Source organism: Mycobacteroides sp. LB1, from assembly GCF_013449725.1.
In the GTDB taxonomy this organism is placed as follows: Bacteria; Actinomycetota; Actinomycetes; order Mycobacteriales; family Mycobacteriaceae; genus Mycobacterium.
The window spans coordinates 1309209-1421389 of sequence record NZ_JACCFF010000001.1 but is presented as its reverse complement, the minus strand read 5'-3'; the positions used below and the strand labels follow the sequence as shown (position 1 = coordinate 1421389).

Sequence of the window (112181 nt, the reverse complement as noted above, 5' to 3'; positions counted from 1 at the left end):
AGGTGGTTTGGACTGGGGCTGAAGATAATCCACAGGTGATCACCCGGTAGCGGTCATCGCCGGCCTGGCCGAACATGAGCGATGGGATGGTCGCGTCGAAACCGATCAGCGGTTCCAGCATCAAGACGGCTACCAGATGGCTCATGGCATGATTTTTACACCTATTGGCATTTATGCCAATTGTGAGAAGCCGCGTCATCGGGCAGCCTTGGCGAGTGCCGCATTCCTTCGCGCCCGAGGCGCCCAGCCGCCGGCGGCTCCACCCTGCCTGGATGATCGCCGGGGTGGCCTTCGTCGCGGTGCTGGCTGCGGCCGGATTCCGCTCCATCCCAGGTGTTCTGATGGATCCGCTGCACTCCGAGTTCGGCTGGTCGCACGGCACCATCGGGCTGGCCATGTCGATCAATATGACGCTGTTCGGGGTCACCGCACCGTTCGCGGCCGCGTTGATGGACAAGTTCGGCGTGCGTCCGGTGCTGGTGGTGGCGCTGATGCTCGTTGCGACGGGAACCTTTCTGAGCGTGTTCATGACCGCGGCCTGGCAGCTGCTGCTGCTCTGGGGCGTGCTGGTGGGTGTTGGCACCGGGGCGATTTCGATGGGATTCGTGGCCACCGTGGCGACCAGATGGTTCATCGCGCGCCGCGGATTGGTCACGGGTGTACTGACGGCCGCCAGCGCCACCGGTCAGCTCATCTTCCTGCCCGTGGCGGCGGTCGTGACCGGCGCCTATGGCTGGCGGTGGGCCTCGGTGATCGTCGCCGCGTCGGCTATCGCGGTGGTCCCCCTTGTTGTGCTGTTTATGCGAAACCGTCCAGCCGACAAGGGGGTTGGACCGTACGGGGCCGCAACCGACGATTCGGGGGCCGCATCAGGAGGGTTCGGCGCGGCGTTCGAGGGGCTGCTCATCGGGTTGCGGCAACCGGTCTTCTGGTTGTTGGCGGGAAGTTTTGCGATCTGCGGAATGACCACCAACGGACTGATCGGCACTCACTTCATTCCTGCCGCACATGACCACGGGATGCCCGCCACCATGACAGCGAGCCTGTTGGCGCTCATCGGCGTCTTCGATGTCGCCGGGACGGTCTTCTCCGGATGGCTTACCGACCGTATCGACGCGCGCATCCTGCTGGGCATCTACTACTTCGGGCGTGGAGTCTCGCTGATGTTGTTGCCTGCGTTACTTTCTCCGCGCGCGGAGCCCTCCACCTGGGTGTTCATCATCTTTTACGGATTGGATTGGGTGGCCACCGTGCCACCGACTATTGCGCTGTGCCGTAAATACTTTGGCGAACGTACGCCCGTCGTATTCGGTTGGGTTTTCGCCTCGCATCAGCTGGGGGCTGCCGTTGCGGCGGCAGGCGCGGGGTGGCTGCGCGATCAGCAGGGTACCTATGACACCGCGTTCCGGCTGGCCGCCGGGCTGTGCGTCATCGCGGCAGTGATGTGCCTATCGGTGCGCTCACGTCCCGACCATCAGCAGGTCGAGGTAGATCAAGTTGACGGCGATGTGAATAGCTATCGGAGCCCAGATGTTTCGGTACCGGCTCCATAGATAGCCTTGCATCACGCCGAAGGTCCCTTGGACCGCGACGATCGACGCAAGGTCCACGGCCAACGTGCTCATGTGCACGTGTGAGGCGATGTGCATCGCGGCGAAGAGGGTCGCCGAGGTCGCGATGGCAGGCCAGCGGCCAACCAGCGATTCCAGCCGGGTCTGGAGGAATCCGCGGTAGAACACCTCTTCTAGTACGCCCGCCGTCAGCAGGGTGAGCACCGATGCCACGGCTATGGTGACCGAATCGGGCAGGCTCCCCGGCGCGAGGGCCGGCGGTGCCAGGGGGCCGAGTCGTGCCAGCAGGATCCAGGCCACAACGGGAACGATTGGTGCCAGCGTGCGGGTGCGGTCCAGCCGACCGATCCAGTGAACCTTTGGAGCCTGGGGGACACCGCGGCGGAACGCGCGGAACGCCAGCAGGGGAATCACGAGGAACATCAGGATCTTGATCGGGATGTACACGGCATCACGCGGTATCCCGGCGACCGTCGCCGTGATGACAAGAGCGGGAAACGCGAGCGCGGCACCGACCAGCACCCAGACCTCACGGGTGAGCCGCTGTCGATCAATGTCGGCGAAAGGATCGAGGGCCGCGAGGCGCGCAGGCACGACCCGTGTGAGCAGGAGCACGATCAGGGCAGAGGTCAGCGGCATCCATAGTGGATAAGGCTCGGCGGACTCGTCTGAGGAGAACCGGACTGAATGTTGGCCGGTGATCGTGAGGCCGCCGATGGCGATGGCGAATATCAGAATGGCGGCGACCAACAACCCCCGGCCGACCTGCTTGTCGGTCGTTGACGGTGTCGATACCACAGGATCATCGTATGGGCCCGCCGCGAGGACTACTTGGCGTCCCTGTCCGACCTGCTTCAAATGATTTGGGAGACAAGGGAAAACTATGTGACACGCCGATTGGAATGTGTCTGTTTCGCGTATGGGACGATGGATTGCAAAAGAGGCGCGTGGGACGCGCTTTCTGTCGTGCCGGAGTCGGCGTGGCCCCACGAAAGGATCGACCTGTGAGTGTGGAAGTCAGCACCGGCCTCGACAAGGACATGATGCCCGTTCCGCACGCGCACCCGCATGTCCATGAGGGCCGTTGGCCCGTCCGCATGGCCGATATCGACAAGGACGGGCGCTTGCGGCTGGACGGGGCCGCGCGGCATATCCAGGACGTCGGGCAGGATCACCTCCGCGCGGTCGAGGCCGAGGAGAGCCACCCACTGTGGATCGTGCGGCGCACCATGATCGACGTCATCAAGCCCATCGAGTTCACGGAGGCGCTATGGCTACGCCGTTGGTGCTCGGCCACGTCCAATCGGTGGTGTCAGATGCGGGTGCGGCTCGACGGTCGAGATGGGGGGCTGGTGGAGTCCGAGGCATTCTGGATTCACGTCAGCCGCGAGACCCAGGGTCCGTCCCGCATCGAGGACGACTTCCTCGTCACCGTCGCCTCCACCACGGATGTCGACCGGTTGCGGTGGAAGTCGTACAACAAACGCGGGAGTCGCGAGACCGCGACGGATATCCGGGACTTTCCGGTGCGGTTCACCGATATGGATCTGTTCGACCACATGAATAACTCCGTGTACTGGAGCATCGTCGAGGACCACCTCTCGCGGCACCCGGAGCTGCTGTCTGGCCCGTATCGGGTGAGCATCGAGCACGATTCGGCGGTTTCGCTGGGGGACAAGCTTGAGATCATCACCAACGTCTACGAGGACGGAGCCGAGTTCGGAGTGCCCGGTCGCAGTGTTACAACGCTCACATATGTGGTTGGCGACGAGGTGAAGGCCCTCGCCTCGATATTCGCTCGGTAACTAGACACGGCGTCGGTCGTTTAACAGTACGAGCGTTCTGAACAGGGCATTGTTGGTTACCGCCCAGTAGCAACAGTACGAGCGTACGATTAGCCGCTTCGCAAAGTTAGCAAAAGCCCGTCAATGCCTAGCTGAAATTGGCATCCGAAATGGGTGGACCTGCGCAGATGGTCTGTGCCATCGTCGTAACAGTCAACACAGTGAACATGCCTGAGCGTTAACAATCTGTCAGCGACAGCCAAACGTCAGGGCAAGTATCAGAGGGAGCACCAATGTCGAATGTCGGCAAGCCGCGCACCGCGGCTGAAATCCAGCAGGACTGGGACACCAACCCCCGCTGGAAGGGCATCACCCGCGACTACACCGCGGCTCAGGTCGAGGAGCTGCAGGGCAGCGTCGTCGAAGAGAACACCCTCGCGCGCCGCGGCGCCGAGATCCTGTGGGACGGCGTCACCAAGGGCGACGGCTCCTACATCAACGCGCTGGGCGCGCTGACCGGCAACATGGCCGTGCAGCAGGTCCGTGCCGGCCTCAAGGCCATCTACCTGTCCGGCTGGCAGGTCGCCGGCGACGCCAACCTCTCGGGCCACACCTACCCGGACCAGAGCCTCTACCCGGCCAACTCGGTGCCGGCCGTCGTGCGCCGCATCAACAACGCCCTGCTGCGCGCCGACGAGATCGCCCGCGTCGAGGGTGACACCAGCATCGACAACTGGATCGTGCCGATCGTCGCCGACGGTGAGGCCGGCTTCGGTGGCGCGCTGAACGTCTACGAGCTGCAGAAGGCCATGATCGCCGCGGGTGCCGCCGGTACCCACTGGGAGGACCAGCTGGCCTCGGAGAAGAAGTGTGGCCACCTCGGTGGCAAGGTGCTCATCCCGACCCAGCAGCACGTCCGCACCCTGACCTCCGCTCGCCTGGCCGCGGACGTCGCCGGCACCCCGACCGTCGTTATCGCTCGTACCGATGCCGAGGCCGCCACCCTCATCACCTCCGATGTGGATGAGCGCGACCAGCCGTTCGTCACCGGTGAGCGCACCGCCGAGGGCTTCTACAACGTGCAGAAGGGCATCGAGCCCTGTATCGCGCGTGCCAAGGCCTATGCCCCGTACGCCGATCTCATCTGGATGGAGACCGGCGTGCCGGACCTGGCGGTCGCCCGCAAGTTCGCGGAAGCCGTCAAGTCCGAGTTCCCGGACCAGCTGCTGTCCTACAACTGCAGCCCGTCCTTCAACTGGAAGCAAGCCCTGGACGACTCCACCATCGCCAAGTTCCAAAAAGAGCTGGGCGCCATGGGCTTCACGTTCCAGTTCATCACCCTGGCCGGCTTCCACGCGCTCAACTACTCGATGTTCGACCTGGCCTACGGGTACGCCCGTGAGGGCATGACCGCCTACGTCGACCTGCAGGAGCGCGAGTTCGCGGCCGAGGCCCGTGGTTACACCGCCACCAAGCACCAGCGTGAGGTCGGCGCCGGTTACTTCGACCGGGTCGCCACCACCGTGGACCCGAACACCTCGACCGCGGCGCTGAAGGGCTCGACCGAAGAGGGCCAGTTCCACTAGGTCTCTAGGCCACTAAGCCCTCATCTAGCCGGGCTAAGCGCCCACGTCAAGACTCTCGGTGTGACCCACTGAGTTGACAGCACAGGCCCCGCCCACGTATCCCGTTGGGCGGGGCCTGTGTGCTTATGGATCGCGAAAACTAACTGTGTCTACTTCAGGAGTTCAAAAAATGACGGACGGAATTACGCGCGTAGGGGTTATCGGCGCCGGACAGATGGGTGCGGGTATCGCCGAGGTATCGGCACGTGCCGGTGTGGACGTGCTGGTGTTCGAGACCACCTCCGAGCTGGCGCAGGCCGGTGAAGGCCGGGTCCGTAAATCCCTGGATCGCGGCGTCTCCGCTGGGAAGATCACCGAGCGCGAGCGCGATGCCGCCGTCGCCAACCTGAGGTTCACCACCGATCTGGCCGACTTCTCCGACCGCCAGCTTGTCATCGAGGCGGTCATCGAGGACGAGTCCATCAAGGCTTCGATCTTCGCGAAGCTGGACGAGGTGATCGCCGATCCCGATGCGGTTCTCGCATCGAACACCTCCAGCATCCCGATCATGAAAATCGCTGCAGCGACCAAGAATCCGGGCCGTGTACTGGGTCTGCACTTCTTCAACCCGGTACCGGTGCTGCCGCTCGTCGAGCTGATCTCGACACTGGTGACCACGCCCGCTGCCGCGGCACGCACGGAGGCCTTCGCGAGCGAGGTGCTGGGCAAGCAGGTGGTGCGCGCTGCCGATCGCTCCGGCTTTGTGGTCAACTTCCTGCTGGTTCCGTACCTGCTGGCCGCCATCCGGATGGCCGAATCCGGTTTTGCCGCAGTCGAAGACATCGATAAGGCCGTCGTGGCCGGGCTCTCGCACCCGATGGGTCCGCTGCGCCTTTCGGATCTGGTGGGCCTCGATACGTTGAAGCTCATCGCCGACTCGATGTACGACGAGTACAAGGAGCCGCTGTACGCGGCCCCGCCGCTGCTGCTGCGCATGGTCGAGGCCGGACGTCTCGGCAAGAAGAGCGGCGTCGGGTTCTACGAGTACAAGGCCAAGTAGCCACCTAAACCGACCAACACAGCGAGGGCATACCGTACGCACAATCTGAGCCCGATTGTGTGCGTACGGTATGCCCTCGCTGCATTCGGGGGATAGCGTCGGCCCATGCCTTCGGTCTTGGTGAACGGTCAGTCCCTCCACTACACCGACAGCGGCGGCGACGGGTCGCCCATCCTGCTTTCGCACCCGATGTTTCTGGACGCTGTCCATATGGCTCCGTTGGCACACTTGCTGGCGGGGGAGGGCTATCGGGTGGTGACCTTCGACCAGCGGTGTCACGGTGCGACAGAGTTCGACGGGCAGCCGTTCACGCTCATCGAATGTGCCAAGGACGCTTTGGGTTTGGCGTCCGAGCTGGGGATCGAGCGGGCGATCTTCGCCGGTGAGCTTCTCAGTGCCACCATCGCGCTGCACGCTGCGCTGCTGGATCCGGACCGGGTGGCGGGTCTGCTGCTCGTCGGTCCCACTGCGTATGCCACCGATCCCGGCGAAATCGCCTCACTGGGTGTCGGTCTGGCGCAATGGAAGGAGTTCGGGCCGCAGGCCTCCGAGTTCGCACGCATTGCGCAGGCTGCGACCGGGTCATCGCAGGCGGCCGCGGACTTGATGGACCGGTGGCGCAGCGCGGATTGGCAGCAGGTGCAGGCGATGGCGGACGCGTGGCTGGGCCGGCCGGGCATCACGGAGAATCTGGGGCGGGTCACCTGCCCGGCGGTGGTGATCCACGGCAGCAGTGAGTTCTACATTCCGCTGGCGCACGGACAGCATGTCTACGAAAACTTGGGTGGCTCAAAACTTTTCGGGACCGTCAACCGCCAGTTCCAGGCGCTGAGCATCGTGCAGGACCCGCAGACCCTGGATCTGGTGCGCGGGCTCATGCGGGATCGGTTTCCCGCACAGCGCCCAACAGCATGATCCCGGAGGACAAGCCGGCTCGCCAGATACGCATATCGATGTTCAGTACAGCGGAGTTGTCGATATCGCACACCGTCCATTGACGTGCTGACGGGTCTGCGGGAATCACGTTGTTTTCCCACTGTTGAACGAAGGTGGCGACCTTCAAGAGCTTCTCGATCGTCTCGGTGAGATCCGGATCCTCGGGGGTGATCGCCATATTCAGGCGTAGCCAGGCGATCAGCCAGTCCGATGAGGACTGCCAATCGAGAATGATCTCGGGAGTGCGCCGTCCGATGTAGTGCCAGTACAAGAAGTTCGGCGAAATCCACAGCCCCTTGAAGAGTCTCAAGAACTCCGAATTGGCGTTTATCACCGTCCATGCGGGTGTGAGAAATGCCGCGGGGTTCGGGTTCAGCGATTCGAGGTAGTCGGAGATATCCGCGGGAGGGGCGCTCATGATCGTTACCGGCGGCGGTTTGTGCACGAGGAGGTGCAGGTATCCACTCTCCCACTGTGACAGTTGCAGGGCCTCTGCGAGGGATTTCAGTCCTCTGGCACTGGGCGGTACCCCCGACTCGACGCCTTGTATCCACCGCAGGCTGAACCCCGTGGCCTGTGCCAGACCCAGCTGAGTCATCCCGTGTCGCTCGCGTGCGGTCTTCACGAACGGACCAAATTCATTCGCCAAAGTCATTACCTTCGGTTGCGCAAAAAGACTGCGTGTCCAAGTGTATTGACCAAGATCATTCGGGATGGTTAATTCGGACAGCAACGTGGCACGCCCCGGTATTCGCTTGCGAGGGGTTCGGGGCGTTCACTTGCTAGACCCGGGCGAATTCGCCCGCGGTACTCCATGCTTCACGTTCGACGGCGTATGCCGTGCGCTGGTGGTTGCGGAACTCGCCTATTGACGTCGCATTTTGGGCAAGGAACGTCGAGTACTCCGCCATGGAGAACTCACCTTCGGTGATCGTGACACCGCCGTTGCCGCGTCCCGTGGCCAACTCATCACGCAGCTCGAGCAGCTCCTCGGCGCTCACCGGGTACCAGCTGATCTGGTCGAAGAATCGCAGCAGCCAGGGTGTTCCGGGCTCGAATACTCCGGCGTTCTCCGGATGCCGATGGTTCCAGATCTGCACGGTCCGCCCCACCAACTGATATCCGCCGGGACCCTCCATGCCGTATATGCACAGGTAGGCCCCGCCGATGCCGACGGCGTTCTCCGGTGTCCAGGTGCGCGCGGGGTTGTACTTGGTGGTGACGAGCCGATGCCGGGGATCGACCGGGGTCGCCACCGGCGCACCCAGATACACATCGCCCAGCCCGAGTGCCAGGTAGGACGCGTCGTACACCGTGCGATACACGTCATCAACGGTGTCCAAACCGTTGATCCGCCTGATGAATTCGATATTCCACGGCATCCAGGGTGCGTCCGCGCGTACGCCCAGGCGGTAGCGTTCCATCGCCTCTCTGGCCGACGGATCATCCCAGGAGAGCGGCATGGCCACCCGGCGGCTGGGCACGACGAGCTCATCGGAGGCCGGTAGATGCTCGTCGATATCGTCCAGTAGCCCCAGCACCTTGCCCATCGGCAGTCTGTCGGGATCGAAATGCACCTGTAGCGACCGGATACCCGGTGTCAGATCGACGATCCCGGTGGTGTGGGTGTCCTCCAGCCGTTGATGCAACGCGTGGACGCGTGCACGTAGCGCCAAATCCAGTGTGATATCACCATATTCGACCAAGACGTTGTCGTCGCCGCTGCGGCGGTACGTCATATCGGGTGCATTGTCGCGAGCCGGACGATACGCGAGCACGCCGTCATCGCCGTCGCCCTGGGTGGAGAACACCGAGGGCCAATGCCCGCGCCGGTCGATACCGATCGAGCGCAACGATGCGCTACGAGCGGCTTCGATCCGGATGAATCGCAAAGTGTCGCCGGCGCGCAGCTGGCCCAGCTTCCACCGGTCGGCAGACACCACCGTGACCGGGCAGACGAAACCACCCAGGCTGGGGCCGTCCGGACCCAGCAGAATCGGCGTGTCGCCGGTGAAGTCCAGTGCGCCGATCGAGTACGCGTTGTCGTGAATGTTCGACGGGTGCAGGCCGGCCTCTCCACCGTCGGCGCGCGCCCAATGGGGCTTGGGGCCGATGAGGCGCACCCCGGTGCGATCGGAATTGAAGTGCACCTCGTAAGCGGTCGACAACAGCTCGTCGATATCGCCGCGGGTGAAGAAATCGGGTGCGCCGTGCGGCCCCTCGGTGACGGCGAGCTCCCAGTGGTGGCCGATCGCCGGCTGGGCGGTACCGGGAATGCATTGCGGTTCAGTGCCATCGTTTTCGCCGAGGGTGAGGACGTCTCCGGCGGCCAGGGCGCGCCCTGCGGGACCGCCAAATCCGCCGAGGGTGAAGGTGGACGCGCTGCCCAGGAATTCGGGAACCGCGATGCCACCGGCGATCAGTATGTAGATCCGCATCCCGGTATCTGCGGCGGCACCTACTGCGAGTGTTCCCTCAGCGGGAACGGTGACGGCACGCCACTGGGGAACCGGCCGACCGTTGACGGAGATCTGCGTTACCGGTGCACCGGTAACGCAGACGAGGGTCTCGTCCGTGAAACGTAGTGTGGGGCCGGAGAGTGTCGCCTCCAGACCCGCGGCGCCCTCGGGATTGCCGACGGCACGATTGCCCAGCCGGAACGACAGGTCGTCCATCGGGCCGGACGGCGGCACACCCACCTGCCAGTACCCGGTGCGGCCGGGCCAGTCCTGCACCGTGGTCAACATGCCGGGTGTCGTGACGGACACCGATGAGCCGCTTGCGCGAAGAGGATCAGACATGGTTCTCATGCGCTGTCCACCACCATCTGCACCGGGGTGGGATCGAACCCATTGCACGGATTGTTGATCTGCGGGCAGTTCGACACCAGGACCAGGGTGTCGACCTCGGCGCGGAGCTTGATCTTCTTACCCGGTGCGGAGAGGCCGTCGACGATGCCGAGCGTGCCGTCCTCGTCCACTGGGACATTCATATAGAAGTTGATGTTGGACACCAGATCTCGCTTGCCCAGGCCCCATTTGGCGCCTTCCAGCAGAAAGTTCTCGACGCATGCGTGTTGGTGCTTGGTGTGATGCCCGTAGCGCAGAGTGTTCGATTCCTGCGAGCACGCACCGCCGATGGTGTCGTGACTACCCACCTCATCCTCGACGATGGTCATCAACGCGCTGCCGTCCTCGGCGCGCAGCACGGTTCCGGTGCGCAGAAACAGGTTTTCCTGCGCGGCGATGGTTGCCTGCGCCGAGTAGCGCACCGCGGTATCGGCTGCTGAGTACAGCAGGGTGTCGACGGCCTGGTTGCCCTTCAGGTCGATAATCGTCAACACGTCACCCGCAGCGACAACGGCGCTCCAGGGTGCGCGTGCGGGAACTATCTCATCGAGGACCTTGCTTGTCACAGGGAATCTCCGTTCTGTGCCGCGGCCCAGGCATCTTCGGTATTGAGTACGGCGCGTTGATATTCCGGTTCCTTATTGGGAAGGTCGACCAACTCATCCAGTGCCGGCCAGGCCAACACCTGGGCAGGGCCGGTGTCGAAGGTCTCCGAGGGGTCGAGCGGATGTGCGGTGTTGACCAGCAATGCGATCACCGGCAGGTGGATCAGCAGATCCACGGCGGCCTGTGGGCCGGCGGTGCCGCTACTGCGCAGCGCGCCATCGGCCTCGGCACGGACCCCGTGGAAGAACGACACCGACGGGCCGATATCGCGCGGAGCCAGCCCGTGCTTGGCTCCGGCCAGCGTGAACAGTTCGCGTCCGGCCGGGCTTGTCGAATAGAGTTCACCCGCACCGTATTTGGCGGTGTTCGCGGTCAGAGTGCTGGTCCCGCAGAAAGTGTCGTGATGTCCGGAACTATCGGCGACGATGGTGGCCAATACCCGGCCCTGATCTGAGAGCAGCGGATGCCCGGTGCCGAGATAGGCCTGCCACGGCACTTTGACGGTGTCGGCTACGTTGAGCCGCTCCCATGGGGCATCGGCGCGCAGCAGCACCACGCTCACACACGCGGAGCCCGTGACGTCGGTGAGCCGCAGCCGGGTGCCGCGGCCCAGCACCTTGGTGGCGTACCGGCCACCGGGGATGGTCTCGGCCCAGGTAAGTGTCAACGGGTCGACGTCATCAAGGGTCCAGGGCCAGCTCGAGGCGGGCAGCACCGGCATGGCGTCGGTGATCTGACCTGCCTGCGAGCGGGCGTGGTCCCGCGCACCTTTGGTGGTAGCGGTGGTCATAGCGGATATCTCCTAAGTTTCTTCTGGCGAGCAGACGCTCAATGCACACGCATCCTGGGCTTTTGTGTGCACTACGTGTCTGCTCGCGGGGAAAGAGGCTTGCGCCACGGGTAGGCCCGGGGGTAGGCCAAGATCCCGGCGATCAGCACCGCGGCAATACAGAGCGGGGCTATCCACACCAAGTAGGGGTGTGCACCCGTCGGGTCGAAGACAGCGGCGCGTGGCCAGGACAGGTTGAGCACCATGAAGGCCCCGTACGCGACGGCGAGGATATTGATAGGTAGTCCAAACCGGCCGAGTGAGAAGAGCTTTCGTCCATCGGCATCGGTCTGGTCCTTGTTGCCATCCCACTTGCTTCCGCCGATCCCGAAGCGGCGCAACAACAAGGGTGTGGTAACCATCAGGTAGGCCAGGTAGATCAATGCGATGCAGACGCTACACAGACTGGTGAACAACGCAGCGTTGCCGAAGTTCACCACCAGGATCAGCACACAGCAGAGCCCGACCACGACGGCCGGTGCGATGGGGGTGCCGGTGCGGGTGTTCACCCGGGACAGCACCGACGAGAACGGCAGCTTGCCGTCGCGGGCCATCGAGAACATGAGCCGGGAGGCCGCGGTCTGGATGGCGAGAGTGCAGACGAATACCGCGATCGCGACATCGACGAGCAGCAGAGTTCCGAACGGCGATGCCAGCTTGCTATCCAATACATAGGGCAGACCGCCGGTGGCGAGCTGGCCGTCGGTGAGGCTGGGTGCGGCCATCAGTGCGCCCAAGATCATCAGTGCGCCGCCGATCGCCGAGACCACGATCGCGGACAAGATGGTGCGGGGGGCGACCCGACGCGGGTTGCGGGTTTCCTCGGCCAGCTCGCTGGCCGACCCGAATCCGACGAGGACGTAGGCGGCCATGAGCCCGGCCGCCAGGAACGCCCACGGGTACCCGCTGCCGGCATCGCCGGTGTGCAGCACTACCCCCGGGCCGCGCTCGGCGTGGGCGAACAGCATGCCGACGACGGCGATGACACCGACTATCTCGCAGGTGACGCCGATCGAGTTGATCCGGGACATCCAGTTGACGCCGACGGCGTTGATGGCGGTGGTCGCGACCAGCAGCAGCGATCCGAGCAGCACTGCGTTCGACGCGCCGCTGACACTGGTCAACGAGGGGTCGGTGCCGATGATCTGAAATCCACTCCAGATGGTTGGCAGGACGACCTGCAGGGCGATGGCCGCTGCGGACGCGGTGACGATCTGGGCGATGATCATGAACCAGCCGGCGAACCAGCCCACCACGGCACCGCCGAGGCGGCGTGCCCATTGGTAGATGGCACCGGAGATGGGATAGCGCGCGGCCAGCTCGGCGAAGTTCAGCGCGACCATGTACTGCCCGGCGAACACGATCGGCCAGGTCCAGAAGAAGGCCGGGCCGCCGAAGCTGAACCCGAATGCGAACAGCTGGAAGATCGTCGTCAGGATCGAGACGAACGAGAACCCCGCCGCGAAGGATGCGAATTTGCCAAGGCTTCGGTGTAGCTGGGGTTTGTAGCCGAACGCGGCGAGATCATCGGAGTCGGAACCGGCGATGCTCGTCGCGGTCCAGGCCGCGGAGTCGGTGGCCGTCAGGGCGTTCATGGGCACTCCCGGGTAGGTCTTCGGGCAACACATTCTGTGCCCTGTGTGGTCGGTAAAACCCACGTCTATGTGGGGAGAAATATCTGTCAAGCGATAGGTAAGTAAGTCTGACGGGTGGCCGGTACGCACGGGTGACCGTGCCGTTTCAGAACGCGGGCGCGGTGTAACATTGTGGTTGCGCAGATGTCGGGGTGATGACGAAACGCTCACCGGGCAATGGAATCGGGACGTTGCCGAGGACTTGTCGACTAGAAGATGGATAGGGTCGGCAGATGTCAGGGCGGCCGCGGCGTATCAGTCCGATTCGCGAGGGGAACACCACTCGCGATGAGATCCTCGATGCCTCCGCCGAGTTGTTCACCGCCGACGGGTTCGCGGCCACCACCACTCGGCGCATCGCAGAGTCGGTGGGTGTTCAGCAGGCCTCGCTTTACTACCACTTCAAGACCAAGGACGACATCCTCGATGCGCTGCTGGCGATGACGATCGACCAGCCGCTGTACTACGCGGCGCTGATCGCCGATCGACCGGAGCCGCCAATCGTGCGCTTATACGCGCTGGCGCTTGCCGACGCCGCCCAGCTGGCGGCGAGCCGATGGAACCTAGGTGCTCTCTATCTATTACCGGATCTGCGAGCCGAGCGATTCGTGGCATTTCGGCGCAAACGTGATCAGCTGCGCGCTCACTATCAGGATCTGGCCGCGGCGGTCTGCCGCGCGGATATGGTCCGCGAGGGGGTGGAGCGCTTGCCCTTCCGGCTCGTCGAGTCGGTCATCATGCTCCGGGCCGATGGGGATTCGATCGCTCCGGAGGCATTGGCCGACGCGACCTTGCGCGTAGTGGGGTTCACCGAGGATGCTGGAGAGGTCGAGACGGCAGCCAGGGCGTTGTTGGATCAGCTGGACTGGGCGGTCGCCGTTCCTAAGAGGTAGGCACAGTCGGCCATGCTAGTCTGCCGTCCAGTGCAAGAATGCCGATGGTGATGGGAATTAGGTGCTCTAACAGATGTCCGATCTGAAGCCGTACTACGAGGAATCTCAGTCCATCTACGACATTTCGGACGAATTCTACGGTCTTTTCCTTGACGAAGAGACGATGGGCTATACCTGCGCGTATTTCGAGCCCGAGGATTTGACTCTCGCAGAGGCTCAGTTCGCGAAGTTCGACCTCGCCCTCGGCAAGCTCAACCTGGAGCCCGGGATGACCCTGCTGGACATCGGCTGTGGCTGGGGCGCCTGCCTGGATCGGGCGATGCGAAAGTTTGACGTCAACGTCGTCGGTATCACCCTGAGCAAGAATCAGAGCGAATACAGCCGTAAGCGTTTAGCGAAGGTGGCCGAGGAAACCGGTCGCACCGCCGATATTCGCATGCAGGGTTGGGAAGAATTCAGCGATAAAGTCGACCGAATTGTCACGATCGGTGCATTCGAGGCATTTAAGCAGGAGCGGTACCCGATATTTTTTGAACGCGCCTACGACATTCTTCCCAATGACGGTCGGATGTTACTCCACACAATTCTTGCGCACACTCAGCAGTTCTTCCGCGAGAATGGTATTCCACTTACCATTAGCGATCTGAAATTCATGCAATTCATCGGTAAGGAGATCTTCCCCGGCGGACAGTTGCCCGCGGTGGAGGATATCGAGAAACTTGCCGCTGGATCGGGGTTCACCCTGAATCGGGTGCATTTGCTGCAGCCGCATTACGCCAAGACCCTGGACATTTGGGCCGAGAACCTCGAGCAGCGCCGCGAGGAAGCTATCAAGGTTCAGTCCGAAGAGGTTTACGACCGTTTCATGAAGTACCTAACCGGCTGCGCGGACTTCTTCCGGCGCGGTATCACCAACGTTGGTCAGTTCACGCTGGTCAAATAGCGGGACTTACCGCGCCGCTAAAGTCTCACGCTTGCGCGAGACGGCGCTTCTGTTCCTCAATATCGAAATCGGCGGGCGGCCATGCGAGATCTAGGCCGTCCAGTGTCTCGTCGAGAAGTGCGGTGACCGCAAGCCTGCTGAACCACTTGCGATCGCACGGCACGACATGCCAAGGCGCGTACTCGGTGCTCGTTTTCTCCAGCACCGCCTGATACGCCTCCTGGTAAGCCGGCCAGAACGCGCGCTCGTCGATGTCGTTCGGATTGAACTTCCAGTATTTGTCGGGGCGGTCCAGCCGCTCGGCGAGGCGCTGCTTCTGCTCGTCGAGCGACACCACCAGGGCGACTTTGAGGAGAGTCATCCCGGCCTCGGTCAGCTCCTTCTCGAAGGCATTGATCTCGTCGTATCGGGCACCCCAGACCTCCGGCGGAACCAGGTCGTGCACGCGCACCACCAAGACGTCCTCGTAGTGGGAACGATCGAAAACGCCGAGCTGCCCACCCGCCGGCAGTGCATTGCGGATACGCCACAGATAGTGGTGCTTGCGCTCCTCCGCGGTCGGCACGCCGAAGCTCGCATGCTCAATACCTTGTGGATCAACTTGTCCAACAACATGTTTGACGATACCGCCCTTACCGGAGGTATCCATCCCCTGCAATACCAGCAGCACCGCGCGGTGGTCTCCGCTGCGTCCGTTGGCGTACAGCATTTCTTGCAGTAGCCCGAGGCGTTCGGACAGCTCGGCCTGGAGGGCTTCGCCGTCCTCGCGTGACCCGTCGAACCCGGGAGTGGAACGGGAATCGACGTCGGCGAATGTGATGCCGGGTTGATAACGCAGTGCAGACGTGTCGATCCTGAGGGCCATGTCGACTGACCCTAGCCGGATTGGCCTACACCGTTGGGTTCAACGCACTTCAGGCGGTGGGGGAACGGGCGACGGGTGCGGCATGGCGACGAACTTCTCCCGCGAGCCACCCACGCCCACGATGCCCAGTACCGCGTTCCAGGAAATCATCGTCAGGTAGTCGATGAGTTCATCGGATGTCATCCGGGGATGCGACATCCACGAGTGGGTGGCCAGCTGGACGCCGCCGACGATCATGTAGCCCCACGGCTCCACGCCGTGGGTATCCATGGATGCTTCGGCCATCTGGCGGCGTAGCGATAAGGCAAGCATGCGGGCGATGATGCGTTCGGAGTCGGCGATGGCCTTGCTGCGGCTGGTGGAGCTGTTCGCCATGACGAACGGGTAGATCTCCGGCTCGGCAGCCACCGTCTCGACGTACACCTTGATCGCCGTGCGAGTGAGGTCGTAGCCGTCGAGGCGGGCCGACAGGGCCGCAGCCATCTTGGGGATGAGGGTGGTCTGTGCGAACCGGGTCATGACGGCCGTGGTCAGATCGTTTTTGTCAACGAAGTACCGGTAGAGCACCGTCTTGGATACGCCGATATCGGAGGCGATCTCATCCATGCTGATATCGCGCCCGCGATGCCTGATGGCATCCAGGGTGCCGTCTACCAACTCGGTACGCCGCTCCACCTTGTGCTTGTGCCAGCGGCGCTTGCGACCATCTGTCTTGATTGCCGCAGGCTGGGTTTTACTTGCCACAGTTATCGCCATATTTCCCTAGTTATCTGTAACCGATACTACTTGACGGGCCGGTTGGGGGTGCGCAACGCGCTCGATGCCGGATGATGGAGACGTGGCAGGAAAGCACACCGATCAGCCGCGTGCGCGGAAATCATCCGGCGGCGTCTTCGCGATGGGGAATTCGGCCGTCGACGAGGAGCGCGGGAAGCAGCTTCGTTGGATGAAAGCCGTGGCCGCGGGGTTCCTACTCGGGGCCACCGTGCTGTTTCTGGCATGCCGTTGGTGGCAGTCGGTGGGTGCGCCGGGCTGGGTGGGTTATGTCGGGGCGGCCGCAGAAGCGGGTATGGTCGGCGCGCTTGCCGACTGGTTTGCTGTTACCGCGTTGTTCCGGCATCCGCTTGGGCTAAAGATCCCGCATACAGCGATCATCAAGCGCAAGAAGGATCAGCTGGGCGAGGGGCTCGGGAACTTCGTCCGAGAAAACTTCATGTCGCCCACCGTCATCACCACCAAGGTGCGCGATGCGCAGATCGCGGGCCGGCTGGGTAAGTGGATGAGTGATCGGTCGCATGCCGAGCGGGTCGCGGCCGAGGCGTCCACGGTGCTTCGGGTCGGCGCGCAGATGCTGCGCGACGAGGACGTGCAACAGGCCATCGACAGCGTCATCGTCCGCCGAATTGCGGAGCCCAAGTGGGGTCCACCGGTGGGCCGCGTGCTGTCGAGCGTGCTCAAAGAGGATCGGCACGCTCCGGTGATTCAGCTGCTGTGCGACCGGGCCTTCGAGTGGGCACTGGGTGCCAGCGACACCATAGACCGCGTGGTCCTGCGAGACTCGCCGAACTGGACGCCGAAGTTCGTCGATCACTTCGTCGGCGACCGTATCTACCGTGAGTTGGTGGATTTCACCGACAAGGTGCGCCGCAATCCCGATCACGACCTGCGCCAATCCGTGAACAGGCTGTTGTTCGAGTTCGCCGACGACCTGCAGTACGACGAGCTCACCATCGCCAAGGCCGAGGCGATCAAGGCCAGGTTGATGGCCCGCGAGGAAGTGCAGAAGGCGGCTGCCACCGCCTGGTCGGCGGCCAAGAAGATGCTCACCGAATCCGTCGATGATCCATCCAGCGAGCTACGGACCCGCGTCGCCGACACGATCGTGCGGATCGGGGAGACATTGCGTGATGACGAGTCCATGCGCGACAAGGTCGACAGTTGGGTGGAGCGGGCGGCACGCCATTTGGTCGAGCAATTCGGTGCGGAGATCACGGCCGTTATTACCGAGACGATCGAACGCTGGGATGCCGATGAGGCGAGTCGCCGGATCGAATTGCATGTCGGCCGCGACCTGCAGTTCATTCGGATCAATGGCACGGTGGTGGGTTCGCTGGCCGGTTTGGTGATCTACACGGTGGCTCACTTTCTCTTCTGATCGGGGCCTCACGTGCGTATTCCCGGTGTGGCGTGACATGGCCCACATCGCTAACAGAAGTGCTTGCAATAGCTAGCAGTGCAGCTTACGGTGGTTCTTATGCCGCAGGAATCAGATCTCGCTGTTGTGGTGAGCAACGCCGCCTCCGATATCGGAGGCTTTATCCGAGCGCAACGCGAGGCCGCTCAGGTCTCGGTGCGCCAACTGGCCGAAAAGGCCGGTGTAAGCAATCCGTACCTCAGTCAGATCGAGCGCGGTCTGCGCAAGCCTTCTGCGGAGGTTCTCAACCAAATCGCAAAGGCACTAAGGGTTTCGGCGGAGGTGTTGTACGTGCGTGCTGGCATTTTGGATCGCAGTGATGCCAGCCCGGTACGGGACGCCATCATTGCCGATACCGTCATTACCGAGCGGCAGAAGCAAGTGCTGCTCGATGTGTATGCCTCTTTTGTGCAGCAAATCACCGATAGTCAGGTGGATGCAGCCGAATCGGCCCCCGAATCTTCTGGCGACAACTGAATAACTTTCCCCATCCCCGAAAGGAATCTGGAATGAACAAGAAGAACCCCAAGCTCGACGATTTGAAGACCCCGTTCTACGCCGCCATCGGCGCCGGTGACCTGGCCCTGACCACGGTCGCCGATGCCGTCACCCGGTTGCGTGAGGCCGCCGAGGAGGCCGCGTCCGAGGCCGGTGCACGTGTCGAGGAGACCCGCGACCGGTTGCGCGAGCTGGGCGCCGACCTGCCCACCGATGTCAATGAACTGCGCGACCGGTTCACTCCGGACGAGCTGCGCAAGGTCGTCGATGACTACCTGCAGGCCGTGACCGACGTGTACAACGAGCTGGCCGAGCGTGGTGCAGAGGCCATCGAGCGCCTGCGCAGCACTGCCGGTATCGAGGAGAACGTCGCCAAGGCTGAGGAGCTGGTCGACAGCACCCGCGAGCTGACCGAGCAGGCCTTGGGCACCGTGTCCAGCCGGACCCGCGCCGTTGGTGAGCGTGCCGCCAAGCTGGTCGGTATCGACCTGACCGCCAAGGCTCCGGCCAAGACGGCGGCCCCCGCCAAGAAGGCTCCGGCCAAGAAGGCGGCCCCCGCCAAGAAGGCCGCCCCGGTCAAGGCCGCGGTCCAGAAGGCGGCTCCGGCCAAGAAGGCTCCGGCCAAGAAGACCGCGACCCGCACGATCACCCAGAAGTAGGCAGTTCCTGCTCTGACGGCCACCCGATCAGCCACGTAGGCTGATCGGGTGGCTTTCTCTTTTCATGTCTTCGCGCTGATCTCGCTCATCGCCCTCGTCGCGGCGATCGTTGCCCTGGTTCACGCCGCGATCCAGCCCGCAGATGCGTTTGTGGCGGCAGAGAAGCAGACCAAGACCACCTGGATAGTCATCCTCGCCGCGGCGGCCGTGTTCACCCTGATTCCGGGGATAGAGCTGCTGAGTGCTGGGATCGCCGCGGTAGCGGCCGGCGTGTACTTCGTCGACGTTCGTCCACGAGTGCTCGAGGTCCAGGGCAAGTCTCGGTGAGATATCGCGCGGCCGTGTCGGCCATGCTGACGGCCGCGCTGCTGGCGATGAATGTAGTGCCTGCGGCCGCTATAGAGCCCGCGCTTGTCGATCATGTGTCTTGGGCGGCAACGTCTTTGGGTCGGACCTTGCGTGTCTATCCGACGTCGCTGGGGCGTACGTACGAGGCGCCCGATGGCGCGGATATCGCATGGTCCGAGGTCGTCGCGCTGGCCCCTGATGCGCAGTCGCCGGGTATGCGGATGCAGTTCGATTGCCATTGGTACGGCCGGGTGTTCATCCCCAACAAGACGAGCTGGAACCTGGAGCCTTGGCGGCCCGCGGTTGACGCGACATTGATGACGGTGTCGCAGTGCAACCCCGGTGGGCCCGAGGTTTAGGCGCCGATCTGTCCGTCGCCGAGCGACAAGACCCGCAGGCTTGGGTAGGTGCTCATAGCGTGTCGCTTGTAGGCGGCACATTGCGCTGTGATGTTTATCAATTGCGCGCCCGAATTACAAATGTGTAATTCCCCCGAGACCACTGGGTGATCTCGATGTTATTGGTGGAAATAAGAAAACGCTAAAGTCTCAGGCGGCCCACTGGCAACTTTTCTTACCATTCTCCGCTTGCGTAACGCACACCCCGTGAGTAACGATTACAACAGTGATCACAATCTGATCACGACCGGCGTGGCAGGTGGTGCATCGCGCACCACGCGGTTTCGGCGGGAACAGAGGATCGGGGTGCAGTGACATGAAGGTCGTCATGGACAGGGCGCACTGGGTACGTGACAGGCGTGCGGTGTTCCTGATCGTCAATGTGCTGTTCGTGATGTCGCTGTCCATGACCGCGAGCGTCGCGTCGGCAGACTCCGTGAATTGGGACGCGATCGCCGAATGTGAATCCGGCGGAAACTGGGCCGCAAATACCGGAAACGGCTTTTACGGCGGCCTGCAATTCAAGCCCTCCACCTGGTCGTCCCACGGTGGCGTCGGAAATCCTGCCGAAGCATCACGCGAACAGCAGATTGCCGTTGCCGAGAATGTCCTGCAGTCGCAGGGTATTGACGCATGGCCCGAATGCGGTGGCGGGGGCAGCGGACCTAACGCCGGGCGCTCCGGATGTCAGTTCGTCCCCGGCGGCAGTATTTTCGGGATCGTCAACTTCCGCCAGATGTGCAGCGGAGTCGTTGGACTGATCCCCGCGCGCTAGTCATACATCGAGCCCGTTGGGCATTGTTGACAGCTCCTTGCCTGTTGCGGCCGCGCGTGGCATTGATCAAGGCGCCACGGTGTCGCCCATCCTGTCCGTCCGGATGAGTGTTTCTCATGCGCCCGCGGCTGTTCTCACGCGGCTGCGCGTTCGGGATTACTCCCGCTCTGGTCGTGTGGGCGCCAACCGGTAGCCCCCCGACCGACCTGTCGAGATAGTAGGTTTGGCTTACCTAATGCCGGTTGTGGGGTTCGGTGCCGCTGAGCGCTGGTACCCACCTGTATTTGAGCCACAAGGAGAACACTCATGTCGACCGATGTCGCCGAGAAACTAGAGAAGATCCTGCGCGGAGAGCTTGCGGTCAGCGCGGATGAGATCACCCGCGACAGGTTGTTGATCGACGATCTTGGGCTCGATTCGGTGGGATTCGCGCTTGGCCTCGTCCTCATTGAGGAGCAGTTCGGCGTCACGCTCACGGAGGATCAGCTACTCGTTTGTGACTCCTTCGGCGACCTTGTCGACATGGTCTCGGACGGGCAGGTTAAGGCCTCGACCCCAACCAGCAGTGCGCTCGCCGAGTAGAAGTTCACGGACCTAGAAGGCGGGAGAGAGAGTCATGACTATCACAGCGAATGTGCATGCAGTGCAAGGCAATACATTGGCGGAGAAGGTCTCCCATTCGATGCTGTCCTCGTCCGCCGATTTGGTGGTCATGGACGGCGCGACGCGAGAATGGCATCGGTTCCCGTGGGCCGAGGTGCACGCACGCGCGGAGACCGTCGCCGTCGACCTGCTCGACAACGCGAACGGACCAGTGGGTGCGCTGGGACTGATCGGCAATCCGACCGTCGACTTGGTGGCGAGTGTCCAGGGCGCCTGGCTCGCCGGCACGAGCGTGTCGTTCTTCCCCGGCCTGGTGCGCGGTGCGGACCTGGACCGCTGGGCGCATACGACCTTGGAGCGTTGCGCGGCCATCGGTGTGCGCACCATCTACAGCAATGGCCGGGAGCTGGAGCAGCTGCGTGCAGTGGAGTCCAGTATCCGGATCGAGGACGTCGCGCAGGTCGGTGCGAGGCCCCGGCCGCAGTCCTTCACCCCCGTGCAGACCGGGGACGACACCACGCCGGCGGTCCTGCAGAACTCCTCCGGCTCCACCGGCACGCCGAAGACCGCCGTCCTCTCTCGGGGCGCTGTCATGAGCAATGTCAGTGCGATGGTGCGCCGCGCGGAGCTGACTGGGGAAGACCTGACCTGCAGCTGGCTGCCGCTGTATCACGATATGGGCCTGATCACGTTGCTAGCTTCGCTGTGGACGGGCATGCCGCTGTGGCTGGCGCCGAATAGCGCCTTTGCGGCCTCGCCGATCAGGTGGCTCGATTGGCTCACCGAGAGCGGCGCGACATATCTGATGGCGCCGAACTTCGCCTACGACATCATTGGCCGGTACGTCGACAAGATTGACCGCGGAGTCGACCTCGGCAAGCTGCGTGCGGCCGTCAGTGCGGCCGAGCTGATCAACTGCGATGGTTTCGAGCGCTTCCTCGCGGCGGCGACTCCCCATGGTTTCTCTCCAGGCGCGGCGGTAGCGGCTTGGGGCCTGGCGGAGGGGACGTGTGTCGTGACCATGACCCGGCCCGGCGTCGGAGCGAGATCTGATGACGTGCTCGTCGCCACCCCGGATGGTGGTCAGGCCCCTCGCAGGTACGCACTGGTCGGCTCCGCGTTCGACGGGATGGAGGTCCGGGTGGTGCCCGCCGCGCGCGAGGTACCGGCGATCAGCGGCAGGGAAGTCGGGCAGGTCGAAATCAAGGGCGCCTGCATGATGAACGGTTATCTGGGCAGCCCGGCGATCGGCAAGAACGAGTGGTTCAACACCGGTGACCTGGGCTATTTTCATGACGGCGATCTGGTCGTGGTCGGCCGCTTCAAGGAACTCATTGTTCTTGCCGGGCGCAATGTGTACCCCACCGACGTCGAGCGGGCAGCCGCATCGGTCGAAGGGGTGCGGGCAGGCAGAGTTGCCGCGGTGGGACTCGACGAAGGCGGCGTCCGCCCGAGGCTGGCGCTGGCCGTCGAGTACAAAGGCACCGACTTTGACGCGGCGCGCAGGCAGGTGGTCCAGCGGGTCACCGCCGATTGCGGGGTCGTGCCCTCCGAGGTGGTGTTCGTGACTCCGGGTGATCTGCCCATCACGACCTCGGGCAAGCTGCGGCGTCTCGAGGTCAAGCGCCTTATCGAGACGGGTGGAGGTCTGCGATGACTCTGGCCGATCCAGAGAACAAGGTGGCCGCCTCGCTGTCTACGGACGGTTTCCGCGCGCTGCTGAGCTCGGTCATCGATGACGAAGTGAAGTCGTGGGTGGCCGAAGCGGAGAAGGCCGAGCGGTTCCCCCGCGCGCTCATCGAACACTTTGGCCGCGCCGGTGTGTTCGCCGACAAGTGGTCGTCCGGGGCGCTCCCCGACGTGGCGAAGCTTGTCGCTTTGGGCTTTGCGCTCGGTGGGCTCGGTTCGATCGGAATCAGCATCGGCGCGAGCTTGCACGACTCTGCGATTTCCATCTTGCGCCGATTCGGCAGGACCGATTACCTGCGTGAGATTACCGAGCAGGCGATCCGCGGTGAGGCGGTGCTGTGCATCGGCGCTTCCGAGGAGGCCGGCGGGTCTGATCTCCAGATTTCGGAGACCTTGGCCCGTAGCGTCGACGGCGGTTATCACGTGCGGGGCAGTAAGAAGTTCGTCTCACTCGGCCCGATCTCCGATCACATCGTCGTCGTCGCCCGCAGCGCCGATGGCGCCAGCAAGCACGGGAACGTGATGCTGCTGCTGGTGCCGACCGCCCAGGTGGTGGTGCACGAGCGATACCGCAAGCTGAGCGCGGGACCACTCGATACCGCGCCGGTCGATATCGACACGTGGGTTCCTTCGGATGCACTGATCGCCCGCCCGGGCGCAGGGCTCGCTGCGATCAGCTGGGGGCTGTCCCACGAACGGCTCGGCATTGCGGCCCAGGTGGTCGCGCTCTGCGAGAAGGCCCTCGGGGTCACCATTGCCCGGATGATGGACCGCGTGCAGTTCGGCAGCACGCTCCTGGGGCACCAGGCATTGCGCCTGCGTATCGCGGATCTGCAGTCCAGGGTCGACATGATGCGCTATTCGCTTGAGGGCATCGCAGCGACAGGTGAGATGAACCTGCGTACCGCGGCGGCCGCAAAGGTCACGGCTGCGCGGCTCGGCGAAGAAGTGTTGTCCGAGTGCCTGCACATTTTCGGTGGCTCGGGATACTTGATCGACGAGACCCCGGTCGGCCGCTGGTGGCGCGATATGAAGCTGGCCCGGGTGGGCGGCGGTACCGACGAGACGCTCTGGGAGTTCGTTGCCGCCACCATGAAACCCGATGTCGACGGGTACCGCTCCTTGGGCGTTTAGGTCAGAGGCGCGGGTATATCCGCCGGGGTTCTCGGCGTGGTGTACAGCGCCATTCGGCGGTTGGGCATTTGGTGCTCCCCGAGGAAGGCGCAGCCGATGTGTTCGAAGACCCTGCGGGTTTCGAAGTTCTGGTACTCGGGGTCGAACATGACCCGCTTGCATTGCGGTTCTAGCTCGAAGAAGCTCTTGATGATCTTGGGCAGGATCATGACCATGAAGCCCTTGCTGGCCATGGCCTCGTTGGCGATTGCACCGTGTATGCCCAGGTCATATGGGTCGGCGGCGTACTTTTCTCCGATGGAGTCCTGGGCCGCACGATAAAACTCCAAGTAGCCGACGGGCTCATCGCGGAACAGGACCAGGTAGGGGTGCGAGTAGGTGCCCTCGACCTGAGCCTTGAGCTGGTCGTACCAGCGCTCGTCCGGCCAGTCCTGCTCCCAGCCGTTGACCAGTGCCGGCTGGCGCATCCATCGGGCAATCAGCGCCGTGTCATCGCTATCCGGGTCCACAAGTCGCAGGCCGAACGGGCTGGGGAGCACTGCGGCAGGAGGCGCGGGCACCGAAGGGTCGGGGGCGACATGGCGGTAGAGCACTGGCCAGGGACGTTCCATGGATATAAGGATAGGCTATCCAATAATTCTGTGTGGAAAGCCCAGGGGCGGCAACAGGTCTACGGAAACAGAGCGTTGGCTTCGCGGTAGGGGATTGCATCATTCACGAATCCGAAGGTGCCGTGCTGTGCGATCTCCCGCGCGCCGTCGACGAATGCTCCCAGTGCTGCGCGTGCCATCGCTGACCCGAGACTGATCCGGCGCACACCCCACTGCGCGATCTCCTCGACCGAGTGATTCAGCACGAACCCCGTGGCGAGGAGATTGACCGGGCGATCTACCGCCGCGCATACGGCGCGAACGGCGTCGGCATCGGGAAGGCCCGGCGCATACACCACATCGGCGCCCGCCTCTGCGTATGCGATCAGCCGGGCGATGGTGTCCGCCAAATCCGGCCGGCCGTAGAGGAAGTTCTCGGCGCGGGCCGTCAGCGTGAATGGAAACGGCAGATCGCGCGCCGTGTGCACTGCGGCGGTGATGCGGTCCACCGCTTCCGTCAGCGGGTAGATCGGGGCGTCGGGCCGTCCGGTGGCGTCCTCGATGGACCCGCCGACGAGTCCCGCTGCTGCTGCCGTGCGGATGGTCGCGGCGATGTCTCCAATGTCGGGCCCGCCGTTCTCCAGATCGGCCGAGACGGGGAGGTGAGTGGCCGCTGCGATGGCCGCTGCATTGGCCAGCGTCTCGTGTTGGCTGATCAGGTTGGCGCCGTCATGCCTCCCCAGTGCGAAAGCCAGACCGGCGCTGGTGGTGGCCAATGCGGAAAAGCCATAGCCGGTCAGGATGCGTGCGGTACCGGCATCCCATGGGTTGGGGACCACGAACGTCCCGGACTGATGAAGGGCCGCGAACGCGACCGCACGCTCATGCTGGGAGGTCATGTATGCGACGCTAGCTCTATGACTGAGCCCATGACGGATTCGGCAGGCACGCCAGCGGTTTGGCCCACACGGAGGGAGGTGGCCGCGCTCATCGACCACACTCTGCTCAAGCCCGAAGCGACGCCCGATGATGTGCGGGCCCTCATCGCGGAGGCCACCGATCTCGGGGTACTGGCGGTATGCGTGTCACCGTCGATGCTGCCTGTGGATGCCAAGGGGTTGGTTGTCGCGGCGGTGGTGGGATTCCCGTCGGGAAAGCATCTTTCGTCCATCAAGGCACATGAGGCGGCGCTAGCGGTGGCGGCAGGTGCGACCGAGATCGACATGGTGATTGACGTGGGTGCGGCGGTGGCCGGTGACTTCGCGGCGGTGCAGGCCGATATCGAGGCGGTCCGGCGTGCGGTGCCGGCGGTAACCCTCAAGGTCATCATCGAGTCCGCGGCGCTGCAAGAGCACTCCGGTGCCGAGGCGATCCGTGCGGCATGTCGGGCGAGCGAGGCCGCCGGAGCCGATTTCGTGAAGACCTCCACGGGATTTCACCCGTCCGGGGGAGCGACGACGCATGCCGTGCGGATCATGGCCGAGACGGTCGGGGATCGACTCCAGGTCAAGGCGAGCGGCGGCATTCGGACATCACAGGATGCCGCGGCGATGCTCGACGCCGGCGCGACCCGGCTGGGCCTCTCGGGCAGTCGGAGTGTCCTCGACGGGTTCCTGCTCTAGGTCAACGCGAGGCTAGTACGAGAGGTTCTGCAGGCAGGGATTCTCAACCGGCTTCATCGGCTGATTGGTGCTCGACAGTTTCACCGTGATGCCGTCGTTGGTGACCTTCACCTCTTGGGCCTTGAGCCCCATGGGGTACTCGCCGCCCACCAGCCCCTTGGAGAACGTGTCGAGTGCCGGCTGGATGATCTCGCGGGGTAGGCCGATGAACGCGGACACGTTCTCGGACTGCAGTGTCACCATGCCGTCCTTGATGACGGGCTTGGTGGTGATCTGTGCCAAGCCTCCGGCGGCGCTCAGGGTCACCTCGCCGGTCGACTCGTTCGTGGTGGCATCGCCGACCATCGAGCCGAGCATTCCCGGCACGAGGGCCCGGGCGCTCTCGGTGATACCGGAGGTCGGCCAGGAGACCTCGACGTCGAGGCGACCGATAGTGCCGAGCGAGTCGGCCGTCTTCTTGAGCGAGATATCGCGCACCGTGATGGCGACGGTCATCTTCTTGGCCTGCGCGATCTGATTGCCCGCAGTCCTGATCGTGAGCTTGTCGATGTGGTCACCCAGGTACTGGAACACCAGCGGGGTAGCGCCGAACGACGCCGTCGCACCATCCTGCACCAGGCACGATGTGGCGGCGTTCACCTCGGTGCTGGTGCGCTTGCGCGCATACAGCTCGATGCCGAGGACCGCGGCCAAGGTCACCGCGACGACGATGACGGCGATCAGTATCAGCGACCTGTAGTCGCGATCCTTCTTCGGTTTGGGCTCGGGTTGGGGTTGGGGTTGGGCGGGCTGGGGTGTCCCGCTCAACGGCGGCGGCGGCTCGGCCGGGGGCGGGGTCGGCGGCGGCACGACGGGCGCCTGCTGGGTCGACGGCTGCCACGGCGAAGGCTCGGGAGGTGTCGATCCGGAGGGGCCCTGCGGCGGCTGAGGCGGTGTCGTCACCCGCGCGATTGTGCCCTATTCGGCTGAGGACGGGTTAAGGACCGGCAAGATCCGGCGGGTGTCAGCGACCGCGTCCAGATCCAGGTCCGCAAGGATGAGCTGCGGGTCGGGTCCGGCCTGGGCAATCAGTTCTCCTGTCGGCGAGGCGAGCAGGCTGCCGCCGATCCCGGTCGGTGCCCTACTCGCCGGGGTTTCCAGGCTCGGCAGGGCTTGGCCGGCGGCGGCGATAAAGCTTGTCGAGTCGGCCGCCCGGGCGCGCGCGAGCAGAGTCCACTGATCCCATTTCTCGGTCCCCGCACCCCATGAGGCGCTGACGGTGATCAGCTGTGCGCCGCGACGCGCCAGATCCGTATAGAGGTCGGGGAAGCGGATGTCGTAACACGTCGTCAGTCCGACGCTGACCCCGTCGACCTCTATGAGGACCTGTTGGCTGCCGGGCGCGACGGTCGCCGATTCGCTGAATCCGAATGCGTCGTAGAGGTGGATTTTGTTGTAGTGCGTGTCGGCCGCGGGGCCGGTCGCCAGCAGCGTGTTGAACACTCGCCCGTCGGGCGCGGGGGTGAACATTCCGGCGACGACGGTGAGGGCTGCTTCCTGTGCAATCGTGCGGACCCCGTCGGCCCACGGGCCGTCCAAGGGTTCGGCGACGGGCCGGAGTGGTACGCCGAACCGGCACATGGTGGCTTCCGGGAATACCACCAAAGCAGCGCCCTGGTCGGCGGCATCGCGCACCGTGGCCGCGACCGTGGCCAGGTTCTCAGTGGGATCGGCGCTGCTGCTGATCTGCGCCAACACTATCCGCATAACCCCAAGCCTAGGTTACTGGCGCCACTGCTGACCATGGTGTCGTCAAGATGCAATCGCGGACCTGCCGTCGTTGCCGCTCGACGGGAAATCCATTGTCGCGCAATGATTTCAGCATCATGCGCCAGCGGACCCTGGGCCCGAAAACGCCGTGTGGGGCCGCCGCCGCCCACTGCCTGTCGGCGGCGGCGAGTAGGTCGTGGATGGGTTGTCCTGGAACATTTTGGTGGATAAGGGCTTTCGGTAACCGTTCGGCGAGATCGGATGGTTTGTCGATATCGAACGGATCGCACGCCAGCGTGAGGGTTCGTGGTCCGGAGGCGTCCAGTAGTAGCCATGCGCACCGACGGCCCAGTTCGTCGCAGGTGCCCTCCATAATGAGCCCGCCGGGCGCCAGCCGGGCGGTCATCGTGGCCCAGGCGTTCGCCACCTCCGACTCCGGGTACTGGCGCAACACATTGAACGCACGCACCAGAACTGGTGTGTGGCCTGCTAACTCGAAGCCGCCGAGACCGAAGTGGACCCCGTCACGTGCCGGAACCACCCGTTCGGGGTCGATCTCCAATCCCACCACCCGGACATCGGACCGCACCGTCCGCAGTCGCGAGGCCAGCTCGAGTGTGGTGGTGGGCATGGCGCCGTATCCCAGGTCCACCACCAGTGGGTCGGCGGCGCCGGTGAGCACGGAGCGCACCGCGTCATGGTGGACGAGCCAGCGGTCACTGCGGCGCAGCCTGTTGATCCCGGTGGTGCCGCGGGTGATGGCGCCGATGGGTTTCACGAAGCTGCCGCCGAGCGCGCACTGGGGTACGCGGTCTCCCGTGAAATGTGTTCGCAGCTGCGCACTCGGCGAAGGTATCAGTGCCAGCTGCCTGCGGAAACTGCGACTTCTTGGGATCGGTAGCGCTTCGGCCCGCCTTCACTTGAGCCATGACGGAGCCATCGGGGCGACGGACGACGAAGGGACAGATGATGAATCGAGTGATCGTGGGTGCCATGGGACTTCTCGCCGCCGGTGCGGTGGTGGTCGGCTGCTCGACCGACAAGCCGAGCGGCTCGCAGGTGAGCACCGGAACCAACGCCGAGGTGAAGGTGGACGGCAAGGACCTCGCCGGCCTCGACCTGAAGTCGGTGACCTGTGTCAAGCAGGGCGGCAAGATCAACGTCGCCAGCGGCGCCGCCAACGGCCAGCAGGGCCTGGGGGTCGTCATGACCGACGAGGCGCCTCCCAAGGTGCAGTCGCTGGGTCTGGTGTACGACGGGGCCGCGCTGGCGGTCAGTAACGGCATGGGGGCCAGCGTGGGCTCCGCCGATGTCAAGGTCGACGGGAAGACGTACACCATCACCGGCGAGGCCACCGGTGCCGACGTCAAGAACCCGATGGCCGGGATGATCACCAAGCCGTTCACCATCAAGGTGAGCTGCGGCTGACATCCCGACGGCGGCGGGCGTGCATAGCGCGCCCGCCGCTTCTTACTATGCGGAGGTGACGATCATCGGCGACCTGGAGCGCGCTCGTCACCTGGCCTTGGCGGCCAAGGAAGAGGCCGCCAAGGAGCTCCTGCTGTCGCTGCTGGCCCAAGCCGAGCAGTCGGACCGTGACGATGTCGCGCTGGAGGTGTTGGCGCAGCTCGGCGAGATCTACCTGGTGCGCACCGCATACGACGGCGTCGTGGAAGGTATCCGGCGGATCCGCGAGTGCCTGGCCACTTATACGGAAATTCGCGCGGGCCATCGACCCGATCTCGCCGAGCGTGTCGCCATGTCCGGCACCGAGGTCGACCAGATGGTCTGCCGGTACACCCGGCGCGCGGAATTCCTGGCCGCCGGATTGGCCGCGGCCAGCGGTGATCACGATGGTGCCGCCGTGCATCTGCGGGCGTTGGTCGAAACCGTCGGGAACTTCGAGAATTTGGCCGCCGAGCACCGCGGCCTCATCTGTCACGCCAGGATTTTGATCGCCAGGGGTCTGTGCGATGACGACATGTACGCGGACTCGGTTCCGGTGTGGGTCGAGGTTCTCGATCTGCTCGAGGAGTATGCGCGCGAGGGCGGCGCCGAGTCCGATCACCTGTTTGTCCACGGTGCACTCTCCTATGGCCGGTTCTGTGTCGAGACCGGCCGGCTCGACGAGGCGCAGCCGTGGCTGCGGCGGGCCGAGGCGCGTGCCGGGGCGCGGGACTGGCAACTGGCTGGTGCGCGGGCGCAGTTGGAACGTGCCGCGGCCCGGTGGGCGGACGGCGATATCGCCGAAACTCAGACGCTGGTCCACCAGGCATACCCGGCGATCGCCGAGCATGTCCGGGCGCATGACGTGTCCCGAAGCTGGCTGTACTTCGGTCTGATTCGGTTCAGGATGGGCGCTCTGGACGAGGCCGACGAATGCTGGGGCCATGCCGAGCGGCACTGGCGGGAGATCGACAAGCCATTGCATATTCACCGTATTCTGTTACAGCGCAGTTGGATTGCGATTCTTCGCGGCGATTTCGCCGAGGCCGTCGAGAAGGTGGCGCAGGCTCGGGAACTGTTGGACTCCTACCCGCGGCACAGTTGGCTGCAATACGCCCGTCTCGACGACCAGCTGGGCAACATCTGGCGCGCCGACGCGCTCGCCGACCTGGGCCTGGATCCCGGTACTGGGACGGTGTCCGGTGGCGCGGACCGTCCCGGATACCAGCGCGCGATGTCCAAGCTCCAACAGGCCGCGGACCTCAAGGTTCCGGCGGCGTTGGCGGTCGACGCGGTGCGCTATGCGATCTCGGACGCGGGGGCGCGGATGCGCTGGGCCAGGTGTGTCTCGGCGCCGATGCTGGCAGGCGCCTTCGCGGTGGCGAAGGAATGGGACAATGCCGGGCTGGTCAGTGAGTTGATTGAATACCACAGCGCGCGAGGGGCTTTCACTGCGGACCTGGGTGATGGTCAGGCAGGTCCGTCGGCCGGTGCGTGGGCTGCCACGGCCACCGCGGCGGTTCCCGTCGAGGGTGACCTGGCGCTCGTCGCCGCGGCACCGCCGGTACAGGCGGACGGGGGGCTCACCCGCCTCGGGCCGCTGCCGCCGTTGCGGATGGACCCCGCCGGTGAGCAGATCATGAGCGGCTACCGGGAGCTGGCCTGGCAGCGGTACGGCCGTGAGGTCACCGCCGCCGACGACGAATGGTCGACGTGGCCATGACAATCACCCTGGTTCTACGATTCGCCGACGTCGGTATCGCCACCTACGCCAGCCTGCGGGTGGTGGGGGAGCCGTCACGAACGGTCACTTGGGCAATAGGGCAGCCGCTGCTGGAAAAGGCCTGCGATGCACTCTATTCCGCGTTGCCGGATGCGTCTGGATCCGAGACCGCGCTCATAGCCATTGAACGGGCTTTGACCACAGGGGCTTTCACAAGCCCGGATGCGGAACTCGAGCTGGCCCGCGTGCTCGGGACCGAGCTGGTGGCTGCCGACGGCTGGAAGCTGTTGTCCGAGTGCGCGTCATCTCCGCGGGCAGTGCTGTTCGTGACACCGAGCCCGCGATTGGCCCGGGTGCCTTGGGGGCAGCTGGCCGTGCCGGGGGCGGATGGTTTCCGATTGATGGAGCTGGTCGATGTGCTGATGGCCGTGCCGCCGAACATCGTCCACGCGCCGCGGCAGCCGGTGCGGTGGAGCGATCGTCATAACGGTCCAGCAGTGCTACTGCTGGACCCACGGATTCCCGGACAGCGACCGGATTCGACGCTGGGTTCGGTGCTGGGCCGCCCCTCGCCGGAGGCTGCGTTGACTTGCCATTTCGGGGAGCTGATGGTCAGTCATCGGGTGCTGCCTGCGGTCGGTGCACCGGTCGAACTGTTCCGCCGAACCGATATCGACCGCCATTGGCTTGCCGAGGTGTGTGCGCAGGACCCGGCCCGGCTGCTCTACGTGGGGCATGCCAGCGCGGCTGAGGGCGCTGTCGGCCACGCTGAGCGGGCTGCCCTGCACCTGGCGGAGGATCGTCCGTTGACCGCGGCAGACATGATGGCCGCGCGGCTTCCGATCCCGCCGCGAGTCGCACTGTTGGCCTGCTCATCGGGAGGCGATTACCGCTTCGACGAGGCGACCGGACTGGCCGCGGCGATGATCCTGGGTGGGGCGGAGTTGGTGACCGCGACCCTGTGGTCGCTGCCGACCGCTGCGGCTTACAGTCAATTTGGCTCGTACCCAACAGATCCCATGGCCGATACGGTTGCCGGTGTCGACCGTGCGCACCGGGAAGTTGACGCCGGTCGCGCGGTGAACCGCTGGCAGCGGGCTCAGTTGCGGCGCTGGCGGGGCGGTGATCGCGCGGCCAGCCCATTGCATTGGGCGGCTGTAGTCAGTTTCGCCGTCGACGGTGCCCGCTGAATCAGCCGGCGCGCACCCGGACCGCGATGATGCTGTGGTCACTGGGCCGGTAGTACGCGTCGATTACGCTGCCCGGTGCCATCTTCGGCAGCGTGGACGCGGGTATTACCGCGGTTTCACGCGCCGGGAACTGGCCGCCGTCCGGCCTGGTCACCATGAGGTCCAGTTGTACCTCGCGGCCGGGGCCGGTGACGCTCAACCCGGTGACCACCCCGCGGGACCGGGTGCCCTCGCCGATCGCCGCGCGCCGCGCCTCGGTCAGTAGCCGTTTGCGGATCAGCAGGTGATCGAATTCGGCGGTGAATTCCTCGATGGTGACGAGCCGCTCGTCGGCCTCTTCCTTCGGGTGAACGGGTGTGTTCCGGCGGCCGGATAGCACAGCGACGCATCCGTCGAAGACCCTGGCAATGGTGAGAAGTAGTCCTGTGGTCATGTCGATAGCGTCGACCCGGCCGGTGGCTACCGAACCCAACTTTTGGCCGGCCGACAACGATTACCCTTGTGACGGTGAGCATCGGGTCGGCAGCATCCGAGGCCGCCGTCTCGCTACAGTCGGCGGTGCCGCGTCGTGCCGTGATCGATCGGGCCTGGCGCGCGATCGGCTCTGGTGTCGAGGTGCTCAGCGCCGACGACGGCGGACCGCTGCGCCGGACGGTGAAACGGATCCTCGACCCGCTGGTGCTGCGGCTGCGCAGCAATACCGCCTTCTCGGCTCCGGTGCTGGCACCCGAGGTGGCCACGGCTATGCACGCCCTGATCGTGGGGCGTGGTCCGCAGTTGCGGGCCACGGCCGACTGGTTCGTGATGCTCAAGACCGAGCGGCGTAGGCAGCGCATCACCACCGGCAATGCTCAAGAGCTGTACTTCCCGGTGTGTTTTGAATTGGCTGTCACCAAGGGCGTTCCGCAGGTTGCGGATCAGCGCACCGCGACGGAGGTTCTGCACGATCTGCACCGCGGTCGCGACCGTACGGCGATCGAGGTGCTCAACCGCCATATCGAGGATCCCGACGTGGTGGCCAGACTCGCCAGGTTGCGGGACCGGAGCTGGCGCGACGTGCGGTCGGACGACGCCATCACGGGCCCCTTCTTCGCAGGTCTCACGACGGTGCTCGGTGCGGCTGGCAGCCATCGTGAGATGACTGCGCGCCAACGGGTTTGGAAGGCACTGATCGCCGACGCCACTCCCTACAATCTCGGCGCAAGCGTGCATGGCACCGTCGCCACCCTGCCGTGGTCCATTGTCGAGATCGGATTGAGTTCCGTTGAACCACAACGACCCCCGGCTATCGACGGCGACGTCGACGGTCACCGTCCGATGGATCGCAGCGTCGTGGATCGGGTGCGGGCCACGCTGCGACGGGCGCTGGACCGCGACGAACTGCCCGACGTTCCGCTGCTGTGTGCCGAAGAGGTCGACCGGGCCTGCGCGCCATGGGGTCTGATGAGCGAGGACAAGCAGGCCGCCCTGCTGGCCGGGGTCGAGATGGCGACGGACCTGCGGCCACTGGGTGATTCGGTGACGACGCGCTACGAACTGTCCGCGCGCGTCCAGGCTCGGCTGGTGAAAGAGGCCTACGTTATGCATGCTCGGCGCTATCTTGTTGCCGGCGAGGCCGTCCACCCCCGGCAGCGACAGGTTGTCGACGACCTGGCCGCGTTCGCTCGGCCGTACCTGAGCCGGTTGTGGGCCAGGTTGCACGGTCGGGATGTTTGGCAGGAATCCTGCGGTGACGTCGATGATCTCCGGTCGCTGCTGGAAGGGGTGGCGCGCTCGGTGAGCCTGGACCACCGGCAGCGGATCAAGGCCATGCTGGAATTGCAGGTCGCCGGATGAGGCTGGCCAACGAATCCGGTTTGTGGGCAACGGGTCCACCGCCTGCCCCGATTCCGGCGGTAGCGGTTCTCGAGGTCAGTGGCGCGGTGTTGTCCTGGCCCGTCGACGATCCCTCGCATCCGCCGGTGCTGGCGTTCACCGATCCGGCGCGGGCCGATTGGATGTGGCGCATTCTCGGCGAGGCCGGACATGTGGCTGTTGTCGAGGCGCTGCGCGACCGCGATCGGACCGAGGTGATCGAGCTGCCGTCGGTGTCGGTGCTGTCCGGGTCGGCGGATTCCTTGCGGCGCTTGGCGCTGGGCCATTGGCTTCGGCGATGGTGGCCGGCCAGTCGTCGCGACGGCATCACCGCGCTGGACCCGGCGGTGCTCGACGCCGAGCTCGCGGTGCTGACGGCGGCGGCCGAGGACTATTTCACCGACGACACCCTGGACGCCGATGTGGTTGGGCTGTTGGCACCCCACGGTGCGGCACTGGGTTCCTATCGGGACCCGCGGGTGGACGCGCTGGTGGCACGGTGTCGCGATCTGGCGGACGAGCTTGGGGTTCGGTGGGATTCGCAAGGCAGCGGGGCCGCGCGGCGTGAGGATTATGCGCTGGCTGCCGGTCTCGGCGACGAGCCCCGATCGCCGGGCACCATCGCCGCGGGCGGTGTGACCATCGCCTGGTCGGATGTGCCGCCGGCGATCTTCGACGCGGCCGAACACAATCTCGACTGGGCGGTCGTTACCGAGGATGCGACGGTAACTGTCCAGGTGCGGGCGGCGGTATCCGGCCCGGATTCCGCCGCAGGCATTCCGGTCTCGTTGCGCTGCGGTGCATTTCACGGAGCGGGCCTGTTGGATGCCGAGGGCGGTGCGGTGCTGCCGGTGCTCGATGCGGACGGTCGGCCCGCCGAGGAGGCACAGGCGTGGAACGCCGACTGGTCGGCGACACGGGTCGGCGTGGGTGGCGGGGGAGCTGCGGAGTCGAGCGAGTTACGCGATCGGGTCCGGGCATTCGCCTGCGCCCGGCTGGCCACGCCTGCTGCCGACGCGTTCCTCGCCGAGCTGCTGGCCGCCGAATCGGACTACTGATCTCGGCGTCGGGGCTAGTGGTGCTTCGAGATCCAGTCGGCGATGAAGCCTTCTTCCACCCGGAATAGATCGTTGATGTGGTGCAGGATCAGATCCTCGAGCTTGCCTCCGATAAACGGGATGTACACCTTGCACGTGCTGGACAGCCGCAGCTGGGAACCCTGATCGGTATCGGATAGCTTGCACACCCCGGTGAAGGCGCCCGGTCCGGCGAGCACCGATGCGCTGTAGCTGCCCACCGCGGCGCCCTTGGATTGATCGAACGGGCCGAACCGCTGCGCCCGGGTGATGATCATGTCGGTGAGCATTACCTTCTGCGCAATCGGCGGCAGGTACATGCGGGGCAGATTCTGTTTGACCACCACGTCGATACCGCGGTCGGTCACCGTAAAGGTGCGAATCTCGGAGATCGGCGTGAGCCATCCGTACGCCGACATCAGGGTTTCCCAGTAGTCCCGGCTCGCGAAGTCCTGGTAAATCTTCTCGGCCGGAGCCGCGAAGTTCACCGTGAAGACCGACCGCCTGGACATCGGACCCAGGTTAGCCGTGGGCGGTGATCCACTCCGAGGTAAATCGCTGTTCGGCAGATAACAGGTCCATGAGTTTTCCGCCGACGAAGCCCTCGATCTTGCCGCCCACCAGGGGGATCTTGACCTCGACGCCTATCTTCATGTCCAGCCGCGAGCCCTTGCCGCCGGGATGCAGCCGGGCGGTGCCGGACAGGGTGACGGGTGCGCCCGATATCGAGCCCAGCACCGTGCCGTCGGATGCACCGCCGGCGATCGGACTCCACTTCTCGGTTCGGACAATATGCAGGTCACCGCGGTGAAACTGGGAGACGATGCCGGGCAGCCGGTCACTCCGCAGCACCTGTGTGGTGACTATTTCGATGGCGCCGCCCTCGGACTTCAGAGAGTCCAGTGTCGCGGTGTCCGCACCCGAGTCGGCCAGACGTTGGTTCCAGTAGGCCTCGTCGGCGAAAGCCGAGTGGACTTGCTCGACGGTGGCCGAGTACTCCACTGACAGGTCAAATGAGCGCGCCATGGGTGGCAAGGCTACCGTTAGCGCCCGTGAGCTTGGATGAGCCGCTTGCGCGAAGACCAGCGGGTGCGGATGAGCCGCTTGCGCGAAGACCGACAACTCTGCCACGGACAACGCGCGCGGAGATCGAGGATCTCGGTGCCGTTGTGGTCGACGATGCTCCGCTTGCCTCGTTGACGACATTGCAGTTGGGGCCGGTGGCGTCGACGCTTGTTCGTTGCGATAGCAGCGCCCAGGTGGCAGGCACGTTGGCGGCACTCGCCGGGCATTCGACTCTGTTGCTCGCGGGTGGCTCGAATCTAGTTCTGGCCGATGATCTTCCGGACCTCATGGTGGTGCATATCGCTTCGGCCGGTGTGACGGTGGACGGGCCGCTGCTGCGCGCGGACGCGGGGACCAATTGGGACGAGGTCGTGGCGCTGTCCCTGCGCGCCGGTCTCGGTGGACTGGAATGCCTCTCGGGAATCCCAGGAACGGCCGGCGCCACCCCCGTCCAGAACGTGGGCGCCTACGGCGTCGAGGTGGCATCGCTGCTGCGACGGGTACGGGTGCTGGACCGGGCCGCAGGGGAGGTGCGCTGGTATGAGGCCGGCGAGCTGGGGTTCGGCTATCGCACCAGCATTCTCAAGGGCACCGATGCGCGCGTGGTACTGCAGGTCGAGTTCGGTCTGTCCACCGACGGGTTGAGCTCCCCGATTCGTTACCCGGAGCTGGCCAAGGAGCTCGGGATCGAGCAGGGGGAGCGCACCGACGCGCTGGCGGTGCGTGAGGCGGTGCTCGGCCTGCGGCGCCGTAAGGGCATGGTGCTCGATGGGGCCGACCACGACACCTGGAGCGTCGGTTCCTTCTTCACCAATCCTGTTGTTGCCGAAGGTGATCTGGACGAAGTCCTGGTGCGCGTGCGTGATCGGTTGGGGCCCGATATCGCCGTACCGCGGTATCCGGCCCAGGGTGGGGTGAAGCTTTCAGCGGGCTGGCTGGTGGAGCGGGCCGGGTTCGTCAAGGGCTATCCGGGTGAGCAGTCGGCGGTGCGGGTGTCGACCAAACATGCACTGGCGCTGACGCATCGCGGGGGCGGGAGCACCGGTGAGCTGCTGGCGCTCGCGCGTACCGTTCGCGACGGGGTGTTGGATGCTTTCGGTGTGCGGCTGGTCCCCGAGCCGGTGCTGGTGGGCTGTTCGCTGTAATGCCCTGCGCGTGCCGCGCCGTGGCTCGTAGAGTGGGCTGATGGGGCTGGGAATCGGTCTGCACGGGCTCTTCGTGGGGCTCGGTGTGCTGGTCGCCGCCGTTGTCTTCGCCTACGAAGCACGTCGAAGAGGCGCTCCCACCGAACAGTCACTGATCGCCGTGGCGGGTGCATTGGTCGGCGGTGCGATCGGTATGCGGCTGTCGGGCTGGATCGAGCACGTCAACCCGGCGTTGAATCCCAGCCTGGGTGAGGCGTGGATGTTCGGGTCGCGCAGCATCATCGGCGGGTTGTTGGGGGCGTATATCGGTGTGTTGGTCGCGAAGCGACTCATCGGGTATCGCGTGAAGACAGGCGACCTGTTCGCGCCCGCGGTGGCGTTGGGTATGGCGGTGGGTCGGATCGGATGTCATCTCACGGAGGCCCCGGGACGGCCGACCTCTTTGCCGTGGGGTGTGCACGCTCCCGTGTCTCGGCCGGAATGCCCGGGATGTTTGGCGGGGGTGGCCATGCATCCGTCGTTCTTGTACGAGATCGCTTTCCAGCTTGTAGCTTTCGCGGTGCTGTGGTGGTGGCTGCGTCCACGCGTAACACATCCCGGTGAGCTGTTTGTGCTTTACGTGTCCGCATATGCGGTGTTCCGGTTCTTTGTCGAGTTCACCCGGGCAAACGAGACTGTATGGCTGAATCTCACACGTCCACAATGGGTTCTGCTGCTGGGTATGAGTCTGGCTGCCTGGAGGTTGTGGCGCGGACACCGTGCGGGCTACTACGACAACATGTTCCGCGGGCGCCTTCCCGAAGCGGTGGCGGCATGAGCTATCCACCACCAGAACAGCCCAAATCCGGTGTGAGCGGCGCGATGATGTTCGCCGGTGCACTCTCATTCATTTTCGGTAACGCCGTATTCGGTTTCCTTGCGCTGATGATCGGCGGATCGTTGGCCGACAGGCACCACACCGGCTTCGAGGTCGTATCCGGATTGGTTGCGGTGATGGGGATTTTGGTCGCGTTTGGGGTGGGTACGGTGCTCATCAGAAAGGGGGGTCGCGACAAGCGCGGTTGGGGAGTGGGACTGATGGTCGGCTGGGCGTTGGTATCCATGCTCACGGTCGGGATCTGTACCGGGCTAAATCCGATGTTGTACCAATGACCACCCCGCCGCAGCCGCCCTCAGAGGGTGAGCAACCGCAGCAGTACCCGTATAGCCACTACCCCTACGGCCCTGGCGGGTATCCACCGCCGCCGGGTTATCCGCAGTATCCGTCGGGTTATTACCCGTATGGGCAGCCGCCACCGAAGAAGAGCGGTGGCGCGGTTTTGGGGATGACGTTCGCCGGTGTCTTCCTCTTCTGGGTGATGACGTTTGGCACGTGGATGCTTCTGGCGAGCGTGATGAGTACATCGTCGTCCGTCGAATCCGGGGCAACGGTTCTGGCCGTGGTGATGTCCGTCATCGGTCTGGGCGGCGGCCTGGCCATGACAGTGTGGGGACGAGACTGGGTCCGCGGCTTGGGTATCGGATTCTTGATCGGGTGGGCAACGGTGGCGATTACGACGGGGTTTGTTGTGGGGTGCATTTCGATGTTGGAGGGGTTGGAGTAGCCATGGCGGGAATGGGGCTGCGCGGGGACCGGATCCTGCGGTACGTCAACGCTTTTTGTCCGCGCTGCCATGAGGAGAACCCGGAGCGTCCGTTGGCGGAGGTCGACCGGCTCTCCGGCTGGCTCGCGCACCGTGACGATCGGGTGTGGCTCGAACGCGCCTGCCGTGTACACGGGTTGGTGCGCACCCTGTACGACGAGGACGCAGAGATTCTCGAGTACCTGGAGGAGTGGACGGCCCCCACCAAGACTCATATCCCTGATGTGCCGGGAAATTTCGATCCGATCCCCATGGCGTATCTGCGCGGGCTGCCCGAGATGCAGACCCAACACACTTGCATCCTGCTGGCCGATATCACCGAGGCGTGCAATCTGCGGTGTCCCACCTGCTTCGCCGATTCCTCACCTGATCTGCGCGGGGTGGTACCAGTCGAGCGGGTGCTGGCCAATGTGGACCAGCGTCTGGCCCGCGAGAACGGCCGGCTGGATGTGTTGATGCTCAGCGGCGGCGAACCCACCGTCTACCCGAATCTTGCCCGGCTGCTCGACGAGCTGATGACTCGGCCCATCACCCGAATTCTCATCAACACCAACGGAGTGCTCATCGCCCGCGACGATGCGCTGCTGGATCTACTGGCACGTCACCGGGAACGTGTGGAGGTCTACCTCCAATACGACGGCCCGTCCGCCGACGCCTCACGACACCATCGCGGTGGTGACCTGACGAGGATCAAAGCCCAGGCGGTGCAACGGCTCTCCGATAGCGCGATCTTCACGACATTGGTCATGACCGCGGCACTCGGTGTCAACGACGGAGATATCGGCGCCGTCATCCAGCTTGCCCTCGACACCCCGTACCTGGGTGGTGTCTCGATCCAACCGCAATTCGGTTCGGGCCGAGCGGGTGCGATCGACCCCGTCGAGCGGCTCACCCACACCGGGGTGCTGAAACGTCTGGGCCCGCAGACCGGTGACGTTGTCTCGTGGCGTGACTTGACGGCACTCCCGTGTTCGCATCCGCATTGCTGCTCGGTGGGATACATGCTGCGCGACGATGCCGGCGTGTGGCGGTCGTTGACCTCCCTGATCGGACACGACCGCCTCAAGGAGAACCTGGGACTGGTTTCCAATCGCATTGCGGATCAGGAGGTTCCACAGCAGCTGCGACTGGCGGTCAAGGAATCGCTGCTGGGACTGCTTTCGGAGCAGTCTTCCCTGTCGCATCCGACTATTGGCGATGTGTGGAAGACCATATGCGACAGTTGCGATTTGGGAATCTCCACGTTGATGACTGTCACCGCCTCGGCGTTACCCGGACGTCGGGCGAAGCTGCGGCGCATGCTCGGCGAGCGAATCGTGCGAATCACCGTCAAGCCGTTCATGGATATGTCCACGATGATCGAGGAACGGCTCACCCAATGTTGTGTGCACGTCGCGACGCATGCCGAGCAGGATCAGTGCGCGCCGTTCTGTGCGGTGCAGGCGTGGCCGGCATTGTCGCGGCAACGACTGTCGGTGTCGGCGGCGGCCGCTGTGCCGGAGCTGGTGCTGTTACCGATCCAATAGGCTAGTGCGCCAAGGCTGATGACGGCACCGAGAACGCAGACTCCGGTCCATCCGTGGGCTGAGTAAACCCAGGTCGACGCGATGGCGCCGGCGGCGCTGCCAACGGAGTAGAACGTCATGTAGGCGGCGGTCAGGCGCCCGTGCAGTTCGGTGTTCAGGCGGTAGATGAGGCTTTGGTTCGCGACATGCACCGACTGCAGGCCGAAGTCGATGATCACGACCGCGACAGCCAACCCGAACAGGGTCCAGGGCAGAGTTGCCGCGAACACCCACGCCGCCAGCATCAATACCAGGCCGCCGCCGGTAACCCGATTCGCCAGGCCGTTATCGCACCACGATCCGGCCTTGAACGCGCCGAGTGCGCCCGCCGCTCCGGCCAGGCCGAACAAGCCGACTTCGGTATGCGACAAGTGATATGGCGCGGAGGTGAGGGGTAGCACCATGGGCGTCAACAGCACCGTGATGGCGGCGAAGATGAGCATCGCGATGATGGCCCGGGAGCGCAACACCGGCTCGTCGCGCAGGAGCCGTAGCGTCGAGATGAGCAACCGGCGGTAGGGCAGCGCCCGGTGTGTGCGGGTGGATTCCGGCAGGGTGCGTGTCAAAATCCCGGCCGTTATGACCGTCGCGACGGCGGCCGCAACGTATACCGATCGCCACCCGAGGAGATCAGATAGGGCGCCGGACACGGTGCGTGCCAAGAGAATTCCGCTGATGATGCCGCCGGTCACGACGCCGACGGCCCAGCCCTGTCGCTGCGGCGACGCATGTACCGCGGTGTAGGTGACCATCACCTGGGTCACCACGGCGAGTGCGCCCACTGCGGTGATACTCAGCAGGAACGCCCATGTGTTCGGGGCTATTGCCGTGGCGGTCAATGAGACCCCCAACAGGACAGTCTGCCCGATGATGAGCCGGCGCTGATCGATGATATCGCCGAGGGGCACGATGAGCAGCAGGCCGATGGCATACCCGATCTGGGTGAGTGTGAGCACGATACCGACTTGTGCTGTGGGCATGTCGAATTGCGCGCCGATGGTATCCAGCAGCGGCTGGGAGAAGTAGACGGTCGCCACCGCGAGCCCGCAGGCGAGCGAGAACAAGACGATGACGGGTCTGGTCAGCACGCGAGCTCCTCGGTACAGTTGGTTTCACTTCGCAACCGTTCGAGCCTTGCATGGATGGTTGCATATTGCAACCAAAGGAGTTGTCGATGGTGGGCCGTGCAAGTCATGCGGAGTCAAGCTGCACCCTGGCCAGGCCGCTGGGTGAGGTCGGGGACGGCTGGTCGCTGCTGATCGTTCGTGACGCATTCGACGGACTGCGCAGATTCGGAGAGTTTCAAAAGAGCCTCGGGCTTGCCAAGAACATCCTGGCGTCCCGCTTGGCGACGCTGGTGGACGGCGGCATCCTCGAGGTGATCCCGCTGGGGGCTCGCCATGAGTATCAACTGACGGATAAGGGCCGCGGGCTGTTTCCCGTCTTGGTTGCGTTACGGCAGTGGAGTGACGAATTCTGTTTCACCCCGGGGGAGCCGCGCGCCACGCTGGTGGACCGCACGATGTCACGCCCGGTGCGACGGTTCGAGCTTCGTGCGGCTGATGGTCGGGCGCTGGCACCGGAAGATACGGCCGTTATCGAATCCGCACCGAAGGACGCGCCCTCTAGTCTGATGGGTACTAAGCAAATTTGACGCAGGGATGTCATAGTCGCCATGTCTGACCGTTCGAGGGTCGCCGACGAAAGAGGGGCCGTGCGGATCGGATTCCTGGCACTACTGGTGTGGCTCGGCATGCTTGCGGCGCCGTTCGCAGCGGCCGATCCTGGGGCGACGTCGGTGGACCCGGCATCTCCGGAGGCCTCCGCGATCCTGGTGCCCGCGATTGCCGACGTGACCGCCCAGCTGGGCAAGCCGGTACGTCTGGATGTGCGCAGCCTCAAGGCGGCCGAAGGCTGGGCGTTCCTCTGGTCGGCGATGCAGGAGCCCGACGGTAGCCCGATCGACTACACCGGTACTCCCTTTGCCGAAGCCGCTGCCAACGGCGTCCTGTCGAAGAAATACGTAACTCTGTTGCATCAAGACGAGCAGGGCTGGGTCATCGTCGATAAGCGGGTCGGTCCGAGTGATGTCGCCTGGGCCGGGTGGGGCGCGCAGTACGGCGCGCCCGCGGCGATCTTCGATATCCCGGTCTACTAGCCGTGGGGCGAGGTAAAATCGCACGTCACACGTGATCCAGCGAGTGATCTTGGTCGGGCTGGGCGAACTTGTCCGCGGCGGGCCGTATCGTGGGATGTCGTGAGTGGCCCCAGACCAGATCCCCGTGATGCGCTGACGCGGCGACGTGCGCTCACGATTCTGGGCCTGAGTGTCCCAGCTGTTGCTGCGGCCTGCTCGGCCGTCGGCTCGAATGCGCCGGAAGAGGCCCCATCGCCGGGACCCACTCTCGCCTTCACACCCGATGACAAGGCCAAGGACGTCAACCCGACCGTGCCGGTCAGTGTGACCGTGGCCAACGGCTGGTTCCAAGACGTGAAGCTGGTTAACGCCGACGGCAAAGTCGTCGCAGGAGTCCTCAGTCGCGACCAGACGAGGTTCCGCACCACCGAACCGCTCGGATTCGATGTGACCTACACGTGGAAGGGGTCGGCGGTAGGCCTGGATGGCAAGGCAATCCCGGTGTCCGGCGCATTCACCACCTTGGTCCCGACGGCGAAGGTCAACGGCCAGTTCCAGCTCGGCGACGGGCAGACGGTGGGGATCGCGGCTCCCGTGATCATCCAGTTCGACGCGCATATCGCCGATAAGGCCTCGGTGGAGCGGATGCTGAGCATCACCTGCGATCCGCCCACCGAAGGCGGCTGGGCCTGGCTGCCCGATGAGCAGCAGGGTTCCCGAGTGCACTGGCGTTCACGTGAGTACTTCAAGGCGGGTACCAAGGTTGAAGTGAAGGCTAATCTCTACGGAATTCCGTTGGGGGACGGGGCATTCGGCAACGAGGATATGTCGTTGGAATTCTCTGTGGGGCGCCGACAGGTTGTCTATGCTGATGCGCAGAGCCATCGCATTCGCGTGACCACCGACGAGGGGACCATCCTGGACCTGCCGTGCAGCTATGGCGAGGCAGATCTGCCGCGCAACGTCACCCGCAGTGGAATCCACGTCGTCACCGAGAAGTATGAGGACTTCTGGATGTCCAACCCGGCGGCCGGATACACCAACGTGCACGAACGCTTCGCGGTTCGAATCTCGAACAACGGCGAGTTTATTCACGCTAACCCGAATACCACTGGGCAACAGGGTAATACGAACGTCACCAATGGCTGTATCAACCTGTCACTCGGCGACGCCGAATCGTATTTCCGCACCGCGATCTACGGCGACCCCGTCGAGGTGACCGGCACCTCGATTGAGCTCTCCTACTCCGACGGCGACCTGTGGGACTGGGCGGTGGACTGGTCGACCTGGCAGTCGATGTCGTCGCTCCCGCGGAATCCTCAGGAACGAACCGTCACGTCGACGTCGACGACCTCGTCCCTTCCGACCACCGTCCCGCTCACTCCGTCGGGCGCGCCGACGCTTTCTGGGACACCGACGAGCACGTCGATTCCCACTACCGTTCCGCTCACTCCGTCGGGCGCCCCGACGCTTTCGGGGACGCCGACATCCACACCGCGTTAGCGCAGCGACCGAAAAAACAATGCCGCCCAGTGCCTCTGCCGATGCGCCATTGTTTTGCGACACAGGCGCGGACGTGCCGGTGTTCGAGGTCGCCTTCGTGAAAAGACGCCTTCGTGAAAAGAACTGTGCCGCAATATTTTGAGAAAACCGTGCCGGGGCGGCGCGCCCGGAGGGATCGATTCCTGCCGGAGGCTCAGTCGCGGGTCGCTCGGCGGGTGGACGAGGCCTGATCCCGGGGTTTAACGACGATCTGATCCAGATTGACGTGCGGGGGTCGCGATGACACGAACGCGATGATCTCCGCGACGTCCTCGGCGACCAGTGGCGTGATGCCCTGATACACCGAGTCGGCGCGGGCCTGATCGCCGTCGAAGCGCACCACCGAGAACTCCGTTTCCACTGCACCCGGCGCGATCTCGGTGAGCCTCACCGGTTTTCCCAGAAGCTCGCCGCGCAGTGTGCGGTGCAAGGCTGCCTGTGCATGCTTGGCGGCCGTGTATCCGCTGCCGCCGTCGTAGACGTCCAGTGCGGCGATCGAGGTGATGGTGACGATGAGCCCGTCGCCGGAGGCAATCAGTTTGGGCAGCAGGGCGCGGGTCACCTGCAGAGTGCCCAGGACATTGGTTTCCCACATCCAGCGCCAGTGCTCCAGATCGGCTTCGAGTACCGACTCCAGGCCCCAGGCGCCGCCGGCGTTGTTCACCAGCACGTCTACCCGGTCCAGGCTCTGCGCAAGGGCGGCAACCGAATCGGCATCGGTGACATCGAGCACAACCGCAGTGCCCCCGATTTCCTCGGCTACTGAGTTGATGCGGTCCTCGCGCCGCGCCGCGACAACGACATGGAACCCAAGGGCCGCAAGGGATTTGGCGGTAGCTGCGCCGATTCCGGAGCTGGCGCCGGTGACGACCGCGACCCGGCCCTCGAACGTGGGATTGCTCATGGACGCCACTGTAGTCAGGTGCGAGTAGTGGGCCGGTAGTAGGAGATTTCGTCGTGGGGATGCTAAATTGCGGCTGTGTCCATCAAGCGTGCCGCCGAACCCCGGGTCACTTTCGTGATCGCGGGTATTGGTTCACGGCTGCCGCTGGCTCGCGAGCTGTGTTGTCGCTGCGTCTGTCGCTGCGCCTAGTTTCTGCACGTCTTTCTTGACGTTTCGGGCGTGGTATCGCCCCAGTTCACAACACCAATAGCCCTCGTTTCAGCCTCGGAATTCGCGGGCTGACCTCCCGCCAAAGGACCCTTCTCATGACTTCTCCGGCTCGCCGACCAGTTTCCCGCCACCAGATTCATCCGCCCGCCCTGTACATCGGCGACAGCGCCGCATCCTCGGTGTTCCGCGCCGCACGTGTGCGCGGTCCGGTGGCTCGCGATGCGATTGCCCAGATCACAGGCCTTTCTATCGCTACGGTCAACCGGCAGGTGACAGCCCTGCTGGACGCCGGGCTGCTGCGTGAACGTGCTGACCTGGCAGTTTCCGGCGCCATCGGCCGTCCACGGGTGCCGGTCGAGCTCAACCACGAGCCATTCTTGACCCTCGGCATCCATATCGGTGCCCGGGCCACCAGCATTGTGGCGACCGACCTGTTCGGCCGGACCCTTGATGTGGTGGAAACACCGACGCCAAACGGTCCGCAAGGCGCCGCGCTGGCCTCGCTCGCCGGTAGCGCACAGCGGTATTTGGCCCGTTGGCACCGGCGTCGGCCGCTGTGGATCGGGGTGGCCACCGGTGGTGTGGTCGACGGACCGGCCGGGACGGTGGATCACCCGCGTCTGGGCTGGACGGAGGCCCCGGTGGGCCGCGTCTTCGCCGACGCGCTGGGTCTGCCGGTATCGGTGGCCTCGCACGTGGATGCGATGGCCGGTGCCGAGCTGTTGTTGGGGCTGCGTCGATTCGCAGCCCGCTCCTTGACCAGCCTGTACGTATATGGCCGTGAGACAGTCGGTTTCGCGCTGGCCATCGATGGGCGAGTGCACAGCCCGTCGAGCGGTCCGGGAACCATCGCGGCACTGCCTGTTGATTCCGAATTACTCGGCGGCAGCGGCAAGTTGGAGACCACGGTGAGTGATGAGGCGGTGTTGGCCGCGGCCCGAAAGCTGCGCATCGTGCCCGCCGGCGAAGGCGTCTCGGTGAGCGCGGTGTACAAGGCTGCCCGTGGCGGTAATGAGTCTGCGCGCCAACTACTTTCCGAACGTGGCCGGGTGCTTGGTGAGTCGGTCGCACTGCTGCGCGACATCCTCAACCCCGACGAAGTGATTGTCGGAGGGCAGGCATTCACCGAGTACCCCGAGGTGATGAACGACGTCGAGAAGGCTTTCCTGGATCGGTCGACATTGTCGAAGCGCGATATTCGCGTGACGGCCTTCGGTAACCGGGTGCAGGAGGCCGGAGCCGGTGTGGTGTCCCTCGGCGGGTTGTTCTCCGATCCGCTGGGTGCCATGCGACGTGCGTCGGCCCGGCGCGGTGAGGTCTCCGCACTGGCATAGGAGACAGTTCCTACGCGCCGAGAGTGAAGCCATGGCGGGATTCCCGTCGATGTTCCGCCACAGCTTCACGCTCGGTGGACCGGGTAGCCACAATTTTGGGGTTTGCGCGGTTTGCTCGGTTTGCTCGGTTTTGTCGGAGTTGCGGATTCGTGGGCGTCGAAAAGTGATAGGGATGTGCGTATGACGCATATCCACCACCGGTCCACGGCGAAGGTGCCCATGGCGTACGCCTTCGACTACATCAGTGATGCGCACCATCTGGCGGATTGGATGTTCGGGATCGAGCACGTCCGCTTCGTCAACGAGGTAGAGCGTGGGCCCGGGGCCAGGTACGACGTCGCGATCAACCTTGGTGCCACTCTCCGGTCGACGATCGAGGTGGTGGGGTGGGAGCCTGACACGCTGTTCACCACCGAATCACGTTCGGGAATCGACAATCAGATCGAATGTCGTTTTCAGCCTGTCTCCGCTGACGAGACCGAGCTTGAGATCAATATCGACTACCGGTTACCCGGCGGGCTTGCCGGCCGTGCGTTGGGCAAGGTCATCTCACCGTTCATATCGCTCGCCATCACGCACTCGGACGAGAAGCTGCGCAAGATCCTCGAAGAGGGTTATCGCCGCGAAGTCACGTCACGCTGACACCCAAACCCCCAGGTGAGGGTGCTGCGCGCCAGCCGATGATCGGTAGATGACAAGATGGTGATGTGTTGATGGGCGATGAGCCGCGCCGCGCCGTTGCGGCGCTGAAGCCGCGCCGTATCGCTGTCCTCTCTGTACACACCTCGCCGCTGGCCCAGCCCGGCACCGGCGATGCCGGTGGCATGAACGTTTACGTGCTGCAGACAGCCCTTCAACTGGCCCGCCGGGGCGTCGCTGTCGACATCTTCACCCGGGCGACCGCATCCTCCGATGAACCGGTTGTGGCGGTTTCTGACGGCGTGACAGTGCGCAATATCGTCGCCGGGCCGTTCGAGGGCCTGGACAAATACGACCTGCCGACCCAGCTGTGCGCCTTCACCGCCGGGGTGCTGCGCGCCGAGGCCGTCCACGAACCCGGTTACTACAACCTGGTGCACTCGCATTACTGGCTCTCCGGTCAGGCGGGCTGGTTGGCCCGCGACCGCTGGGGCGTCCCGCTGGTCCATACCGCACACACTCTCGCCGCGGTCAAGAACAGGACCCTTGCCGAGGGTGACCGCCCTGAGCCCGCGTTGCGCGCGGTGGGGGAACAGCAGGTGGTGGACGAGGCCGATCGGCTCATCGTTAACACCAAAGACGAATCCGATCAATTGGTTTCGATACACAACGCGGATCCAGGTCGCATCGATATCGTCCATCCCGGGGTGGACCTGGATGTATTCACGCCCGGTGACAAAGCCGCCGCCCGCGCCGAATTCGGCCTGCGGGCCGATGAGCAGATCGTCGCTTTCGTCGGACGCATCCAACCGCTCAAAGCCCCCGACCTACTGGTGCGCGCGGCCGAGAAGCTGCCCGGGATTCGCGTTCTCATCGTCGGTGGGCCGTCCGGTAGTGGTCTCGACGAGCCGACCGCGCTACAGGACCTCGCTGCGGACCTCGGCATCGCCGACCGGGTCACCTTCCTGCCACCGCAGTCGCGAGAACGGCTTGCACAGGTGTATCGGGCCGCCGATATCGTTGCGGTGCCGAGCTACTCGGAGTCGTTCGGGCTGGTGGCCATCGAGGCGCAGGCCTGCGGTACTCCGGTGGTGGCAGCCGAGGTGGGAGGTCTTCCGGTCGCGGTCGCCGATCAGCGCACCGGCCTCTTGGTTCCGACGCATCGCACCGAGGACTGGGCGGATTCGATCGGGAACCTGCTGGCGCGCACCGGATCCACGTTCAGTCGTGCCGCCGTCGAACATGCCGCCGGTTTCTCCTGGTCCAGTACCGCCGATGCCTTGCTGGCCAGCTACAGCCACGCCATTGCTGATTACCGTGCGCCACAAAGGCCTTCAACGCAGCGCCCACCGCGTTCACGGTTCCGGTCGCGTCGGCTGTCGGGGCTGCGGCGATGACGACTGCCGAGCAGGCCTACGCCACCATCGCGCAGACGCTCGTGGAACGGGAGATCACCTTCACGGAGCAACGCGGGCCCGACGGTAAACCCGCGCTGATCGTGGAGCTGCCCGGCGAGCGCAAGCAGAAGATCACCGCGATGCTCAGCCCGGGCGAGCACGCCCTGCGCATCGAGACGTTCGTCTGCCGTCGCCCCGACGAGAACATCGAAGGCGTCTACCGGTATCTACTCAAACGTAACCGCCGCTTGTATGCCGTCGCCTACACGATCGACAACATGGGTGACATCTACCTGGTGGGCCGGGTGCCCTTGCCGGCGATAACCCCGGAGGAGATCGACACCATCCTCGGTCAAGTGCTTGAGACGGTGGACAACGACTTCAATGTCTTGCTGGAGTTGGGTTTCCGCACGTCCATCCAGAAGGAGTGGGCTTGGCGCACCTCGCGGGGCGAGTCGCTGAAGAATCTCGAAGCCTTCGAGCACCTCATCGAGGATTGACCAAGCCGGGCAAGGAATAGACGCGGCGTGCAAGACTGTCCGACGTGACTTTTCGTAGCCCTCTGCCTGACGTATCCATTCCTGAGTGCTCCGTCTACGAGTACGTGTTTGGCGATAGGGGTGCAGACGATAACCGAGTGGCGCTGATCGACGGTCTGTCCGGTGCACAGACCACCCTGGGCGAGCTGCGGTCGCAGATCGACGCCGCGGCAGCGGGCCTGGCGGACCGCGGATTTGGGCTCGGGGACGTCGCAGCGGTTTTCCTACCCAACTGCACGGCCTTTGCCGTTGTGCTGCACGGCATCCTGCGCGCCGGCGGCACCGCCAGCACCGTCAACGTGTTGTACACCGCCGAGGAGCTGGCCAAGCAGCTCACCGACTCGAAGGCGCAGCTCCTCTTCACGGTGTCGCCCCTACTGCCGCGTGCGTTGGAGGCGGCCGAGGCGGCGGGAATCGATTCGGTCAACGTGATCACCATCGACCCCGTCGAAGGACGTCTCTCGTTGGCCGACATTGTGCGGCCGGATCTGGCGCCGCCGGAGGTAATTTTCGACCCCGCAACGCATTTGGCTGTGCTGCCGTATTCCTCGGGGACCACCGGCAAGGCCAAGGGCGTCATGCTCACCCATCGCAACTTGGTGGCCAATATCGCCCAGGCCAAGCACCTCTACGGGGTGGAACGCGGAGATCGGGTGCTGGCCATCCTCCCGTTTTTCCACATCTACGGTCTGGTCGTGCTGCTGAACGTGCAGCTCAAACTGGGTGCAGAGCTGGTAATCCTGCCGCGGTTCGATCTCAACACCTTCCTGGGTGCCATCGCCAACTACCGCGTGGATCATGTCTTCGTGGCCCCGCCGGTGGCGGTGGTGCTCGCCAAGCATCCGGATGTCGACAAGTACGACGTCTCCTGTCTGCGTTCGGTGTTCTCGGGTGCCGCTCCGCTGGACGAGCAGCTGGGTAATGCCGTTGCCGCACGTCTCAATTGCCGTGTGAGCCAGGGGTACGGCATGACCGAGCTCAGCCCCGTCAGCCACCTCATCCCGCCGGGTCGCCCCGATATCCCGCTCAGCTCGGTCGGTATTCCTGTGCCCAACTCGGAGAACAAGCTCATCGACACCGAGACCGGGGTGGAGATCGACATCCCGGCCGAGGGGGAGAGTGCGCCCGGAGAACTGCTGGTACGCGGCCCGAATGTGATGGCCGGGTACCTCGGCAACGAGGAGGCCACCGCCGGGACAATCGAGCCGGACGGATTCCTGCACACCGGCGATATCGCCGTCGTACGCGCCGATGGTGTGGTGACGATCGTCGACCGGCTCAAGGAGCTCATCAAGTACAAGGGCTACCAGGTGCCGCCCGCTGAGCTGGAGGCGCTGCTGCTGACCCACCCGGGTATCGGCGACGCTGCTGTTATCGGGGTGCCCGACCCTTCCAGTGGCGAGATTCCCAAGGCCTTTGTGGTGCGTACCGATGCCAAACTTACCGATGAGGCCGTGATGGCCTTCGTCGAACAGAAGGTCGCTCCGCATAAGCGGATTCGGCAGGTGGAGTTCATCGACGCGATCCCCAAGAGCGCGGCCGGGAAGATTCTCCGCAAGGACCTGCGCGCCCGCGTCTAGATATCCCGGACGCCTAAAACGTCTGGCGAGCTGACGGACCCAGGTGGCAACCTGGAGCCTATGGGTCACGTTTACGAGGAGATCGACGACAAGCTCGCCCGTTGGCTGACCGAGCAGCCGGTGTTCTTCGTGGGCACCGCACCGAGTGGTTCAGAAGGGCATGTCAACGTCTCTCCCAAGGGGATGGCCGGGACATTCGCCGTGCTCGGGCCCAACCAGGTTGGTTACCTGGACTACTTCGGCAGCGGTGCGGAGACCATCGCGCATGTGCGCGATAACGGGCGCATCGTGCTGATGTTCTGTTCGTTCGACAAGCGCTGCCGCATCATCCGGTTGCACGGGCGGGCTCGTGTCGTGCAGTTCAACGAACCCGAGTACCCGCAGCTGCGCAGTCACTTCTCCAAGGAACTCGAAAAGGGCGCGCGCTCAATCATTTTGGTTGATGTCACGCGGGTCGCCGACTCGTGCGGCTACTCGGTTCCGCTGATGGAGTTCGTGGGCCACCGGGACGTGTACGAGAAGCATGTCGAGAAGGTTCCGGAGGAGAAGCTCACCCTGGAGAGTGCGCTGGAGAACAACGGCGCCTCCATCGACGGGCTGCCGGCCCTTCAGTAGCTCGATGGTGGGACGACTCGGCCGGAACTAATCTCACGCATGCCTTGACAACCGGCGTGACGTGACACACCCTTGATTTACGTTTTCGTGCGATGCGTAAGCGACGATCAGAAGGGTGATGCCAATGACGGCACCCGACGTGGGAGCCTACCCGCGCCGACGTCCGAAGATCAGCCATGGCGCGAGCGCGGTGGTGACCGGTGCCGGTAGTGGCATCGGAAGGGGTTTCGCCGAAGTCATCGTCGCCCGCGGAGGCCGGGTGGTGTGCGCCGATATCAATCTAGCCAGCGCCCAGGAAACAGTAGACAAGCTCGGAGCTGCCAACGCCCTCGCTGTTGCCTGCGATGTCAGTTCCTACGACGAGATAGTCAAGCTGGCCGACACCGCAGCCGACTGGTTGGGTCACGCCCCCGATCTGGTGATCAACAATGCCGGTATTGGCACCGGAGGCAAGCCCATCGGTGAGGTATCGATGGAGGACTGGACCACCACCATAGGCATCAACATGTGGGGGATGATCTACGGCTGCCAGGTCTTCACGCCCCTGCTGCGCGAACAAGGATTCGGCGGCATTATCAACGTTTCGTCCGCTGCCAGCTTCGCGGCCGCCCCTTTGATGGGGCCGTACAACGTCAGCAAGGCCGCCGTGCTCGCGCTCTCGGAGACACTGCGTGCCGAGCTGGCGGGCACCGGTGTGCGGGTAACCGTGCTGTGCCCCACGGCCGTCAAGACCAACATCCTGGAGGGCGCGCGCATCCCGAGTCAGCTCAGTGGTGTGGCCAGCACCGTGTTCAAGTGGGTCGGGGTATCGCCGGAATGGATCGCGAAGACCACCCTCAACGCACACGACCGGGGGCGTCTTTACGTGGTGCCGCAACCCGATGCGAAACTCATCTGGGCCATGAAACGTCATGCGCCCGTGCCGTACTCCTGGGGATCGGGGATTATCTCCCGGCTGGGACGGCTCCTGCCCGAGGACACCGATCCACGCGAATTGTGGGATACCGCATATGACCAGGAATCTCCGGTCAAGGTGGTGCGGTGATGCCGGGCGCCGTGCTGTCGGTCGTTGTGGTGGGGGCCGGATACACCGGTCTGGGCACTGCGGTCGGTCTGCTGGAGGCCGAGGTTACCGACTTTATGGTGCTCGATCGTGCACGCCCAGAACCGGGAAGCTGGCGTGACGACACCATCGCGCTGTTCAGGCTCGGTCGTCACGTGGAGTTCGGCAATGATGTCACCCGGATCGCGCTCGACGGTGACGACTGGGTGCTGGACACCGAAGCCGGACAGCGCTTTACCGCACGCACCGTGGTGCTGGCCACCGGCTCGGTAGAGGGCAGCCCCGATATTCGGGGCATCGAGAACTACACCGGAAAGATCATCGACGCCGCACAGGTCGGTGACGGCGCCGATCTTGCCGGGCTACGCGTCGCGGTCGTCGGGAACAGCGCTGCCGCAGCATCGGTGCTCTCGACAGTGGTGCGAAAAGCGACCAGCGTCAAACTTTTCCAGAGCTCGCCCGACTGGATTCTGCCCCGGTCGAACAATCGCTTCGGTGATCTCGTCGACCGCACGCTGCGCCGTGAGACACGCCAGGCGTGGTTCTCCGGGAGACGTCCTAAATCGCTTGGGCTACTTGAAGTAGTGGCCCAGCGCAACCTGCGCCGGCGCGTGCCGGACCCCTGGATTCGGCGTCAGTTGACGCCGCTGAGGCTCACCGGTCGCCCCAACGTCGTGGTGGCCGATGAGTTCCTTACTGCCTTGCAGGCACCCAACTGCAAGCTGGTCACGTGGCCCATCGCCCGGTTCAGCACCGGAGGCATCCGCACCGCCGAGGGCATCGACCACCAGTGCGACGTAGTTGTTTTCGCGTCGAACCCGGATGCCGGCTCAACTACGGCGGCGGTGCCCGTAGTGGGGGTGCGGCGTCGGAAGCTGAAGCCGGCCGACCGTGCGTCGGTCACCGTGGCGGGTTTCCCGAATTTGTTCATCGCCGATCTGCCGGCCGCCGAACCAAGTCGCGATAGCGCACGCAAGACGCAGGCCAGGATCAACACCGTGGTGGGTGGGGTGTCGCTGGCGATTCGCGCGGTGGACACAGCCGGCGCGGCAGTGCCGTCGCCTTCGCGGCGTACCCGGGCAACTGCCACGCTCACCGCGATTGGCCTACGCCCCCTGCTATCCCGGGCTCGCGTGGACAAGACGGGTAGGCCGGGTGTGCTCTTGGCGCGGCAGATCGTATCGACCATCATGGCGGTAGGCGGTTCGATGCCGCGTGGAACCGAGGTTACCCGAGTGCGCGATCCTCTACGGGGAGAATGGGTTCGGGCGGGCGCTGCACTCAGTGCCGATGACGTAGGCCCGGTCATCCTGTACATCCACGGCAGCGGATACGTCATCTGCTCGGCTAAGACCCATCGCTCGATGGTGGCGCGCCTGTCCGAGGCGACCGGGCTGCCGGCCTTCACCGTCGACTACCGGTTGGCGCCCGAACATGTGTTTCCCGCCGCCGCCGATGACGTGCGAGCTGCCTACGATTGGCTGCTGGAACGCGGCCACGCCGCCAAAGACATTGTGATCGCCGGTGACTCGGCGGGCGGCCATCTCGCGATCGACCTGCTCATCGAGAACCACAGGCTAGGTGTGCCACAGCCCGGCGCGGTGGCACTGTTCTCACCCCTGTTGGATCTGACGCTCGGTTTGGCCGCCGAACGAGAGAAAGTACACGCCGATCCGGTGATCACCGCGGAGGCGGCCAAGCACCTGGTGGACAAGTACACCCGCTTCGAGCCTGCAGACTCGCCGCGCCTGCGGCTGAGCCTTCCTGCCGGAATCTCCCTACCGCCCACCCTGATTCAGGCCGGCGGCGTTGAGTTCCTCGCCGATGACGCTGCGGAATTGGCGCAGATGATCGAACGGGCCGGCGGACAATGCGACCTACAGATCTGGCCTGGGCAACTTCATGTGTTCCAGGCGTTGCCCCGATTGATCCCCGAGGCCGATCCGGCACTACATGAGGCCGCCCGATACATCAACGGGGTGCTGACTCAGCAGCCGTTGCGCACAGCCCGGACCGCATAGGAAGTGAGGTAACAACGATGGCCGTTGTTCTCGAAGACATGCTGCAGACCATCAAGGACAAGCAGTGGGCCCTGGCCGATGTGGACTGGGATGCGCCCGGTGCCGAACAGATCACCGACGAGCAGCGCCCGAAGCTGAAGGCCTTCATGGCCGATCTCGTGTGGATCGAAAACATTGGGGCACGCGGCTTCTCGGCGCTGGCAAAAAAGGCTCCCAACGAGACGTTGGCCGAGATCTACCGGTACTTCCATGCCGAGGAACAGAAACACGCCAACGCTGAACTGGCGCTCATGAGGCGCTGGGGCATGCTCGAAAAGGACGAGGTTCCTGTTCCGAATGTGAACGTGCGCTTGGCTATCGAGTGGCTTGACCGGTACTCGGACGGGTTATCGCTGACGATTCTTGGCACTATCATCCCGCTGCTGGAAGTGGCTCTGGATGGCGCACTGCTCAAATTCCTGTTAGAAGAGGTGAACGATCCGATCTGCCACGAGGCGTTCCGGCATATCAACTCAGACGAATCACGACATCTGGCAGTCGATTTCCACGTTCTCGACATGATGGGGCAGGGCACTCTGCGTCGCGTCGTCGTCGAGAACGTCGGCACCGTGCTCAATCCCTCGTTGCTTATGGGGCTGCTGCTGGGGCTCGGCACCGGTATCCCGCTTATCAATCGGATCAAGGGCAACCTCATCGGCATGGGCCTGCGAGAACAGCGCCTGTACGACGCCATGGAGCGGTTCGTCAGCATCGGCAACCGGGGCAAGGGCACCCGGCTGCTGGTGTACCAGGTGCTCAGACTCGGCGCGAAGATGATCACCGACCCGGAGAACCGACTGCACGGCCCGTACCACGCGGTCGCGAACTCGATGGTGAGGCTGTCCGACTACTACCCGCGTCGGTGGCTCGCCCAGCAGCCGAGCTGGTCCAAGGAACTCACCTACGAGGCCACCGCATGACCGAGCAGCCAGATCATCACGTCGCCGTCATCGGAGCGGGGCTCGCCGGCTTCGGTATCGCCGCCGAGCTGCACCGTGGGGGCATCGACGACTTCGTCGTCTACGAGCGCATGGATGGCGTCGGCGGCACCTGGCGGCAGAACGTGTACCCCGGTATCGGTGTGGATATCCCAGCCCAGGCGTACCAGTTCCGTCACGCGCTGAACCCGGAGTGGACCAGGTTCTATGCCAAGGGCGAGGAAGTGCTCAGCTACATCGAGCGGCTCTACCGCGAAAACGACCTGCTGCGTTTCGTCAGATTCGGCAGCGACGTTGGTGCGCGCGTGTGGGACGAGCACGCCAAAATGTGGCGGCTGCAGGTCAACGGGCAGGAGGTGACGGCGCGGTTCGTCGTCGTCGCGGCCGGGCCGTTCCCCGAGCCGAAACCGGCCGAGCTGAAGGGGCTGGAAGATTTTGGCGGCACCATCTTGCGCTCGGCCTCGTGGGACCACAGCGTGGATCTGAAGGGCAAGCGGGTGGCGGTGATCGGGACTGGTGCCAGTGCGGTGCAGATAGTTCCCGAGATCGCGCGCACAGTGGCTCATCTCGATATCTACCAACGCACCCCGATCTGGGTCTTCCCCAAGATCGACCCGAGCATGCCGGCACCATTGCGGGCACTGTTCCGTCGGGTGCCCAGGACGCAGCGGATGCTGCAGGAGAGCCTGGAGTTCATCGTCGGGGGCGCACTTGTCTATGGGGTGCTGAACGCCGGTCGTCTGGGAAACACCCCGGCTGCAGTGCGCTGGCTGCTCGGCAATGTCTCGTACCGACTGCAGGTACCCGACAAGGAGCTGCGAGCCAGACTTACCCCCGATTACGACTTCGGGTGCAAGCGCCCGGCCACCTCCAACACCTATCTGCCGACCTTCAACCGGGCCAACGTGGATCTGATCACCGATCCGATAGACACCATCACCGACAAGGGCATTCGTACCGTCTCGGGTGTGGAGCGAGAGATCGACATCCTGATCCTTGCCACCGGTTTCCGGTTGTTCTTCGATCCGCAGGTGTACCGGGACCGACCGGTCACCGGCCGTCATGGCTTTGACCTGGCCGACTTCTATCAGAATCACCTGCCCCTGAGTTATCACGGCTTCTCCACCCCGGGACTGCCCAACAGCTTCAACGTCTTTGGCCAGTACGGCTGGACCGGTGGCACCTACCACAGCGTGGTGGACACCGCGGCCATCCACATTGGACGGGTGATACGCGAGGCACAGCGGCTTGGCGCCACCGATGTCGAGGTGCGGGCCGAGGCGGCTGATGCCTGGACCGAGGACGCACGGTCCAGGTACACCTACTCTTTGTTCCAGACCGGCAACTGCGGGACCGCCAACAGCTACTACTTCGACCACAACGGCGAATCGGCCTACATTCGGCCCGCGACCACACAACGGGCCCGGCAGGTCGCGCAGACCTTCCCATTGGACGATTACATCTTCACGGTCGCCAAAGCCGCGCGTCACGCCAAGGCCGCTGCGGGCTGAACACGCACAGGGAGAGCTGCGTCGCGTCATGAGAGACTTGCGCTCATGAGCGGCGAGACCACCAGTCAGGCAAACGGAGCCACCCTGATCCTGCTGCGCCACGGCGAGAGCCAGTGGAACGCGAAGAACCTGTTTACCGGCTGGGTCGACGTCGACCTGACCGAAAAGGGCAGGTTAGAGGCGCAGCGCGGTGGCGAGCTGCTCGCACAGCAGGGGCTGCTGCCGGACATCCTGTTCACCTCGCTGCTGCGTCGCGCTATCAACACCGCACACCTGGCCCTCGACACGGCCGATCGGCTATGGATTCCGGTGGTGCGTGACTGGCGCCTCAACGAGCGGCACTACGGCGCCCTGCAAGGCTTGGACAAGGCCGAAACCAAGGCCAAGTACGGCGAGGATCAGTTCATGGCCTGGCGCCGTAGCTACGACACCCCGCCGCCGCCCATCGAGCAGGGCAGCCACTACAGCCAGGACCAGGACCCGCGATATGCCGATATCGGCGGTGGTCCGCTCACCGAGTGTCTCGCCGATGTGGTGGCGCGGTTCGTGCCGTACTACGAGGAAGCCATCGTGCCCGAGCTACGTGCGGGCAAGACGGTTCTCGTTGCCGCCCACGGTAATTCGCTGCGCGCCCTGGTGAAGTACCTGGACGGCATCTCCGACGAGGACATCGTGGGGCTCAACATCCCCACCGGTATTCCGTTGCGGTACGACCTGGACAGTGACCTCAAACCGGTCACTCCGGGCGGGGTTTACCTGGATCCGGACGCCGCGGCCGCGGGCGCCGCTGCGGTGGCCAACCAGGGCGCCAAATAACGCCCTATTTGTCTGGTGGCCGCCAAGAGTTCGCCAAAGGGCGAACAGCTCGTGAACTCACGCCTAACACCTGTGCCGGAATATGTGACTTGCTTGGCTTTTAGCCGCACGCTGCTGGGGTGACGTTCACCGAATGCGTACGATTTTCGCGTGACCGCCGCATTGGCTCTTCTCGTCGCGATCGCTGCACTCGCGGCGCTTGCTGGGGGCGCGGCGCTGGGTGCGTGGTTCTCGCGTCGCTCCTCGACCCGCCGAAAGGCCTCAGAAGTAGCCGACGGCGGCCTGACCGTCTCCCAGATGCTGGAGCGCATTGTCGCCATATCGCCGACGGGGATCGTCGTCGTCGACAAGCATCAGGACGTGGTCCTCGTCAACGCTCGTGCCCGGGAGCTTGGCTTGGTGCGCGACCGCCAGCTCGACGAGCAGGCATGGAACGCCGCGCAACGGACCTTGGCCACCGGTGAGGCCGTCGAGGTGGATCTGACCACCAAGCCGAAGGCGCCGGGCCGCGCGGGGTTCTCCCTGCGTGGACATGTGCGCAGGCTCTCCGACGCCGATCCGCGCTGGGCGGTCATCTATGTCGACGACGACTCCGAGCACGTCCGCATGGAAGCCACCCGCCGCGATTTCGTGGCCAACGTCAGCCACGAGCTCAAAACGCCGGTCGGCGCGATGGGCGTGCTCGCCGAGGCGCTGCTGGAATCCTCGGACGACCCCGAGACCGTGCGGCATTTCGGTGAACAGGTGCTCGCGGAGTCGCGCCGCCTGGGAAACATGGTCACCGAACTCATCGCGCTCTCACGGCTGCAGGGGGCCGAGAAACTGCCCGATCTGGAGGTAGTCGACGTCGACTACGTGGTCTCCGAGGCGCTGAGCCGGTCCAAGGTGGCCGCCGAGAACGCCGATATCGCGGTCACCACGGACGCACCCAGTGGTCTTGAGGTGCGCGGCGACCCCACTCTGCTTATCACCGCCATCAGCAATCTGGTGGCCAATGCCATCGCCTATTCGCCACCGGGATCGCCCGTCTCGATCAGCAGACGCCGCCGTGGCGACAAGATCGAGATGGCGGTCACCGATCGCGGCATCGGGATCGCCAAGGAGCACCAGGAACGCGTCTTCGAACGGTTCTTCCGGGTCGATAAGGCGCGTTCTCGTGATACCGGCGGCACCGGCCTGGGGCTGGCGATCGTCAAGCACGTGGCGGCCAACCACAATGGCGCCATCAAGCTGTGGAGTCAGCCGGGCACGGGGTCCACCTTCACCCTGTCCATCCCGGTCTACGAAGACGACGACGATACTGCCGAGGAGACCTCAGACCCTCATCAGTCCGGCACCCGCAACGAGGCGGTTAACCACACCGCACCACGATCTGCTGGTCTTCCCGCAAGCGGATCATCCCCAGTACCTATCAGCCGCTTACGCGAAGAGCACAAAGCGACTACACGAGAGGAACACGTACGTCGATGACCAGTGTCTTGATTGTTGAGGACGAAGACTCGCTGGCCGATCCACTGGCCTTCCTGCTACGCAAGGAGGGCTTCGAGGCGACCATCGTCAACGACGGTCCCTCAGCGCTCGCCGAATTCGAGCGTTCCGGCGCCGATATCGTGCTGCTGGATCTCATGCTGCCGGGGATGAGCGGTACCGATGTTTGCAAGGCGCTGCGCGCCAAGTCCAGCGTTCCGGTGATCATGGTGACCGCGCGTGACAGCGAAATCGACAAGGTGGTCGGGCTGGAACTCGGCGCCGACGACTACGTGACCAAGCCGTACTCGGCCCGCGAACTCATCGCACGTATCCGCGCGGTGCTGCGTCGCGGATCGGACACCGAGGAATCCGCAGCTGGTGACGGGGTGCTGGAGGCCGGGCCGGTGCGCATGGATGTCGACCGGCACACGGTGTCGGTCGGTGGCCAGGCGATTACCCTGCCGCTCAAGGAGTTCGACCTGCTGGAGTATCTGATCCGCAACAGTGGCCGGGTGCTCACCCGCGGTCAATTGATCGACCGGGTGTGGGGTGCCGATTACGTGGGCGATACGAAAACCCTTGACGTGCACGTCAAGCGACTGCGGTCCAAGATCGAGTCGGATCCGGCCAACCCGGTGCACCTGGTGACGGTGCGTGGCCTCGGCTACAAGCTCGAGGGCTAGTTCTCTCACCCCCGAGTGTTGGGGCTAGCGCCAAATCTGAGTGGATGCGCCTGGGCATTCGCCTACGTGTTTAGACTCGAGCAGCAATGGGGAGTGCATATGCGCTCGTCATTGGGTCGGTTTCGGTCGGATACGTCGATGGAGTAGCCAGTGGCGCAGGAGCCCCCTCGTAGAGGACGGCCCCCGGTGTCCGGACTTGCCGACAGACGGCGTGAGCAGATCGTCCATGCGGCCTTCGCGGCGTTCACCGAAAACGGTTACGAGCAGACCAGCATGTCCGATATCGCTACCCGGGCGGGCATGGGGCAGGGCACCGTCTACCGGTATGTCGACAGTAAGCGTGAGGTCCTCGATCTGGTTTTCGACTATGGCGTGGAACGGCTTTTCGACACCCTGGCGCTCGACAATTTTCTTGACGTGGTCGGCGGGACCGCCGGTATCGAAGAACGAAACGACATCATTATGGAGGGTGGCCGCCGCCTGTACGCGCTGGTGGACCAGGAGCCCGCGCTGCTGAAACTGCTGGCCGTCCAGTCGGCCGCCGCCGATAAAGAACTCAAACAGCGTGTCGTCGGCATTCAAGCAATGCTCGACTCGTACATTCAGCGGGGCCTGGACGGCGGCCGCCGGGCCGGCTGGCTGCCGGAGGACGCCCAGGATCATGTCGTGCTCGCCCGGCTCTTACCGGCTCTGGTGCTTCCGGGCTTTCTACTCTCCCTGAGCCGGCACGATAACCCCAGCACCCGAGAGCGTTTCGTGAGTACTGCTTCGCGGATCGCGGAGAAGGGCATGCTGCGTGACGGTGTGAACTTGGAGGCCGGAGAGAGTCACACGACGGCGGAGTCTGTTGAGTCCGTGCGTGTTCCGTCACCTGTCGCGGCCGACCGGCGTAATGAACTTCTCGATGCTGCGCTCGAGTGCTTCCTACACGACGGCTATCACGCCGTCGGGGTGAACGAGATCGTGGAAAGGCTCGGGGTAAGCCACGGCACGTTCTACAACTACTACCAGAACAAACGCGATTTACTCGATGCGTTGATCGTCCGGGAATTTTCGGCAATGGAGCCCGCGCTGTCCCGGTCGGTTGCCCGCCTCGATGTGCGCCTGGACATCGAATATGCTCTCGCGCAAGGATTTAGGACCGCACTTGAGGCGGTGGCCGGTCGGCTGCCTGCGCTGACCTTCTTGTGCACGGAGGCCGCCGGAGTGGACGCGGAAGCGCTTCAGTCCATTATCCAGTTCTTCCGTTTTGCGTCCGTACGGTCCGAGCAGTCCGTGTACTCGATGATCGGCGCCGATCGGATCGACCCGTCAATCGACACCGAGTTCCTGGGCCAGGCATTTATGTCATTGCTGGTGGGCGCCGTCACGCTGATTGTTGACGACGACGGGCGTACGGACCATATTGACGAGTACGCGCGGGCCATTGCGCAGTTTTTGCTCTATGGTCTGAACCCAGCGCCGTAGAGCGGCGCGGGAAATGAAGGAGCACTCCCATCGGTGAACCAGTTGACAAGGAGGTCAACGCAACTCGGGGTGGAGTGCCGCTGCGTGCGAAAAGGGCGGCGGCGCTGGGAAAGGTTGTCGCCGGACACGCTGTGCGCTCCGCGATCACGGCGGCGATCAAGCCCGTCGCCGCTGATGTGGCTGCGCGGCGCGATGCCGATATTCTGCGGTTCGCCGACGAGCTGGTGGCCGTCGCGGGTGCGATGAAGGGCGCCGCGCAAAAGCTGGGGCAGCTGCTGTCGGTCGTGGATGTGGGCATCACGTCAACATCGACCCGTGATGAGTTCACCCGGCGGCTTGCGCCGTTATTCGACAGCGCCCCAAAGCTTCCCGATGAGACGATGTACCAGGCGTTGGAACGGGAATTGGGCGAGTTGCGGTCGCGGATCGTGAGCATCGACGATGGCGCGATCGCCTCGGCCTCCATCGGCCAGGTTTACCGTGCGCTGCTCGACGACGGCCGGGTGGTCGCCGTCAAAATCCAGTACCCAGATATCGCGTCCAAGGTTCGGGCGGATCTGAAGAACCTGCAATTGGTGGTCAAGCTGGCGTCGAAGAAGATGCCGGCAAGCAACACCCAGGCCATTGTCGCGGAGGTGCAGCGGCAGATGCTCCGGGAGGTGGACTACCGGACCGAACTGGCCCATCACCAGCGGTTCTTTGAGACGTTTCGGGAACATCCTGCGTGGCGTATCCCCGAACCGATCGCCGAACTGTGCACCGAACACGTGCTGGTCACCGAGTACCTCGATGGTGTGCCGTTTGCGGATCTCGCCGGCCAGGACGCGGTGGTGCGAGACCGTGTGGGCGAATCGATTTACCGCTTCTACTGCGGTGAGATGTACCGGACGGGGTTCTTCTGCGCCGACCCGCATCCCGGCAACATCATGCTGCTTCCCGATGGGCGAGTGGGGTTCTTGGACTTCGGACTATGTGTGGATATGCATCAGGAGGATGCGGAGGTTCAGCGCGACGTGTTCCGGGCGCTGCTCAACGGGGACGACGACGACGCGTTTGAGCTCGCCAGAGCCGCGGGATTCCTGGCCGACGCGGCGAGTATGGACAGGCGGGATGCCACCGAATACATCCGCGCTGTGAGCAGCTGGCATCTGGGGGAGGGGAACCTCCGGATGACACCCGATATCGCCCGGCATTCCGTCGCGACCGCCGTCTTGCCCACATCCAAGTTCTACGACGGGATCCGCAACCAGCGTTTGGTGGAGACGCACGCAATGGCGCGGCGCACCGAGATATGTGTGGCGGCACTGCTCGGCAGGATCGGCGCCGAGGCGCCCTGGGCGGACATCGCGCGCGAGTATCTGGGGTTGGCAGACAGCGCCACCCCCATGGGTGATTCCATTAAAAGTTGGTCTCAACTGGGGTGACCGCCTAGCTAGGCGGTGTTTCAACAGCCTATTGCCTTTTTGTGAATGGCATGTCAGTCTGTTAAATACCTACCCGTGCTGGAGATCACCGAGGAGTGTTGATGACGGCTGATGTGGTGCCGTTGCACCCGACCCGTGCGGAGTTCACGCGAGTTGAGCGGGGCTCGTTGACGGTTCTGCTCCGATTGGGGCGGTTGGGTATCCGGGTTTTCGTGTATCCGGTGATTGCCCTGTGGGCACGGTTCCCGGATCTACCGTGGCCATACCGGATCGTGGACCTCGCCGCCGTCGTGCTGCGGCCCGTACGGGGAGTGCGCCGTATGCGCATTCGACTCGAGCACTGCCAGGCCGAGCTGATGACCCCCATCCGTGGCCAATCCAGCGGTGCCGTCCTGTATCTGCACGGCGGTGCGTTCGTTGTCGGCGGCCTGAACACGCACCGGCGGCTGGTGTCGCGCATTGTCACGAGCGCGGGTGTTGCATCTCTAGCCGTCAACTACCGCAAGCTGCCAGACCACCCGGTTTCAGCTGCGGTGGAAGATGCGCTCGACGGATACCAGTACCTCATCGATAGGGGCTACCAGCCTTCGGAGATCGCCATCGCGGGGGATTCGGCGGGAGGCTTTCTCGGCTTGGTCACGGCTCTGGTCGCACAGGGCCGCGGGCTCGGCTCGCCGGGCGCCCTGGTGTGCCTTTCGCCTCTCGTTCAGCGCGACCCGGCCGCCAAGCTGGTGCTCGCCACACAATCCGATGACCCATTGTTCCCTCGTGCGGCGTTGACCGCCATGGAGCGGACCATGCTGTCCGCGGAAAAGAGCGCAGCAGGACTCGCGGTTCTCGACAGCTTCGTCGAGGCCAGCCCCGCTGTGCTGGCTTGCCTGCCACCGATGCTTGTTCAGGTGGGCAGTGATGAAATCTTGCGCCCCGATGCCGAATTCGCGGCTGCTCGGCTCGTCGCGGCCGGAGTGCCGGTCGAGTTGCAGATATGGAGGAACCAGGTGCACGACTTCCAGATCGCCGCGGACGTGCTTCTCGACGCAAGAGCCGCTGTTGGGGAGATCGCCGCATTTGTCAGGGCCCATGTTGGCCGGCAGGCCGCATGACGGGCACACGCACACACGTGTTGGGAGTACATGCATGAAGTTCACAGAGATTCCGATAGAGGGCGCGGTCGCATTGGTCACGGGGGGCGCTCGGGGTATCGGTCTTTCCGTCGCGCGCCAGCTTGCGCGTAAGGGCGCGCGGGTGGTGATCGCTGACCTCGACGGTGCTGCCGCCGAACAGGCTGCCCGTGAAATCGGCTCGGGTGCAAAAGGTGTCGCGCTAGATGTGACCGAGTTTGACGAGTATCTGCGCGTTGTGATCGAGGTTGAGGAGACCGTCGGCCCCGTTGACATTGTGGTGAACAACGCGGGGATCATGCCCGTAGGTCCCCTGTTGGAGGAATCCCGCGGCGTGGCGGAGGCCACGATGCGTGTCAACTTCTGGAGCCATTACATCTCCTATCAGGTCCTCGCGCCGCGGATGATCGCCCGGGGGAGAGGGCATTTCATCAACGTGACATCGGCCGCGGGCGCAATCCATTCGCCTGGCCTGGCGAGCTATGTCGCCTCGAAGCATGCTGCCACCGGCTTCGCGCGCAGTGCCCGCGAGGAGCTGGTCGGTACCGGGGTGACGATCTCGACGGTCATGCCGGCGGCCGTCCGGACACAGCTGGTGGACGGGATTCCCTTCAAGTGGTGGGAAAAGATCGGGATCATCCCGCCGGGATGGGTGGCACACGATGCGGTGAGGACCTTGTGGCACCGGCCCGCCGTGGTCGGTTCTCCGAGGGGTACGGTCCTCGCCCTCCGGCTGCAGCATCTCGTTCCCGAGTGGCTGTGGCTCCTCGGTAGGCGAGTCGTGGACGCCGACAGGACAGTTGGGCCTGTCGACCGGAGTGCTCGCAGCGAGTACGACGGCCGGATCGAGCGGCAGGTGCAGGCAGCCCTATGACCACCCCCGAGCATGAAACCGTCATCATCGGCGCAGGAATCGGCGGTCTGGGTGCCGCCATCGGGTTGAAGCGGGCCGGCCTCACCGACTTCGTCATCCTGGAGAGATCAGACGGAATCGGCGGTACCTGGTACAACAACCACTATCCCGATGTCGCCGTCGATGTCCCCGGGATCGTGTACCAGTTCTCGTTCGCGAAGAACCCCAACTGGTCCCGCACCTTCCCCAAGGGGCGCGAGGTGCAGCAGTACATCGCGGGCTTGGTGGACCAATACAGTCTGAACGACCATCTGCGGTTGGGCCATGAGGTCATGAAGCGAGTATGGGACGAGGACAATCACCTGTGGTGGCTTACCCTCGCCGATGGCCAGACCATCACGTCACGGTTTGTCATCACCGCCGTCGGTGCCTTCGTCGAGCCGAAGGTGCCGGACATCAGCGGTCTGGACTCCTTCGAGGGCAAGGTAATTCAATCCCAGAACTGGGACCATGATTACGTTCTGAAGGGTAAGCGGATTGCCGTGATCGGCACGGGGGCCACCTCGGTACAACTGATTCCGCAAATGGCGCGCGTGGCCTCGCATCTGGATGTGTACCAGCGCCGAGCCATCTGGGTCTTTGCCAAGCCCGACTTCCCGATACCGCGCATCGCCCGTTGGGCGTTGAAGCATGTGCCCGGTCTGCAGTCTCTGATCCGGGGGATCGCTGCGGCCGCGGTGGAGGTTGGTCTGGTGGCGATCACGGTGTACGGCAAGCAGATCGCGCCAATAACGCTAGTGCCGAACTGGGCGTGCCGGGCCTTCCTTTTCACGCAGGTCCGCGATCGTGAGCTCCGCAAGAAATTGACACCGCCGTATGGCTTCGGGTGTAAGCGCCCGAGTGTCTCCAACGTCTATTACCGAACCTTCACCCAGCCGCATGTGGATCTGGTTACCGACCCCATCGCGGAAATCACCCCGACTGGGATCATCACCAAGGCTGGTGTGCATCGGGAGATCGACGTCCTCGTGCTCGCCACCGGGTTTGAGATGTCTCAAAGTCCAGAGGTCTATCGCGCCCGTCCTGTCAAGGGGCGTAACGGGTTCGATCTCGCCGACTATTACGAGAACAACCGTGCCAGGGCGTACGAGGGCGTGACGATGCCTCAGCTGCCCAACACCTTCATGGTTTTCGGTCCGTTCGCGTGGAGCGGAAGCTCGTGGCATGTCATGGTAGAGAACGCGACCCGTATCGCAGTGCGGGTTATCACCGAGGCGCATAAGCGTGGTGCGACGGCCTTCGCGGTGACCGAAGAGGCCAACAACAGATTTTTTGAGTTCATCGCGCCCAAGGCGGAGTCGACGCTTATGCACGGGCGCGCCTGTGTCAACGCCAACTCCTATTACATCGACCGCCATGGTGATTTCTCATTCCTGCGTCCCACGACGGCCTACCAATCCACACGGGCCAGTAAGCGGTTCCCGCTCGAGGACTTCCGCTTCGAGCGGCCATCGGCCTCGGGAGAGGGCGGTACGGTCCTGAAAACAACTGCTGTCCAGGCGAACTAGTCGATTCACTTCGAAGAAGGAGACACGTGTCCATGCCATTGTTGCTCGGGATCGCAGCGGTGCTGGTGATCATCGGCGGTGTGATCGCGGCGGCAGTGCTCGGTGCGCTGGCATCCGGGACCAAGGGGCCACAGCGCTTCGAGGTATCAGGAGTCGGTCCCGATGTCGATGCCTACTTCGACAAGGGCGCCACCTGGGCTGCGACAGTGGAGACAACGGTTCCCGCTCCCGCCGAGCATGTGTGGCAACAGCTCAGCGCAGGTGACTATCTCGGTGTAGTGCCGTTTGTCACCGGGCCCCATATCGCAGGGCTCGACCTGAGTTACCGGGCTGTCCTTATCGCGCTCAGCGAGCGCATTGTCCGCAATGACCCGGCCAAAGAGCTTGTCGCCGTGGGGACAGGTTTGTCGATTCCCTTGTTATTGACATCTTTTGGGGAGCGCTGGGTCATCCTTTCGGAGGGGGCCAACACCAAGGTGCAGTGGACGGTGGCCTTGACACCGCAGTGGATTGGTTGGTTCCCGCTGCGCTGGACCGCTTTCGTGGTCCGCCCGTTCATGCGGGCAGTTCTCAAGATGGCGATTCGGTAGGCGGTTGAATCACATGTCCAGCTTCAGTGAGGAGTCCCATATGACGGCATCAACTCCCGATCATCACGTTGTCGTGATCGGTGCGGGTATCGGAGGTCTGTGCGCCGGTGTGCGTCTCCAACAGGCGGGTATCGAGGATTTCGTGATCCTCGACCGGGCCGCGGATTTGGGTGGGACGTGGCGCGACAACGTATACCCGGGTATCGCGGTCGACATCCCGTCGGTGATTTATCAGTTCCCGTTCTTCCGTAACCCACAGTGGTCCCGCGTATTCGCCCCGGGCGCCGAGGTGCAGGCGTATCACCAGCGGACTGCCGAAAGGTTCAATCTGAGGCCGCACTTCCGCTTTGGTGTCGAGGTGCGCACCGAAGAGTGGGACGAGGAGAACCATTACTGGCGCCTGATTCTCGCCGATGGCGCGGTGATCACCGCGCGGTTCGTGATCTCCGCGATCGGCCCCTTTTTCGACCCGAAGCAACCCGGTATCAAGGGTCTTGATGACTTCACGGGCACCCGGGTAACGCCGGTGCAGTGGCTGCCCGAGCACGATGTGCGGGACAAGCGGGTGGCGGTGATAGGCACCGGAGCCACCGGTGTTCAGCTATGCGGCGCGATAGCGGACGACACCGAATCGCTCGTGGTGTTCCAACGGACACCCGTCTATTGCATCCCCAAACCCGATTTCCGGATCCCGGTGATTGCCCAACGGGCACTGCGTATCCCGGGGCTTTTCTCGGTGATCGAGTGGGGAGCCCTGTTGGGCGGCAGCCTCGGGCTGTGGTTCATGATCCACACCCCGGGGGCCGTTATGCGGCCGCTGATGCGGGCCTTCGACCGTGCCGGCCGTGCACTGTACGGCGCGTATTTGCGTGCTGTGGTCCGCGATCAGAACGTGGCCCGCGAGCTGCTCCCGTCTTTCGGGCCGTTCGGGAACCGCCCGACACTCAACTCCGACTTCCCGAGGGTTTTCAACAAACCGCACTGCTCGCTGGTCACCACCCCGATCGCCGAGGTGGTGCCCGAAGGAGTCCGGACCACCGACGGGACCGTCTATGAGGCGGACTTTCTCATCACGGCAACGGGTTTCGACCTGTTCTCCGAGCCGGCCTCGTACAAACGGGGGCGTGTCGTCGGAGCCGGGGGGAAGGACCTCGGCGACTTCTTCAATGCCCGCGGGATGCAGGCGTATGAAAGCGTTTCGATCACCGGCTTCCCGAACCGCTGGATTATCGTCGGGCCGTATTCCTGGACCGGCAACGGCGGATGGCACGGGCTCGCCGACACTGCCGTGACCCACATTATCCGCGCCATCTCGCTCGCGGGTGAACGCCGAGCCACGCGCATGGAGGTACGGCAGGAGGCGCTGGATCGGTTCCACCAGAGCATGCTGCGCAATGGTCGCAACCTGAAGTACTACTTCACCGAACTCAATAACAATGTGCGGTCGTACTGGAAAAACGCCGACGACGACGTCCCGCTCCTGCGGCCCACCACGACGCTGCAGGCGCGTCGGGCGGCGCGGAAATTCCCCGCCGATGACTACGCATATGGACAGCGCCTTGCGAATGCCGATTCTGCTGCAGCCGTGGATCGTTCGCAGGCAACTGTTTGAGGGTGAGCCGGCCGATGCTTGCACCCAAGTTTTCCGTCTCCATGGCGGACGATTCCGCGTTCGAATCGGCGGCCATCGTGCTGCACACGTCGCACACCTTCAATGCGCCTATTGACCGGGTGTGGGCAGCGCTGGATGGTGACCGTGCCTGGTCCTGGCTCCCGTTCGGTTGCGGTGTGCGCTACGACGAACCGGAACGGCGTGTTGGCATGGAGCGGGAGATGGGCACGGTCTCGGCGCCATGGCGGTTTCTGTGGATCCAACGGGAGAGGTTCTGGCGGTATGAGCCGCCGCATCGCATCACCTACTCCGCCGTGGCGGGCAGCTGGCCATTGCTGGGGCTGTGGGCCGAGGACTACGTGCTCACCAGCATTCCCGATGGCTGCACGCTTGACTGGACCGTTGCGATAACCCCGCGCTTTGTGTCCTGGCTGCCGCTGCATTGGCTGCAGCCCCTCCTCCGAGTGGTTTTCACCTGGGGGCTACGTCCGGGCTTGCGGTCACTCATCAAGCTGCTGGACACCCGCTAGCTAGCGGCCCTGGACGCGGCGGTTGGTCTCCACCCGCTCGGCACCGGGCCAAATCGATTTGGCTGCAGGCGAATCACAGAACACGGTGGAGTCCTGCCAGTCCATGTCGATGGCGCCGAGGCCAGCTTGCTTGTGCACCATGCAGCTTGCGGTGAGCACCTTGCGGGTGTCCGGGTCCACTTCTTCGGCAGTCATCGTCAGGGTGATGATGTGGGTGTACCCGGCCGCGGTGGGTAGGTAGAAGTCGAGGTCGCGGCTGGAGAATGCGCCGCTGTTGACCACGACGTAGCCGTCGCCGCTGGGGTAGATGGCCTGTCCGAACATCTGAACCCGCTCGAAGTGGGTTGTCTGCTTCTCGGCGCGCCACACCGAAAACCGGCTGTTCACAGCGCCGTTCATGACACGGGTGGCGATCGGAATGATCATCTCGTCCCGGCCGTCCCCGTCGATGTCCTGTAAGCCGACCGGCGCGGGGCTGGACGGCTCCAGCAGTTCGTTGGCCTCTTGCAACTTTTTGCCGGAGGCGTCCTTGATGGTGACCTTGACCGACAGCGGCGGATAGTCGGGGGCGTCGTTGTTATCGGGGAGCGGTTTCCAGTACTCGACATCAAAGGTGATTCCCGTGCCGTCGGCGGCCGACAGGCGGCAATCCGTATGTGCCATAGAGCGCTCCGGGACGATCATCGTGGCTCTGCTGGGGCAGGGCGGCAATGCCGCCCGTGCCACGGCAACCGGGTGGATCGCCTGCGCCGAAGCGAGCAGGGCAGCCGCGGCGATGCCAGCGCCCAGACCATGCATACGTCGGAGCATTGCCTACTTCTGACCGGGAAGCGTCGGCAGCGGCGGAAGGCTAGGAGCGGGCACCTTGCCGGGCGCCGGGGCCAGCTCCTCGGGAAGCAGCTTCTGGTCGCCGGGATGCATGATGGTGCCGGTGGAGCTGGCATTCTTGGGGCCGATATCGGTCACCTGCCATCCGTCACCGTCTTTTTTGACGGTGATCTGCAAGACCAGCGTGGTGGCCCGTGGCTCCGGATTCTGCACGTTTCGGGTGGTCTGCCGGGTGGTGACCACAACCTGGTAGATGCCGTTCTGTTGCGCCACCGCATCCGAGGCGATGATCTCGCCCTTGGACGTCACCTGCGCCTGCAGCATGATGGCCTTGAGGAGCTTCTCGGCATCGCTGTACTTGCTCTGAAGCGGCTCGGCGGCACCTTCTTTGACGTTCTTGAAGAACTTCTCGGGATCTTCGTAGCTGTAGGTGAGCGACTTCATCGCGTATGCGGATGCCGCATCGGTGGCCGCGGTGCGTTCGGTATCGCCTGCGCGGGTAGCGGCGAGGGTGTCGGACAACTTCTGGTATTGCCAGATCCCGAGAACAGCTCCGAGGATGCCCACGGCGAGCAGGCCGATGGCAAACCACTTCCAGATATTGGCGCCGCTGTCCGGTGTATCCGTATCGGATTCGTTTTCAACGACTTTCGAACGCTTTGCGGGCTTCTCTTTGGCCTTCGCAGGGCCCTCGGTTGCCTCGTCGGTGGTCTCCGAGAGTTCCTCGGGATCTGCGTCATCCAGAGTGAGCTTGCGCTCGTCGATGTCGGTCATGATCCGGGCCTTCCTGCTGTCGCTGTGTGTGGCGCCGCGGTTGTTGTGGGTGCGGCTGGTTGTGATCCTGGTGGGGCGGGTTTGGCTGCTGCCGGGGGTGAGTCGGGCTGTGGCGACTCGGGCACGCCGAGGTGGACTCGTACTCCGCCCTGGTTGTTGAATGTCGAATCCCAAAAGTCCAGCCAGTGCCCGGCGTCCAACTTGATATCGCGTAGCGGAGCGACGATCGGCTCGAGGACCGTCACGAATTCCGAGAGCGGTTCAGATAGGGCATTGACATAGTCGAAGAGCTTGTCCACGAGGTCGGTCAGCGGCTTCCCGTCGCCCATGCCGGCTTCGACGAGCGGTTCGAGCTTCTCGATCACCTTCACCAGGGCCACCAGGCCGTCCATGCTGGCCGGGACGGTTTTGGCGGATTGCTTCATGATCTCGCCGGCACGGATATCCCCGAGACCGTTAGTCAGGGTCGACGTATTGCCGATCAGCTGTGCCAGGTAGTGCTTGTCATCCTTCACCATCTGCGCGAATAGACCTGCGGTGGTGGCTAACTGGTCGATGGTCTTGGTGTTGTCCATGATTCCCGCCGCCACGTTGTTGAGCGTGATCTCCAGGTCGTCGGCGTTCATGGCCTGTATGAGCGCGTTGCCCTTCTGCAGCAGATCGCTCACGGTGTATACGGGCGCTGCCTTCGAGGCGGGGATCACGGCGCCGTCGCTGTAGTACGGGGGTTCGATACGAACGGGTTTGAACTCCACATACTGTTCGCCCGCGGCCGAGAGGTTCTGGACGCTCACCTGGCTGTCGACGGGGATGGGATAGCCGCTGTCGAGGGCCATCGATACTGCCAAACCTGTGGGGGTGGCTTGAATGTCGGTGACCCGACCCACCTTGATTCCCCGCAGTGTGACCTGAGAGGTGGACATCAATCCACCCGAACTTTCCAGCATGAGCGTCATGCGATGGGTCTTGTTGGTGGAGGCGATGTCGAGTACACCAAACGCCATATAGACGGCGCCGACAAGCGAGATGATCGAGAGCACCGCGAGGGTGACCAGCACGTTGAGCCTCATCGCACCAGTCCCATCGTCTGCATGTTGCGAATGACCGAATCGGCACGTTCCCCGGGGCTGACACCCAATGTGCCATCGGGGGTTTGAATATCGGTGACGGTGTACTTGGGGCCGCCATCCTTGAAGAAGGGGATGATTCTGTCGCGGATGGTGCGGACCATCTTGTCGCCGAGCACCGGGACGGTGGTGTCGGTGGTCGAGGTGGTGTGGATGAACGGGGTGAGGTACGAGAGGATCTGCATGAGGTTGGGGTAGTCCAGGATCTCTCCGACCTCCCGCCCGAGTTGTGCACCGTTGATGATCAGATCGCTCAGGCTCAGTACCACTTTGGCCAGTGCGGGCAGCTTGGTCGGGCCCTCGGCAAGCAGCCGCCGAAATGTTCCCTTGTTGGCCCGGAACGACTCGCTGATGGTTTGCATGTTGGTCAGGATCTTGTTGAGGGTGTCCTGGTTGTTGGACAGATCATTGACCATTCCGGCAAGCGAACGATGGATGCGGTCGAGCTCCTCCGGTGGGGGAAAGGAACTGTTCATATTGGCCACCGTGGTCTGCATCGTGTTGAGGCTGCCTCCGCCGATCAGGTTCGACATGGACCTCATGAGGTCCTCCACATTCGCGGCCGGGACCGTATCGGCCAGCGCGATGGTGTCGCCGTCCTTGAGGTGGGCGGGGGCGGGATCGGTGGGCGAGATCATGGCGATGTAGATATCGCCGAGCACGGTGGCCTGTCGGAGCTCGGCCTTGACGTTCTGCGGGAATGTGGCGCTGCCATCGACATCGATATACGCGACCGGAGTGGTGCCCCTGAGCTCCACCCGATCCAGCAGGCCCACCTGTACGCCGCCGGAGTCGACCTTTGCCCTTCCGGGCAGGTTCAGCACGCTGGAGAACTCGATCTTGAGGCGGTAGGTGTCCTTGGGGATGTAGGCGCCGGGCATGGGCATCTTGGTGGGGTCCAGGGCCTCGGTCGAACACGCCGGGACCACGGTGAATGCCGTGGCGAAAAGGATGATCAGTAGGCGTCGAATCATGACAGTGCCGCTCCCATGATCAGGTTGGTCAAACCGAGGGTCACTGGGTCCGACGCGGTGCCGGGTGCACACGCCGCCTGGGATCCGGGGGTGTTCCGGTCCCGCAGATTTTGGCAGATGGCGCTGGCCTGCTCCGGCGAGATGGCAACGCGCGGAGGAACATAGGTGACGTTGTGGGTCTTCGTGTTGGGCAGGTAGATGTCATCGGCCAGCCAATTGATCACTGGTGGCAAGGTGCTGAAGAACGTGAGGATATGCGGGGTGTAGGCGTTGAGGATGTCGCGTACCCAGGGCACGATCTTGTCGAAGAGGTTCTTGTATATCCGGCCGGCGGCGCGCTGCACCATGCCGTTCACCGTGGGAAGAACGGTGGTGAGGTAGTCAAGGCCGATAGCGAAGTTGTCCGATATGCCCGCGATCAACCGGGCGACATCGGGGAGCACCTTGACCACGCCCGCGAACTCGTTCCAGTACTGCAGCCAGTTCGAGGTGACGATGGCGCTGTTCTCGAAAAGCTGACGGTAGTCGGCGTCGGCCTTGTACGGATCTCCCACCATGGCGGTGAGGTTGTTGAGCATCTCTCTGAATCCGGGGCCCACGCCGTCAAGTGATCGGGCGGCTCCCTTGAGGGTCTTGTTGAGCGCCTGCACGCCCGGCGAATTCGCCGGATCTTGGCCGGGGGCTGCCTGCATCAGGGTGTCTGCAAGTTCGCCGATGGCGGAGAACGATTCGGTGACGGTCACCGGTGTTCTGGTGTTTTCCAGTGAGATGCATTGGTTTCCGGCAAATTTGGGGCCCTCGCTCCACGACCGGGTGAGTTCGATACTGCGATTGGTGATCACCGATTGTGAATAGCTCGCCGCCCCCACATCGGCAGGCAGGTCCATGTCATTCGGAATCTCGAAGTCGACCTCGACGTGGTCGGGCTTGTTGGTGACCGCTGACACCGTCCCGATCTCGACACCGAGAAGCAGGACCTTGTTTCCCTTGTACAGCCCGGACCCGTCGCGGAAGTCCGCGCAGAGCGATCTGGTGTTGTCCAACAACGGGATATGGGCATTTCCCAGGTAGGGCATCACCATATTCTTGACCGCAGGAAAGACGGTGCGAGCGCCGAAGATTCCGGCAACTGCCACCACCACAACAAGCACCACACCGATAGCGGTCACCAGGCCCGCCCGCGCACCAGGGCGCATGCCGGCGAGGCGAGTCAGGATGTTCTGGACAAATGCTGGCTGTGTCATCAAGGGCCTCAACAGAACCTGAAGAAGTGGGGTAGACAGACGTCTTGTCCGGGGATTACCCGGTCGTTCTCGTTGACAGTGATGCCGTTGCCGCTGAGCATGGGTAGCACGACCCCGACGAGTTGGCCCCACTGTTCGGCGGCCTTACCGAGCTTCTCGGGATATTTGGTGAGAGTGTCGACGATGTCGTCCAGTCCGTTGAGCATGGGCTCGTAATCACGTGCGTACGCGGTGGTGAATCGGTTGACAAGCCGGAGGAGCTCCCGCAACAGGGCGAAGACCTCGATCAGATCGGTCGTGCTGCTGCTGTATTTGGCGCCGAGTTTGGACAGCATGGTGACGATCTTGGCGAGTTGCTCCTTGCCCGTCTTGAAGGCTCGGAGGTACTCGTTCGCGTAGTTCAGGGTGGCGTGGAAGTCCTCGGTGGTCGGTGCAAGTGCGCTGACGAGTGATTGAGACGAGTTGAAGAAGTCACGTAAACCGTTGGGATACTTGTCAACTGCGTTTGCGACTTCCATCAGGCTGTCGTGGATGACCTTGGCGTCCACCTTCTTGACCACGGGCGTGAACTTCTGGAACAGCTCATTGATCTCGAAGGGGATGCTGGTGCGCTCGGGCGGAATCGGGGTACTTCCCAGCGGGGTGGAGCCTTCGGGGTAGAGGGCCACATAGTGCCCACCCAGCGGGGTGAGCATCCGGATATCGACACGTGAATCGGATCCGACCGGCACCGAGTGATCCACCGTAAAGGTGGCCTCTACCAGCGATTTATCGATGCGTACGCTCGACACCTTGCCCACCGAGATACCGGCGATCCGGACGTCGTCGCCGGCGCGCAGCCCACCCGAGGCCCGAAGGTGCAGCGCGTAGGTCTTCATGCCACTCGTATTGACGAATGCCACTCCGGTGGCGGCCAGTATCGCGACGATGACAAGGACTCCGATGAGTCCGTTGCGTCGATTACGCTTGGCCGCCCCCTGCTCATCGAGGATCGGACGGTTGCTCGCGAAAATTCGCGTGAGGGCGTTCACTTACACACCACCAGATCCTGATTGGCGAAGGACACCTCACCGATTCCGGGCATCTTCACCACACCGTTCTTGCACTCGAAGGCGGTGGGCGGTGCGGTCTTCTCCTCGATCAGTGCGTCGCGCATGCCCTGCACGAGGTCGGGAATCAGAGACAGCCCCGCCATGATGGTGGGCGTTCCCGGGGTGGTGCGGCTCGCCACGTCATACAGGGGCAGCTGGGCGCCGTCGACGGTGTTCTCGATGTACCGCAGCATGCTGATGGCTCTGCGCAATATCGGCAGTGCATCCTTGCCGGCCCTGTTGAATTCATCGGCCTGTTTCTCGAACGGGGACAGCACATCGTTGAGATCGTTGACCAGATAGAACAGCTGGTCGGAGGTGCCGCCGAGATCCTTCGAGATATCACCGAGATTGGTGATGATGGCCTGCAGGGCCGCCTGGCGGTCTACCGAGAGTTTGAGGACGGCATCGATATCGCGCAGGATCGGCCCTATTCCGCGCTCGTCACCCTGGATGAGCTGCAGGATGTTCTCGGTCAACCTATTGAACTGGGCGGGGTCCAACGTTTGGAATATGGGCCGGAAACCGTTGAACAGCTTGGCGATATCGAATGACGGGATGGTCTGCCCGAGCGGTATCGTCGAGCCGGCCGCCAGGGGTGCGCTGGGTGCTGGTGCCTGGGCGATCTCGACGTACCGCTGACCGACCAGCGACTGATACCGGATCGCGATGGTGGTGTTCTGGTACAGCGGATGGTCCGTCAGCACATTGAATGTCACCCGGGCGTTCTTGCCGTCGAGATGAATTCTCTCGACCTTGCCGACCTGCACTCCCGAGATGCGCACGTCGTTGCCAATGATCAACCCCGAGGCGTCGGTGAACAACGCGTCGAAACGTCGAACCGGACCGTTGACGGGTGTGCGCAGGGCGTTCACGATGATCAGGGTCAGTACTACTGCCACCGCGACCGTCGCGGTGAGGCCGGCAATCAGAAGTGCGATCCGCTTCATCGCTGTCCTCCAGAGGTTGGCCCGGGCAGGGGTCCGGCAGCTGCCGAAGCGGCCCGGCCATCGGGCGCCGTCGGCATTGCCGCGGCGAGTCCCGGCGCGGTGTCCATGATCAGTTGGACGTTGAGGCGCACCTTGCCGTCGTCGACGGGGAATGCAGCGGTTGTCCGGTCGAGCAGGCCGTTGAGCCTGTCGTACGCCGGAGCGAGGCTGCCCAGGAAGTAGGCGGATGGAATAGTCAGATCCAAGAGCGACCGAACCAAGGGAACGATCCAATCGTTGTTGTTGTGAAGTCCGTCGCCAACCCCTTTGAGTAGGTTCGTCAACGAATCGATTGCGGCGGTAGCCCGTTCGGTGTCACTCGGAGCAACCATGAAGGTGAGGCTGTCGAGCAGCTTGTTGGTGGACCCGATGACGGGGACAAATTCGTTGGTGCCCTCGATCAATGAAGCCATGACCCCGAGCGTTTGGGAGAAGGGCACTGTCTGAGAATCGGCGATCATCGCGAACAAGTCCCAGAAGGATTTCACGACCGGGCCGGTCAGGTCGGCGTGCCGCTCGAATGTTGCGATGATCGCGTTGAATTCGCGGCTGTCCAGGATTGAGCCCAGCCGCTGACCCATTCGGAGGAATCCGGTGATGGATGCGGCCTCGACGTCACTGCTGATCTCCAGCACCCCACCGGGTTTCAGCGGTTCGCCGACACCGTTACTGACGAGCTCAACGGCGGCGGTGCCGAAGATGTTCGACGAGGTGAATCGCGCCTTGGTGTCCGCCGCGAGCGCCTTGGCTTGTCGGCCATCGAGGGTCACCGTCATCCGCTGCTTGTTGTACCCGGTGGTCTGCAGGGACTTGACCTTGCCAATGTTGTACCCGCGGTACTTCACCTCACCACCCGGACCCATGCCCTCTCCGATGGTGTTGGTGATGAGGGTGAGCTCGAAGGGCTCGCCATAACTGCCGATACCGGACTGGTAGAGCGAGTAGCCGCAGGCTGCGACCACAAGTGTCACGGCAAGCCCGCGCACCTTGAGAGCGCCCGGACCTGCGGACCGTCCGCTCGGATCTTTATAGATGGCCACGCGTTACCCCGATATCTGAATTCCAGGATTGTTGCCCCAGAAGAGCAACGTGAGGAGCATGTCGACGAGGACGATCGCGACCAGGGAAGCCCTGATGGCGCGACCGGAGGCCATACCCACGCCCTCTGGTCCGCCGCCCGCGTAATAACCCTGATAGCACTGGATGGCGATGATGATCACGACGAACACCACGGCCTTGATCACCGAATAGAGCACATCTATCGGATGGACGAACGAGTCGAAATAGTGCTTGTACACGCCCTGCGACTGGTTATGGACGAAGAACACCATGAAGGCGCAGGAGCCGTAGGCCAGTAGCAAGGTCAGTATGTACAGCGGAACGATGATGATGATTCCGGCGATCACGCGGGTGGTGACTACGAACGGGATGGATCGGATGCCCTGCGCTTCTAGTGCGTCGATCTCCTCGGAGATACGCATGGCCCCGATCTCGGCGGTCATGCGGCATCCCGCCTGAGCGGCGAACCCGATGGCGGCGATCATTGGGGCCATTTCCCGGGTGTTGACATAGGCGGAGATGAATCCGGTGAGCGAGCCCATCCCCACCATGTCCAGGGTCGAGAAGCCCACGATGCCGACCGACGCGCCGACCGCGATCCCCATGAAGACCAGGACGCCGATGACCCCGCCCCCGACGATGATCGAGCCGTTGCCCCAGGTCATATCGACGAGCAGGACGCCGGTTTGGCGTCGGTAACGCTTGATGGTCTGCGGTATGGCGGCCAGCACCAAGCCGACGAAGGTGATCTGGTGGCCGAGATACTCGGCGGAGCCACCCGCGCCCTTGGTGAAGTTCCAGATGGACCGCGCGACGGGGGGCAGTTCGTCGGGGAAGTACCGGGAGGGACGGGAGGTGGCCACTCTCAGCCCACCTTCGACGGCATGAACATCGCGACGATTTGAGTGATCACGGTATTGAGCACCATGACCGTGACCACACCGATCACTACGGTGGCGTTCACCGCATCGGCGACTCCCCGCGCGCCCCCCTTGGCTTCCAGGCCGCGCTGACAGGCGACGAGGATGACCACCACGCCGAACAGCCAGGTCTTGAGAACCGCGACGGTGACGTCATTGACGTTCGCGAACGCGGCGAACGAGGACAGGTAGCTGCCGGGGGTACCGCCTTGAAAACCGACGTTGACCAGGTAACCGGCGAAGATCCCGACGAAGATGATGAAGATGCACAGCAGCGGTGAGACGAACAGGATCGCCGCCAATCTCGGGGTCACCAGGCGCTGAATGGGGTTGACTCCCATGACACGCATGGCGTCGACCTCTTCCCGGATGCTTCTGGCGCCGAGGTCGGTGGCGACCGCCGAACCTGCTGCGCCACCGAGGAGTAGGGCGGCGACGATGGGCGCGCCTTGCTGGATGACGCCCAGACCACCGGCAGCACCGGAGATGGAAGATGCTCCGACCTGCGAGATGATGCTGCCCGCCTGCACAGCGACGATCACACCGAAGGGGATCGACACCAGGATCGCCGGAACAACCGTGACCGTCAGGATGAACCAGGACTGAATGACGGTGTCTTGCCACGGGTGCCGTAGGCGGACGATGTCGCTCACTAGAAACGCGAAGGACTGCGCCACCAGATCGACATAGCGGCCCAACGTTTTCAGCATCGAATCGGTTTGGGAGACCACATATTCGACGGGGCGCCGGACAAGTCGAGGGGCCCGATCGAGTAGCTGGAAGCCGCCGCCCGATCCCGAGGAGTCCGGGCTGTCGACGGTGGATTTGCTGCCGTATTCAACATCGGGGGATTGGCCCCAGTCGTCCGCGACGGACTCTGGGTGTGCCTCGGCCGCTATTTGACTCATGGCTGAGTTCAACAACGGCTCCTTTGGCTTTGCATTTCAGGGCTGACCTCGATGGACAGACCGTCTAATGGACAGCTGTGTAACAGTGGGTATCTAGTACCCCACATCACAGTCGGTGGCTTAGTGTGGTGTAGGTCATGGTCCCTGTCAAGCGCGGGGTCACCACGTTGATCAGGTTGCAGCATGTGTCTATACCTATAGATATGCGACGCGTCCCTGTCGGAACGCTGTCATGACGAGGCTGTCGGAGGTCCCCCGACCCGGCCTCTCAGCAATTCACTGGCTCAGCGGTCAGTTTATTGGCTAGAGCAGAGGCTAGCGGAGGATCGGCGTCTGGGGACGCGTTTTGTCAAGAATTTGCGAGACTTGGCGGACTGGTGGTCGCGGACCGGACTAGCTCGATGAATGACCTGATGTAGTCCTCGCGCGCCTCGCTGCGCAGCTCCCCCCGGATTGCCTTAAGGATGGCCGCCATCGAGAGGCCGGTGATGGCGTGTGCGAGGAAGGGGACGTCGACGGGGGTGGTGATGGCGCCATCGTCGATGGCCTGCTCAATGATGGTGATGTTGATGGCCTCGATGAGGTCGAGCATGCCGAACATGCGTTTGGTCATTGCCGTATCGAGCAAGCCTTCACGCAGGATGACCTGCGCGATCTCTGGGTTGTGATCCAGACTGTCGAACAGCCGGGTGAACACGGTGTAGAGATGCTGCTCCAGGTGACCGGTGGTGCCCTGCAGGTCACTGGTGTCGTTGACGGTCGTGACCATTCTCTGGAAATAGCTGTCGATCACGGCATCGAGCGCATCGCGTTTGGTGTCGAAGTACAGATAGAACGTGCCTCGGCCAACGCCCGCGCGACGAGTGATATCGGTGATGCTGGCCTTGTGATAGCCCTTCTCTGCGAACTCCTGGGCGGCTGCTTCGGTGAGGGCGCGCAAACGCTCGCGAGCGCGCTCCGGGTCGGGCGGGCGGCCCGGCCCTCTACGCTCGCCATTGGTGCTAGCCACGGGCATCACAGTAACCATTCCTGGCTAAGAAGTTGGGAAAGATCCGAAGTCGCCGCGAATCATTCGGGCGCTATCACAAGCCTTCACTTTAACTGAACGTAAGACCAATTTAATACTCCCTGGTCAATTACTTCTAGTGTTGATCATAATCTTTAGGGGTCAACTGACCGTGTCGGCGTCACAGGTTTGCTAAGAGTTCGGCGGGTACCGGTGTGCCGATGTGTTCTATGGGAGCCCGGCGCGCGGATGTACCTGCGGACGGTGCGGTGCGCGTGAATTCGGGGTCTACGATGTGGGCGTGTCAACGCAGGTGTATCCAGGTCGAGGCCTTCCCGAGCCGACCGGTGATGCGCGCGTCGACCGGTGGCGTGAGCACCGTGCCAAGGTGCGTGCTGAATTGGTCGAGGCGACACTGCAGGCGATCGATGAGAACGGTCCTGACCTATCGGTGGACGATGTCCTGAAGGCGGCGGGCATCTCCCGGCCGAAGTTGTATCGATTCTTCACCGACAAGGAAGCACTGTTCGCGGCGGTGGCGATGCGCGTTCAAGAACTAGTCGCCGAGCGCGTGGTGTCGAGTATCGATCTCTCTGTGTCTCTGCTCGAGGTATTCCGCTCGGCAATGGCGCAATACGTGGACCTGGTGGACGAACGCCCCAACCTGGTCAGGTTCTTGTTGAGTGTTCAGTTCGCCAATGCGACATCCCTCATCGAGAACGGCCGGCCGCTGTCCGATGCCATTGCCCAGCTGGTGAGGTCTGTTTTCAGTGCGAAGGGCGGCAATGCCGACCACATCGAGTACGTGATTGACGCGATACTGGCTTCGACTGGAGTCGCGGTGCTGCGCTGGTTTGACGAGCCAACCATCAGCAAGGAAGTGCTTGTGGATGAGTTGGTCGTGTATGTGTGGGGCGGACTGTCGGCTTCGGCCAAGGCGCGTGGTGTGGAGCTGCGCCCGGACGATCCCATCGCTGTTGTTGCCGACTAGCCTCTGAGCCTTCGCTACGAAGGCGCTTTCCCGTTCGAATCCCCGTTTCGGTTATCGCCGCGTTGTCTTGCGCGTGGTGCCATGCCCGTCCTATGGTTGACGTCACATAGTACTGAAAGTACTAGTAACTTGGCGTTTCGGACGGGAGTGGCGACATGAGCCAACCGGCTGCGTATCCCAAGACCCGGCGGATTCGTTTCCGCTTCGGGGATGACGGCAACACCCATAAGTACTTCGTCGAGAACGACATCGTCTACAGCCACTTCGTGGCCGGACTCTCCGGTGGCTTCCCGCCTGGTGAGGAGGGCTTCATCCGGTCGGTGCGAAAGTACCTGCGACCCGGGTTCCATCCCGATGACCTCGATACCGATGCACTGCTAAAGCGTTGGCAGCAGGAGCTTTTCGGTGCCGACGGCGTCCTCGTCGATCACCTCAAATAGTCCGATTGCAGCTAGGGGCCGTAGCTCTCGTCGGTCATCTGAAATAGGGGAACACGTGAAGAACAACTCGCTGGAGCCGCGCCTGGTCGTCGTTACCGGGGCGGGTAGCGGTATTGGGCGTGCGACCGCGCTGAGGTTCGCCAAACACAATGCCCACGTGGTGGTTTCGGATGTCAACCTGGAAGCCGCCAACGAGACGGTGGAGCTGATCCGCGACCACGGACACAGCGCCTCTGTGGTGCATCTGGACGTCACCGACCCAGAACAGTGGGCAGATGTCGCGCGGTTTGTTGAGATTGAATACGGCGTGCCGGATGTGCTGGTGAACAACGCCGGCATCGTGGTCGGCGGGCCCTTCTTGAAGCTGGGCCCTGCCGACTGGGACAAGCAGCTTTCGGTCAATCTGCTGGGTGTGGTGCACGGCTGCCGGGTGTTCGGCGCCCAGATGGTGGAACGCGGCAGTGGGCACATTGTCAACATTGCCTCGGCGGCCTCATACACTCCAACGGCGGTCATGGCCCCGTACTCGGTGTCCAAGGCCGGGGTGAAGATGTTGACAGAGTGTCTGCGGCTTGAGCTGGGGCCCAAGGGAGTTGGCGTCAGCTCGGTATGTCCTGGTTTCATCAATACCAACATAGGGATCAACGGCACCATGGTCGGTGTTGATCAGGGGATGCTCGATGCCGGCCAGCAGGTAATGCAGAAGCTGCGGGATATCACCGACAAGCTGCCCTTCACGCCACGCAGCCCCAATTCGGTGGCCCGGGCCGTGACGCGGGCCGTCAGATTCGACTTGGTGGTTGTTCCGGTGAAGTTCGAGTCGTGGCTCGGCTACGTCTTGTCGCGTGCTCTCCCCGGCCTCAATCGGCGGTCCATGGCACCGTTCGGGGTGGATCGGATAGAGCGGCTGGGTGCGCGTTTCCTGCCAAAACACCCCCCGGTGTCATCGGCCTCGGAGTCCGTCCTCGTGGAGAGTGTGGGGTAGTCCTGGATGCCGTACACATATCGCCTGCCCGTCTTCGAAGTGATCAAGGAGACCGAAGGCGCGATCACGTTGGTGTTCGACGTGCCAGCAGAGCATCTGAACCAATTTAGTTACGCACCAGGGCAATTCCTCACCCTGGAAGTGCCGAGTGACTCGACTGGCTCGGTGGCTCGCTGCTACTCGCTGTCCAGTAGTCCCCACCTGGATGAGCGTCCCGCCGTCACGGTGAAGCGAACCGCCGGGGGATACGCGTCAAACTGGATCTGCGACAACATTGCCGTCGATTCCGTCATCACAGTGCTGGCTCCCTCCGGACGATTTGTGCCGCGCAGTCTCGACGACGATGTGCTGTTGTGCGCGGCCGGTAGCGGGATCACGCCGATTGTTTCCATTGCGACCTCGGTACTGTGCGCCGGGAATGGCAAGGTGGCGCTGTTCTATGCCAACCGCGATCGCGAGTCGGTGATATTCGACGCGCGGATCGGTGAGTTGGCAGAGCGGTATCCCGCCCGGTTGTCCGTGGTGCACTGGTTAGAGGAGGAGCGCGGCGTACCGACGGCGGACGGTATCGCCGCGGAACTCTCCTCCTTCGTGGGCCGAGAGGTATATCTTTGTGGACCAGAGGGATTCATGGCGGCGATGCGTTCAGCTCTCTTGACGCTTGACGTTTCGGATAGCCCTTTGCACATCGAGGAGTATCGCTCGCTGACCGACAACCCGTTTGTGGCCTCGGGTATTGAGCCATCGCTGCACGAGACTGCCGCTGAGCGCGGAAAGCCGCTTCAGGTCGAATTCGACGGTGCTACCTATCATTTCGACTGGCCTCAGGGCACCCCGCTGTTGGATGTACTACTCGACGCGGGCTTGGATGCGCCGTACGTCTGCCGTGAGTCGGCCTGCGGTACCTGCGTGTGCTCGGTCAAGAGCGGTCGGACCCGGATGTTGATGAACGAGGCGCTGATCGACGACGAGCTGGAGGCGGGCCTGACCCTCGCCTGTCAGACGGTGCGCGAATCCGATCAGGTCCACATTGCGTTTGATCAGGACTCATAGGGCGCTCGGAGGAGATAGGTGCCGAAGAGCGTGGAAGACATGGCGGATATCGGTGACGTTGCGCTGCATGCGCGTAACGTTGCGGTACGTCGCAGCGCCCTGGAAACCATCCTTGCGAACAAGCCCGGCACCGCACACTCATGCAGGCAAGGCTTTTGTGGCACCCGCAAGGTCAAGGTGCTCGCAGGACGACCCGATCACCGTGACACCACCCTGACCGAATCCCAGCGCGCCAAAGGCCAGACGCTCGTATGTGCGTCTCGTGCCGACGGCGGGCGGCTGGTACTGGATATCTGAGAAACGGAGACGCTATGACCATCACCGCCGACACCCCCGTGACCGCCGAGGTCACCGAACATGTAGTGCGCAACGGGGATATCGATGTCGCCTACTTCATCCAAGGTAATCCCGAGGGCGAGACCATTCTGCTGGTGCACGGCTGGCCCGACTCACACCATCTTTGGGATGGGGTCGTTCCACTGTTGCGCGACCGCTTCCGGCTGGTCGCGATCGACAACCGCGGTGCGGGAAAGACCACCAATCCCAAGAGCTTCCGCGAATTCCGGCTCACCGAAATGGCCGGCGATTATGTGGCGGTCGCCAACGAGGTAAGCCCCGACAAGCCGGTACACGTGCTGGGCCACGATTGGGGCAGTGTGGCGATGTGGGAGGCGATCTGCGATCCGGATCTGGAGCATCGGTTCTCCTCCTTTACGTCGGTCTCCGGGCCGTCGGTGCACCATATGAGTCGGTGGATGCGGGCCCGGCTTGCCCATCCCACTCCGAGAAACATCGCGCTGGCGTTGGGGCAGTTTGGTTCGCTGCTGTATATGTTCGGCTCGATGACTCCTGGAATCCCGAACGTCTTGCTCAAACTCACTATGAGCGAGAACCGTTGGCGTGCAGGGCTGTCTGTCGCAGAAGGAGCGCCCGTCGAGCAGATTCACCTGGGCTCGACATTCATGAGCGACATCACCAAGACGCTGCGGGTGTATCGCGCCAATGCGCTGCCGGCGATGTTGCATCCGCAGGACCGGCACACCAACGTGCCCGTCCAGGTCATCATCGGCACCCGAGACCCAGCGGTGCGCCAATCCAACTATGACGACGAGCTCAAGTGGAACAGCCGGACCTGGCGGCGTGTGCTCGACGGCGGTCACTGGCTGCCGTTCTCGCACCCGCAGATTCTCGCCGCGGCCGCCACGGAGCTAATCGAAGCAGTGTCCGGGCAGGAGCCATCACGTGCGCTGCGGCGGGCGGAGATGGGGCAGAACCGCAAGCCCTTTGAGGATCAGCTCGTGGTGATCACGGGCGGGGGCAGTGGTATCGGCAGGGAAACCGCGTTGGAGTTCGCGAGGCAAGGTGCCGAGGTAGTGCTTTCGGACGTCAATCTGGATGGTGCCAACGAAACGGTGGCACTTATCGAGCAGGGCGGCGGCACCGCCCATGCCTACCGACTCAACGTCGCCGACGAGGCCGCTATTAATGCACACGCCGAGGAGGTTGTTGCTCGTCATGGAGTGCCCGATGTCCTGGTGAACAATGCCGGGGTGGGGGCCGCAGGAGGCTTCCTAGAGACACCCCCGGAGGAGTTCCGGCGCGTCATCGATATCAATCTGTATGGGGTAGTCAACGGCAGCAGGGTATTTGGCGCCAAGATGGCCGAACGTGGGCTGGGCGGACATATTGTCAATCTCTCCAGCATGGCCGCATACAGCCCGCAGAAGGCCTTCACGGCGTACTCGACGAGCAAGTCGGCGGTCTTCATGTTCTCGGACTGCCTGCGCGCCGACCTCGCGGCGCACAACATCGGGGTAACCACCATCTGCCCGGGTGTGGTGCACACCAATATCGTTGCCACCACAAAGATCTCGGGTGTCAGTGCCGAGGAAGAATCACGTATGCAGCAGGCCGGTGACAAGGCTTACGCGATGCGCCGCTACGGACCCGAGAAGGTGGCCCGGCAGATCGTCAACGCCGTGCGCAAGAACAAGCAGGTAGTCCCGGTGACTCCCGAGGCACGGCTGCAGTACCTCAACAACCGGCTCGCGCCGGGGCTTACCCGCTACTTCGCCTCCAAGGCGGGCATGACCGATCTCATCAAGCTGGTGCCCAACAAGAAGGGGTAAGCCGTCTAGCGTCGGGCCCTGATGAATTGTCCTTGGCCGGTGAGCGTCTGGTCGATATCGACCCATCCATGGGCGCGAAGCCAGCCCGTGATCTCGTCACGTCCGAAGGCTCGGAAGCCGCCGATACGCATCGCCGCTTCGGCGCCGGGCAAGGTTGCGAGTGGAGTTTGCAAGGACGTGAAGATCGCGATCTGACCAGCTGGATTGGCGACCCGGCACAGCTCCCGCACGGCCTGTTCGGGATCGGGGATCAGATACAGTGCGGCGAGGCACACCACGGTGTCAAATGTGCCGTCCGCGAACGGTAATGCGTGTGCGCTGCCGCGGACGTAGTCGACGTAATCGGTGGTGTTGTCGCGTACCGCCCGGCGCAACATGGGTTCGGAAAGATCGAGCCCGATACAGGCGCCGCCGTCGGCCAGGCTGGTCGCCAACTGCCGCGTGTAGAGCCCGGGACCGCATGCGACATCCAGAATCTTCTGGCCACCACCGGTCGTGATATCGCGCATGAGCTCGGTGTGCACGGTGGCGGTGCCTCTGCCGCCGTAGCTGAACATCCGGGTGAACATCGGGCGCCATGCGCGCTCGTATACCGCGGCGAGCAGAGGGCTCTGCATGAACCGGTTGGCCAGAGACACCGGCTCATCGGTACTAGGGGCGAGGACATCGAGGTATCCATGGGTGCGTATTGGCGGGTGCGCGACTCGCGTGGGGTCCACGAATGTCTCGGCCAGCTTTGGATCCGGCAGATTGCCCACGGTCTCTCCAGTTCACATCGGTTGACTCGAAATTATGTGAAACGGATGGTACTGGATACCAGGCATAACGCATAGATCTGGGATTTCGAGTTTCCGCAGCGCCGAGGCTTGGGCGCCCTTGCCCTTTGCCGAATGGCATGTCAGTCTATTAAATATTCCCGACGTGGTCGGGTGGGGAGTCCCGCGCGGGGCGGGCCGCTGCAGTGAATTGAGAGCAGCGAGATACGTCGCAGAAGAACGGAAGGACGGTGCCGTGGGACGAGCCATGGAATTGCGTGACGAGCCCGATTATGAAGTCGCGATCATCGGCGCGGGGCTGGGCGGCATCTGTGCGGCCATCAAGCTGCTCGAGATCGGTATCGAGAACTTCGTCATCATCGACCGGGACGAGGACTTCGGCGGCACCTGGTTGCGCAACACCTATCCGGGGGTCGGCTCTGACATCCCAGTCGTCGCCTATCAATTCACCTTTGCCCCCAAGGGTGACTGGCAGCGATTCTTCGCGGCCGGATCCGAAATACAGCAGTACGCACTGGATCTGGTTGCGGAGCATGGGCTGCGTGCGCATGCGAGATTTGGGACACGCGTTGAACGAGAGGTGTTCGACGAAGACAACCATCTCTGGCAGGTGCACACCGCCGATGGTGACGTCATCTCGTCGAGGTTCTTGATCAGCGCAATCGGCGCGTACATCAATCCGCGTACGGCACCGGATATTCCAGGTCTGGATACCTTCGCGGGGCCGATCCAGGTGCCGTCCCGGTGGCAACACGATGTGGACATGCGCGGTAAGCGCGTCGGAATTGTCGGTGTCGGTAGTTCCACCGTGCAGATCGCTCCGGCCATCGCCGGTGAGGTGGAACATCTGGACGTGTATCAGCGGACGCCGCAGTGGTACTTTCCGAAACCTGATTTCCGGCTGCCGCGGCTGCTGCAGCGGTTGTTATCCGGGCGCAGGTTCGCCAACGGTGTGAACGGGATCGGCTTGGCCGGAGTCGAACTCGGCCTGCGTGTGTTGATCTACACGCCGAAGCCGTTGTTCCGGGTGGGCGGGGCGATATTCGACCGGGTGGCATTGTGGGCATACCGTGGCTGGCTGCGGTACAAGGTGGATAGTCCAGAGGTCCGGGAGCAGCTGCGCCCGCGGTTCGGTGCGGGATGCACACGGGGCACGCTGGGCGCCGACTACCTGCCGACCTTCAACCGTCCGAATGTGACCCTGGTGTCGAACGGTATTGAGCGGATCACCCCGACAGGCATCGTGGACAAGGCGGGCGTCGAGCGCCCCATCGACGTCCTCGTACTGGCTACCGGGTACGAAATGTTTTCCGACCCCGAGACCTACCGGGTCGGAACCGTGCTGGGTACCAAGGGATTCGACCTGGCCGAGTTCTATCGCGACAACGGGTTGCAGGCCTACCAGAGCACCTCGGTTCCGGGGCTGCCCAACAGGTTCATGCTCGTCGGCCCGTACTCGTGGACCGGCACCAGCTTCCACTACATCCTGGAGAACTCGATGCGCCACATCGAGGCCGTCATCAAACTCGCCCGAGCCAGGAGGGCCACCTGGGTTGAGGTGACCCAGGGGGCGCTGGACGACTTCCAGGCGAGCATCGCCCGCAGCGGGGCGAACCTGAATCGGTACTTCACGGTGAACTGTGCCGGATCGAACAGCTATTTCATCAACTCGCAGGGCCATACGCCCTATGTGCGGCCGTGGACGGTCTTGCAGTCCTACCGGCGCAGCATCCAATTCCCATCGACCGCATACGAATTCAAGCGGATGAACAGCCCGGTGAAGGAGATTGAACATGCGGTTTGACGCAGTCCCCATTGCGGTCGACGGGGTGGAGGAGTTTTTCGCCACCGCCCCGTTCATCACCCGAGTCCGGCGTACCTTCGACGCGCCGCCCGAGGAGGTATGGCGGGTGGTATCGGGGGACCGGATGTGGTCGTGGCTGCCTTCGGTATGGGGCTGCCGGTATCCACTGGACACCGCGCCGACCGCCGGCACTGTGCGGGATTTCCAGATGTATATCCACTCCTGGATGGTGTTCGCCCAGCACGAGCAGATCATTCACTTCGACGCTCCCCGCGTCATGCGATACACGGCGCTCGACGCCACCTTGCCTGTGTTCGGGTCCTGGTGTGAGGAGTACCGGGTGGTGCCCGAGCGCGATCCTGGCCGGGCGACCGTCGATTGGACACTGGCCTGCGCGCCGCGTTATCTGACGAATATCCCGGGGTCGCGGTTCGCGATCCGGCCCGTGGCCGCCATTCTCAAGCCGGTCTTCTGGTTCGGCCTGGGTGGGCTTGCACGCGAGCTCCCGGCGCGCGGCCCACAACGCACGGGCTGAGCTCGGCGGGGTCGGCCGGGCCGGTGTCATCCCGGCGCTCTGTGGTCCACTGGCGATATGCGGTTGATGGCGGTGCACGCGCACCCGGACGATGAGTCCAGCCGGGGTGCGGCCACGCTGGCCAAGTACGCCGCACAGGGGCATGAGGTTCTCGTCGTCACGGCCACCGGCGGGGAGCGGGGCGATATCCTCAACCCGGCCATGGACCGGCCGGGTATCCACGAGAACCTGCCGCTCGTGCGCCGCGACGAGATGGCGCGTGCCGCGGCGATCCTTGGTGTGCAACATCATTGGCTGGGCTACAAAGACACCGGATTGCAGCTCGACCCCGCGCTACTACCCCACGATGGATTCGCGCGGGTGCCGTTGGATCAATCGGTGGGCCGCCTCGTCGAGGTAATCCACGCATTCAAACCACACGTGCTGATCACGTATAACGAATGCGGCGGCTACCCCCACCCCGATCACATCCGCACCCACGAGATGGCGGTCGCCGCTTACCGCGCGTGCGCTGAGGTATCGAAGCTCTACTACATCCACGAACCGGTACGGGTGACACCCACGATGGTCAGGAACTTCGAGCGACTGGAGCGGCTGCGGCGCAAGGCCGACCGGCGTCGCGCGGACCGCCCCCAGAATGCTCGACCGGTTGATGAGCGGCCGTTGACGGTACCGCGCTGGGTGCGGGCGGTGGGTGTGCTCACCAGGGGGTTGCGAACGTTGTCGGCACGCCGCGCCACCACCGAGATCGCGTGCGTTGACTATTTCGAACTGCGCGACAAGGCATTACGCGCGCACGCAACCCAGATCGACCCACGGGGGCATTTCCTGGTGCTGCCCTGGACATGGCGGCAACAGCTGTGGCCGACGGAGAGGTTCGAACTCGCGCACGCCCGCGTCGACACGACCACGCCCGAGGCCGATCTGTTCGCCGGTCTTCTATGACGAGAAGGATCCGGCGGCCAGAGTCGCCGGATGTACTGCTATCAGCCCCAAACCCTTGCGGCGCTTGCACATCGCGGCCAGCTCCGCGTACGCCTTCTCGCCCAGCAGCTCGGTCAGCTCCGGCCCGTACGACTGCCACACCTGCTTCTTGCCGACATGCGCTGCCGGGTCACCGGTGCAATACCAATGCAGATCGGCGCCGCCCTCGCCCCAGCCGCGGCGGTCATACTCGGTAATCGTGGTCTTGAGGATCTGCGAACCATCCGGCCGATCCACCCAGGCCTGCGTGCGCCGGATCGGCAGCTGCCAGCACACCTCGGGTTTCATGGTCAGCGGCTCCACGCCGAGCTTGAGTGCCTTGGAATGCAGCGCGCAACCTATACCGCCGTCGAACCCGGGACGGTTCAAGAAGATGCACGCACCCTTGTACTTGCGTGTGCGCCACTGCTTTTCCCCGTCGAGCTCGTCCTTCTCCAGATAGCCCTTGCGGCCCAGACCCTTGTCGTGGAATTGCCAGTCCGCCGCGGTGAGCTGTTTCACCGATTCGTCCAAATTCGCCCTGTCATCGGCGTCGGAAAGGAAGGCGCCATGTGAGCAGCAACCGTCATCTGGACGTCCAGCAACGGTGCCCTGGCACGCCGGGGTGCCGAAGACGCATGTCCAATGTGACAGCAGCCAGGTCATGTCGGCCTTGATCAGATGCTCTGGATTCTCCGGGTCGTAGAACTCCACCCATTCGCGGGCGAAGTCCAGCTCCACCTCTTGCCCCTCGAGGGAAGTGTCACGCCGATATGGCTGTTTTGGCAGCGTCGTCACAGATGTAAACGGTAGACCCACTAACGTGTGGTGCGTGCGATTAGGCGTGCTGGATGTCGGCAGCAACACGGTGCACCTGTTGGTGGTCGATGCCCGACGGGGTGGTCACCCCACACCCATGAGTTCCACCAAGGCTGCGCTGCGTCTGGCAGAGGCGATCGACGAGTCTGGCAAGCTCACCCGCAAGGGCTCCGACAGCCTTGTGCACACCATCCAAGAGTTCTCCAAGATTGCCCGTAGCTCCGGCTGCGCGGAGATCATGGCGTTCGCCACCTCGGCGGTGCGGGATGCCACGAACTCCGATGAGGTGCTGACTCGTGTCAAGAAGGAAACCGGCGTGGATCTCGCCGTTCTCTCCGGCGTCAACGAGTCGCGCCTGACCTTCCTGGCGGTTCGGCGTTGGTACGGCTGGAGTGCGGGACGCATCATCAACCTCGATATCGGCGGCGGCTCGCTGGAGCTGTCCTGTGGTGGCGACGAGGAACCCGATATCGCGTTGTCCCTGCCCCTGGGGGCGGGCAGGTTGACTCGGGAGTGGTTGGCCGAAGATCCGCCGGGACGTCGCCGCGTCGCTATGCTGCGTGACTGGCTGGAATCGGAACTGGTGGACGCCGCCAAACAGGTGGAGGTGGCAGGGGTGCCCGACCTGGCCGTAGCGTCCTCGAAAACGTTCCGGTCGCTTGCGCGACTCACCGGTGCTGCACCTTCCGGCGCAGGACCACGAGTTAAGAGGACACTTACAGCAAGCGGACTGCGTCAGTTGATCGCGTTCATCTCGCGAATGACGACCGCAGACCGTGCGGAGTTGGAGGGAGTCAGTGTCGACAGGGCGCCTCAGATCGTCGCTGGAGCACTCGTTGCAGAGGCAAGCATGCGTGCTCTGTCGTTAGACGCGGTGGACATCTGCCCGTGGGCTCTGCGCGAAGGGCTGATTCTGCGCAAGCTGGATAGCGAAGTCGATGGCACCGCACTCGTTGACTGAACCCGTCCCACTTGGCGTCGGAGCCGCAACGCCGGCGACATTCAGCCTCGGACGGTAGGAGAGGACATGACCGACTCAGACGACACGCAGCGGCCGGTATCGGTTGCCGAGCTGCTGGCGCGCAATGGCGCTGCTGAAGGCAAGATCAGCGGACACCGCCGCCGGATGCGTGGCAATGCCGACGCCATCCCTGTCGCCGAGCTCACCGGCGAGATCCCTGTTATTCGGGACCGGAAGGGCGGCCGCGCGCGCCCCAATCCTGCGCCGACACCTACCCCGGAAACGTCTGCGACGCCCGAGACACCCAAGGCGCCCGAAGCGGGCGTGTCGCCTGGAGCGCGGTCATACCTGCGTTCCAATGAGGATGCGCTGTTCGGCGGCGGCACCATGGTGGACGAGGCCGCGCGCCGCGGGACCAGCGCGCCGTCGACGCCAGCTCAGCCTTCCTCGATGGCGTCACCGCTTCGCAGCATTTTCCCGCCGACCCCCACGCCCGTGGCACGGCCGGGGGAGCCGCGGAAGTCGATCGACTTCAACGACGCCACCGGTGTCATCGAGCCGATTACCGCCGAACCCAGCCCTGCGCCGAAGCCCGAACCGAAGCCCGTGTCGGTGGTACCCACCCCGCCGGTGGCGCCTACGCCTCCCGTGACCCCGCCCCCGCCGGTGTCTCGCCCCGAGCCCGTCGAACCGGAACCCGAGCCCGAACCGGAGCCTGTGGCTGTCGCACAGCCGGAACCGGCGCCCGAGCCGGACGTTCACGAAGACGAGTACGACGACTACGTGGAGTACGAGGAGGGCAACCGGGCCTCCGCCGTCCAATGGACCTCCCACGATGCCGAACAGGATGTCGAGGACGACGAGTTCGAGGATCAAGAAGGCCATTACGAGCTCGAGCAGGAGCTCCGGGAACTCGTCAGTCAGCACGGGAGCCCGGCCGACTCCGAGGTCAGTCAGCTTGCCTCCGTCGACACCGACCCGAAGTCCGAATCCGGCACAGCCGCGACCAAGGCCGACCGGCGGGAGAAGCTCAAGACGTACCTGCGCGGCACCTGGATCGCATCGCAGTATCTGCTGGCCGCCGCTGTGGGTGCGGGGCTGTTCCTCGGATTCCGCGAACTGTGGGGCTGGAATCAGGGCTTCGCGTTGATCCTGGGTGTGTTGTTCATCGCAATTCTGGTCGCCTCGCTGTGGGTGATTCGCAAGACTGTCGACCTGGCCAGCATTCTCATCGCGATCGTGGTGGGAGCGCTGATCGCATTCGGCCCCCTCGTGCTCATGCTGCAAGCGGTTGATTAGGTAGCGTTACCGAACCGTGCGCCCTGCGATCAAGGTTGGTCTGTCAACGGCCTCGGTATATCCACTCAAGACCGAAGCTGCATTCGAGTACGCGGCCCGGCTCGGCTATGACGGTGTCGAGCTCATGGTGTGGGCCGAGGCGGTGAGCCAGGACGAGCACGCCGTCGCGAAACTCTCCCGCAAGTACGACATGCCGGTGTTGTCCGTGCACGCCCCATGCCTACTGGTGTCACAACGCGTCTGGGGCCCCAACCCGATTCCCAAGCTGGAACGCAGCGTTCGCGCCGCCGAAAGGCTGGGCGCCCAGACCGTCGTCGTGCATCCACCGTTTCGCTGGCAGCGCCGGTACGCGGAGGGGTTCGCTGAACAGGTTGCGGCGCTGGAGGATTCGAGTGGTGTCTACGTCGCGGTGGAGAACATGTTCCCGCTGCGTGCCGACCGCTTCTTCGGCGCCGGGCAGACATCGGTGGAGCGCATGAAGCGCCGCGGCGGCAGGCCGGGTATCGGGGTCTCGGCGTTCTCGCCGTCCTTCGACCCCACAGACGCCAACCATGCCCATTACACCCTCGACCTGTCGCATACCGCCACCGCCGGGACGGATGCGCTCGACATGATGCGCCGCATGGGATCGGGGCTGACACATCTGCACCTGACCGATGGAAAAGGCGCCTCGGTCGATGAACATCTGGTGCCCGGCAAGGGAACTCAGCCCGTCGCAGAGGTCTGCCGCGAACTGGCCACCGGTGACTTCACCGGGCAGGTGGTGCTTGAGGTGCACACCTCGACAGCGCGCACCGAGGATCAGCGCGAGGCCATTCTGAGGGAGTCCCTGGAGTTCGCCAGAACGCATCTGGTGCGATAGGACACGTGGTTAATGCCCCCTTCGCGCAAGCAATGTCTCTTACGCCCGCGGGCGACGGGCTGTTTGACGCGCACCTGAACGACATCTGGACCATCGGATCCAAGCTGCACGGCGGCGTCATGCTTGCGCTGCTCGCGGGCGCGGCACGGGAGACTCTGGCTGAAAGTCTTCGCGCAAGCGGCTCATCCGAAGCGGAGCGCGAACCCATCGCCGTCAGCGCGAGCTATCTGTCGGCGCCCTCGCCCGGTGACATGCAGGTGCGTACCTCTATCCGCAAGCGCGGCAAGCAGATCTCGCTCATCGATGCAGAGCTGGTGCAGAACGGCCGGACGGCTGTGCACGCCGTTGTCACCCTCGGCACTCCCGAGCAGCATGTCGGCCCGCTCCTGACGGCCCTGCCACCGGCCCTCATCCAGTTGCCCGCCGAGCCGCCGCCCGGGGTAAGCCCGATCGCCGAAGGACACCCGATGGGCGATATTTTCCACCTGTTCGGGGGGTTCGATGTGCGTCCGTCGCTGCGCTCGATGAGCGACCTGAGTGAGCGTGGCAAGCCAGAGATCGTGCTGTGGGCACGTCCGCGCGATATGGCCCCTGACGGGCTGTTCGCGTTGGTGTGCGGCGATATCTCGGTACCGGTGACATTCCCATTGGGGCGATTCGGGTGGGCGCCCACCGTGCAGCTGACGACATATCTGCGCACGTTGCCTTCCGACGGCTGGTTGCGTGTGCTGTGCAGCACCAACCAGATCGGCCAGCACTGGTTTGATTCTGAACACACCGTCATCGATTCCGAGGGCGCTCTCGTGGTGCAGTCTCGCCAGCTGGCGATGGTGCCGGTAAACTGATCGGGCTACCTGACCGGAGGAGTAGGTGACCATGGCCGATAAGCAGAAGACGCCTGACTGGGCAGCAGAAAAGGGCGCATGGGTGCTGGAGAACGGGCACCGCGCCTTGTTGAAGCTGACCGGCGGCCGGTGGCCGCACAAGCTTGGTCCGATGCCGACGCTGGAGCTGCACACCATCGGGCGCAAGTCCGGTGAACGTCGCTCCTCGTTGTTGAGCTCGCCCATCTTCACGCCCGAGCGGATCGTCGTGATCGCCTCGCTGGGCGGCGCCTCGCACAACCCCGCCTGGTATCTGAACCTGGTTGCCAATCCGAATGTCGAGATCACCGTGCGCGGTGAGACGAAGCCGTACACCGCGCGCACCGCTTCGGCGCAGGAGAAGTCTGAACTCTGGCCCGAGATCACCCGGGGATTCGGCAACCCGTACGCGGGATATCAGCGCAGCACCGCCCGGGATATCCCCGTGGTGATCTGCGAACCGGCCTGACGGCCACATCGACCTTGCACACTGACTGAGGGAGTACGAATATGGGCAAGCAACCCGATTGGGCCATCCGAATTGGCGCCTGGTTTCTGGAGAACGGTCACCGTGTCGTGCTGGCGCTGACCGGTGGCCGGTATCCCAAGAAGGTGCTGGGCATGCAGCCCGTGGAGCTGTACACCGTCGGCAGCAAGTCGGGGCAGCGCCGCGGGACTCTGCTGACCGCGCCGATCTACGAGGCCGACAGGGTGGTGCTGGTGGCCTCCTACGGTGGCGGCACGGACAATCCGGCTTGGTACAAGAACCTCGTCAAGAACCCGGCTGTCGAGATCGCCGTCGACGAGGTGACCCGCGCGTACACGGCTCACACCGCCTCGCCGGACGAGAAGGCCGCGCTGTGGCCGACGATCACCAAGGTCAACCCCGGCTATGCGGGCTACCAGAAGAACACCGACCGGGAGATCCCGGTCATCATCTGCACGCCTGCCTAGTACCAGGCTTGGCAGGATCCGCTGCCGCAGGAACACGAAGTACACGCCCGGTCTGATATCAGCCCTTGATTGTGAGCTGACTCACATCGAGGATGGTCACTAGGTCAATGTCGACGCTAGGAGGCCCTCATGACGCGCACGGATTATGGATCTCTTCGGGCGGGAGGGCTCAACTGGGATTCCCTGCCGCTCAAGCTGTTCGTCGGCGGTAATGCGAAATTCTGGGATCCGGCCGATATCGACTTCTCCCGCGACCGCGCCGACTGGGATTCGCTCACGGATCGTGAACGCGACTACGCCACCCGGCTGTGCGCGCAGTTCATCGCGGGCGAGGAATCGGTGACTCAGGACATCCAGCCGTTCATGACGGCCATGCGCGCCGAGGGGCGACTCGGCGACGAAATGTATTTGACGCAGTTCGCCTTTGAGGAAGCCAAGCACACGCAGGTGTTCCGGCTCTGGCTCGACGAGGTCGGAGTCCGTGACGATCTGCACGGGTACCTCGACGACCTTCCGGCATATCGCGAGATCTTCTTCGACGAGCTTCCCGATGCCCTCGGGACGCTGGCCACCGACCCGTCACCAGCGGCGCAAGTACGCGCATCGGTGACCTACAACCACGTCGTGGAAGGCATGCTGGCGCTCACGGGATACTTTGCGTGGCACAAGATCTGCGTTGACCGCGGGATTCTTCCCGGTATGCAGGAACTGATCCGCCGGATCGGCGACGACGAGCGACGCCACATGGCGTGGGGCACCTTCACCTGTAGGCGTCACGTCGCTGCCGACGACACCAATTGGTCGGTCTTCGAAGCGCGGATGAACGAACTCATCCCGATTGCCTTGCGTCTCACTCAGGAGGGCTTCGCGCTCTACGGCGCAGATACCCCGTTTGGGCTGTCGGTGGACGAATTCATGCAGTACTCCGCCGACAAGGGGATGCGGCGATTCGGGACGATCGGCAGCGCCCGTGGCCGTCCGCTGGGGGAGATTGACCTCGACTACTCACCACTGCAACTGGAGGACACCTTCGCGGCCGAGGATCGCCTCGCGTTGGCGGCCACCGCCTAGCGGATGCTCCGCACGATCGTCGCCCATAACCGGGGAAACGCCACATTGTGCATTGGGTTGGGAAGTAGCAGGTGATTCTGTGATAGCCCAATGGCAATGCGGCGCTTCGGATCTGCCCACCCGGTGGATCCGCCCGCACCCATATGCCCAAATCCGCCCACGAGGCCCGGTGCCGGGATGCAGTGGTAGCCGAGTTCCCAGATATCGCGGGCGATGGGGAGGTTGGGCCTGATCCCGCGTCCGTTGGCGAGTTCAGCGGTTTTTTCTTCGGAGAGCAGCTGGCGGCCGTCTACACTTCCTCGATTACTCAGTGCGGCATAGAGTTTGGCCAATGCGGGTGCGGTGCAGATGGCGTTACCTGCGCCCATCTGGGTGTCGTAGATCGGAGCGCAGGCGTGCCCGTCGTCGGCCACGATCCGTTCGGCCCCCGGTACGTGGATCGCTCCGGTGGCGCCCCGTGTACCCGGAATGGCGTCGACGACCCGTGCGCCGATGGACAGGCCGCGGGACAGAAATGGCATCGTGACCGCATTGGCTAGCTGCGCGTAGATACCGGCAGGGACGGTGGGCGAGCCCGCCGGCGGGCGGCCGAGGTGAATACCGTCCACTCCAAGGGGTTCCGCGATTTCGGTGCGATACAGCTCGCGCATGTCCTTGCCGGTGATCGCCCGTGCGAGCCCGGCCAGCAGCCAGCCGTAGCTGATCGCGTGATAGGCGGCCTTGCCGTAGTAGCGCCCGACTGGCGCAGCGGCGAGCCGCTGCTCCATCAGCTCATGATCGAGGATTTCTTCTGGGCTGGACGCGATCGGGGCCAGCGCCGACAGCCCGGACTTATGCGCCAAGACGTCCCGTACCGTGATCGCTTCCTTGCCGTTGGTGCCGAACTCGGGCCAGTAGCGGGCCACCGGGGCGTCATAGGTGAGCAGTCCCCGGTCGGCCAGACGATGGATCACTGTGGCGGTCACACCCTTGGAGGCCGAATAGATGATCGGTGCGGTGTGACGGGTCCAGGGCACGCCGGGTTGTGCTTCCCCGGCCCAGATCTCGAGCACCGGTTCGCCGTCGATATAGACGCAGAGCCCGCCGCCCCCTACGCGGCCGACGTACAACGCGGCGAACTTCTGGACCACTCGGTCGAATTCTGGTTGCGCCCAACCGTGCACTCCATCGGGTATGTCGATATCGATGGGGTGGGGTGCAGAATCAGGCCTCGCCTCGTTGCGACGCTGCGGTTGTGACATACATAACTTGTAGTCCGAGTATCCGGCTGTGCGCCATGAAATGGGCAGAGCTCTGCGAATAGTCACAAACCGAGGCGGATGTGCATATCTCCGCGCACATACTCACGGCACGTTCGTGCACGCACGGAAAGCCGTTTCCGGCACCCCAACTGGTCTGCCATGCTGGTCGCCATGTCAAGAATCGCGGTTATCGGTGGCGGCAATATCGGTGAGGCACTTATCTCCGGGCTGCTGCGCGCCGGACGGCAAGCCAAGGACATCGTCGTCTCGGAGAAGGTCCCGGCCCGGGCGAAGGCGCTCGCTGAGGCGTACTCCATCCGGGTCAGCACGGTGGCTGATGCCGTCGAGGGCGCCGATTTCATCGTTGTCGCGGTGAAACCGTCCGATGTCGAGTCCGCGACTACCGAGATCGCGGCCGCGCTGGCGAAACTCGATGCCGAGGGCGACGCCCGGGAGACCGAACAGGTGTTGGTATCCGTGGCCGCGGGAGTGTCAGCGAGCTTTTTCGAATCCAAACTGGCCGCCGGCTCGCCGGTCATCCGTGTGATGCCCAATGCGCCGATGCTTGTCGGGGCCGGGGTCAGTGCCCTTGCGAAGGGTCGGTTCGCGAATGACGAGCAGCTGAGTGCGGTCTCCGAACTGCTGGAATCGGTGGGCACCGTCATCACGGTCGCCGAATCGCAGATGGATACCGTCACCGCACTGTCCGGGTCGGGCCCCGCGTACTTCTTCCTGCTTGTCGAGGCACTGGTCGATGCCGGGGTCGCTTCGGGCCTCACACGGCCCGTCGCCACCGATCTGGTTGTCCAAACCATGGCCGGATCGGCTGCGATGCTCCTCGAACGGGCCGAAACCGACGAAAATCGTGCCCCCGGACTACAGACCCGTACCGAGGTCGATACGACCGCTGCCGAGCTACGCGCGACGATTACCTCGCCGGGTGGCACTACCGCCGCTGCGCTGCGTGAATTGGAACGCGGAGGTTTGCGGGCAAGTGTCTATGCGGCTGTCGATGCCGCAAAAACACGCTCCGAGCAGCTGGGAATCACATCAGAGTAATTTAACCAAATCTTGATCAATTAGCCCACACGGGTATCAGTAACCCCACTGGTCCCGCTATTCTCCTTCTAGCACGTGCGTGTCCGTACCGCCGATGGGGAAGATTGGCGGCACGACATGTGCCAAGGGAAATGGGTATGCGATGACGTCAATCAACGGGCCATCCGGACGCGACGGGGCCGGCGCCAAGCCGGGCCGGGACGCGGCCGCTGCTGGCCAACCTGGGAAGGCGCAGTTCCTCACCGTCGCCGAGGTCGCCGCGCTGATGCGCGTCAGCAAGATGACTGTTTACCGACTGGTGCACAACGGAGAGCTGCCCGCGGTGCGGGTCGGCCGGTCGTTCCGTGTGCACGCCAAGGCGGTCAACGATCTCTTGCAGGCCTCCTACTTCGACGCCGGGTAGTCGGCCGACTAGTAGGACCGGCCGGGGGCGCCCTTCGCCACTCGGCCGGTTTCCTGACGAGGGGCCGTAGCGGGTAGAGTCGCACGGCACCCTGGTTTTAGCCTTGAGGGGTTAGGGCGCTTGTGTACGGCTGGCGTCAGCCGCTGTGCACCGCCCACCGTAAAGACGATTTCAAAGTAGTTAGCAGGAGTTCATGGGTTCAGTTATCAAGAAGCGGCGTAAGCGTATGTCCAAGAAGAAGCACCGCAAGCTGCTTCGTCGTACCCGCGTTCAGCGCAGAAAACTCGGCAAGTAAACGCTGTGTTAGTGGGCATCCGCTCCGGATGCCCACTGCTGCATTGATGGATAAGCTTCGTCCGTGAGCGCTGGCGAGACCAATCTGCACTACCCACGGGTGGTGCTGGTCACCGGTGCCAGCAGATTCCTCGGGGGCTACCTGGCCGCGCGCCTGGTCCAGAATCCGATGATCAATCGCGTTATCGCGGTGGATGCGGTCGCGCCGAGCAAGGACCTGCTGCGCAGGATGGGTCGGGCCGAATTTGTGCGGGCCGATATTCGCAACCCGTTCATTGCCAAGGTCATCCGTAACGGCGAGGTCGACACGGTGGTACATACCGCCTCGGCCTCGTACTCGCCACGTTCGGGTGGACGCGCTGCGCTCAAGGAATTGAACGTGATGGGCGCGATGCAGCTTTTCGCGGCCTGCCAGAAGACACCCACCGTGCAGCGGCTGATCGTGAAGTCCACTTCACAGGTGTACGGCTCCAGTGGCCGTGATCCGGTGATGTTCACCGAGGAGATGAGCGCACGGCGCCCACCCGCAGACGGGTTCGCGCGTGACAGCATCGACATCGAGAGTTACGCGCGCGGCTTGGGCCGCCGACGGCCCGACCTCGCAGTGACAATCCTGCGGCTTGCGAATCTGATCGGCCCCGGTATGGATACCGCGTTGGCCCGGTACCTGGCGGGGCCCGTGGTTCCGACCATGATCGGACGTGACGCCCGCTTGCAGCTGCTACACGAGCAGGACGCCCTGGGCGCGCTCGAGCGGGCCACCATGGCGGGTAAGTCCGGAACGTTCAATGTCGCGGCCGACGGCGTCATGATGATGTCGCAGGCAGTACGGCGCTCCGGCCAGCTCGGCATCCCTGTGCCGTCGTTTGCGGTATCGGCCATCGCCTCCTTCACCAAGGGCACCCGCTACACCGAGCTGAGCGCCGAACAGCGGGACTGGCTGGCGTACGGGCGCGCGGTGGACAACACACGCATGAAGACCGAGCTCGGGTATCAGCCCAAGTGGACGACCATCGGAGCCTTCGGAGATTACGTTCGGGGTCGCGGGATCACTCCAGTTATCGAGCCGGAGTGGGTACGCTCATTGGGAGATCGCGCGGTCGCTCTCGCGCAGAAGATCAGTTCGTAGAAATAGGGTGGAGGTGAAAAGCATGGCCGGTGAGACAAAGGCGAAAGTCATTCAACTGCAGGCTAATTCGGAACGCCATGCTGCACGCGCTCGCCGAGCCGAGGCGCGTGCCGACGCTGGACGACGGCACCCGTCATCGTTGGCCAACGATACGTCGGCAACAGATACCGCAGCGGTGATCCATGACCTTAATGAGATCCGTGCGGCGCAGGGCAACGCGCAGGTGGGCGGCGATGAGTCGCTGACCGAGCTTGCGGCCAACATCGCCGCCGTCGCTGAGTTCATCCGCAGGCGGGTGGGCGGCGACTACACCGTCGACGATTTCGGGTTCGACGAACATCTCAACGAATCACTGTTATTGCCTTTGCTGAGGCCATTGTTCAACCGATGGTTCAGGGTGGACGTGACCGGGGTGGAGAACATCCCGGCGACCGGTGGAGCCTTGGTCGTGGCTAACCATGCGGGTGTGCTGCCCCTCGATGGGCTGATGCTGTCGGTGGCCGTGCACGACCGCTGCCCCGGTAACCGGAACCTGCGCAACCTGGCCGCCGATATGGTGTTCGATTCACCGTTCCTAGGGCAGTTGGCGCGAAAGGCGGGCCATACGCTGGCCTGCGCCGCCGACGCGCACCGGCTACTGTCCGCGGGCGAGCTGACAGCCGTGTTCCCGGAGGGGTACAAGGGCCTGGGCAAGCCGTTCAAGGATCGCTACAAGCTGCAGCGCTTCGGCCGGGGTGGGTTCGTGTCGGCGGCCATCCGTACCGGGGCGCCGATCATCCCGTGCTCGATCGTCGGGTCGGAGGAGATCTACCCGATGATCGCCGACCTCAAGGTGATCGCCCGGCTGTTCGGGCTGCCGTACTTCCCGGTGACCCCCCTTTTCCCGGCGGCCGGACCCGTCGGACTGGTGCCGCTGCCGTCCAAGTGGCATATCGAATTCGGCACGCCCATCCCGACGCAGGGATATGAGGACGCGGCCGCCGACGACCCGATGGTGACGTTCGATGTCACCGACCAGGTGCGCGAGACCATCCAGCAGACGCTGTACCGGCTGCTGGCCGGGCGGCGCAACATGTTCTTCGGCTGAGCTGCTTCGCCTCCCCGCGCCGACAGGGAGGTACAGGTTCTAGCGCGCTGCCGCGGCGGAACGGTTTCGGAGGAAGTCCTGCGCCGTGGTGTGGCCGTTGTCGTGGGCGCTGTAGTCAAGGCTTAGCTTGTTCTTCTTCGCAAGAGCGCGTCCGGCCGTCTCTATCAGCTTGCCCAAGAGGGCTGTCTCAGCATGCATGCGCCGGCGAATCGGGCCGCTTCCGGGAACGTGGTCGATAACGCTGCTTGTGAAGGCTGCCATTTTCGTAATCTGCCGTGTCCACCGCCCGGCGCGCGCGAAATCGATATTCTCGAACGCTGTGTCGGCGAATGCCAGCCGTGTGGTCTCAGGCCCCATGATGAGCACGCCCAGACCTGCTATCAGGTACGCGCTGAACGTTCGGCCCGCTCTAAATGGCCATCCGCGCGCAGCCTCCAATCCGTAGAGATTCGTAAAATTGGTGATTAGCGAATTCATGAGTTCCGCGCGCTCCGGCGCTGGACGGCCCGACCGCGCCATCAGATAGTCAAAATTGCGCAACGCCGCCATGCCGTTCTCTGGGAGCAACGGCTCGCTTACCCCGAACAAGTATGACCAGTACGAAAAGTAATGCCAGACATCGTCGTACTCGTTTGCGGTGCAGGTGCGGCCCATCGCGTGATCGATCAGCACCCCAGCTGAGGCCGCTTCCCAGAAACCGCACAACGACGCGTTGGATATCGGGTTGCCGTGTTCGCGATAGTGCTCATCACCCCAGGCTTTCCGGAGTCCGTGCCGGGCGAAGGCGTGCATCAACCGGACCCGCAGCGCCAGCCGGTACCCTTCGCCGCCCGGCAGTACCGCTCCGCGGTACGCCTCGGAGACGATGAACATGGTCTCTGCAGTGCGGTTTGCTCCGTCGTAACGGAACCTTCCACTCGCCCCGGTCGCCAGGGATACGTCCGTGTTCAGCACTGTGTCGAATAGTCCGAACACCAATGTCCCGACTTGCGCGGGTAGCGAGACCGCCAGCATCCGCTGGCGCCCCCGTTCAGCTTTCACCGGGTCAAACCACTCTGGGAGCTGCTCCATCTCCTTGAACAGGCGCAACAGCTCCTCGGGAGGATCATTTAGTGAGTCAACGCCCGATCGCAATGCCTGCTCAAAAAGTGCCCGCCCTTCACTCGTCCCGATCCGCTGGAATGAGGCCACCACCGCATCCATCGGCTCATCGCCCTGCCACATGTGGTCATCAAACAGCCGGGTCTGCGGCGTGGAGGCCACCTTGTCTTGGACCTCGAACCAATCGCTGAACAGGAAGTCTCGGCAATACCGCCAGATCGGGTCCCATTCCGCCTTCGCCGGAGGTATGGGGCGCAGCGCCATCCCAGGTAGATATGTGTAATCGCAGCTGACGGAATCGGATCCTTGTGTCATGAGACCGCGGCTCCTTGTCTAGGTACGTTGCCTCGGTAGGGCACCGAACATCTGCTTGGCTGGAATGCTGAGACCGCATTCTTGCCTTCTGCAGATGACGTATGACCTAGGGTAGAAGTGAGTTGTACTCATTTACTACTCACTTTTAGCGGCCTGTCCGGAGACTAAACGAGTCGGGGAAATGTCCATGTCACGGCGGCGCCAACCAGTGCAGAAGCGCTCCCAGGAAACCATCGAGGCGATCCTGAACTCAGCAGCTCAACTTCTGGGAGAACTTGGATACCGCGAAACGTCCACTAACAAGATTGCCAAGCACGCGCATGTGAGCATCGGAACGGTCTACCGGTACTTCACGGACAAGGACGCGGTCATCCTCGCACTGCGCACCAGGGCCGAAGATGCTGCGATGCGCGACTTGGTGATCGCTATCGGGGAGGCGCTGTCAATGGAAACCAGCGTCGGCGCCGAGCACATCCTCACCGCCCTCGTCAACGCTATAGAAAGCCACGGCGCAGTGTTGACCGCAATGATCAACGACGTGCCGCTGGGCATTTACGCCAACATAGTGCCCGGAATCGAAAAGCAGCTCCATCACCTTGCGCGATACGCACTGATGCAACGCGAGCCTGATCTCACCGACCAAGATGTCGACGAAATCCTCTACCTTGGTATGGGAACGATGCTGCACCTGGCGCTCCGTATCGCGATAGAACGTCCAGCGGGCGTCAGCAAGGAATCACTCATCCAACGAGCCGTCACCATGATTCCCATTCCTAGTCTTTTTTTCGCCAACTCACCGGGGCCCGTCTTGTGAAGGGTGTTTCCGCGACCCTGCAGTTGGAATCCGTGATCGGCTTATCTGGCGGCGTAGGTTTCCTTGGGTGATCACAAACCGGCTGACGGAACTGTTGGGTGTCGAGCGGCCGATCGTGCAGGCTCCGATGGGATGGATCGCGCGATCACAGCTCGCAAGCGCGGTGTGCAACGCGGGCGGGCTTGGCATCATCGAGACCAGCTCCGGCGAGCTCGATGCCATCAAGGGCGAGATCCGCGCCATGCGCGAGCTCACCGACAAGCCGTTCGGGGTTAACATCGCCCAGGCATTCGTGCGTGATCCGACCATCGCGCAGTTCGTCATCGATCAGGGTGTGACGTTCGTGACTACCAGCGCGGGGGATCCGAACAAGTACACCAGCATCCTGAAAGGCAATGGGCTCACCGTCTTTCATGTGGTCCCGACGTTGGCCGCGGCGCTCAAGGCCGTCGACGCCGGAGTCGACGGCCTGGTGGTGGAAGGTGTCGAGGGCGGTGGTTTCAAAGACCCGAAGGGTGCCTCCACCATGGTGCTGCTGCCACTCGTGCGGTCTCAGGTCGACGTCCCGATCATCGCCGCCGGAGGCATCTGCGACGGCGCATCGATGGCTGCGGTGTTCGCGCTCGGTGCCGAGGGCGTGCAGATGGGCACCCGAATGATGTCGGCCGCCGAGTCGCCCATCCACGGCAACTGGAAGGCAGCGGTGGTCGCCGCCCGAGAGACCGACACCGTGCTGCTCAACCGGTTGACCAAGCCGGGCCTGCGCGCGCTGCGCAGCGCGCGCACCGAGGAGATGGAACGACAAGATCTGGTGTCGCTCATGGAAACGGGGAATCCGCTGGACCTCTACTTCGGGGGCGATATGGACACTTTCATACCGCTCGGCGGTCAGGTCGCCGGGCGCATCGGTGCGGTCGAGTCCGTCAAGGACATCCTTGACGCCACCATGGAGGAGTTCACCGGAGTGATCGGTAAGCTCGCCGCCCAGTACGGCTGAACACGACTTCGGTGTGGACGGACCAGGTAACCGGCCGCACCAACCCCGTCTTCGCTGCCTACATCTCCGTGTGCCGGTGGACTTTCAGCGGCAAACTGGTTGCCCAACCTAGGCGTCCTCATCGGTCGCCCGTCGCCATCGTCTCTGCTTTCGGCTCCTGTACCAGCGGAAATCCCTGAATCAGCAAAGCTTGACGGTGTTTGGCGTTGAGAGCTATCAGTATTTCCTCGCAGCGGCCGGCTGTCGTCCGGTAACGAACGTTCTGCGATGCCGATAGACCCTGCGTACTATTAGCCTGTCATCAACACAGCGGGTGTTTCAGCTGTTGCGCCGCTACCCCGAGTAAAGGACTTATGCTGTGACTCAACCTTCGCTGGAGGGCCAGAATGGTGTCGCCGCCCGCCATCATTTGAGCAGCAATTTCCCTGCTGCACCGATGATTTTTGGCGGCGTTATCGCCATCTTTCTTGTTATTGCCACGTTGGCCGGTATTGAAGACGGCAGGAACCCTCGATACCCTCGGTCGGCACTCGTTCCTGATGTTGCCCCGGTTGAACCCGAGGGCCGGGCAGACCTGGGCCGCGAGGCGCGGTCAGGCCAGTTAGCCATCGCTGTGACTGAGGTGACGGTGTCTGACGCTTTGGGCGATCCTCGACTGCCCCAGACTGTGCAGGTCGGCCATGTTCTGGTCGGTGTGCGTGTAGTCAATGACGGTGCCGACGGCGAGAGGTTTGAGCCGGCAATGCAGCAACTTGTTGTGGGCGATCAAACCTTTGGCGCAGACCGGGAAGCTTCACTGCCCCTGCTCGGCGCGGATCTCGGTCCGGGCGACAGCGTTGTTGCGTCCATAGCGTTCGACGTTCCCGCTGGAGCCGAGCCGTCGGCGATTATCCTGCGCGACTCGCTGACTGACACTGGCACACAGGTGAGTCTGGCTGGAGCGGGCATTAGTGCGCAGGCGCAGTGATCATGCCCGCGGCTTCCAGCAGCCAGCGCAACGGAGATTTCTGCTCGGGGATAACGACTTCCGGGTGCTGGTCAGCGCCCGGGGCAAGAGTGAGAGGTACTGAGTGAGCGCGGATCTGAATCCGGAAGCAATTTGGAAGGCTTTGCCCAAGGAACTCAAATCAGCATTGAGTCACCAGGCTGTCGAACCATTGAATGACGAGCTGCTGATCAAGTGCCACCACGCGGCTGAAAAGAACGAACTGCCGATTTTCTGGCGGCCTGATCCGGCGGCCGGTTTCGGCCAGCACCGGCTGCACTCGGCCCTCGTCGAGTACATCGCCGGCATCAAAACGGACAGCTAGGGGCTGCCCAGGACGGTTAGGGGTTGCAGCCTCCAGCGCTCACCCAGCGGCCGTTGTAGTGCACGCAGGCGTTGACCCCGGGTGGCGGCGGAGGATCTTCCGGCATGGGTGCGTAGTACGCCGGGGGAGGTACGTACGGCTGCACCGCATCGGCGACGTTGGCGCAGCCGCTGACCTGTACCCGTCGTCCGGCTCCCACGCAGACGTCGGCGCTGGCGGTGCCGCTCGGCGCGATGACGATAAGGGAGGCCGGTGCGAGGATGAGCGCGAGCGCCGCTACCGTCAGGCGCTTCACGGCTGTACCTGCGGTGCGGCGGGCAGCTGGCAGCGGTCTCGTAGATCGACGAGCGGCTGCCGGATTCCTCGCAGGTCTGCTGCCGTCTCCGGGTTGGCGTCCATGTAGCTCTTCACCGTGCTCTGCACCTCGGGGTGTGGACGCCCCTGCAGACCGGTGAAGAACTCGTTGACGTCCGGATGGGTGAACAGGTAGCTCGAGGTGGACGCGGCGACGCCCGCCGAGACTCCGGCAAGGTCGGCCGCCGTGCAGTTGGCTGGCCGCTCCGGTTCGGCGTTCGCGGCTACCGCGGTGAAGAGCGCCGCGGCACCGAGAGCGGTAAACAGGCTTGTGGCGATGAGTTTCATAGTCGACTCCTTGCTATTACGGGACGCGCTGAACGGCTGGCGGTTTCCAGGTGCCGTCGATGATGGACGGCGGTGTTTCCCTGGGCCAGTACAGGCGAAGCACCAGATTGAACTTGCCGGCGGGTGCGGGCAGCCAGTTGGATTCCTTTCCGGGCCCTGGATTCTCGTGTTGCAGGTAGAGATCCACCGAGCCGTCGGGATTGGGGGTCAGATTGTTGCGCTCACTCAGCGTGTAGCGGTTCAGGGGATTGGCCACGAAGTACATGCCCTCGTCGTACATCGTCAACGACCAGAATCCCTCGGCGGGCGGCAACTGATCCTTGGCGAAACGCAGCACATACTTGTTGGCACCGTCATAGGGCTGACCAGTGCCGTCGGCCCCGGACATGGGGTAGACGGCATCCTGAGGGAGGTTGGCGCCCAACCCGAGCGCCGCAATGGTGGCGCGCTGCAGGTAATCCGTGCCGTAGAGACCCATCTTCGTGGTGAATTGCCAGCCGTTGATGTCCTGGCTGGCCTCCTTGAGGTGGCCCAGGATCTTCTCGACGGCTTCCTTGGGCACCGACTGCAGCGCGCTCACGGTGTCGGCACTGAGCTTGTCGATATCGAAGGGCTTCCCGGCCTCTATGCCGATCTTGGCCATCTTGTCCACCATGGGCTTATCGGCCTCGGCGGGCGGATTGTCCTTCATCAGGGTTGCCAGCAGATCGAAGTACACCTTGATGCTCAGATTGTTTACCTGATCGCGGACAGGGGTTTTCATGTCAATGCTCGAGTCCACCGTGCTCGCGGGCGGGGTGTACGGCTTGCCGTACGAGCTGAGCGGCACCAGCGTGGTCTCGTCCTGCAGCTTGTGAACGGCAGCGTAGTCCTCCGGGGTGCCCGTGCAGTAGGTGCGGCCGATCAGCCACACGATGGATGTCGGGGACTTGTACTCCTTTACCCCCTGGGGCAGTGCGCCTTTCCAGCCTGGACCGGTAATGGCGTAGGTCTGCGGCCCGGTACCAGTCGTGCGCTCGCCGGGAACCTCGAAAACATCGGTCCACCCGTCCAGCATCGGGAACAGGTAATAGCGACCGTCGGCCTCGGGGAGGCTCAGGACGTACGGTTCCTTGCCGACATCGATAAAAGCGTTGGTGTACAAGGTATCCGCGTTGGGTGTCGTGACATCGCGGAAGGCCGCGTCGGGATACTCGCCCAGCCGCACGAGCTGTCCCATCGGCGCGCGCATGGCCTCGGGCTTGGCCACGTTGGTCATCACTCGCCGCGTCATCTCCACCGTGACGAGCGGATAGCCGTAGACGTACGCATCCATGGCGATGGCCTTGGCTTCATCGGCGGAAAGCTTCTGGGAACCAGATTCTTTCGAGCAGCCCGCAAGTCCCGCCGTCAACGCGACGGTACTCATCACGACCAACAGTTTGGTCCACTGCGTACACCAAATCTTCACGCGCCCACCCTTTCTGGATACGACGATCTTGATCGCCGAACGTTGATCGTGCAGCATGCTCCACCTGCTTGTCTTGACAATGGAAGACAAATATTTGACAGTTTGGGACATGTCGGTGATCCGGGGCTCGGCGCTGACCAATTACCACCAATTAGTGGCCGAACTCGGCGGCGACGGCAGTAAACTGCTTGCCGCGGCTCGGGTTTCGGTCGCCGACGCCGGCTCATACGAGCGGTTCATCTCCTTACCCAACAGTGCCCGTGCGCTGGAGGACACCGCGGTGGCTCTGAATGCGCCTGACTTCGGGCGCCAACTGGCCCGGCGGCAGGGCATCGAAATTCTGGGACCGGTTGGTTTGGCCGCGCGCACGGCCGCGACCGTCGCCGACGCATTCGCCATCCTGGAGAAGTTCATGGGCGCTTACTGTCCGGTCATCAGCGCCCGGGTCACCGACCATCTCGACCCGACGCTGGCTCGTTTCGAGTTCGAGTTTCTGCTCACCCCCGCGCCTCCGCAGGCACAGGCGGTGGAGCTGTCCTTGGGTGTCACGCTGCGGGTGTTGTATCACTTCCTGGGCAGCAGCTACCGGCCTGTTTCCGTTCATCTGCCGCACCAAGCCCTCACCACAGCGTCGGCGTATCAGCGTTACTTCGGCTGCCCGCCGTTCTTCTGCGAACCCGTTGGCGGATTCACCCTGCGCGCCACCGATTTGCAGAAGTCACTGCCCAAAGACCTTCTTACGCACCAGACCGCCGTCGACTACTTGACGGGCACCCTGGCCAAGCGCACGCCAGATTCCAGTCAGTTGGCCCGTATCCTCATCCGCCAGCTGCTTCCTACGGGGGCGATCGGGTTGGGGGACATCGCATTACACCTCGGTCTGCACCCAAAGGCACTGCAACGACGGCTTGGTGCCGAGAACGCCACCTTCGCCGAGCTAGTCGACCAAACCCGTCAGGAAGCTGCCGAGCGATTGCTTTCCGACACCGATCTGAGCCTCGATCATGTCAGCAGGCAGCTCGGCTACGCCGAACAAAGTGTGTTCACCCGAAGTTGCAAGCGTTGGTTCGGAACCACCCCAAGCGCTTACCGGTTAAGTCGGAGACGCTTCTAGTCCTTGCGATGCGAGGCGATGTTGGCGGTGACCGAGTCGGAGTTCTCGTGCCCCTGCGCTTCGCCGATCATGGTGACGATGCTCGTCGCGACCGGCTCCCCGTGGGCGTCGGTGACCTCGGCGCGCACCTCGGCGGTCACCATGCCGTGCGACTCCAGCACGTTGTCCAGGTAGCTGTCGAAGTACAGCCGATCGCCCGCCTTGATGGGGCGGTGGAACTTGAGCTTCTGGTCGCGGTGCAGCACCCGGGCCAGGTTGATGGGCAGATCCATCTCGGTGAAGATCTTCAGCTGCACGCGCCGGCCCGCGACGGCCAGAAAGGTGACGGGGGCGACGACTCCGGAGTTCTCCTCGCAGTCGTCCTTGATGGCCGCTGCGAACTCACGCATCTTCTCGCGGCCCACCTCGAAGTAATCGGGGTAGCGGTAGTGAGTTCCGATGATGTCTTGGCGGATCGCCATGCATTAACCCATTTCGCTGCAAAGTCTGTGACGTATCTAGTCAGTTCGAGCGGCGCTGAGCCTATCAGCAGCGCTTTTGGGTGATTGTTACTTCTCGCGGCGCGCCAGTGCGGCAGCCAACGCACCACCCGCGGCGCCGAGCAGTACCGCTGACGGCACGCCGACACGGGCGGCCTTGCGTGCGGTGCGGAAGTCGCGGACCTCCCACCCCCGGCGTCGTGCCACATCCCGCAGCTCCGCATCGGGATTGATGGCCACGGCGGTGCCCACCAGGGACAGCATTGGCACATCGTTGACGCTGTCGCTATAGGCGCTGCAGCGCTTGAGGTTCAGTCCATTGCGGATGGCCAGGTTGCGTACGGCCCGCGCCTTGCCCGGTCCATGCAGGATGTCGCCGACCAGTCGGCCGGTGAACACCCCATCCACGGATTCGGCGACGGTGCCCAGTGCTCCGGTGAGGCCGAGTCGTCGGGCAATGGTGTCGGCCAGCTCCTTGGGTGTCGCGGTGACCAGCCACACCTGCTGTCCGGCATCGAGGTGCATCTGGGTCAGCGCACGGGTGCCGGGCCAGATCTTCTCGGCGATCGTCTCGTCGTAGATGTCCTCGCTGAGTGCCACCAGCTCATCAACACTGCGGCCCTCGATGAACGACAGTGCCTTCTGCCGTCCTGCTGCGACGTCGCCGGAGTTCTCCCGGCCGGTCAGCCGGAACTTCGCCTGCGCCCAGACGAACTGAAGCATGTCCGAGTACTTGAAGTAATCGCGTTCTGCCAGGCCGCGGCCGAAATGAACCAGCGAGGAGCCGTGCACCAGAGTGTTGTCGACGTCGAAGAACGCGGCCGCCGTCAGGTCGGCGGGCGGAGGACCGGGAATCGGTTCGGCAGCGGCCGCCGCGTCGGCCTCGGCGAAGGATGCGGCCCGCGCGACATCCTCGGCCAGGTCCTGCGCAGCAGCGTCCGTGAGTAGTTGCTCCTCCGAGGAGTCTTCGGTAAGGGGGTCACCGTTGAGCTGGGGGCTGGTCATGACTGGCTTACCCGCCCTTCCTGTCCGCCGTTTCCGAATGCCGTTCAACCCTACTGAGGGTCGTGGGAAGTCGGGGGACCCGGTGGCAGAATTGGTGTATGACGGCACTAACACTGCTAACGCGCGCAGGGTGCTCCGCCTGTGACCGGGCGCAGCGTGAGTTGGAGGCCCTGGCAGACGAGCTCGGTGTCCCCCTCACCATCACCGATGTCGATGTGGCTGCGGGCACCGATTCGTCACTGCGCGCGGAATTCGGCGACAGGCTTCCGGTGGTGCTGCTCGACGGCCAGGAACACAGCTACTGGGAAGTGGACGAGCCTCGGCTGCGGGCGGACCTGAAACGTGACCGATAACAGGCTGTTTGGATTTTGCCCAGTGGCCATTTACGGGCTACCGTTCTTAAAGTTCGACCCTCACCAAAGCAAGGGAGCTGGCCGGTGATAGCAGCCTGTCCGTGGAGTGACCTGCGGTGAGCGTCCTGCTGTTCGGAGCCTCGCACCGTAGCGCGCCTGTGCCGGTGCTGGAAAAACTGGCGATTGGCGAGGCCGATCAGCCCAAAATGATCGAACAGATTCTGCAATCCCCGCTGGTCAGCGAGGTCATGGTGCTGTCGACCTGCAACCGGGTCGAGGTGTACGCCGTGGTCGAGGCATTCCACGGCGGCCTGACCGTCATCGGCGAGGCCATCGCCCGCCATGCCGGGATCGACATGAACGAGCTCACCAAATATGCCTACGTGCGATACAGCGAGGCCGCCGTCGAGCACCTGTTCGCGGTGGCCAGCGGCCTGGATTCGATGGTGATCGGCGAGCAGCAGGTGTTGGGCCAGGTGCGCAACGCCTACGCCACCGCCGAATCGCATCAGGCGGTCGGCCGGGTGCTGCATGAGCTGTCACAGAGCGCGCTGCGCGTGGGCAAGCGCGTGCACTCGGAGACCGCTATCGACGCGGCCGGGGCCTCGGTGGTGTCGGTGGCCCTGGACCTGGCCGACGGCAAGCTTGACGGCCTGCCCGGGCGCACGGCTGCCGTTATCGGTGCCGGAGCGATGGGCTCACTGGCGACTGCACAGCTGATCCGTGCCGGTATCGACAACTTGTGGATCGTCAACCGCAGCGCGGAGCGTGCTCAACGGCTCGCCGCGACCGCGCGAGAGGCCGGAGTGAAGGCGCAGGCCATCACCCTGGACAGCCTGGACGAGGCGTTGGCTCAGGC

General features: G+C 63.7%; 116 protein-coding genes and 2 pseudogenes (2 of these 118 cut by a window edge). 79 read left to right on the top strand and 39 right to left on the bottom strand.

Features of this window, described 5'->3' with window-relative positions; all coding sequences use genetic code 11:
* Window positions 1-145 carry the 5' portion of a helix-turn-helix domain-containing protein gene (locus tag MLB1_RS07115; protein WP_180748936.1) on the bottom strand. It extends 803 nt beyond the left edge of the window, so only the first 145 of its 948 coding nucleotides appear in the window; its start codon is at window positions 143-145; the stop codon falls past the left edge of the window.
* Window positions 146-272: 127 nt separating this feature from the next.
* Here MLB1_RS07115 and MLB1_RS07110 point away from each other — a divergent pair, with 127 nt between their 5' ends.
* Window positions 273-1553 carry an MFS transporter gene (locus MLB1_RS07110; protein ID WP_255485743.1) on the top strand — a complete coding sequence of 427 codons (1281 nt, stop codon included), beginning with the start codon at window positions 273-275 and terminating at the stop codon, window positions 1551-1553.
* On the opposite strand, the gene MLB1_RS24250 is transcribed toward MLB1_RS07110, so the two are convergent.
* Complete coding sequence (locus tag MLB1_RS24250) at window positions 1461-2369, bottom strand: type II CAAX endopeptidase family protein (protein WP_180748934.1); 909 nt, start codon at window positions 2367-2369, stop codon at window positions 1461-1463. The two genes, MLB1_RS07110 and MLB1_RS24250, sit on opposite strands and share 93 nt — an antisense overlap.
* 242 nt (window positions 2370-2611) lie before the next feature.
* On the opposite strand from MLB1_RS24250, the gene MLB1_RS07100 reads away from it, so the two are divergent.
* The 4 genes from MLB1_RS07100 to MLB1_RS07085 all read left to right on the top strand — a co-directional run bounded on the left by MLB1_RS07100 (window position 2612) and on the right by MLB1_RS07085 (window position 6895).
* Window positions 2612-3376 (top strand): acyl-[acyl-carrier-protein] thioesterase, encoded by a 765-nt coding sequence (locus MLB1_RS07100; protein WP_180749736.1) that lies wholly within the window; start codon window positions 2612-2614, stop codon window positions 3374-3376.
* Window positions 3377-3648: 272 nt separating this feature from the next.
* The gene (gene aceA, locus MLB1_RS07095) at window positions 3649-4941 is read left to right on the top strand and encodes an isocitrate lyase (RefSeq protein ID WP_180748933.1); all 1293 of its coding nucleotides are present in this window, start codon (window positions 3649-3651) and stop codon (window positions 4939-4941) included.
* A gap of 169 nt (window positions 4942-5110) precedes the next feature.
* Window positions 5111-5980: a 3-hydroxybutyryl-CoA dehydrogenase gene (locus MLB1_RS07090; protein ID WP_180748932.1), complete on the top strand. Its 870-nt coding sequence runs from the start codon at window positions 5111-5113 to the stop codon at window positions 5978-5980.
* A gap of 105 nt (window positions 5981-6085) precedes the next feature.
* Window positions 6086-6895, top strand: a complete 810-nt coding sequence (locus MLB1_RS07085; protein WP_180748931.1) for an alpha/beta fold hydrolase — start codon at window positions 6086-6088, stop codon at window positions 6893-6895.
* Here the strand turns inward: MLB1_RS07085 and MLB1_RS07080 are convergent.
* From MLB1_RS07080 to MLB1_RS07060, 5 genes are all read right to left on the bottom strand, one after another.
* On the bottom strand, window positions 6855-7565 hold the full coding sequence (locus tag MLB1_RS07080; protein WP_180748930.1) for a helix-turn-helix domain-containing protein: 711 nt from the start codon (window positions 7563-7565) through the stop codon (window positions 6855-6857). The genes MLB1_RS07085 and MLB1_RS07080 overlap by 41 nt on opposite strands.
* A 133-nt stretch (window positions 7566-7698) precedes the next feature.
* Window positions 7699-9663 (bottom strand): 5-oxoprolinase/urea amidolyase family protein, encoded by a 1965-nt coding sequence (locus tag MLB1_RS07075; protein WP_371750594.1) that lies wholly within the window; start codon window positions 9661-9663, stop codon window positions 7699-7701.
* 59 nt (window positions 9664-9722) lie between these two features.
* Window positions 9723-10331, bottom strand: coding sequence for an urea amidolyase associated protein UAAP2 (locus MLB1_RS07070; RefSeq protein WP_180748928.1), 609 nt, complete (start codon window positions 10329-10331; stop codon window positions 9723-9725).
* Window positions 10328-11161: an urea amidolyase associated protein UAAP1 gene (locus tag MLB1_RS07065; RefSeq protein ID WP_180748927.1), complete on the bottom strand. Its 834-nt coding sequence runs from the start codon at window positions 11159-11161 to the stop codon at window positions 10328-10330. Before MLB1_RS07065 ends, MLB1_RS07070 begins: the two co-directional genes overlap by 4 nt.
* A gap of 71 nt (window positions 11162-11232) precedes the next feature.
* The gene (locus MLB1_RS07060; protein ID WP_180748926.1) at window positions 11233-12795 is read right to left on the bottom strand and encodes an amino acid permease; all 1563 of its coding nucleotides are present in this window, start codon (window positions 12793-12795) and stop codon (window positions 11233-11235) included.
* A 272-nt stretch (window positions 12796-13067) separates the two neighbouring features.
* Here MLB1_RS07060 and MLB1_RS07055 point away from each other — a divergent pair, with 272 nt between their 5' ends.
* Window positions 13068-13727 (top strand): TetR/AcrR family transcriptional regulator, encoded by a 660-nt coding sequence (locus MLB1_RS07055; RefSeq protein ID WP_180748925.1) that lies wholly within the window; start codon window positions 13068-13070, stop codon window positions 13725-13727.
* A gap of 73 nt (window positions 13728-13800) precedes the next feature.
* The gene (locus tag MLB1_RS07050; protein WP_180748924.1) at window positions 13801-14670 is read left to right on the top strand and encodes a cyclopropane mycolic acid synthase family methyltransferase; all 870 of its coding nucleotides are present in this window, start codon (window positions 13801-13803) and stop codon (window positions 14668-14670) included.
* Between the two features lie 25 nt (window positions 14671-14695).
* Here MLB1_RS07050 and MLB1_RS07045 read toward each other — a convergent pair whose 3' ends face one another.
* Both MLB1_RS07045 and MLB1_RS07040 read right to left on the bottom strand, forming a co-directional pair.
* A complete protein-coding gene (locus tag MLB1_RS07045) occupies window positions 14696-15535 on the bottom strand; it encodes a polyphosphate kinase 2 family protein (RefSeq protein WP_180748923.1) in 840 nt (279 codons plus the stop codon).
* Between the two features lie 39 nt (window positions 15536-15574).
* Window positions 15575-16291 carry a TetR/AcrR family transcriptional regulator gene (locus MLB1_RS07040; protein ID WP_180748922.1) on the bottom strand — a complete coding sequence of 239 codons (717 nt, stop codon included), beginning with the start codon at window positions 16289-16291 and terminating at the stop codon, window positions 15575-15577.
* Between the two features lie 64 nt (window positions 16292-16355).
* Here MLB1_RS07040 and MLB1_RS07035 point away from each other — a divergent pair, with 64 nt between their 5' ends.
* The 9 genes from MLB1_RS07035 to MLB1_RS06995 all read left to right on the top strand — a co-directional run bounded on the left by MLB1_RS07035 (window position 16356) and on the right by MLB1_RS06995 (window position 23833).
* Window positions 16356-17690, top strand: a complete 1335-nt coding sequence (locus MLB1_RS07035) for a DUF445 family protein (protein WP_180748921.1) — start codon at window positions 16356-16358, stop codon at window positions 17688-17690.
* A gap of 99 nt (window positions 17691-17789) precedes the next feature.
* The gene (locus MLB1_RS07030) at window positions 17790-18206 is read left to right on the top strand and encodes a helix-turn-helix transcriptional regulator (RefSeq protein WP_180748920.1); all 417 of its coding nucleotides are present in this window, start codon (window positions 17790-17792) and stop codon (window positions 18204-18206) included.
* A 32-nt stretch (window positions 18207-18238) separates the two neighbouring features.
* Window positions 18239-18886 (top strand): heparin-binding hemagglutinin, encoded by a 648-nt coding sequence (locus MLB1_RS07025; protein ID WP_180748919.1) that lies wholly within the window; start codon window positions 18239-18241, stop codon window positions 18884-18886.
* A gap of 48 nt (window positions 18887-18934) precedes the next feature.
* Window positions 18935-19213, top strand: coding sequence for a DUF2516 family protein (locus MLB1_RS07020; protein ID WP_180748918.1), 279 nt, complete (start codon window positions 18935-18937; stop codon window positions 19211-19213).
* A 23-nt stretch (window positions 19214-19236) separates the two neighbouring features.
* A complete protein-coding gene (locus MLB1_RS07015) occupies window positions 19237-19593 on the top strand; it encodes a DUF2599 domain-containing protein (RefSeq protein ID WP_180749735.1) in 357 nt (118 codons plus the stop codon).
* A 355-nt stretch (window positions 19594-19948) separates the two neighbouring features.
* Window positions 19949-20407 carry a transglycosylase family protein gene (locus MLB1_RS07010; RefSeq protein WP_180748917.1) on the top strand — a complete coding sequence of 153 codons (459 nt, stop codon included), beginning with the start codon at window positions 19949-19951 and terminating at the stop codon, window positions 20405-20407.
* A gap of 306 nt (window positions 20408-20713) precedes the next feature.
* Complete coding sequence (locus tag MLB1_RS07005) at window positions 20714-20989, top strand: acyl carrier protein (RefSeq protein ID WP_180748916.1); 276 nt, start codon at window positions 20714-20716, stop codon at window positions 20987-20989.
* Window positions 20990-21023: 34 nt separating this feature from the next.
* Entirely contained in the window at window positions 21024-22667 is a 1644-nt protein-coding gene (gene mbtM, locus MLB1_RS07000; protein ID WP_180748915.1) for a long-chain-fatty acid--ACP ligase MbtM, read from the top strand.
* Entirely contained in the window at window positions 22664-23833 is a 1170-nt protein-coding gene (locus tag MLB1_RS06995; RefSeq protein WP_180748914.1) for an acyl-CoA dehydrogenase family protein, read from the top strand. The genes mbtM and MLB1_RS06995 overlap by 4 nt, the downstream gene beginning before the upstream one ends.
* On the opposite strand, the gene MLB1_RS06990 is transcribed toward MLB1_RS06995, so the two are convergent.
* Window positions 23830-24444: a GNAT family N-acetyltransferase gene (locus tag MLB1_RS06990; protein ID WP_180748913.1), complete on the bottom strand. Its 615-nt coding sequence runs from the start codon at window positions 24442-24444 to the stop codon at window positions 23830-23832. The two genes, MLB1_RS06995 and MLB1_RS06990, sit on opposite strands and share 4 nt — an antisense overlap.
* 59 nt (window positions 24445-24503) lie before the next feature.
* On the bottom strand, window positions 24504-25322 hold the full coding sequence (locus tag MLB1_RS06985; RefSeq protein ID WP_180748912.1) for an isocitrate lyase/phosphoenolpyruvate mutase family protein: 819 nt from the start codon (window positions 25320-25322) through the stop codon (window positions 24504-24506).
* An 18-nt stretch (window positions 25323-25340) separates the two neighbouring features.
* On the opposite strand from MLB1_RS06985, the gene deoC reads away from it, so the two are divergent.
* Complete coding sequence (deoC, locus tag MLB1_RS06980; RefSeq protein WP_180748911.1) at window positions 25341-26045, top strand: deoxyribose-phosphate aldolase; 705 nt, start codon at window positions 25341-25343, stop codon at window positions 26043-26045.
* Window positions 26046-26057: 12 nt separating this feature from the next.
* On the opposite strand, the gene MLB1_RS06975 is transcribed toward deoC, so the two are convergent.
* Genes MLB1_RS06975 through MLB1_RS06965 form a run of 3 tightly spaced genes read right to left on the bottom strand, consistent with a single transcriptional unit; the run spans window position 26058 to window position 28572 of the window.
* Entirely contained in the window at window positions 26058-26987 is a 930-nt protein-coding gene (locus tag MLB1_RS06975) for a DUF2993 domain-containing protein (RefSeq protein WP_180748910.1), read from the bottom strand.
* 15 nt (window positions 26988-27002) lie between these two features.
* Window positions 27003-27791 carry a carbon-nitrogen hydrolase family protein gene (locus tag MLB1_RS06970; protein WP_180748909.1) on the bottom strand — a complete coding sequence of 263 codons (789 nt, stop codon included), beginning with the start codon at window positions 27789-27791 and terminating at the stop codon, window positions 27003-27005.
* 10 nt (window positions 27792-27801) lie between these two features.
* Window positions 27802-28572 carry a class I SAM-dependent methyltransferase gene (locus MLB1_RS06965; RefSeq protein WP_180748908.1) on the bottom strand — a complete coding sequence of 257 codons (771 nt, stop codon included), beginning with the start codon at window positions 28570-28572 and terminating at the stop codon, window positions 27802-27804.
* A gap of 191 nt (window positions 28573-28763) precedes the next feature.
* On the opposite strand from MLB1_RS06965, the gene MLB1_RS06960 reads away from it, so the two are divergent.
* From MLB1_RS06960 to MLB1_RS06950, 3 genes are read left to right on the top strand one after another with little or no spacing between them, the layout of a single operon-like run.
* A complete protein-coding gene (locus MLB1_RS06960; RefSeq protein WP_180749734.1) occupies window positions 28764-29222 on the top strand; it encodes a lipoprotein LpqH in 459 nt (152 codons plus the stop codon).
* A 55-nt stretch (window positions 29223-29277) separates the two neighbouring features.
* A complete protein-coding gene (locus tag MLB1_RS06955) occupies window positions 29278-30963 on the top strand; it encodes a hypothetical protein (RefSeq protein WP_180748907.1) in 1686 nt (561 codons plus the stop codon).
* On the top strand, window positions 30960-32153 hold the full coding sequence (locus MLB1_RS06950; RefSeq protein ID WP_180748906.1) for a CHAT domain-containing protein: 1194 nt from the start codon (window positions 30960-30962) through the stop codon (window positions 32151-32153). Before MLB1_RS06955 ends, MLB1_RS06950 begins: the two co-directional genes overlap by 4 nt.
* A gap of 1 nt (window position 32154) precedes the next feature.
* Here MLB1_RS06950 and MLB1_RS06945 read toward each other — a convergent pair whose 3' ends face one another.
* Window positions 32155-32592 (bottom strand): hypothetical protein, encoded by a 438-nt coding sequence (locus MLB1_RS06945; protein WP_180749733.1) that lies wholly within the window; start codon window positions 32590-32592, stop codon window positions 32155-32157.
* Window positions 32593-32660: 68 nt separating this feature from the next.
* On the opposite strand from MLB1_RS06945, the gene MLB1_RS06940 reads away from it, so the two are divergent.
* Both MLB1_RS06940 and MLB1_RS06935 read left to right on the top strand, forming a co-directional pair.
* Window positions 32661-33989, top strand: a complete 1329-nt coding sequence (locus MLB1_RS06940) for a hypothetical protein (RefSeq protein ID WP_180748905.1) — start codon at window positions 32661-32663, stop codon at window positions 33987-33989.
* Complete coding sequence (locus tag MLB1_RS06935) at window positions 33986-35065, top strand: hypothetical protein (protein WP_180748904.1); 1080 nt, start codon at window positions 33986-33988, stop codon at window positions 35063-35065. Before MLB1_RS06940 ends, MLB1_RS06935 begins: the two co-directional genes overlap by 4 nt.
* Window positions 35066-35079: 14 nt before the next feature.
* On the opposite strand, the gene MLB1_RS06930 is transcribed toward MLB1_RS06935, so the two are convergent.
* Together MLB1_RS06930 and MLB1_RS06925 are read right to left on the bottom strand one after the other, a co-directional pair.
* Window positions 35080-35595 (bottom strand): DUF2505 domain-containing protein, encoded by a 516-nt coding sequence (locus tag MLB1_RS06930; protein ID WP_180748903.1) that lies wholly within the window; start codon window positions 35593-35595, stop codon window positions 35080-35082.
* Between the two features lie 10 nt (window positions 35596-35605).
* Window positions 35606-36109, bottom strand: coding sequence for a DUF2505 domain-containing protein (locus MLB1_RS06925; protein WP_180748902.1), 504 nt, complete (start codon window positions 36107-36109; stop codon window positions 35606-35608).
* A gap of 98 nt (window positions 36110-36207) precedes the next feature.
* On the opposite strand from MLB1_RS06925, the gene MLB1_RS06920 reads away from it, so the two are divergent.
* Genes MLB1_RS06920 through MLB1_RS06900 form a run of 5 tightly spaced genes read left to right on the top strand, consistent with a single transcriptional unit; the run spans window position 36208 to window position 40462 of the window.
* On the top strand, window positions 36208-37293 hold the full coding sequence (locus MLB1_RS06920) for a UDP-N-acetylmuramate dehydrogenase (RefSeq protein WP_255485739.1): 1086 nt from the start codon (window positions 36208-36210) through the stop codon (window positions 37291-37293).
* A 40-nt stretch (window positions 37294-37333) separates the two neighbouring features.
* On the top strand, window positions 37334-38110 hold the full coding sequence (locus MLB1_RS06915) for a prolipoprotein diacylglyceryl transferase family protein (protein ID WP_180748900.1): 777 nt from the start codon (window positions 37334-37336) through the stop codon (window positions 38108-38110).
* Entirely contained in the window at window positions 38107-38445 is a 339-nt protein-coding gene (locus MLB1_RS06910) for a hypothetical protein (protein WP_180748899.1), read from the top strand. Before MLB1_RS06915 ends, MLB1_RS06910 begins: the two co-directional genes overlap by 4 nt.
* On the top strand, window positions 38442-38897 hold the full coding sequence (locus MLB1_RS06905; protein WP_180748898.1) for a hypothetical protein: 456 nt from the start codon (window positions 38442-38444) through the stop codon (window positions 38895-38897). Before MLB1_RS06910 ends, MLB1_RS06905 begins: the two co-directional genes overlap by 4 nt.
* Before the next feature lie 11 nt (window positions 38898-38908).
* A complete protein-coding gene (locus MLB1_RS06900) occupies window positions 38909-40462 on the top strand; it encodes a radical SAM protein (protein WP_180749732.1) in 1554 nt (517 codons plus the stop codon).
* Here MLB1_RS06900 and MLB1_RS06895 read toward each other — a convergent pair.
* Entirely contained in the window at window positions 40351-41589 is a 1239-nt protein-coding gene (locus MLB1_RS06895; protein WP_180748897.1) for an MFS transporter, read from the bottom strand. The two genes, MLB1_RS06900 and MLB1_RS06895, sit on opposite strands and share 112 nt — an antisense overlap.
* 86 nt (window positions 41590-41675) lie before the next feature.
* Between MLB1_RS06895 and MLB1_RS06890 the strand changes: the two genes are divergently transcribed.
* The 3 genes from MLB1_RS06890 (at window position 41676) to MLB1_RS06880 (ending at window position 44141) form a co-directional block, all read left to right on the top strand.
* Window positions 41676-42155, top strand: a complete 480-nt coding sequence (locus MLB1_RS06890; protein ID WP_180748896.1) for a helix-turn-helix domain-containing protein — start codon at window positions 41676-41678, stop codon at window positions 42153-42155.
* Window positions 42156-42176: 21 nt separating this feature from the next.
* Window positions 42177-42659: a hypothetical protein gene (locus tag MLB1_RS06885; protein ID WP_219602577.1), complete on the top strand. Its 483-nt coding sequence runs from the start codon at window positions 42177-42179 to the stop codon at window positions 42657-42659.
* A gap of 99 nt (window positions 42660-42758) precedes the next feature.
* Window positions 42759-44141, top strand: coding sequence for an Ig-like domain-containing protein (locus MLB1_RS06880; protein ID WP_180748895.1), 1383 nt, complete (start codon window positions 42759-42761; stop codon window positions 44139-44141).
* 193 nt (window positions 44142-44334) lie between these two features.
* On the opposite strand, the gene MLB1_RS06875 is transcribed toward MLB1_RS06880, so the two are convergent.
* Entirely contained in the window at window positions 44335-45084 is a 750-nt protein-coding gene (locus tag MLB1_RS06875) for an SDR family oxidoreductase (protein WP_180748894.1), read from the bottom strand.
* Between the two features lie 305 nt (window positions 45085-45389).
* Here MLB1_RS06875 and MLB1_RS06870 point away from each other — a divergent pair, with 305 nt between their 5' ends.
* The 21 genes from MLB1_RS06870 to MLB1_RS06770 all read left to right on the top strand — a co-directional run bounded on the left by MLB1_RS06870 (window position 45390) and on the right by MLB1_RS06770 (window position 69104).
* Window positions 45390-46628 (top strand): ROK family transcriptional regulator, encoded by a 1239-nt coding sequence (locus MLB1_RS06870; protein WP_180748893.1) that lies wholly within the window; start codon window positions 45390-45392, stop codon window positions 46626-46628.
* A gap of 180 nt (window positions 46629-46808) precedes the next feature.
* Complete coding sequence (locus MLB1_RS06865; RefSeq protein WP_180748892.1) at window positions 46809-47270, top strand: SRPBCC family protein; 462 nt, start codon at window positions 46809-46811, stop codon at window positions 47268-47270.
* A 71-nt stretch (window positions 47271-47341) separates the two neighbouring features.
* Window positions 47342-48664 (top strand): D-inositol-3-phosphate glycosyltransferase, encoded by a 1323-nt coding sequence (mshA, locus tag MLB1_RS06860; protein ID WP_180748891.1) that lies wholly within the window; start codon window positions 47342-47344, stop codon window positions 48662-48664.
* The gene (locus MLB1_RS06855; RefSeq protein WP_180748890.1) at window positions 48661-49164 is read left to right on the top strand and encodes a YbjN domain-containing protein; all 504 of its coding nucleotides are present in this window, start codon (window positions 48661-48663) and stop codon (window positions 49162-49164) included. The genes mshA and MLB1_RS06855 overlap by 4 nt, the downstream gene beginning before the upstream one ends.
* A gap of 44 nt (window positions 49165-49208) precedes the next feature.
* The gene (locus MLB1_RS06850; RefSeq protein ID WP_180748889.1) at window positions 49209-50783 is read left to right on the top strand and encodes an AMP-binding protein; all 1575 of its coding nucleotides are present in this window, start codon (window positions 49209-49211) and stop codon (window positions 50781-50783) included.
* Between the two features lie 60 nt (window positions 50784-50843).
* A complete protein-coding gene (locus MLB1_RS06845) occupies window positions 50844-51398 on the top strand; it encodes a pyridoxamine 5'-phosphate oxidase family protein (RefSeq protein ID WP_180748888.1) in 555 nt (184 codons plus the stop codon).
* A 124-nt stretch (window positions 51399-51522) separates the two neighbouring features.
* Window positions 51523-52443, top strand: a complete 921-nt coding sequence (locus tag MLB1_RS06840; RefSeq protein WP_180748887.1) for an SDR family NAD(P)-dependent oxidoreductase — start codon at window positions 51523-51525, stop codon at window positions 52441-52443.
* Window positions 52443-54482, top strand: coding sequence for an alpha/beta hydrolase fold domain-containing protein (locus MLB1_RS06835; RefSeq protein WP_180748886.1), 2040 nt, complete (start codon window positions 52443-52445; stop codon window positions 54480-54482). Before MLB1_RS06840 ends, MLB1_RS06835 begins: the two co-directional genes overlap by 1 nt.
* A gap of 17 nt (window positions 54483-54499) precedes the next feature.
* The gene (locus MLB1_RS06830; protein WP_180748885.1) at window positions 54500-55441 is read left to right on the top strand and encodes a ferritin-like domain-containing protein; all 942 of its coding nucleotides are present in this window, start codon (window positions 54500-54502) and stop codon (window positions 55439-55441) included.
* A complete protein-coding gene (locus MLB1_RS06825) occupies window positions 55438-56970 on the top strand; it encodes an NAD(P)/FAD-dependent oxidoreductase (protein ID WP_180748884.1) in 1533 nt (510 codons plus the stop codon). Before MLB1_RS06830 ends, MLB1_RS06825 begins: the two co-directional genes overlap by 4 nt.
* 45 nt (window positions 56971-57015) lie before the next feature.
* Window positions 57016-57786, top strand: coding sequence for a phosphoglyceromutase (locus MLB1_RS06820; RefSeq protein WP_180748883.1), 771 nt, complete (start codon window positions 57016-57018; stop codon window positions 57784-57786).
* A 150-nt stretch (window positions 57787-57936) separates the two neighbouring features.
* Complete coding sequence (locus MLB1_RS06815) at window positions 57937-59256, top strand: ATP-binding protein (protein ID WP_180748882.1); 1320 nt, start codon at window positions 57937-57939, stop codon at window positions 59254-59256.
* Window positions 59253-59939: a response regulator transcription factor gene (locus tag MLB1_RS06810; RefSeq protein WP_180748881.1), complete on the top strand. Its 687-nt coding sequence runs from the start codon at window positions 59253-59255 to the stop codon at window positions 59937-59939. Before MLB1_RS06815 ends, MLB1_RS06810 begins: the two co-directional genes overlap by 4 nt.
* A 186-nt stretch (window positions 59940-60125) precedes the next feature.
* Entirely contained in the window at window positions 60126-61406 is a 1281-nt protein-coding gene (locus tag MLB1_RS06805; protein ID WP_180748880.1) for a TetR/AcrR family transcriptional regulator, read from the top strand.
* Window positions 61407-61480: 74 nt separating this feature from the next.
* The gene (locus MLB1_RS06800; protein ID WP_180748879.1) at window positions 61481-62830 is read left to right on the top strand and encodes an AarF/ABC1/UbiB kinase family protein; all 1350 of its coding nucleotides are present in this window, start codon (window positions 61481-61483) and stop codon (window positions 62828-62830) included.
* Window positions 62831-62931: 101 nt separating this feature from the next.
* Window positions 62932-63933: an alpha/beta hydrolase gene (locus MLB1_RS06795; protein ID WP_180748878.1), complete on the top strand. Its 1002-nt coding sequence runs from the start codon at window positions 62932-62934 to the stop codon at window positions 63931-63933.
* 34 nt (window positions 63934-63967) lie between these two features.
* Complete coding sequence (locus MLB1_RS06790) at window positions 63968-64825, top strand: SDR family NAD(P)-dependent oxidoreductase (protein ID WP_180748877.1); 858 nt, start codon at window positions 63968-63970, stop codon at window positions 64823-64825.
* Complete coding sequence (locus MLB1_RS06785; protein ID WP_180748876.1) at window positions 64822-66372, top strand: NAD(P)/FAD-dependent oxidoreductase; 1551 nt, start codon at window positions 64822-64824, stop codon at window positions 66370-66372. The genes MLB1_RS06790 and MLB1_RS06785 overlap by 4 nt, the downstream gene beginning before the upstream one ends.
* A 26-nt stretch (window positions 66373-66398) precedes the next feature.
* Window positions 66399-66962 (top strand): SRPBCC family protein, encoded by a 564-nt coding sequence (locus MLB1_RS06780; RefSeq protein WP_371750564.1) that lies wholly within the window; start codon window positions 66399-66401, stop codon window positions 66960-66962.
* A gap of 40 nt (window positions 66963-67002) precedes the next feature.
* Window positions 67003-68574 carry an NAD(P)/FAD-dependent oxidoreductase gene (locus MLB1_RS06775; RefSeq protein ID WP_180748874.1) on the top strand — a complete coding sequence of 524 codons (1572 nt, stop codon included), beginning with the start codon at window positions 67003-67005 and terminating at the stop codon, window positions 68572-68574.
* 14 nt (window positions 68575-68588) lie between these two features.
* A complete protein-coding gene (locus MLB1_RS06770) occupies window positions 68589-69104 on the top strand; it encodes an SRPBCC family protein (RefSeq protein WP_180748873.1) in 516 nt (171 codons plus the stop codon).
* On the opposite strand, the gene MLB1_RS06765 is transcribed toward MLB1_RS06770, so the two are convergent.
* From MLB1_RS06765 to MLB1_RS06715, 11 genes are all read right to left on the bottom strand, one after another.
* Window positions 69105-69914 (bottom strand): hypothetical protein, encoded by an 810-nt coding sequence (locus MLB1_RS06765; RefSeq protein WP_180748872.1) that lies wholly within the window; start codon window positions 69912-69914, stop codon window positions 69105-69107.
* A gap of 3 nt (window positions 69915-69917) precedes the next feature.
* Window positions 69918-70706 carry a hypothetical protein gene (locus MLB1_RS06760; protein ID WP_180748871.1) on the bottom strand — a complete coding sequence of 263 codons (789 nt, stop codon included), beginning with the start codon at window positions 70704-70706 and terminating at the stop codon, window positions 69918-69920.
* On the bottom strand, window positions 70703-71776 hold the full coding sequence (locus MLB1_RS06755; RefSeq protein WP_180748870.1) for an MlaD family protein: 1074 nt from the start codon (window positions 71774-71776) through the stop codon (window positions 70703-70705). Before MLB1_RS06755 ends, MLB1_RS06760 begins: the two co-directional genes overlap by 4 nt.
* Window positions 71773-72807 carry an MlaD family protein gene (locus MLB1_RS06750; RefSeq protein WP_180748869.1) on the bottom strand — a complete coding sequence of 345 codons (1035 nt, stop codon included), beginning with the start codon at window positions 72805-72807 and terminating at the stop codon, window positions 71773-71775. The genes MLB1_RS06755 and MLB1_RS06750 overlap by 4 nt, the downstream gene beginning before the upstream one ends.
* Window positions 72804-74051, bottom strand: coding sequence for an MlaD family protein (locus MLB1_RS06745; RefSeq protein ID WP_180748868.1), 1248 nt, complete (start codon window positions 74049-74051; stop codon window positions 72804-72806). Before MLB1_RS06745 ends, MLB1_RS06750 begins: the two co-directional genes overlap by 4 nt.
* Window positions 74052-74059: 8 nt before the next feature.
* The gene (locus MLB1_RS06740; RefSeq protein ID WP_371750593.1) at window positions 74060-75064 is read right to left on the bottom strand and encodes an MlaD family protein; all 1005 of its coding nucleotides are present in this window, start codon (window positions 75062-75064) and stop codon (window positions 74060-74062) included.
* Window positions 75065-75078: 14 nt separating this feature from the next.
* Window positions 75079-76092, bottom strand: coding sequence for an MCE family protein (locus MLB1_RS06735; protein ID WP_180748866.1), 1014 nt, complete (start codon window positions 76090-76092; stop codon window positions 75079-75081).
* A complete protein-coding gene (locus MLB1_RS06730) occupies window positions 76089-77171 on the bottom strand; it encodes an MlaD family protein (RefSeq protein WP_180748865.1) in 1083 nt (360 codons plus the stop codon). The genes MLB1_RS06735 and MLB1_RS06730 overlap by 4 nt, the downstream gene beginning before the upstream one ends.
* Window positions 77172-77174: 3 nt before the next feature.
* Window positions 77175-78053: an ABC transporter permease gene (locus MLB1_RS06725; protein WP_180748864.1), complete on the bottom strand. Its 879-nt coding sequence runs from the start codon at window positions 78051-78053 to the stop codon at window positions 77175-77177.
* Between the two features lie 2 nt (window positions 78054-78055).
* Entirely contained in the window at window positions 78056-79018 is a 963-nt protein-coding gene (locus MLB1_RS06720) for an ABC transporter permease (RefSeq protein WP_180748863.1), read from the bottom strand.
* A 349-nt stretch (window positions 79019-79367) separates the two neighbouring features.
* The gene (locus tag MLB1_RS06715) at window positions 79368-80027 is read right to left on the bottom strand and encodes a TetR/AcrR family transcriptional regulator (RefSeq protein ID WP_180748862.1); all 660 of its coding nucleotides are present in this window, start codon (window positions 80025-80027) and stop codon (window positions 79368-79370) included.
* Window positions 80028-80319: 292 nt separating this feature from the next.
* On the opposite strand from MLB1_RS06715, the gene MLB1_RS06710 reads away from it, so the two are divergent.
* The 6 genes and pseudogenes from MLB1_RS06710 (at window position 80320) to MLB1_RS06685 (ending at window position 85622) form a co-directional block, all read left to right on the top strand.
* Window positions 80320-81015 (top strand): TetR/AcrR family transcriptional regulator, encoded by a 696-nt coding sequence (locus tag MLB1_RS06710; protein ID WP_180748861.1) that lies wholly within the window; start codon window positions 80320-80322, stop codon window positions 81013-81015.
* 155 nt (window positions 81016-81170) lie between these two features.
* A pseudogene (locus MLB1_RS06705) lies at window positions 81171-81434 on the top strand (metal-dependent hydrolase); the annotation flags it as partial.
* Between the two features lie 76 nt (window positions 81435-81510).
* On the top strand, window positions 81511-82440 hold the full coding sequence (locus MLB1_RS06700; protein WP_180748860.1) for an SDR family NAD(P)-dependent oxidoreductase: 930 nt from the start codon (window positions 81511-81513) through the stop codon (window positions 82438-82440).
* A 6-nt stretch (window positions 82441-82446) separates the two neighbouring features.
* Entirely contained in the window at window positions 82447-83493 is a 1047-nt protein-coding gene (locus MLB1_RS06695) for a ferredoxin--NADP reductase (protein ID WP_180748859.1), read from the top strand.
* Window positions 83494-83571: 78 nt separating this feature from the next.
* Window positions 83572-83790, top strand: a pseudogene (locus tag MLB1_RS06690) (2Fe-2S iron-sulfur cluster-binding protein); the annotation flags it as partial.
* Window positions 83791-83804: 14 nt separating this feature from the next.
* Window positions 83805-85622 (top strand): SDR family oxidoreductase, encoded by a 1818-nt coding sequence (locus tag MLB1_RS06685; protein ID WP_180748858.1) that lies wholly within the window; start codon window positions 83805-83807, stop codon window positions 85620-85622.
* 5 nt (window positions 85623-85627) lie between these two features.
* Here MLB1_RS06685 and MLB1_RS06680 read toward each other — a convergent pair whose 3' ends face one another.
* Window positions 85628-86380: a class I SAM-dependent methyltransferase gene (locus tag MLB1_RS06680; RefSeq protein WP_180748857.1), complete on the bottom strand. Its 753-nt coding sequence runs from the start codon at window positions 86378-86380 to the stop codon at window positions 85628-85630.
* Window positions 86381-86645: 265 nt separating this feature from the next.
* Between MLB1_RS06680 and MLB1_RS06675 the strand changes: the two genes are divergently transcribed.
* From MLB1_RS06675 to mca, 3 genes are read left to right on the top strand one after another with little or no spacing between them, the layout of a single operon-like run.
* Window positions 86646-88202, top strand: a complete 1557-nt coding sequence (locus tag MLB1_RS06675; protein ID WP_180749729.1) for an NAD(P)/FAD-dependent oxidoreductase — start codon at window positions 86646-86648, stop codon at window positions 88200-88202.
* Window positions 88192-88737 (top strand): SRPBCC family protein, encoded by a 546-nt coding sequence (locus tag MLB1_RS06670; protein WP_180748856.1) that lies wholly within the window; start codon window positions 88192-88194, stop codon window positions 88735-88737. The genes MLB1_RS06675 and MLB1_RS06670 overlap by 11 nt, the downstream gene beginning before the upstream one ends.
* Before the next feature lie 57 nt (window positions 88738-88794).
* Entirely contained in the window at window positions 88795-89682 is an 888-nt protein-coding gene (gene mca, locus MLB1_RS06665) for a mycothiol conjugate amidase Mca (RefSeq protein WP_180748855.1), read from the top strand.
* Here mca and MLB1_RS06660 read toward each other — a convergent pair.
* Window positions 89677-90498, bottom strand: a complete 822-nt coding sequence (locus tag MLB1_RS06660; RefSeq protein ID WP_180748854.1) for a hypothetical protein — start codon at window positions 90496-90498, stop codon at window positions 89677-89679. The genes mca and MLB1_RS06660 overlap by 6 nt on opposite strands.
* Window positions 90499-90532: 34 nt before the next feature.
* Between MLB1_RS06660 and MLB1_RS06655 the strand changes: the two genes are divergently transcribed.
* The 7 genes from MLB1_RS06655 (at window position 90533) to MLB1_RS06625 (ending at window position 96529) form a co-directional block, all read left to right on the top strand.
* Complete coding sequence (locus MLB1_RS06655; protein ID WP_180748853.1) at window positions 90533-91480, top strand: Ppx/GppA phosphatase family protein; 948 nt, start codon at window positions 90533-90535, stop codon at window positions 91478-91480.
* 66 nt (window positions 91481-91546) lie between these two features.
* A complete protein-coding gene (locus MLB1_RS06650; RefSeq protein ID WP_180748852.1) occupies window positions 91547-92779 on the top strand; it encodes a hypothetical protein in 1233 nt (410 codons plus the stop codon).
* Between the two features lie 16 nt (window positions 92780-92795).
* Window positions 92796-93641, top strand: a complete 846-nt coding sequence (locus MLB1_RS06645; RefSeq protein ID WP_180748851.1) for a sugar phosphate isomerase/epimerase — start codon at window positions 92796-92798, stop codon at window positions 93639-93641.
* A 5-nt stretch (window positions 93642-93646) separates the two neighbouring features.
* Window positions 93647-94486 (top strand): thioesterase family protein, encoded by an 840-nt coding sequence (locus MLB1_RS06640; RefSeq protein WP_180748850.1) that lies wholly within the window; start codon window positions 93647-93649, stop codon window positions 94484-94486.
* Between the two features lie 31 nt (window positions 94487-94517).
* The gene (locus MLB1_RS06635; protein WP_180748849.1) at window positions 94518-94973 is read left to right on the top strand and encodes a nitroreductase/quinone reductase family protein; all 456 of its coding nucleotides are present in this window, start codon (window positions 94518-94520) and stop codon (window positions 94971-94973) included.
* 41 nt (window positions 94974-95014) lie between these two features.
* Entirely contained in the window at window positions 95015-95458 is a 444-nt protein-coding gene (locus MLB1_RS06630; RefSeq protein ID WP_180748848.1) for a nitroreductase/quinone reductase family protein, read from the top strand.
* A 129-nt stretch (window positions 95459-95587) separates the two neighbouring features.
* Entirely contained in the window at window positions 95588-96529 is a 942-nt protein-coding gene (locus MLB1_RS06625) for a R2-like ligand-binding oxidase (protein ID WP_180748847.1), read from the top strand.
* Here the strand turns inward: MLB1_RS06625 and MLB1_RS06620 are convergent.
* Window positions 96526-97770, bottom strand: a complete 1245-nt coding sequence (locus MLB1_RS06620; RefSeq protein WP_180748846.1) for a serine hydrolase domain-containing protein — start codon at window positions 97768-97770, stop codon at window positions 96526-96528. The genes MLB1_RS06625 and MLB1_RS06620 overlap by 4 nt on opposite strands.
* 171 nt (window positions 97771-97941) lie before the next feature.
* Here MLB1_RS06620 and proC point away from each other — a divergent pair, with 171 nt between their 5' ends.
* The 5 genes from proC to MLB1_RS06595 all read left to right on the top strand — a co-directional run bounded on the left by proC (window position 97942) and on the right by MLB1_RS06595 (window position 101742).
* Window positions 97942-98829, top strand: a complete 888-nt coding sequence (gene proC / locus MLB1_RS06615; protein WP_180748845.1) for a pyrroline-5-carboxylate reductase — start codon at window positions 97942-97944, stop codon at window positions 98827-98829.
* A 142-nt stretch (window positions 98830-98971) separates the two neighbouring features.
* Window positions 98972-99232, top strand: a complete 261-nt coding sequence (locus MLB1_RS06610) for a helix-turn-helix domain-containing protein (protein ID WP_180748844.1) — start codon at window positions 98972-98974, stop codon at window positions 99230-99232.
* A 193-nt stretch (window positions 99233-99425) separates the two neighbouring features.
* Window positions 99426-99527 (top strand): 30S ribosomal protein bS22, encoded by a 102-nt coding sequence (locus MLB1_RS06605; protein ID WP_003402602.1) that lies wholly within the window; start codon window positions 99426-99428, stop codon window positions 99525-99527.
* A gap of 63 nt (window positions 99528-99590) precedes the next feature.
* Window positions 99591-100655, top strand: a complete 1065-nt coding sequence (locus MLB1_RS06600) for an SDR family oxidoreductase (RefSeq protein WP_180748843.1) — start codon at window positions 99591-99593, stop codon at window positions 100653-100655.
* 22 nt (window positions 100656-100677) lie between these two features.
* Window positions 100678-101742: a lysophospholipid acyltransferase family protein gene (locus tag MLB1_RS06595; protein ID WP_180748842.1), complete on the top strand. Its 1065-nt coding sequence runs from the start codon at window positions 100678-100680 to the stop codon at window positions 101740-101742.
* Window positions 101743-101781: 39 nt separating this feature from the next.
* On the opposite strand, the gene MLB1_RS06590 is transcribed toward MLB1_RS06595, so the two are convergent.
* Window positions 101782-103158: an oxygenase MpaB family protein gene (locus MLB1_RS06590; protein WP_180748841.1), complete on the bottom strand. Its 1377-nt coding sequence runs from the start codon at window positions 103156-103158 to the stop codon at window positions 101782-101784.
* A 187-nt stretch (window positions 103159-103345) separates the two neighbouring features.
* Here MLB1_RS06590 and MLB1_RS06585 point away from each other — a divergent pair, with 187 nt between their 5' ends.
* The 4 genes from MLB1_RS06585 (at window position 103346) to MLB1_RS06570 (ending at window position 106279) form a co-directional block, all read left to right on the top strand.
* Complete coding sequence (locus MLB1_RS06585) at window positions 103346-103972, top strand: TetR/AcrR family transcriptional regulator (protein ID WP_180748840.1); 627 nt, start codon at window positions 103346-103348, stop codon at window positions 103970-103972.
* A 67-nt stretch (window positions 103973-104039) separates the two neighbouring features.
* Window positions 104040-104969, top strand: a complete 930-nt coding sequence (locus MLB1_RS06580) for a nitronate monooxygenase (protein WP_180748839.1) — start codon at window positions 104040-104042, stop codon at window positions 104967-104969.
* Between the two features lie 358 nt (window positions 104970-105327).
* Window positions 105328-105936 (top strand): DUF4352 domain-containing protein, encoded by a 609-nt coding sequence (locus MLB1_RS06575; protein WP_180748838.1) that lies wholly within the window; start codon window positions 105328-105330, stop codon window positions 105934-105936.
* A 103-nt stretch (window positions 105937-106039) separates the two neighbouring features.
* Entirely contained in the window at window positions 106040-106279 is a 240-nt protein-coding gene (locus MLB1_RS06570) for a hypothetical protein (RefSeq protein WP_180748837.1), read from the top strand.
* Window positions 106280-106295: 16 nt separating this feature from the next.
* On the opposite strand, the gene MLB1_RS06565 is transcribed toward MLB1_RS06570, so the two are convergent.
* The 3 genes from MLB1_RS06565 to MLB1_RS06555 are packed head-to-tail and all read right to left on the bottom strand — an operon-like array spanning window position 106296 to window position 108428.
* On the bottom strand, window positions 106296-106574 hold the full coding sequence (locus MLB1_RS06565; RefSeq protein WP_180748836.1) for a hypothetical protein: 279 nt from the start codon (window positions 106572-106574) through the stop codon (window positions 106296-106298).
* Window positions 106571-106921 carry a heme-binding protein gene (locus MLB1_RS06560; protein WP_180748835.1) on the bottom strand — a complete coding sequence of 117 codons (351 nt, stop codon included), beginning with the start codon at window positions 106919-106921 and terminating at the stop codon, window positions 106571-106573. Before MLB1_RS06560 ends, MLB1_RS06565 begins: the two co-directional genes overlap by 4 nt.
* Window positions 106922-106937: 16 nt before the next feature.
* Entirely contained in the window at window positions 106938-108428 is a 1491-nt protein-coding gene (locus MLB1_RS06555; RefSeq protein ID WP_180748834.1) for a DUF1254 domain-containing protein, read from the bottom strand.
* A gap of 52 nt (window positions 108429-108480) precedes the next feature.
* On the opposite strand from MLB1_RS06555, the gene MLB1_RS06550 reads away from it, so the two are divergent.
* Window positions 108481-109485, top strand: coding sequence for an AraC family transcriptional regulator (locus MLB1_RS06550; protein WP_180748833.1), 1005 nt, complete (start codon window positions 108481-108483; stop codon window positions 109483-109485).
* On the opposite strand, the gene MLB1_RS06545 is transcribed toward MLB1_RS06550, so the two are convergent.
* Together MLB1_RS06545 and MLB1_RS06540 are read right to left on the bottom strand one after the other, a co-directional pair.
* A complete protein-coding gene (locus tag MLB1_RS06545) occupies window positions 109482-109946 on the bottom strand; it encodes a MaoC family dehydratase N-terminal domain-containing protein (protein WP_180748832.1) in 465 nt (154 codons plus the stop codon). The genes MLB1_RS06550 and MLB1_RS06545 overlap by 4 nt on opposite strands.
* Window positions 109947-110033: 87 nt before the next feature.
* A complete protein-coding gene (locus tag MLB1_RS06540) occupies window positions 110034-110969 on the bottom strand; it encodes an HAD-IB family hydrolase (RefSeq protein ID WP_180748831.1) in 936 nt (311 codons plus the stop codon).
* A gap of 98 nt (window positions 110970-111067) precedes the next feature.
* Here MLB1_RS06540 and MLB1_RS06535 point away from each other — a divergent pair, with 98 nt between their 5' ends.
* Together MLB1_RS06535 and MLB1_RS06530 are read left to right on the top strand one after the other, a co-directional pair.
* Window positions 111068-111322 carry a glutaredoxin family protein gene (locus MLB1_RS06535; protein ID WP_180748830.1) on the top strand — a complete coding sequence of 85 codons (255 nt, stop codon included), beginning with the start codon at window positions 111068-111070 and terminating at the stop codon, window positions 111320-111322.
* A 116-nt stretch (window positions 111323-111438) separates the two neighbouring features.
* Window positions 111439-112181: the 5' portion of a glutamyl-tRNA reductase gene (locus MLB1_RS06530; protein WP_180748829.1), read on the top strand. 601 nt of this gene lie beyond the right edge of the window; 743 of the gene's 1344 nt are visible here — the first part of the coding sequence; it begins with the start codon at window positions 111439-111441; the stop codon falls past the right edge of the window.

What these genes read in the sequence shown, in the direction of transcription:
- MLB1_RS06825 (WP_180748884.1), top strand. Translation starts at nt 55,438, where the DNA reads ATGACCGAGCAGCCAGATCATCACGTCGCCGTCATCGGAGCGGGGCTC.
- proC (WP_180748845.1), top strand. Translation starts at nt 97,942, where the DNA reads ATGTCAAGAATCGCGGTTATCGGTGGCGGCAATATCGGTGAGGCACTT.
- MLB1_RS06760 (WP_180748871.1), bottom strand. Translation starts at nt 70,706, where the DNA reads ATGACCGACATCGACGAGCGCAAGCTCACTCTGGATGACGCAGATCCC.
- MLB1_RS06675 (WP_180749729.1), top strand. Translation starts at nt 86,646, where the DNA reads ATGGAATTGCGTGACGAGCCCGATTATGAAGTCGCGATCATCGGCGCG.
- MLB1_RS06755 (WP_180748870.1), bottom strand. Translation starts at nt 71,776, where the DNA reads ATGAGGCTCAACGTGCTGGTCACCCTCGCGGTGCTCTCGATCATCTCG.
- MLB1_RS06930 (WP_180748903.1), bottom strand. Translation starts at nt 35,595, where the DNA reads ATGTCCAGGCGGTCGGTCTTCACGGTGAACTTCGCGGCTCCGGCCGAG.
- MLB1_RS06775 (WP_180748874.1), top strand. Translation starts at nt 67,003, where the DNA reads ATGACGGCATCAACTCCCGATCATCACGTTGTCGTGATCGGTGCGGGT.
- MLB1_RS06995 (WP_180748914.1), top strand. Translation starts at nt 22,664, where the DNA reads ATGACTCTGGCCGATCCAGAGAACAAGGTGGCCGCCTCGCTGTCTACG.
- MLB1_RS06765 (WP_180748872.1), bottom strand. Translation starts at nt 69,914, where the DNA reads ATGCTCCGACGTATGCATGGTCTGGGCGCTGGCATCGCCGCGGCTGCC.
- MLB1_RS06595 (WP_180748842.1), top strand. Translation starts at nt 100,678, where the DNA reads ATGGCCGGTGAGACAAAGGCGAAAGTCATTCAACTGCAGGCTAATTCG.
- MLB1_RS06845 (WP_180748888.1), top strand. Translation starts at nt 50,844, where the DNA reads ATGGGTCACGTTTACGAGGAGATCGACGACAAGCTCGCCCGTTGGCTG.
- mbtM (WP_180748915.1), top strand. Translation starts at nt 21,024, where the DNA reads ATGACTATCACAGCGAATGTGCATGCAGTGCAAGGCAATACATTGGCG.
- MLB1_RS06970 (WP_180748909.1), bottom strand. Translation starts at nt 27,791, where the DNA reads ATGCGGATAGTGTTGGCGCAGATCAGCAGCAGCGCCGATCCCACTGAG.
- MLB1_RS07015 (WP_180749735.1), top strand. Translation starts at nt 19,237, where the DNA reads ATGCTGACGGCCGCGCTGCTGGCGATGAATGTAGTGCCTGCGGCCGCT.
- MLB1_RS06720 (WP_180748863.1), bottom strand. Translation starts at nt 79,018, where the DNA reads ATGAGTCAAATAGCGGCCGAGGCACACCCAGAGTCCGTCGCGGACGAC.
- MLB1_RS06540 (WP_180748831.1), bottom strand. Translation starts at nt 110,969, where the DNA reads ATGACCAGCCCCCAGCTCAACGGTGACCCCCTTACCGAAGACTCCTCG.
- MLB1_RS07045 (WP_180748923.1), bottom strand. Translation starts at nt 15,535, where the DNA reads ATGGCCCTCAGGATCGACACGTCTGCACTGCGTTATCAACCCGGCATC.
- MLB1_RS06590 (WP_180748841.1), bottom strand. Translation starts at nt 103,158, where the DNA reads ATGACACAAGGATCCGATTCCGTCAGCTGCGATTACACATATCTACCT.
- MLB1_RS06610 (WP_180748844.1), top strand. Translation starts at nt 98,972, where the DNA reads ATGACGTCAATCAACGGGCCATCCGGACGCGACGGGGCCGGCGCCAAG.
- MLB1_RS07040 (WP_180748922.1), bottom strand. Translation starts at nt 16,291, where the DNA reads ATGGCGATAACTGTGGCAAGTAAAACCCAGCCTGCGGCAATCAAGACA.
- MLB1_RS07010 (WP_180748917.1), top strand. Translation starts at nt 19,949, where the DNA reads ATGAAGGTCGTCATGGACAGGGCGCACTGGGTACGTGACAGGCGTGCG.
- MLB1_RS06810 (WP_180748881.1), top strand. Translation starts at nt 59,253, where the DNA reads ATGACCAGTGTCTTGATTGTTGAGGACGAAGACTCGCTGGCCGATCCA.
- MLB1_RS06960 (WP_180749734.1), top strand. Translation starts at nt 28,764, where the DNA reads ATGAATCGAGTGATCGTGGGTGCCATGGGACTTCTCGCCGCCGGTGCG.
- mca (WP_180748855.1), top strand. Translation starts at nt 88,795, where the DNA reads ATGCGGTTGATGGCGGTGCACGCGCACCCGGACGATGAGTCCAGCCGG.
- MLB1_RS06790 (WP_180748877.1), top strand. Translation starts at nt 63,968, where the DNA reads ATGAAGTTCACAGAGATTCCGATAGAGGGCGCGGTCGCATTGGTCACG.
- MLB1_RS06630 (WP_180748848.1), top strand. Translation starts at nt 95,015, where the DNA reads ATGGGCAAGCAACCCGATTGGGCCATCCGAATTGGCGCCTGGTTTCTG.
- MLB1_RS07055 (WP_180748925.1), top strand. Translation starts at nt 13,068, where the DNA reads ATGTCAGGGCGGCCGCGGCGTATCAGTCCGATTCGCGAGGGGAACACC.
- MLB1_RS07025 (WP_180748919.1), top strand. Translation starts at nt 18,239, where the DNA reads ATGAACAAGAAGAACCCCAAGCTCGACGATTTGAAGACCCCGTTCTAC.
- MLB1_RS07060 (WP_180748926.1), bottom strand. Translation starts at nt 12,795, where the DNA reads ATGAACGCCCTGACGGCCACCGACTCCGCGGCCTGGACCGCGACGAGC.
- MLB1_RS06900 (WP_180749732.1), top strand. Translation starts at nt 38,909, where the DNA reads ATGGGGCTGCGCGGGGACCGGATCCTGCGGTACGTCAACGCTTTTTGT.
- MLB1_RS07090 (WP_180748932.1), top strand. Translation starts at nt 5,111, where the DNA reads ATGACGGACGGAATTACGCGCGTAGGGGTTATCGGCGCCGGACAGATG.
- MLB1_RS07085 (WP_180748931.1), top strand. Translation starts at nt 6,086, where the DNA reads ATGCCTTCGGTCTTGGTGAACGGTCAGTCCCTCCACTACACCGACAGC.
- MLB1_RS06605 (WP_003402602.1), top strand. Translation starts at nt 99,426, where the DNA reads ATGGGTTCAGTTATCAAGAAGCGGCGTAAGCGTATGTCCAAGAAGAAG.
- MLB1_RS06550 (WP_180748833.1), top strand. Translation starts at nt 108,481, where the DNA reads ATGTCGGTGATCCGGGGCTCGGCGCTGACCAATTACCACCAATTAGTG.
- mshA (WP_180748891.1), top strand. Translation starts at nt 47,342, where the DNA reads ATGGGCGATGAGCCGCGCCGCGCCGTTGCGGCGCTGAAGCCGCGCCGT.
- MLB1_RS06635 (WP_180748849.1), top strand. Translation starts at nt 94,518, where the DNA reads ATGGCCGATAAGCAGAAGACGCCTGACTGGGCAGCAGAAAAGGGCGCA.
- MLB1_RS06820 (WP_180748883.1), top strand. Translation starts at nt 57,016, where the DNA reads ATGAGCGGCGAGACCACCAGTCAGGCAAACGGAGCCACCCTGATCCTG.
- MLB1_RS07065 (WP_180748927.1), bottom strand. Translation starts at nt 11,161, where the DNA reads ATGACCACCGCTACCACCAAAGGTGCGCGGGACCACGCCCGCTCGCAG.
- MLB1_RS06670 (WP_180748856.1), top strand. Translation starts at nt 88,192, where the DNA reads ATGCGGTTTGACGCAGTCCCCATTGCGGTCGACGGGGTGGAGGAGTTT.
- MLB1_RS06905 (WP_180748898.1), top strand. Translation starts at nt 38,442, where the DNA reads ATGACCACCCCGCCGCAGCCGCCCTCAGAGGGTGAGCAACCGCAGCAG.
- MLB1_RS06990 (WP_180748913.1), bottom strand. Translation starts at nt 24,444, where the DNA reads ATGGAACGTCCCTGGCCAGTGCTCTACCGCCATGTCGCCCCCGACCCT.
- MLB1_RS06985 (WP_180748912.1), bottom strand. Translation starts at nt 25,322, where the DNA reads ATGACCTCCCAGCATGAGCGTGCGGTCGCGTTCGCGGCCCTTCATCAG.
- MLB1_RS07075 (WP_371750594.1), bottom strand. Translation starts at nt 9,663, where the DNA reads ATGTTGACCACGGTGCAGGACTGGCCCGGCCGCACCGGGTACTGGCAG.
- MLB1_RS06915 (WP_180748900.1), top strand. Translation starts at nt 37,334, where the DNA reads ATGGGGCTGGGAATCGGTCTGCACGGGCTCTTCGTGGGGCTCGGTGTG.
- MLB1_RS06885 (WP_219602577.1), top strand. Translation starts at nt 42,177, where the DNA reads ATGTCTGACCGTTCGAGGGTCGCCGACGAAAGAGGGGCCGTGCGGATC.
- MLB1_RS06745 (WP_180748868.1), bottom strand. Translation starts at nt 74,051, where the DNA reads ATGACACAGCCAGCATTTGTCCAGAACATCCTGACTCGCCTCGCCGGC.
- aceA (WP_180748933.1), top strand. Translation starts at nt 3,649, where the DNA reads ATGTCGAATGTCGGCAAGCCGCGCACCGCGGCTGAAATCCAGCAGGAC.
- MLB1_RS06855 (WP_180748890.1), top strand. Translation starts at nt 48,661, where the DNA reads ATGACGACTGCCGAGCAGGCCTACGCCACCATCGCGCAGACGCTCGTG.
- MLB1_RS06865 (WP_180748892.1), top strand. Translation starts at nt 46,809, where the DNA reads ATGACGCATATCCACCACCGGTCCACGGCGAAGGTGCCCATGGCGTAC.
- MLB1_RS06785 (WP_180748876.1), top strand. Translation starts at nt 64,822, where the DNA reads ATGACCACCCCCGAGCATGAAACCGTCATCATCGGCGCAGGAATCGGC.
- MLB1_RS06560 (WP_180748835.1), bottom strand. Translation starts at nt 106,921, where the DNA reads ATGAAACTCATCGCCACAAGCCTGTTTACCGCTCTCGGTGCCGCGGCG.
- MLB1_RS06535 (WP_180748830.1), top strand. Translation starts at nt 111,068, where the DNA reads ATGACGGCACTAACACTGCTAACGCGCGCAGGGTGCTCCGCCTGTGAC.
- MLB1_RS07030 (WP_180748920.1), top strand. Translation starts at nt 17,790, where the DNA reads ATGCCGCAGGAATCAGATCTCGCTGTTGTGGTGAGCAACGCCGCCTCC.
- MLB1_RS07050 (WP_180748924.1), top strand. Translation starts at nt 13,801, where the DNA reads ATGTCCGATCTGAAGCCGTACTACGAGGAATCTCAGTCCATCTACGAC.
- MLB1_RS06650 (WP_180748852.1), top strand. Translation starts at nt 91,547, where the DNA reads ATGACCGACTCAGACGACACGCAGCGGCCGGTATCGGTTGCCGAGCTG.
- MLB1_RS06585 (WP_180748840.1), top strand. Translation starts at nt 103,346, where the DNA reads ATGTCACGGCGGCGCCAACCAGTGCAGAAGCGCTCCCAGGAAACCATC.
- MLB1_RS06770 (WP_180748873.1), top strand. Translation starts at nt 68,589, where the DNA reads ATGCTTGCACCCAAGTTTTCCGTCTCCATGGCGGACGATTCCGCGTTC.
- MLB1_RS06875 (WP_180748894.1), bottom strand. Translation starts at nt 45,084, where the DNA reads ATGAGCAATCCCACGTTCGAGGGCCGGGTCGCGGTCGTCACCGGCGCC.
- MLB1_RS06835 (WP_180748886.1), top strand. Translation starts at nt 52,443, where the DNA reads ATGCCGGGCGCCGTGCTGTCGGTCGTTGTGGTGGGGGCCGGATACACC.
- MLB1_RS06950 (WP_180748906.1), top strand. Translation starts at nt 30,960, where the DNA reads ATGACAATCACCCTGGTTCTACGATTCGCCGACGTCGGTATCGCCACC.
- MLB1_RS06625 (WP_180748847.1), top strand. Translation starts at nt 95,588, where the DNA reads ATGACGCGCACGGATTATGGATCTCTTCGGGCGGGAGGGCTCAACTGG.
- MLB1_RS06685 (WP_180748858.1), top strand. Translation starts at nt 83,805, where the DNA reads ATGACCATCACCGCCGACACCCCCGTGACCGCCGAGGTCACCGAACAT.
- MLB1_RS07100 (WP_180749736.1), top strand. Translation starts at nt 2,612, where the DNA reads ATGATGCCCGTTCCGCACGCGCACCCGCATGTCCATGAGGGCCGTTGG.
- MLB1_RS06735 (WP_180748866.1), bottom strand. Translation starts at nt 76,092, where the DNA reads ATGAAGCGGATCGCACTTCTGATTGCCGGCCTCACCGCGACGGTCGCG.
- MLB1_RS06620 (WP_180748846.1), bottom strand. Translation starts at nt 97,770, where the DNA reads ATGTCACAACCGCAGCGTCGCAACGAGGCGAGGCCTGATTCTGCACCC.
- MLB1_RS07005 (WP_180748916.1), top strand. Translation starts at nt 20,714, where the DNA reads ATGTCGACCGATGTCGCCGAGAAACTAGAGAAGATCCTGCGCGGAGAG.
- MLB1_RS06830 (WP_180748885.1), top strand. Translation starts at nt 54,500, where the DNA reads ATGGCCGTTGTTCTCGAAGACATGCTGCAGACCATCAAGGACAAGCAG.
- MLB1_RS06750 (WP_180748869.1), bottom strand. Translation starts at nt 72,807, where the DNA reads ATGATTCGACGCCTACTGATCATCCTTTTCGCCACGGCATTCACCGTG.
- deoC (WP_180748911.1), top strand. Translation starts at nt 25,341, where the DNA reads ATGACTGAGCCCATGACGGATTCGGCAGGCACGCCAGCGGTTTGGCCC.
- MLB1_RS06795 (WP_180748878.1), top strand. Translation starts at nt 62,932, where the DNA reads ATGACGGCTGATGTGGTGCCGTTGCACCCGACCCGTGCGGAGTTCACG.
- MLB1_RS06925 (WP_180748902.1), bottom strand. Translation starts at nt 36,109, where the DNA reads ATGGCGCGCTCATTTGACCTGTCAGTGGAGTACTCGGCCACCGTCGAG.
- MLB1_RS06910 (WP_180748899.1), top strand. Translation starts at nt 38,107, where the DNA reads ATGAGCTATCCACCACCAGAACAGCCCAAATCCGGTGTGAGCGGCGCG.
- MLB1_RS06870 (WP_180748893.1), top strand. Translation starts at nt 45,390, where the DNA reads ATGACTTCTCCGGCTCGCCGACCAGTTTCCCGCCACCAGATTCATCCG.
- MLB1_RS06555 (WP_180748834.1), bottom strand. Translation starts at nt 108,428, where the DNA reads ATGCTGCACGATCAACGTTCGGCGATCAAGATCGTCGTATCCAGAAAG.
- MLB1_RS07035 (WP_180748921.1), top strand. Translation starts at nt 16,356, where the DNA reads ATGCCGGATGATGGAGACGTGGCAGGAAAGCACACCGATCAGCCGCGT.
- MLB1_RS06935 (WP_180748904.1), top strand. Translation starts at nt 33,986, where the DNA reads ATGAGGCTGGCCAACGAATCCGGTTTGTGGGCAACGGGTCCACCGCCT.
- MLB1_RS06545 (WP_180748832.1), bottom strand. Translation starts at nt 109,946, where the DNA reads ATGGCGATCCGCCAAGACATCATCGGAACTCACTACCGCTACCCCGAT.
- MLB1_RS06890 (WP_180748896.1), top strand. Translation starts at nt 41,676, where the DNA reads ATGGTGGGCCGTGCAAGTCATGCGGAGTCAAGCTGCACCCTGGCCAGG.
- MLB1_RS06695 (WP_180748859.1), top strand. Translation starts at nt 82,447, where the DNA reads ATGCCGTACACATATCGCCTGCCCGTCTTCGAAGTGATCAAGGAGACC.
- MLB1_RS07110 (WP_255485743.1), top strand. Translation starts at nt 273, where the DNA reads ATGATCGCCGGGGTGGCCTTCGTCGCGGTGCTGGCTGCGGCCGGATTC.
- MLB1_RS06840 (WP_180748887.1), top strand. Translation starts at nt 51,523, where the DNA reads ATGACGGCACCCGACGTGGGAGCCTACCCGCGCCGACGTCCGAAGATC.